Origin of the sequence: Candidatus Palauibacter sp. (genome assembly GCF_965197445.1) — a bacterium.
GTDB lineage: Bacteria > Gemmatimonadota > Gemmatimonadetes > Palauibacterales > Palauibacteraceae > Palauibacter.
This window is the reverse complement of the sequence record NZ_CBDANE010000005.1, coordinates 1-115,343: the sequence shown is the minus strand read 5'-3', so window position 1 is coordinate 115,343 and position 115,343 is coordinate 1. Positions and strand designations below refer to the sequence as shown.

Annotated in this window: 96 protein-coding genes, 3 tRNA genes and 2 pseudogenes; 42 read left to right on the top strand and 59 right to left on the bottom strand. The window is 67.0% G+C overall.

All coding sequences use genetic code 11. The annotated features are described in order from the left end of the window. Positions 1–104: 104 nt before the first annotated feature. Positions 105–2,360 carry a DNA cytosine methyltransferase gene (locus ACN9M6_RS07765; protein WP_419162365.1) on the top strand — a complete coding sequence of 752 codons (2,256 nt, stop codon included), beginning with the start codon at positions 105–107 and terminating at the stop codon, positions 2,358–2,360. Then, positions 2,327–3,475 (top strand): hypothetical protein, encoded by a 1,149-nt coding sequence (locus ACN9M6_RS07760; protein WP_419162364.1) that lies wholly within the window; start codon positions 2,327–2,329, stop codon positions 3,473–3,475. Before ACN9M6_RS07765 ends, ACN9M6_RS07760 begins: the two co-directional genes overlap by 34 nt. Before the next feature lie 293 nt (positions 3,476–3,768). Here the strand turns inward: ACN9M6_RS07760 and ACN9M6_RS07755 are convergent, their stop codons facing one another. From ACN9M6_RS07755 to ACN9M6_RS07725, 7 genes are all read right to left on the bottom strand, one after another. Continuing rightward, on the bottom strand, positions 3,769–4,218 hold the full coding sequence (locus ACN9M6_RS07755) for a very short patch repair endonuclease (RefSeq protein ID WP_419163724.1): 450 nt from the start codon (positions 4,216–4,218) through the stop codon (positions 3,769–3,771). Between the two features lie 116 nt (positions 4,219–4,334). After that, entirely contained in the window at positions 4,335–5,228 is an 894-nt protein-coding gene (locus ACN9M6_RS07750) for an ATP-dependent nuclease (protein ID WP_419162363.1), read from the bottom strand. Positions 5,229–5,871: 643 nt separating this feature from the next. Then, on the bottom strand, positions 5,872–8,889 hold the full coding sequence (locus ACN9M6_RS07745; RefSeq protein ID WP_419162362.1) for a UvrD-helicase domain-containing protein: 3,018 nt from the start codon (positions 8,887–8,889) through the stop codon (positions 5,872–5,874). After that, entirely contained in the window at positions 8,889–9,932 is a 1,044-nt protein-coding gene (locus ACN9M6_RS07740; protein WP_419162361.1) for a DNA cytosine methyltransferase, read from the bottom strand. Before ACN9M6_RS07740 ends, ACN9M6_RS07745 begins: the two co-directional genes overlap by 1 nt. 626 nt (positions 9,933–10,558) lie before the next feature. Further along, positions 10,559–10,633, bottom strand: a tRNA-Ile gene (locus ACN9M6_RS07735). Positions 10,634–10,976: 343 nt separating this feature from the next. After that, a tRNA-Ile gene (locus ACN9M6_RS07730) sits at positions 10,977–11,058 on the bottom strand. A gap of 86 nt (positions 11,059–11,144) precedes the next feature. Further along, positions 11,145–12,746, bottom strand: coding sequence for an alkaline phosphatase D family protein (locus ACN9M6_RS07725; protein ID WP_419162360.1), 1,602 nt, complete (start codon positions 12,744–12,746; stop codon positions 11,145–11,147). Between the two features lie 91 nt (positions 12,747–12,837). Here ACN9M6_RS07725 and ACN9M6_RS07720 point away from each other — a divergent pair, with 91 nt between their 5' ends. The 10 genes from ACN9M6_RS07720 to ACN9M6_RS07675 all read left to right on the top strand — a co-directional run bounded on the left by ACN9M6_RS07720 (position 12,838) and on the right by ACN9M6_RS07675 (position 27,156). After that, positions 12,838–13,869 (top strand): DUF4837 family protein, encoded by a 1,032-nt coding sequence (locus ACN9M6_RS07720; protein WP_419162359.1) that lies wholly within the window; start codon positions 12,838–12,840, stop codon positions 13,867–13,869. A gap of 23 nt (positions 13,870–13,892) precedes the next feature. Then, the gene (dnaE, locus tag ACN9M6_RS07715) at positions 13,893–17,411 is read left to right on the top strand and encodes a DNA polymerase III subunit alpha (RefSeq protein ID WP_419162358.1); all 3,519 of its coding nucleotides are present in this window, start codon (positions 13,893–13,895) and stop codon (positions 17,409–17,411) included. A 96-nt stretch (positions 17,412–17,507) separates the two neighbouring features. Next, positions 17,508–18,455, top strand: coding sequence for an acetyl-CoA carboxylase carboxyltransferase subunit alpha (locus ACN9M6_RS07710; protein ID WP_419162357.1), 948 nt, complete (start codon positions 17,508–17,510; stop codon positions 18,453–18,455). Between the two features lie 239 nt (positions 18,456–18,694). Then, entirely contained in the window at positions 18,695–19,462 is a 768-nt protein-coding gene (locus tag ACN9M6_RS07705) for a PSP1 domain-containing protein (RefSeq protein ID WP_419162356.1), read from the top strand. Between the two features lie 30 nt (positions 19,463–19,492). Then, a complete protein-coding gene (metG, locus tag ACN9M6_RS07700) occupies positions 19,493–21,013 on the top strand; it encodes a methionine--tRNA ligase (protein ID WP_419162355.1) in 1,521 nt (506 codons plus the stop codon). Positions 21,014–21,254: 241 nt separating this feature from the next. Then, positions 21,255–22,199, top strand: a complete 945-nt coding sequence (locus ACN9M6_RS07695; protein ID WP_419162354.1) for a M23 family metallopeptidase — start codon at positions 21,255–21,257, stop codon at positions 22,197–22,199. Between the two features lie 98 nt (positions 22,200–22,297). Then, positions 22,298–23,059 carry a hypothetical protein gene (locus tag ACN9M6_RS07690; protein ID WP_419162353.1) on the top strand — a complete coding sequence of 254 codons (762 nt, stop codon included), beginning with the start codon at positions 22,298–22,300 and terminating at the stop codon, positions 23,057–23,059. Positions 23,060–23,199: 140 nt separating this feature from the next. Beyond that, positions 23,200–25,347 carry a 3-hydroxyacyl-CoA dehydrogenase NAD-binding domain-containing protein gene (locus ACN9M6_RS07685; protein WP_419162352.1) on the top strand — a complete coding sequence of 716 codons (2,148 nt, stop codon included), beginning with the start codon at positions 23,200–23,202 and terminating at the stop codon, positions 25,345–25,347. Between the two features lie 10 nt (positions 25,348–25,357). Continuing rightward, on the top strand, positions 25,358–26,410 hold the full coding sequence (locus ACN9M6_RS07680) for a DUF402 domain-containing protein (protein ID WP_419162351.1): 1,053 nt from the start codon (positions 25,358–25,360) through the stop codon (positions 26,408–26,410). Between the two features lie 74 nt (positions 26,411–26,484). Then, positions 26,485–27,156: a M50 family metallopeptidase gene (locus tag ACN9M6_RS07675; protein WP_419162350.1), complete on the top strand. Its 672-nt coding sequence runs from the start codon at positions 26,485–26,487 to the stop codon at positions 27,154–27,156. A 9-nt stretch (positions 27,157–27,165) separates the two neighbouring features. Here the strand turns inward: ACN9M6_RS07675 and ACN9M6_RS07670 are convergent, their stop codons facing one another. Beyond that, positions 27,166–28,566, bottom strand: a complete 1,401-nt coding sequence (locus tag ACN9M6_RS07670) for a M28 family metallopeptidase (protein ID WP_419163723.1) — start codon at positions 28,564–28,566, stop codon at positions 27,166–27,168. A 184-nt stretch (positions 28,567–28,750) separates the two neighbouring features. Here ACN9M6_RS07670 and ACN9M6_RS07665 point away from each other — a divergent pair, with 184 nt between their 5' ends. Beyond that, positions 28,751–30,529, top strand: coding sequence for a proline--tRNA ligase (locus ACN9M6_RS07665; protein ID WP_419162349.1), 1,779 nt, complete (start codon positions 28,751–28,753; stop codon positions 30,527–30,529). 15 nt (positions 30,530–30,544) lie between these two features. On the opposite strand, the gene ACN9M6_RS07660 is transcribed toward ACN9M6_RS07665, so the two are convergent. The 13 genes and pseudogenes from ACN9M6_RS07660 to pruA form a co-directional block, all read right to left on the bottom strand. Further along, positions 30,545–31,627 carry a TonB-dependent receptor domain-containing protein gene (locus ACN9M6_RS07660; protein ID WP_419162348.1) on the bottom strand — a complete coding sequence of 361 codons (1,083 nt, stop codon included), beginning with the start codon at positions 31,625–31,627 and terminating at the stop codon, positions 30,545–30,547. Positions 31,628–32,186: 559 nt separating this feature from the next. Then, positions 32,187–32,693, bottom strand: a pseudogene (locus tag ACN9M6_RS07655) (TonB-dependent receptor plug domain-containing protein); the annotation flags it as partial. Beyond that, the gene (locus tag ACN9M6_RS07650; protein WP_419162347.1) at positions 32,680–35,166 is read right to left on the bottom strand and encodes a glutamine--tRNA ligase/YqeY domain fusion protein; all 2,487 of its coding nucleotides are present in this window, start codon (positions 35,164–35,166) and stop codon (positions 32,680–32,682) included. The gene ACN9M6_RS07650 and the pseudogene ACN9M6_RS07655, both read right to left, overlap by 14 nt. 122 nt (positions 35,167–35,288) lie before the next feature. Then, positions 35,289–35,495 carry a hypothetical protein gene (locus tag ACN9M6_RS07645; RefSeq protein ID WP_419162346.1) on the bottom strand — a complete coding sequence of 69 codons (207 nt, stop codon included), beginning with the start codon at positions 35,493–35,495 and terminating at the stop codon, positions 35,289–35,291. A gap of 153 nt (positions 35,496–35,648) precedes the next feature. Next, on the bottom strand, positions 35,649–36,407 hold the full coding sequence (locus ACN9M6_RS07640) for a class I SAM-dependent methyltransferase (protein WP_419162345.1): 759 nt from the start codon (positions 36,405–36,407) through the stop codon (positions 35,649–35,651). Continuing rightward, positions 36,404–36,703: a DUF167 domain-containing protein gene (locus ACN9M6_RS07635; protein ID WP_419162344.1), complete on the bottom strand. Its 300-nt coding sequence runs from the start codon at positions 36,701–36,703 to the stop codon at positions 36,404–36,406. The genes ACN9M6_RS07640 and ACN9M6_RS07635 overlap by 4 nt, the downstream gene beginning before the upstream one ends. Further along, positions 36,694–36,903 carry a hypothetical protein gene (locus ACN9M6_RS07630; protein WP_419162343.1) on the bottom strand — a complete coding sequence of 70 codons (210 nt, stop codon included), beginning with the start codon at positions 36,901–36,903 and terminating at the stop codon, positions 36,694–36,696. The genes ACN9M6_RS07635 and ACN9M6_RS07630 overlap by 10 nt, the downstream gene beginning before the upstream one ends. Positions 36,904–36,906: 3 nt before the next feature. Continuing rightward, complete coding sequence (locus tag ACN9M6_RS07625; protein WP_419162342.1) at positions 36,907–37,728, bottom strand: Phenylacetic acid catabolic protein; 822 nt, start codon at positions 37,726–37,728, stop codon at positions 36,907–36,909. Further along, the gene (locus ACN9M6_RS07620; RefSeq protein WP_419162341.1) at positions 37,725–37,958 is read right to left on the bottom strand and encodes a hypothetical protein; all 234 of its coding nucleotides are present in this window, start codon (positions 37,956–37,958) and stop codon (positions 37,725–37,727) included. Before ACN9M6_RS07620 ends, ACN9M6_RS07625 begins: the two co-directional genes overlap by 4 nt. Before the next feature lie 2 nt (positions 37,959–37,960). Then, complete coding sequence (locus ACN9M6_RS07615) at positions 37,961–38,356, bottom strand: metal-sulfur cluster assembly factor (protein ID WP_419162340.1); 396 nt, start codon at positions 38,354–38,356, stop codon at positions 37,961–37,963. A 91-nt stretch (positions 38,357–38,447) separates the two neighbouring features. Then, a complete protein-coding gene (locus ACN9M6_RS07610) occupies positions 38,448–39,386 on the bottom strand; it encodes a Phenylacetic acid catabolic protein (protein WP_419162339.1) in 939 nt (312 codons plus the stop codon). A 57-nt stretch (positions 39,387–39,443) separates the two neighbouring features. Beyond that, on the bottom strand, positions 39,444–40,334 hold the full coding sequence (locus tag ACN9M6_RS07605; RefSeq protein WP_419162338.1) for an META domain-containing protein: 891 nt from the start codon (positions 40,332–40,334) through the stop codon (positions 39,444–39,446). A gap of 101 nt (positions 40,335–40,435) precedes the next feature. After that, a complete protein-coding gene (gene pruA, locus ACN9M6_RS07600) occupies positions 40,436–42,142 on the bottom strand; it encodes an L-glutamate gamma-semialdehyde dehydrogenase (RefSeq protein WP_419162337.1) in 1,707 nt (568 codons plus the stop codon). Between the two features lie 199 nt (positions 42,143–42,341). On the opposite strand from pruA, the gene ACN9M6_RS07595 reads away from it, so the two are divergent. Next, complete coding sequence (locus tag ACN9M6_RS07595) at positions 42,342–43,781, top strand: OmpA family protein (protein WP_419162336.1); 1,440 nt, start codon at positions 42,342–42,344, stop codon at positions 43,779–43,781. A gap of 27 nt (positions 43,782–43,808) precedes the next feature. Here ACN9M6_RS07595 and ACN9M6_RS07590 read toward each other — a convergent pair whose 3' ends face one another. Together ACN9M6_RS07590 and ACN9M6_RS07585 are read right to left on the bottom strand one after the other, a co-directional pair. Continuing rightward, positions 43,809–44,033, bottom strand: a complete 225-nt coding sequence (locus ACN9M6_RS07590) for a hypothetical protein (protein WP_419162335.1) — start codon at positions 44,031–44,033, stop codon at positions 43,809–43,811. Next, positions 44,033–44,836, bottom strand: coding sequence for an SDR family oxidoreductase (locus ACN9M6_RS07585; RefSeq protein ID WP_419162334.1), 804 nt, complete (start codon positions 44,834–44,836; stop codon positions 44,033–44,035). The genes ACN9M6_RS07590 and ACN9M6_RS07585 overlap by 1 nt, the downstream gene beginning before the upstream one ends. A gap of 595 nt (positions 44,837–45,431) precedes the next feature. Here ACN9M6_RS07585 and ACN9M6_RS07580 point away from each other — a divergent pair. From ACN9M6_RS07580 to ACN9M6_RS07570, 3 genes are all read left to right on the top strand, one after another. Beyond that, positions 45,432–45,614 (top strand): hypothetical protein, encoded by a 183-nt coding sequence (locus tag ACN9M6_RS07580; RefSeq protein WP_419162333.1) that lies wholly within the window; start codon positions 45,432–45,434, stop codon positions 45,612–45,614. A gap of 181 nt (positions 45,615–45,795) precedes the next feature. Continuing rightward, a complete protein-coding gene (locus ACN9M6_RS07575) occupies positions 45,796–46,167 on the top strand; it encodes a hypothetical protein (protein WP_419162332.1) in 372 nt (123 codons plus the stop codon). A 14-nt stretch (positions 46,168–46,181) separates the two neighbouring features. Continuing rightward, positions 46,182–46,493, top strand: coding sequence for a hypothetical protein (locus ACN9M6_RS07570; protein ID WP_419162331.1), 312 nt, complete (start codon positions 46,182–46,184; stop codon positions 46,491–46,493). On the opposite strand, the gene ACN9M6_RS07565 is transcribed toward ACN9M6_RS07570, so the two are convergent. After that, positions 46,474–47,202: a glycosyltransferase family 2 protein gene (locus ACN9M6_RS07565; protein WP_419162330.1), complete on the bottom strand. Its 729-nt coding sequence runs from the start codon at positions 47,200–47,202 to the stop codon at positions 46,474–46,476. The two genes, ACN9M6_RS07570 and ACN9M6_RS07565, sit on opposite strands and share 20 nt — an antisense overlap. Before the next feature lie 11 nt (positions 47,203–47,213). On the opposite strand from ACN9M6_RS07565, the gene ACN9M6_RS07560 reads away from it, so the two are divergent. Continuing rightward, positions 47,214–48,536 carry a glycosyltransferase 87 family protein gene (locus ACN9M6_RS07560; protein ID WP_419162329.1) on the top strand — a complete coding sequence of 441 codons (1,323 nt, stop codon included), beginning with the start codon at positions 47,214–47,216 and terminating at the stop codon, positions 48,534–48,536. Here the strand turns inward: ACN9M6_RS07560 and ACN9M6_RS07555 are convergent. Both ACN9M6_RS07555 and ACN9M6_RS07550 read right to left on the bottom strand, forming a co-directional pair. Then, positions 48,426–49,859: a glycosyltransferase gene (locus ACN9M6_RS07555; RefSeq protein ID WP_419162328.1), complete on the bottom strand. Its 1,434-nt coding sequence runs from the start codon at positions 49,857–49,859 to the stop codon at positions 48,426–48,428. The two genes, ACN9M6_RS07560 and ACN9M6_RS07555, sit on opposite strands and share 111 nt — an antisense overlap. Before the next feature lie 145 nt (positions 49,860–50,004). Continuing rightward, positions 50,005–51,297 carry an amidohydrolase family protein gene (locus ACN9M6_RS07550; RefSeq protein ID WP_419162327.1) on the bottom strand — a complete coding sequence of 431 codons (1,293 nt, stop codon included), beginning with the start codon at positions 51,295–51,297 and terminating at the stop codon, positions 50,005–50,007. Positions 51,298–51,496: 199 nt separating this feature from the next. Between ACN9M6_RS07550 and ACN9M6_RS07545 the strand changes: the two genes are divergently transcribed. Both ACN9M6_RS07545 and ppk1 read left to right on the top strand, forming a co-directional pair. After that, positions 51,497–53,083, top strand: a complete 1,587-nt coding sequence (locus tag ACN9M6_RS07545) for an HD domain-containing protein (protein WP_419162326.1) — start codon at positions 51,497–51,499, stop codon at positions 53,081–53,083. Between the two features lie 122 nt (positions 53,084–53,205). Beyond that, the gene (gene ppk1 / locus ACN9M6_RS07540) at positions 53,206–55,566 is read left to right on the top strand and encodes a polyphosphate kinase 1 (protein ID WP_419162325.1); all 2,361 of its coding nucleotides are present in this window, start codon (positions 53,206–53,208) and stop codon (positions 55,564–55,566) included. Here the strand turns inward: ppk1 and phoU are convergent. The 9 genes from phoU to ACN9M6_RS07495 all read right to left on the bottom strand — a co-directional run bounded on the left by phoU (position 55,563) and on the right by ACN9M6_RS07495 (position 64,208). Continuing rightward, entirely contained in the window at positions 55,563–56,225 is a 663-nt protein-coding gene (gene phoU, locus ACN9M6_RS07535; protein WP_419162324.1) for a phosphate signaling complex protein PhoU, read from the bottom strand. The genes ppk1 and phoU overlap by 4 nt on opposite strands. Positions 56,226–56,256: 31 nt before the next feature. After that, entirely contained in the window at positions 56,257–57,003 is a 747-nt protein-coding gene (pstB, locus tag ACN9M6_RS07530) for a phosphate ABC transporter ATP-binding protein PstB (RefSeq protein ID WP_419162323.1), read from the bottom strand. 4 nt (positions 57,004–57,007) lie between these two features. Beyond that, on the bottom strand, positions 57,008–57,892 hold the full coding sequence (gene pstA / locus ACN9M6_RS07525) for a phosphate ABC transporter permease PstA (RefSeq protein WP_419162322.1): 885 nt from the start codon (positions 57,890–57,892) through the stop codon (positions 57,008–57,010). After that, entirely contained in the window at positions 57,889–58,806 is a 918-nt protein-coding gene (gene pstC, locus ACN9M6_RS07520; protein ID WP_419162321.1) for a phosphate ABC transporter permease subunit PstC, read from the bottom strand. Before pstC ends, pstA begins: the two co-directional genes overlap by 4 nt. 6 nt (positions 58,807–58,812) lie before the next feature. Further along, a complete protein-coding gene (locus ACN9M6_RS07515) occupies positions 58,813–59,727 on the bottom strand; it encodes a PstS family phosphate ABC transporter substrate-binding protein (RefSeq protein ID WP_419162320.1) in 915 nt (304 codons plus the stop codon). Next, entirely contained in the window at positions 59,714–61,072 is a 1,359-nt protein-coding gene (locus ACN9M6_RS07510; RefSeq protein WP_419162319.1) for an ATP-binding protein, read from the bottom strand. The genes ACN9M6_RS07515 and ACN9M6_RS07510 overlap by 14 nt, the downstream gene beginning before the upstream one ends. Positions 61,073–61,159: 87 nt before the next feature. After that, a complete protein-coding gene (locus ACN9M6_RS07505; protein ID WP_419163722.1) occupies positions 61,160–61,855 on the bottom strand; it encodes a response regulator in 696 nt (231 codons plus the stop codon). Between the two features lie 419 nt (positions 61,856–62,274). Further along, positions 62,275–63,153: an NAD+ synthase gene (locus tag ACN9M6_RS07500; RefSeq protein WP_419162318.1), complete on the bottom strand. Its 879-nt coding sequence runs from the start codon at positions 63,151–63,153 to the stop codon at positions 62,275–62,277. Beyond that, entirely contained in the window at positions 63,150–64,208 is a 1,059-nt protein-coding gene (locus ACN9M6_RS07495) for a nitrilase-related carbon-nitrogen hydrolase (RefSeq protein ID WP_419162317.1), read from the bottom strand. Before ACN9M6_RS07495 ends, ACN9M6_RS07500 begins: the two co-directional genes overlap by 4 nt. Here ACN9M6_RS07495 and ACN9M6_RS07490 point away from each other — a divergent pair. Further along, positions 64,207–64,941 (top strand): CPBP family intramembrane glutamic endopeptidase, encoded by a 735-nt coding sequence (locus tag ACN9M6_RS07490; RefSeq protein ID WP_419162316.1) that lies wholly within the window; start codon positions 64,207–64,209, stop codon positions 64,939–64,941. The genes ACN9M6_RS07495 and ACN9M6_RS07490 overlap by 2 nt on opposite strands. Next, positions 64,941–66,005: a porin gene (locus tag ACN9M6_RS07485; RefSeq protein WP_419162315.1), complete on the top strand. Its 1,065-nt coding sequence runs from the start codon at positions 64,941–64,943 to the stop codon at positions 66,003–66,005. Before ACN9M6_RS07490 ends, ACN9M6_RS07485 begins: the two co-directional genes overlap by 1 nt. Positions 66,006–66,081: 76 nt before the next feature. Here ACN9M6_RS07485 and ACN9M6_RS07480 read toward each other — a convergent pair. Further along, positions 66,082–66,154, bottom strand: a tRNA-Glu gene (locus tag ACN9M6_RS07480). 89 nt (positions 66,155–66,243) lie between these two features. On the opposite strand from ACN9M6_RS07480, the gene ACN9M6_RS07475 reads away from it, so the two are divergent. After that, the gene (locus ACN9M6_RS07475; protein ID WP_419162314.1) at positions 66,244–66,720 is read left to right on the top strand and encodes a hypothetical protein; all 477 of its coding nucleotides are present in this window, start codon (positions 66,244–66,246) and stop codon (positions 66,718–66,720) included. Positions 66,721–66,892: 172 nt separating this feature from the next. Here ACN9M6_RS07475 and ACN9M6_RS07470 read toward each other — a convergent pair whose 3' ends face one another. The 7 genes from ACN9M6_RS07470 to lipA all read right to left on the bottom strand — a co-directional run bounded on the left by ACN9M6_RS07470 (position 66,893) and on the right by lipA (position 73,802). Next, positions 66,893–67,063 (bottom strand): hypothetical protein, encoded by a 171-nt coding sequence (locus tag ACN9M6_RS07470; protein WP_419162313.1) that lies wholly within the window; start codon positions 67,061–67,063, stop codon positions 66,893–66,895. Between the two features lie 177 nt (positions 67,064–67,240). Further along, positions 67,241–68,020: a lipoyl(octanoyl) transferase LipB gene (lipB, locus tag ACN9M6_RS07465; protein WP_419162312.1), complete on the bottom strand. Its 780-nt coding sequence runs from the start codon at positions 68,018–68,020 to the stop codon at positions 67,241–67,243. Beyond that, entirely contained in the window at positions 68,021–69,433 is a 1,413-nt protein-coding gene (gene lpdA, locus ACN9M6_RS07460) for a dihydrolipoyl dehydrogenase (RefSeq protein WP_419162311.1), read from the bottom strand. 27 nt (positions 69,434–69,460) lie between these two features. Continuing rightward, entirely contained in the window at positions 69,461–70,759 is a 1,299-nt protein-coding gene (locus ACN9M6_RS07455; protein WP_419162310.1) for a pyruvate dehydrogenase complex dihydrolipoamide acetyltransferase, read from the bottom strand. A 12-nt stretch (positions 70,760–70,771) separates the two neighbouring features. Beyond that, complete coding sequence (locus ACN9M6_RS07450; RefSeq protein WP_419162309.1) at positions 70,772–71,752, bottom strand: pyruvate dehydrogenase complex E1 component subunit beta; 981 nt, start codon at positions 71,750–71,752, stop codon at positions 70,772–70,774. Beyond that, positions 71,752–72,873, bottom strand: coding sequence for a pyruvate dehydrogenase (acetyl-transferring) E1 component subunit alpha (pdhA, locus tag ACN9M6_RS07445; RefSeq protein WP_419162308.1), 1,122 nt, complete (start codon positions 72,871–72,873; stop codon positions 71,752–71,754). The genes ACN9M6_RS07450 and pdhA overlap by 1 nt, the downstream gene beginning before the upstream one ends. Further along, a complete protein-coding gene (gene lipA / locus ACN9M6_RS07440) occupies positions 72,870–73,802 on the bottom strand; it encodes a lipoyl synthase (RefSeq protein WP_419162307.1) in 933 nt (310 codons plus the stop codon). Before lipA ends, pdhA begins: the two co-directional genes overlap by 4 nt. 206 nt (positions 73,803–74,008) lie before the next feature. Here lipA and ACN9M6_RS07435 point away from each other — a divergent pair, with 206 nt between their 5' ends. From ACN9M6_RS07435 to ACN9M6_RS07415, 5 genes are read left to right on the top strand one after another with little or no spacing between them, the layout of a single operon-like run. Continuing rightward, positions 74,009–74,257 carry an indolepyruvate ferredoxin oxidoreductase subunit alpha gene (locus ACN9M6_RS07435; protein ID WP_419162306.1) on the top strand — a complete coding sequence of 83 codons (249 nt, stop codon included), beginning with the start codon at positions 74,009–74,011 and terminating at the stop codon, positions 74,255–74,257. 52 nt (positions 74,258–74,309) lie between these two features. After that, positions 74,310–74,570 carry a hypothetical protein gene (locus ACN9M6_RS07430; protein ID WP_419162305.1) on the top strand — a complete coding sequence of 87 codons (261 nt, stop codon included), beginning with the start codon at positions 74,310–74,312 and terminating at the stop codon, positions 74,568–74,570. 10 nt (positions 74,571–74,580) lie between these two features. After that, on the top strand, positions 74,581–75,747 hold the full coding sequence (locus ACN9M6_RS07425; protein WP_419162304.1) for a hypothetical protein: 1,167 nt from the start codon (positions 74,581–74,583) through the stop codon (positions 75,745–75,747). A gap of 39 nt (positions 75,748–75,786) precedes the next feature. Continuing rightward, complete coding sequence (locus ACN9M6_RS07420; protein ID WP_419162303.1) at positions 75,787–76,728, top strand: Fpg/Nei family DNA glycosylase; 942 nt, start codon at positions 75,787–75,789, stop codon at positions 76,726–76,728. After that, complete coding sequence (locus tag ACN9M6_RS07415; protein ID WP_419162302.1) at positions 76,725–77,009, top strand: DUF4031 domain-containing protein; 285 nt, start codon at positions 76,725–76,727, stop codon at positions 77,007–77,009. Before ACN9M6_RS07420 ends, ACN9M6_RS07415 begins: the two co-directional genes overlap by 4 nt. A 16-nt stretch (positions 77,010–77,025) precedes the next feature. On the opposite strand, the gene ACN9M6_RS07410 is transcribed toward ACN9M6_RS07415, so the two are convergent. Next, positions 77,026–79,197, bottom strand: coding sequence for an alpha-ketoacid dehydrogenase subunit alpha/beta (locus ACN9M6_RS07410; protein WP_419162301.1), 2,172 nt, complete (start codon positions 79,195–79,197; stop codon positions 77,026–77,028). A 213-nt stretch (positions 79,198–79,410) separates the two neighbouring features. Next, entirely contained in the window at positions 79,411–80,091 is a 681-nt protein-coding gene (locus tag ACN9M6_RS07405; protein WP_419162300.1) for a hypothetical protein, read from the bottom strand. 146 nt (positions 80,092–80,237) lie between these two features. On the opposite strand from ACN9M6_RS07405, the gene ACN9M6_RS07400 reads away from it, so the two are divergent. Further along, a complete protein-coding gene (locus ACN9M6_RS07400; RefSeq protein ID WP_419162299.1) occupies positions 80,238–82,523 on the top strand; it encodes a DUF5916 domain-containing protein in 2,286 nt (761 codons plus the stop codon). Between the two features lie 124 nt (positions 82,524–82,647). Continuing rightward, a complete protein-coding gene (mobA, locus tag ACN9M6_RS07395; RefSeq protein ID WP_419162298.1) occupies positions 82,648–83,409 on the top strand; it encodes a molybdenum cofactor guanylyltransferase in 762 nt (253 codons plus the stop codon). Here mobA and ACN9M6_RS07390 read toward each other — a convergent pair. From ACN9M6_RS07390 to ACN9M6_RS07355, 8 genes are all read right to left on the bottom strand, one after another. Continuing rightward, positions 83,406–84,617 carry a kynureninase gene (locus ACN9M6_RS07390; protein WP_419162297.1) on the bottom strand — a complete coding sequence of 404 codons (1,212 nt, stop codon included), beginning with the start codon at positions 84,615–84,617 and terminating at the stop codon, positions 83,406–83,408. The genes mobA and ACN9M6_RS07390 overlap by 4 nt on opposite strands. Then, on the bottom strand, positions 84,614–85,420 hold the full coding sequence (locus ACN9M6_RS07385; protein WP_419162296.1) for a tryptophan 2,3-dioxygenase: 807 nt from the start codon (positions 85,418–85,420) through the stop codon (positions 84,614–84,616). The genes ACN9M6_RS07390 and ACN9M6_RS07385 overlap by 4 nt, the downstream gene beginning before the upstream one ends. Before the next feature lie 61 nt (positions 85,421–85,481). Then, complete coding sequence (locus ACN9M6_RS07380) at positions 85,482–87,767, bottom strand: bifunctional salicylyl-CoA 5-hydroxylase/oxidoreductase (protein ID WP_419162295.1); 2,286 nt, start codon at positions 87,765–87,767, stop codon at positions 85,482–85,484. A 30-nt stretch (positions 87,768–87,797) separates the two neighbouring features. After that, on the bottom strand, positions 87,798–88,967 hold the full coding sequence (locus tag ACN9M6_RS07375) for an acyl-CoA dehydrogenase family protein (protein ID WP_419162294.1): 1,170 nt from the start codon (positions 88,965–88,967) through the stop codon (positions 87,798–87,800). After that, the gene (locus tag ACN9M6_RS07370) at positions 88,964–89,764 is read right to left on the bottom strand and encodes an enoyl-CoA hydratase family protein (RefSeq protein WP_419162293.1); all 801 of its coding nucleotides are present in this window, start codon (positions 89,762–89,764) and stop codon (positions 88,964–88,966) included. Before ACN9M6_RS07370 ends, ACN9M6_RS07375 begins: the two co-directional genes overlap by 4 nt. A gap of 13 nt (positions 89,765–89,777) precedes the next feature. Beyond that, positions 89,778–90,194, bottom strand: a complete 417-nt coding sequence (locus ACN9M6_RS07365) for a RidA family protein (protein WP_419162292.1) — start codon at positions 90,192–90,194, stop codon at positions 89,778–89,780. Positions 90,195–90,215: 21 nt separating this feature from the next. Beyond that, on the bottom strand, positions 90,216–90,995 hold the full coding sequence (locus ACN9M6_RS07360; protein WP_419162291.1) for an SDR family NAD(P)-dependent oxidoreductase: 780 nt from the start codon (positions 90,993–90,995) through the stop codon (positions 90,216–90,218). Next, positions 90,992–91,777 carry a creatininase family protein gene (locus tag ACN9M6_RS07355; RefSeq protein WP_419162290.1) on the bottom strand — a complete coding sequence of 262 codons (786 nt, stop codon included), beginning with the start codon at positions 91,775–91,777 and terminating at the stop codon, positions 90,992–90,994. Before ACN9M6_RS07355 ends, ACN9M6_RS07360 begins: the two co-directional genes overlap by 4 nt. A 131-nt stretch (positions 91,778–91,908) precedes the next feature. Between ACN9M6_RS07355 and ACN9M6_RS07350 the strand changes: the two genes are divergently transcribed. Then, positions 91,909–93,576, top strand: coding sequence for a benzoate-CoA ligase family protein (locus ACN9M6_RS07350; RefSeq protein ID WP_419162289.1), 1,668 nt, complete (start codon positions 91,909–91,911; stop codon positions 93,574–93,576). 12 nt (positions 93,577–93,588) lie between these two features. Here ACN9M6_RS07350 and ACN9M6_RS07345 read toward each other — a convergent pair whose 3' ends face one another. Beyond that, on the bottom strand, positions 93,589–94,836 hold the full coding sequence (locus ACN9M6_RS07345; protein WP_419162288.1) for a DUF1015 family protein: 1,248 nt from the start codon (positions 94,834–94,836) through the stop codon (positions 93,589–93,591). Between the two features lie 225 nt (positions 94,837–95,061). Here ACN9M6_RS07345 and ACN9M6_RS07340 point away from each other — a divergent pair, with 225 nt between their 5' ends. The 9 genes from ACN9M6_RS07340 to ACN9M6_RS07300 all read left to right on the top strand — a co-directional run bounded on the left by ACN9M6_RS07340 (position 95,062) and on the right by ACN9M6_RS07300 (position 104,667). Beyond that, on the top strand, positions 95,062–95,613 hold the full coding sequence (locus ACN9M6_RS07340) for a hypothetical protein (RefSeq protein ID WP_419162287.1): 552 nt from the start codon (positions 95,062–95,064) through the stop codon (positions 95,611–95,613). Positions 95,614–95,627: 14 nt separating this feature from the next. After that, the gene (locus ACN9M6_RS07335; protein ID WP_419162286.1) at positions 95,628–96,404 is read left to right on the top strand and encodes a DUF6065 family protein; all 777 of its coding nucleotides are present in this window, start codon (positions 95,628–95,630) and stop codon (positions 96,402–96,404) included. A 156-nt stretch (positions 96,405–96,560) separates the two neighbouring features. Further along, entirely contained in the window at positions 96,561–96,773 is a 213-nt protein-coding gene (locus tag ACN9M6_RS07330; RefSeq protein ID WP_419162285.1) for a cold shock domain-containing protein, read from the top strand. Positions 96,774–96,945: 172 nt separating this feature from the next. Next, positions 96,946–97,860 carry a hypothetical protein gene (locus ACN9M6_RS07325; RefSeq protein WP_419162284.1) on the top strand — a complete coding sequence of 305 codons (915 nt, stop codon included), beginning with the start codon at positions 96,946–96,948 and terminating at the stop codon, positions 97,858–97,860. Between the two features lie 99 nt (positions 97,861–97,959). Beyond that, on the top strand, positions 97,960–100,746 hold the full coding sequence (locus ACN9M6_RS07320) for a TonB-dependent receptor (protein WP_419162283.1): 2,787 nt from the start codon (positions 97,960–97,962) through the stop codon (positions 100,744–100,746). A 172-nt stretch (positions 100,747–100,918) separates the two neighbouring features. After that, complete coding sequence (locus ACN9M6_RS07315) at positions 100,919–102,355, top strand: aldehyde dehydrogenase family protein (RefSeq protein ID WP_419162282.1); 1,437 nt, start codon at positions 100,919–100,921, stop codon at positions 102,353–102,355. Positions 102,356–102,405: 50 nt separating this feature from the next. Continuing rightward, entirely contained in the window at positions 102,406–103,893 is a 1,488-nt protein-coding gene (locus ACN9M6_RS07310; RefSeq protein WP_419163721.1) for a CoA-acylating methylmalonate-semialdehyde dehydrogenase, read from the top strand. Between the two features lie 67 nt (positions 103,894–103,960). Then, a complete protein-coding gene (locus tag ACN9M6_RS07305; RefSeq protein WP_419162281.1) occupies positions 103,961–104,275 on the top strand; it encodes a hypothetical protein in 315 nt (104 codons plus the stop codon). Continuing rightward, complete coding sequence (locus tag ACN9M6_RS07300; RefSeq protein ID WP_419162280.1) at positions 104,263–104,667, top strand: PIN domain-containing protein; 405 nt, start codon at positions 104,263–104,265, stop codon at positions 104,665–104,667. Before ACN9M6_RS07305 ends, ACN9M6_RS07300 begins: the two co-directional genes overlap by 13 nt. Before the next feature lie 51 nt (positions 104,668–104,718). Here the strand turns inward: ACN9M6_RS07300 and ACN9M6_RS07295 are convergent, their stop codons facing one another. The 3 genes and pseudogenes from ACN9M6_RS07295 to ACN9M6_RS07285 form a co-directional block, all read right to left on the bottom strand. After that, the gene (locus tag ACN9M6_RS07295) at positions 104,719–106,821 is read right to left on the bottom strand and encodes a N,N-dimethylformamidase beta subunit family domain-containing protein (RefSeq protein ID WP_419162279.1); all 2,103 of its coding nucleotides are present in this window, start codon (positions 106,819–106,821) and stop codon (positions 104,719–104,721) included. Positions 106,822–106,924: 103 nt separating this feature from the next. Further along, positions 106,925–108,844: pseudogene (locus ACN9M6_RS07290) on the bottom strand (N,N-dimethylformamidase beta subunit family domain-containing protein); the annotation flags it as partial. Between the two features lie 310 nt (positions 108,845–109,154). Further along, positions 109,155–110,690: a calcineurin-like phosphoesterase C-terminal domain-containing protein gene (locus ACN9M6_RS07285; protein ID WP_419162278.1), complete on the bottom strand. Its 1,536-nt coding sequence runs from the start codon at positions 110,688–110,690 to the stop codon at positions 109,155–109,157. Positions 110,691–110,845: 155 nt separating this feature from the next. Here ACN9M6_RS07285 and ACN9M6_RS07280 point away from each other — a divergent pair, with 155 nt between their 5' ends. Further along, on the top strand, positions 110,846–111,826 hold the full coding sequence (locus ACN9M6_RS07280) for a DUF3108 domain-containing protein (RefSeq protein ID WP_419162277.1): 981 nt from the start codon (positions 110,846–110,848) through the stop codon (positions 111,824–111,826). Between the two features lie 7 nt (positions 111,827–111,833). Here the strand turns inward: ACN9M6_RS07280 and ACN9M6_RS07275 are convergent, their stop codons facing one another. Then, positions 111,834–113,375 (bottom strand): alkaline phosphatase family protein, encoded by a 1,542-nt coding sequence (locus tag ACN9M6_RS07275; protein WP_419162276.1) that lies wholly within the window; start codon positions 113,373–113,375, stop codon positions 111,834–111,836. Between the two features lie 40 nt (positions 113,376–113,415). Beyond that, on the bottom strand, positions 113,416–114,801 hold the full coding sequence (locus tag ACN9M6_RS07270; protein WP_419162275.1) for a sodium-dependent transporter: 1,386 nt from the start codon (positions 114,799–114,801) through the stop codon (positions 113,416–113,418). A 112-nt stretch (positions 114,802–114,913) separates the two neighbouring features. On the opposite strand from ACN9M6_RS07270, the gene ACN9M6_RS07265 reads away from it, so the two are divergent. Continuing rightward, positions 114,914–115,343, top strand: a 430-nt coding sequence (locus ACN9M6_RS07265) for an adenosine deaminase family protein (protein ID WP_419162274.1), incomplete at its 3' end; no start/stop codon positions are given.

The following is a 115,343-nucleotide window of genomic DNA, read 5'->3' as shown; positions in this document are numbered from 1 at the left end:
ACAGATCGGCTCACCGTCCATTCACGGGTTCGATGACCGTTTAGGTGTGTGTTGCCTCCGAGAGTCCACACGAAGCCACTTGAACGTTGGAGGGATCCTGATCGGTGCCGAGTCGCGAGAGCTACAACGTCGTCAACTTGTTTGTGGGAGGAGGTGGTCTCGCCTCCGGGCTCACTGATGCTGGGTTCCACACCCTGCTAGCTGCCGATGTCGCTGAATCATCTAGGGACACGTTTCGCCTCAACCATCCAAGCGTCCCGTTTCTCCACAAAGACATTCGAAGAGTGTCCAGAGCCGACATCGATGCAGTAGTCGGCGACCGCCCTGTCCACCTAGTGGCCGGCGGTCCTCCGTGTCAGGGATTTTCGACGATCGGCGATCAACGGCTGGGCGACGCCCGCAATCATCTGTTCACGTCGTTCGTGCGCGTGGTCCAGTGGCTGCGTCCACCATGTTGCCTCTTGGAGAACGTCAACTACCTCCTGACTCAGTACGCGGGGCGTTACGCACGCGAGATCAAGTCTGCCCTCCAGACGATCGGTTATCGCGTCTACATCGCAACTTTGAACGCGGCAGATTTCGGCGTACCACAAGTACGCAAACGGACCTTCTTTTTTGCCACCACGCGCCAAGATTACCGGTTCGCTTGGCCAGATCCCACCCACGGGCCACCCGGGACTGCTGGAGTCCTTCCCTACGAAACCGTTGGCTCCACGATCATGGATCTTGCCGGACTCTCTGAGGCGGACGCGCCCCCTAATCATTCACCACTCCGACATGGGGACATCGTACGTCGGCGCTACGAGCTTATTCCAGAAGGCGGTCGCCTGCCCCCACCCTCCGAGCTGCCCCCTGATCTCCGGCGGAAGAACTTCGGCAACACGTACAAGCGGCTTTGCCGCAACAAGCCATCGCTGACTCTCGTCCCGGGAAACAACGCTTTTCCCGTCCACCCCACGCTACACCGGAGCCTGACACCGCGAGAAGCCGCACGACTCCAAACCTTCCCAGACACCTACGTCTTCACCGGCAACCGTGCTGAGCAGTGTCGATTGGTTGGGAACGCTGTTCCCGTAGAGCTCGGTGCACACATTGGTAGCTCCATCGTCGCACACCTCCAGACTCATCGGAAGGTGGCGACTCCTCAAGCAACGGATGCATCGCCTGCGATTAATCCTGAGCCCGACGCCAGCCGACGCGACAGGGCTGAACCCGCACTAACTGCAGTCAGCTATTTCACTGGAATTGGCGGACTGCAGCTAGGCTTTCTTTCGGCCGGCTACGAGGTTCTCGCTTCTTACGATCGCAAGTCCATAGTTGCTCTCAACATAGTCCACAATTTCCCAGATATCCCTCATCATCACTGTGACATTACCACTCTCGATCCTGATATCCTCAGAGAGCATACACAAGGCCGACGCGTGGATGTGGTCTTCGGGGGGCCTCCATGTCAGGGCTTTTCAATCTTCGGGCGACGGCGGTTCGTCAACACCAAGGGTCATCGGCCCGAAGACGACCCTCGCAATGAATTAGCTCTAGCCTACATTCGCCAGGCGATTGCATTGGCCCCCAGTGTGATTCTTATGGAGAACGTCAAGGGCTTCCTCTCTACTTCCCGCCATGAGACCACCTACCTTGCAGCGGTGCAGGAGCTACTAGATCGTGCGGGGTTCGTCTTCGATCACCGCGTACTCAACACAGCTGACTACGGAGTGCCGCAAAAGCGCGAACGCGTATTTCTTGTCGCTTGGAGGCCACATCTGGAATTCCGGTGGCCCCAGCCCAAGTACTTTGCCAATCCCCGTCCATGGCAGCGTCCCTACAGCTGTGTAGGAGATGTTATTACCGATCTCATGGATCCGGAGACGATTGGCCGCGAATTCAGCCACGTTCCGATGAAGCACAAGGAGCTTGTTGTCGAGCGATACAAGTTAATTCCAGAGGGTGGGCGACTACCCGTTAGGGACCTACCCGACCACCTGTTACGAGGCTACAGAACCGATCGCGTGCAAAACTTCAGCCACGTATACCGGCGGCTCTCGATGGATCAGCCCGCGACCACCATGATCCCGGGGCATAACGCGTTCCCCGTCCATCCGAGGCTACCGCGAGCGTTAACGGTCCGCGAGGCTGCGCGGATTCAGACTTTCCCCGATTCCATACGTTTCCGAGGAACTCGACAGCAGCAGTGCATGCTGGTAGGTAACGCTGTTCCCCCATTGATTGCCGAACAGCTGGCGCAGAGCATAGCGAAGACGGTTCGAGATGTCTATCAAGAGCCGGGCTATAACCGTGACATCTACGATTTGAGAGCAGAGAAAGCTGAATGCCAACTCACGATGAGTTTGCGTACGCCGTAGCACAAGAGGTGGTAGGTACCATTCGTCAAGGTAGTCACCCATGGGCCGACATCTTTTCGGTTGATTCACATGTGACATCCTCAAGGGGCTGGCCGATACCGGACTTCGTCATTTCCGACAACGGTAACCGGTTGACGCTCGCGGCAGAATTCAAACCACCTCATCAGAGCAAGCGCGAGTATCTCACAGGCCTAGGACAAGCCGTTGCTTATACGCGAGATTTCGACTATGGATTTCTAATTATCCCTCAGGCCGCCCGAGACGGCTATCGAATTTCTGATCACGTTGAAGCGGTGTTGAGCCAACGCGAGTTTACTGATCTGCCCGTCGGCTTGATCAGCTACGACTCCGCGACGATTTCGATAGATGCTGCCGGAATCACGGTTGCCCGCTTTGCGCCGGCTAGGGGGCAGCCGCCCACCACTCGTGCGCGGCTCGGAACTAGCTTCTATGCGAAGTGGAGAGAGCTTAGCCCAGAGGAGATGGCGTGTTATCTCCGCTATCTTTATGAGGAAGGTCTGGCTGCAACCTCTGGTTTGGAGACGATTCGAGATCGTGCGTTTGCCCGGTTGTGGGATGACATCCAGGCCGGCAAGCTACATCACTGGGGCGGAGGCATCCGGAATGCGGCAGATAATCCGAATAACTATACAGCGTGGAGAAAGAACTACAGCAACTTCATGGCGCACATCGGATGGATAGCGCCCGACGGGGCGCTATCGGAGAATGGTTTTGAGGCGTTCCAGATCGCGCATGTGTATGGCTCGAGTGCGGTCATGTTCACGGACTATCTTGCGAGAACTCTGCTGACGCTTGGCAAGCATCTCATTCTGCTCAACGCGATAGAGGAGCATCAAGTGGAAGCCGGCCCGTTTGCGGAGGAGCAGGCTTGGCTCGATTCTGTCGAGGCCCACCTTGGGGACAAAGGACTGCTAAAACGGAATGTGGGTCGGGCGCAGGCGGCGGTTGCGGGATCTCGCCGCCAGTTTCTGAAGGCCGAGAAACAGCTGTGGAAAAAGTTGAATCTAGTTGTTCCACGCGGGAACCGAGTTTACCATCCGGGACGAGGGTTTGTGTTCAACTGGACTCGGATTACGAGCCTGATAAGCCCGTGACGGTTATCGCTGCTGAGAGGTCAATAATATGGCGTCCAACAGAGGAGACGTGGTTGACGCGTGGGGAAGCCGCTGCCTTCCATGTGTGCGTGCAGTGAGAGGGATTCGACTGGGACCCGGGGCCGCAAGGAGCTCGAGGGCTGGATGCGAACTCGCACGATCCGGGAACCCCGCTTTTCGGCCCGACGGCAGAGCTTTGAGCGAGTGTACGAAGGCTCGGTCGCTACGCGCGTACGAGCGTCCGGTCGATTCGCGTCCGCAGCCACCGCTCACTGAGTTTCGCCACACCCGGCTCATCCGAGGAACGTCCTGATTCTCCGTGCCAAACCATCGGTATCTCCCTTGGTCTCGCATTCCCAGATCACGAGCACACTCCAACCGGCCGCTCGCAACGCGGCCTCGGTGCGCCGGTCGCGCTCCACGTTGCCGTCCAGCTTGTGCCGCCAGTAGTCGCTACGCGTCTTAGGTATCTGGTTGCCCGTACAACCTGGATGCCGGTGCCAGAAGCAGCCATGCACGAAGATCGCCTTACGGCGCGGCCCGAAAACGAGATCGGGGCGGCCGGGAAGCTCCTTTGCGTGAAGGCGGTACCGGTATCCCATCCCGTGAACCAAGCGCCGGACACGCATCTCAGGATTGGTGTCCTTGCCGCGAATCCGGCTCATGAGCGCACTTCGCTGGCGCTCCGTTAGTGAATCGAACGTGTTCGTACTCCTTGGTTCGTGGAGCCGCTGCGGGGAAATGGGTTAGAACGGCATACCGACAACGGTGTAGCGGTGCTGGCCCTTGAACAAGGGGCTTGCCCAAACCGGCCCACGCACTCGGTGGCCATGCGGCTTCGCTCTCAGCGGGGCGCGGGTCAGATGAGGCACGATGCCACGTGATCTCGGATGGGTTGCAGGCCGGGATGGTCGGCCACGCATGACGTGATCACGTAGACGGCCCAGTCTTCGGCGATCGCGTGCTGTCGGGCGAAGTCGCGGGGGATGTCGTGGGGATCACGCGTCGAACGCAACTGCTCCAGGGTGGCGGCCAAGCGGCCTGCCTCAAGGCGGGCCAAGCGGGCGAGCGCGTCGCGATATGGGTCGGTGAGAAGCGCACCGAGGACCCAGGTCTCCGGTGGTGAATCGCCGGGCAGCCGAAGGCACGATTCGGTGGAACTGAGGCCTGAGGCGTTCGACCAAGCCGTGAGTTGCCTGTCGGTGGTGTCGCCATCGAGCACGCAGATGGCCGGGCCGTCGAGCCGGGCCTGGCGATGGTTCGCGAGCTGCGCGACGACACGGTCCCCGCTGCCGACCGGTACGATCCTGACGCGTGCGCGATGTTCGCCTGGGAGCGCCTGGTCGACGAGAGTCTCTGCGAACGTGTCCTCGACGTATACGGTCAGTTCGGGTTGTGGCGTTCCGGTCATGCTGTACATCGCTTGGCGCGTCGTCGGTGCCGCGCTGACGCGATGGCCATCGGGCTCGCGTTCCACGAGCAGGCGCCCCTCACGGGGCAAGGCGTCGATGATGTACTCCGAGTGCGTGGTGCAGACAACCTGCTTCTTGTCCGTGGAGACGAGAAGCGTGAGTTCGCGAATCAGGCGTTCCTGGGCTTGTGGATGAAACCCGTGTTCGATCTCCTCAATCAGCAGGAGGCCGCCGGCAGGGAGACGCTCGAGGGCGGAGAGTATGGCGATAGCGGAGGCTTCGCCCGATCCCATATCGAAACCGGTGTAGGAAGCGGCGTTGTGGCAGTGGGCGAGGGGCATGCCACCGTCGGTGTGAACTTCCACTGAGCTGTACGGCTGGCCGAGAATGGCTGAAATGGCCCTAGTGGCAGACGTGGAGAGCCGTGTGATCCGGGGGGAGGATGCGCCAGAATGACGCCGCCGGAGCGAGCCGAGTTCTGCGGGAGGGAGAATGCGGGAGAGCGAGACGAAGTCGATGGCGCGTTCGGGAAACCGCACGGCACGGGACCGGCCGGGATCGGGGAGGTTGGCCCACCGACTTTTTTCTGTTCTGAACCTGGCAATCTGAAGGTCGTCTCCCTCGAGTGTGTAGTCGAAGCGAACAGTGAGACCGGCAGGCGTCGGATCACTAGGGCGGCGGAAGAAGAATTCGTCCCAAGCAAAGATCATGCGGCGCAAGCGGCGGCGTGCAGCAGGGATAGGGCGCGGAGACCTACGCCACCCGTCAGGGCGTGCCGCGGAAAGCGCAGCCAAGCCCAACAACGTGCTCTTGCCGGCCCCGTTCCTACCACAGATGGCGGTAATGGGGTAGTCGAAGGGCGCGTGGATGTTCCGGATGCCTCTCAAGGGCGGCGGGCCTTCGAGCGTGATTCCCTTGAGCAGCGGGTGAGGAAAGCTTGCGCTCGGTTCGCGCCAGAACGTCAGGAGACGCCGCTCGGCGTCATTAAGGTGTCGACCGGGCATCCGTGTCCTCAGCCAAGAGATCAGTTTGGTGCTCCACTTCCTCGGCGGGCGTGTTCGTCGCGGCTGAGCCGCCCGCCGTGACGAACGCCTCGTAGCCTGGGCAGAACGTGCGGAAATCGCATCGGCCGCACTTTCCACGCGTTGCGCCCGAAGTAGGAAAGTCGCGTTTCTGCAGCCGTTCCCTCAGCAGGCCCACCGTATCGGAGAGTTTGGCTGCGGCTTCGCGCTGGGCTTCCGGGTCGACCGCGACCTTGATCCACTCGTCGCGGCCGCTCGTCCTGAGTTCGTCTGGAAGCGGTCTGGGTGAGAGGATGCGGGCAGTTGCGACTGCGGGCTCCATGTCGAAAGCGTAGCTGACGCCGACCGCGTAGAGTTGGAGCTGTTCCAGTGCCGCGTCCACGGTCTCTTCGTACTCCTCCATTGTGCGAATGCGGCTCGCCTTGAAGTCGACGAGCCCGATGATCTCCCGCTGGGAAGGGAGAGCAGAGTCGTCTGCACGCTCGAGGAGGTCTACGACGCCGACGATTAGCGCGCCGGATTCTCGGTCGATGAGTTCGAAGGGCTTTTCGGCGGCACGTGCACGGGAGAGGGTGTCACCGGCGCGTTCGACATATCGGACCAAGGCATCGCTGGCCGCGCGTTGGAGGATATCGAAGGGCTTGCCCCGTGTGTAACGAAGATGAAACCGTTGTACGACGAGTCGGCGGATGACATCGGGAGTGATAGTCTCGCCGCGGATCGCCATGTTGTGCACTTCGGCAAGGATGTCATGAATGCGCTGGCCGTATCCGAACTGTTCGCCGACGCCCGGGCTAAAGTCCATGAGCGCTCGCAACTGATATTCCCTCTCGCAGCGCCGGAAAGCGGCCAGGTCGGAGTAGGTGGTCCGAAGCAGGTTGGAATCTGCCGGAGGAGTGGCCTCGATGTGCGCGTGTTCAGGCGGTGCGCTCCCCAGGGGAAAGACGCAGTCGTGATCGATCTCACGGAAGTATGGGGTGGGTCTGGTGCCGTGCCGGTCTAGCGATGAAACGTGCAGGAACTTGGCGCAGCGGGTCAGCGCTACGTACCAGAGCCTCCGTTCGCCGTCGTCGCCGCCAACGTAGGGTCCGGGGTCATAGGATTCCGACGGCAGGAACGTCTCTGGCGGTCTGGTGCGCAAGCTGCTCGGGAATACCCGAGAGGAAATGCGGGGGAGGAAGACAACAGGCCACTCGAGGCCCTTGGCAGCGTGTACCGTCATGATCTTGACGGAGTTCAGCGCAGCCAGTTCGCTGACGCCGCCTTCGTCTACGTGACGCGTAGCCCAGTTGGACAGGAAGAGGACGAGGCTCTTCAGCCGGGCGGGTGTGATCCATTGGTGGACGGACTCGAATTGCGTGAGCAGATTGCTGAAGGCACCGAGGTTGAACATCGTGCTTTCTGGCCAGGAGTCCGCCCTGGCACCGAGTTCCCGCAGCATTTGTTGGAAGATGTCCTGCGGGTAGATCCTGGCGCCGAGGCCGCGTGATCGCTCGGTTCGGGCGACGGCGCGTTGACCGAGTTCCGCGCGTTTGCGGTCGAGCCAAGAGAGCAGGTGCGTAGAGTTGGCGGACGGGCCGAGGCGCCTGTTGTCGCGAAGCGCGGAAACGGCGCGGCGTACGAATTCGCGGGTTTCGGCAGTGGACAGCAGGCGGATGCCTCCGGACTCGTTCGGTAAGGCGAAGTCGGCTCGTGCGAGGAGCGAAAAGGCGGCCTGGACGAGACGGACTTCTTCGTTGTCGAAAAGGCCGCCCGTGCCGGTGACGACGACCGGTATGTCGCGGTCGCGCAGAGCCTCGGCGAAAGGCGCGCCAGCGCTGCGAACGCTACGCAGGAGGATGGCCATGTCGCCGTAGTCAAGGCCGCGCTCGGTCCCGTCGTTCTCTCGAAACCGAGTGCCGCGGATGACTTGGATGCGATCAGCGACCCACTGGGCTTCGGCTTCTTCGGATGGGAAAGTCTCCAGAAGTATGTCACCTGGGTCGGCGAAGCGTTCCTGGAGCGAACCGTCGGCGGCTCCTATACGTGCCTTGGGTTCCTTGTTTATGCGCTTCGAGACCCGTCGGACAGCTTCGTCGGCGATAGAGACTATGGCATGGGTCGACCGGAAGTTGTCCTCGAGGCGCACGACACGGACGTCCGGATACTTTTTCTCGAAGTCGAGGATGTTGTCGACCTTTGCGCCCCGAAAACCATAGAGGGCTTGGTCGTCGTCTCCGACGACCGTCAGGCTGGGATTGCGCCCCCCGTCGGTGAGCAGGCGGATAAGTTCCTCCTGCCTGTCGTCGACGTCTTGGTACTCATCCACGAAGAGGTGCTGGAGTTCCGCCCGAATCTCCCCCAGGACGGCGGAGTTGGATTGGAGGAAATCGATCATCCGGTCGATGATGTTGTTGAAGTCGAAGAAGTAGTTCGGATGGTCATGGGCGATCTCGCGATAGCGGCGCACCGCGCTAGCGAGGACGGTGTCGCCGATGTTGTCGATGTCGATCTGTTGCTGGTGGATCACGTTCAGCGTGGCGAGAAACGTGCTCAGGGTCTCGCCATACGTGCGGGAACGGGTTCGGGTACGGAGCCGATCGAGACCGATGCCATCGCCGCCTGGGAACCGCACGAAGTTGGCGGCGATGAGAGCCGCCTGACGGGTCTCGTCCATGACCTCGAAAATCCGGCAGCGGGGATCTCGTTTGCGGAGGATCTGCAGGCAGTAGGCGTGAATGGTGCCGACGTACATGTCGCCGAGCGCGGGCTCTTCGGGGATAGCCTCCTCGACGCGCCGCCGGATGCGGTGTTTGAGTTCGGTGGCAGCGTGTTCGGTGAAGGTAAACGCGACGATGGATCCCCGCGGAACGCCGTCCTGGACCATGCGGGCGGCCCGACATGCCAGCGTTTCGGTCTTGCCGCTGCCGGCACACGCAAGTATGAGGAGGTTGCCTGAGTCGAAGGTGACGGCCTCGCGCTGGGCGTCGGTGAGTTGCATCAGGGAACGGCTTGGATGGCGGTGCGGAGCGCGGGCGCAAGGGCGCGCATCAGCGCGAACGGAAGTGCGTTGCCTATCTGCGTTGCCACGACACCGGAGCCGCCGAAGAACGAGTATTGTCGCGGGAAGGTCTGGATGAGGGCGGCTTCCCGCGGCGTGATTGCCCGGTCCTGGTCTGGATGGGCGAACCTGCCGCGGGTGACATCCGTACAGCCGGTAGTGAGTGTGGGCGCAACGTCGTCCCAGGCCATGCGGCCGTAGACGTCCGGATAGGAGTTGGGCTGCTTGTGACAGCGTAGGGCAAGGGACTCGGGAAGGGAACTGCGGCTGCCTCCGTCCTTCGGGATGGCACGTAGGCGCTCCAGGGCGATCGCTTGGTGGCGGCGGGCTGCGTGCAACGGGTCGGTAGGGTCGCGTTCGCTGGCGGCGAGTTCGGGGAGGCAGGCGATGGCGTCGCGGACGGTGCGGCGCCTCCCGACGGGGGTCAATGCGTCCGGCAGCGTCGGCGGTTGGGGACCGCGGGACGCCATCAGGACACAGCGGACACGGCGCTGGGGGACCGCGTAGTCGGCGGCGTCGACGCGTAGGGGTTTAGTGAAGGCGTAGTCGGTTCCGCAGACTTCCTTGAAAGCGTCGAGAAGGTGACAGTGACGCTTGGCTGCCAGTCCGGGAACGTTCTCGACGAAGACGACTTTGGGACGCAATGCAGCAACGAAGCGGGCGGCGTCAACGAGCAGATCGGAGCGCCGGTCGCCGAGCCGGTGACGATTCTGACTGCTGAACGGCTGGCAGGGAGCGCAGATGACAACAAGGTCGAGGTCTGCTCCGCGAAGGCACTCACGCTCTAACAGGGCGGGGTCGAGCTGGCGGATGTCCTGCTCGAAAATGCGCACGGTTGGGTGGTTTAGCCGGTAAGTAGCGCAGGCTGCCGGATCGTTGTCGACTGCGGCGAGGACTCGGAAATGGGCGGCCTTCAGAGCCGCGGTTGCCGAGCCCGCGCCCGAGAAGAGATCGATTGCCCTGGGCCAGGGCTTATTGGACATCTTTGTACACTGTATTCAGATTCACTCTTTCCTCGTCTGTGAGCTTCTGAGTCCACACGGGGCCCGAAGCTCCGCGCGGCATGACGTCACCGCCGTCGACCCGACTCCGCTTTGAATGAAGCTGATCCACCGGGGTCGGTCAAGATGCGCGGCACCAAACTGCTGCGCACGTCGCTGAGGTTCTCGAACACGGGGCCTAGCGCCCTCTCCCTCACGATCACCCGCTGGCCACGCCCATGCACTCCAGCGCGGCCCGAGTGACAGCGCGCTGCACAGGCGTGTACGGTCGGCATGTGTCACGGCAAGAAATCCGTCTCAGTTCAACTGCGACCCACGAAAGCGCGATCCTCCAATACGATCCGATCCATGCGGCCGGTGGAGCCATTTGGCGGTTTGTCGTGTGAGGTCGCTCCCCATGGGGTCGGAGGGAAAGGGATTCAAGTCAAACGACCGGGGAGCGTGGGCCCGGGTAGAGTTGGCGAAGCACCGTCCCCTGCGGGGCCGCTGCTTCACCGAGCTCGCGCCCGGGACGGGCGCTCGGGTGAACTACCGAGGCGACTTGGTCGTCCGTGAGGTCGGGCCGGGATCGGACCTACGGCGAGGGTTGGATCCGATGGCTTGAATAGTGGGCCCGGGTAGATTTGAACTACCGACCTCACGCTTATCAGGCGTGCGCTCTAACCAGGCTGAGCTACGGGCCCCGAAGAAGACCGGCGCGCGACCGTTCCGTGCTGAGGGAGGGTCGGGCGCCGGGCGGACTCCATCCTATGGGTGCGGCGCGGTGGGTTCAAGTTTCCTGGGCACCGGGGATTCCGCTCTTGGGCTCGTCATCTCCCGCCGGGTGTCATTCTCGATCGCAATCGACAGTTGCCACCCGCAGGTCGACCATGACGACCCTAACCATCGGAGGGCCCGTTCCCGGCCGTGGGCGTGCTCCACATTGGGCCAGAGAGGGAGCCGATCGAGGCTTCATGACCGGGGAGCGTGGGCCCGGGTAGAGTTGGTGAAGCACCGTCCCTTGCAGGGCCGCTGCTTCACCGAGCTCGCGCCCGAGACGGGCGCTCGGTTGAACCACCGACCTCACGCTTATCAGGCGTGCGCTCTAACCAGGCTGAGCTACGGGCCCTGAAGAAGACCGGCGCGCGACCGCTCGTTCGTGACGGAGGGTCGGGCGCCGGGCGGGGTCCATCCTAAGGATACGGCGCGGCGCGTTCAAGTTTCCTGGGCGCCGGGGATTCCGTTTTCTACTACGTAGCTCGCGCGCGTGGCGATCGGTGCGTCGGGGCGGGTGACGTAGGGCATGACGCGGAAGTCCGCCTGGAGGCGCTCGGGGGTGATGCGGCAGCGGACGTAGCCGCGTTGGGCGTTGAAGAATTTGATGTGGGGGTTGTGGCCCAGGGCGTTTTCGCCCTGGGGGCCGGTGTCGACGCCGTCTCCGCTTGAGCTGATGGACGTTCCGGCGAATTCGGTTCCGACGGTCGGCGAGTCTGGGCGGTCGAAGTCGAGTTTGAGGTCGTTGACCCAGTTGGTGTGGAGGTCGCCGGTGAGGACGATGGGGTTGGAGGGGCGGCGGTCGTGGAGGAAGGTCATGAGGCGGGTGCGGTCGGCGGGGTAGCCGTCCCACTTGTCCATGGGGAGGGTGAGTTCCTCTTCGCCTTCCAGGAGCCGGGCCATGAAGACTTGGTTGGCGAGGACGTTGTAGTGGGCGGGTGATCGGTCGAGTCCGTCGAGCAGCCAGTCGGCCTGTTCGCTTCCGAGGATGGTGGCGCCTTCGGCGTGCTGCTCGTCGCATGGCGGCTGGCGCCGGCCTCCGCAGGGCTGGAGGGTGCGGTATTGGCGGGTGTCGAGGACGTGGAGCCGCATCAGGGAGCCGAAGTCGAGGCGGCGGTACAACTGGGCGTCGGGGCCGACGGGCAGGGACGTGCGCCGCAGGGGGAGGTGCTCGTACATGGCCTGGAAGGCGGCCGCCCGACGGGCGAGGAACGCTTCCCGGTTCATCTGCTCCGTGTTGTGCTCGCCGGCCCAGTCGTTGTCCACCTCGTGGTCGTCGGGGGTGAAGACCCAGGGGGCGGCGACGTGCGCGGCCTGGAGATCCGGGTCCCGCTTGTAGAGGGCGTAGCGCGCCCGGTAGCCCTCGAGCGTGCGAGGTTCCTCCGCGTCGTGGCGGCGCACCAGGTTGTCCCCGCTGCCGGGGCCGCTCTCGTAGATGTAGTCGCCGAGGTGCACGACGAGCGACGGCGACTCGGCCGCCATGTGGCGGTAGCCGGTGTACCAGCCGCGCTCGTAATGCTGGCACGACACGAAGACGAAATCGAAGCGGTCCGGCAGGGTCCCGGGGGTGGGGGCCGTGTGCGTGCGGCCGACGGGGCTCGTCGCCCCCGCCGCGTGGAAGCGGTACCAGTAGTCGCGTTCGGGCTCCAGCCCCTCGACCTCCACGTGAACGGAGTGGCCCAGTTCCGCCAGCGCCGCCGACTCGCCCCGCCGCACGATGCTCCGGAAGCCATCGTCCGCGGCGATCTCCCACTGCACGGGAAAGGCGGCGCCGGGGTCGCCGGGCAAGGCGAGTAGCCGCGTCCACAGGACGACGCCATTGGCGGCCGGTTCACCGGAGGCCACCCCAAGCCCGAACGGAAAGCGGTCCGCCGAAGCGGAGCGGCCGGAGCGCGTGACGATGCGGTCACCGCCCACGCGGACACCCGGGCCGAACTGCCCGAAGGGAAGCGGCGCCAGCGCGCAAAGGGCCGCCGCCCGCGACCAGGCGGCGACAAAGTCGCGCCGCGTGTTCATCCCGGGGTCGAAGGTTCGTTCTGTCATTGCACGAACTGCTTAGGCGGCCCGAGCACCGGGTGTCAAGACGCGCCGACTCCGTTTGCCGGCCCTCGCGCCGCGGTCTAGCTTCCGCCACATGCGAATTCGCCCCTTCGGCGCCTGCGCGGCGCTTCTCTCGGCCACTCTCCTCGGTGTTTCCGGCTGCCGCCAGCAAACAGCCCTCGGGGAGGCGAACAGCCTCATCATCATCGTCCCCGACTCGGTGTGGAATCAGGTGGAGGAGGAGACCCGGGCGGTTCTCGAGCCGACGATCTTCACGTCCCGTGACGAGAAACAGTACGAGGTCAGCGCGGTCGACCCGGGGCACCAGCGCGTGGCCGATCTCATGCTCTTCCGCAACGTGCTGGTATTCGGGACAGATGACGACCCGCTGCTGATTGAAGCGGCGGCTGCCGCGGACCAGGACCTGGCGGCTCTCGAACCGGGGCGCGTCTTCCAGGCGCGGGACGTCTGGGCCAGAGGGCAGACCGTCACCGCTACGCTGCTCCGTCGCGGGCGGGAGACCGAATCGTGGATCGACGCGCTGCCCTCGGTCCTCAATGCGGTCGACATGACCTACCGCGAGCACGTCCTGCAGAGGATGTTCGCGACATCCACGGACACCGCGCTCGCTACCGATCTCGGTCGGCGGTTCGGGTTCTCTCTTTATGTCCCGCAGGTTTATGACTGGGTCGTGCGCGATCTCGGCGGCGGCGACAGTCTCGTCATCGTCCGCAACGACAACCCCGATCCGAGCGAGCTCATACGCTCGGTCCTCGTCGCGTGGCGCCCCGGCGTCGATTCCCTGACCAGGGAACTGGCGCTCGAGTGGCGGGCCGAGATCGATGCCACGCATTACAACGTCCCGCAACGGATCGATGACACGAACTCGAGCGTGGTCAGCTTCCAGTGGCAAGGGTACCCGGCTCTGGAAGTGACCGGTGTCTGGCAGGATGAGGCCGGCGGCTTTCCCGCCGCCGGACCCTTCATCGTGTGGCTGGTCGACTGTCCGGCGCGCACGTACTTCGTCGATGCCTGGCTCTACTCGCCGAACAGGCCCAAGTACGAGTACGTGCTGCAGCTGCAGGAGATCCTCGGGTCGTTCCGCTGCATCATGACGGGCGAATAGCCGAACGCGACGGACCGCTATACATGCAGTTCGTTCACCTTCACACGCATAGCGAGTACTCGCTGCTCGACGGCGCAAACCGGATCGACGACCTGGTCGATCGTGCCGTCGAGCTGGGGATGCCCGCCCTCGCCCTGACCGACCACGGCAACCTCTTCGGTGCCTGGGAGTTCCAGGAGAAGGCCCGCAAGAAGGGCATCAAGCCGATTATCGGTTGCGAAGCCTACGTGGCGTACGGCGACCGGCGGTCCCGCGAACTGGAGAAGGGCGCCCCGGCCCACTACGCGCACCTCGTACTGCTCGCCCAGAACCGGACCGGCTATTCAAACCTGATCAGGCTCTCGTCCATCGGGTACACGGAGGGTTTCTACCGGCGCCCGCGGGTCGATCACGAGGTGCTCGAGGAGTACGCCGACGGGATCATCTGCCTCTCCGCCTGCCTGGCGGGGGAGGTCGCGCGCTACCTCCAGCACGAGCGCTACGACGAAGCGAAGCGCACCGCCGAATGGCACGCGCGCGTGTTCAGGGACCGGTACTGGCTCGAGCTCCAGGACCACGGAATCCCCGAACAGAACCGGGTCAACCGGGGCATCATCCAGATCTCCGAGGAACTGGGTCTTCCTCTGGTCGTGACCAACGACGCGCACTACATGAGGCGCGAGGACGCCGATGCGCACGACACGCTCCTCTGCATAGGCACGGGCAAGGACAAGAGCGATCCCGACCGGCTGCGCTTCCACGGCGAGGAGAGCTACTTCAAGACGGCCGACGAGATGGCCGAGCTGTTCCCGGACCTGCCGGGGCTGATCGCCGAGACGGTCCGCATCGCCGAGCGCTGCGACGTGCAGGTCGAGAAGCAGTACCAGCTCCCCAGCTTCCCGCTCCCCGATCGTTTCTCCGAGCCGATGGCGATGCTGCGCCACGAGGCGACGGAGGGGGCGAAGTCGAGGTACGGCGAACCGCTGCCCGATCCGGTCCGGGAGCGCCTCGCCTATGAACTCGACGTCATCGAGAACACAGGCTATGCGGGATATCTGCTCATCGTCTGGGACTTCATCGTCGCAGCCCGAGAGCGGGGGATTCCGGTGGGACCCGGGCGAGGGTCTGCCGCGGGGTCCATCATCTGCTACGCGCTCGGGATCACCGATGTCGATCCGCTCGAGTTCGACCTCCTGTTCGAGCGCTTCCTCAATCCCGAACGCGTCTCGATGCCGGACATCGACATCGACTTCTGCTACGAGCGACGTGGCGAAGTCATCGACTATGTGCGCGACAAGTACGGCCACGCGTCGGTCGGCCAGATCATCACGTTCGGAACCATGAAGGCGCGGGCGGTGATCCGCGATGTGGGCCGCGTGCTCGGTTTCTCGCCCTCGGACACGGACCGTCTGGCGAAGCTGGTCCCCTCGAGTCCGGGCTTCTCGCTGACCGTGGCAGAGGCGAGGAAGAAGGTGGGGGACCTCGCCAAGCTCGACCGGGAGGATGCACAGGTTACGAAGCTGCTCGACTACGCCGAACGGATCGAGGGACTGTCGCGTCACAGTTCGGTGCACGCCGCCGGAGTCGTGATCGCACCCGGGCCGCTCGACGACTACGTGCCGATCTGTTCGGACACCAAGAGCGGCGCGGACACGGTGATCACGCAGTTCGACATGAACGCGCTCGAGAAGGCGGGCATGCTCAAGATGGACTTCCTGGGCCTGCGCACGCTGACCGTGATCGCCGACGCGGCGCGGAACGTCGAGGAACGGCACGGAATCCGGGTGGACTGGGAGGACGTCGGGCTCGAGGACTCCGCCGTGTACGAGATGCTCGCCAGCGGTCGCACGAGCGGGGTGTTCCAGTTCGAGTCGAGTCTCGCGACCGACAAGCTGCGCGCGATGCGCTGCGACCGGTTCGATGACCTCGTCGCCGTCAACGCTCTGATCCGTCCCGGTCCGCTCGATTCAGGCATGACGGACGTCTACATCGCCCGCAAACGCGGACTCAAGGACGTCGAATACCCTCACCCGGACCTCGCGGAAATTCTCGAGCCGACGTACGGGGTCATCACCTATCAGGAGCAGGTGATGCGCGCCGCCAACCTGCTCGCGGGCTTCTCGCTCGCCGAAGCCGATGTCCTCAGAAAGGCGGTGGGGAAGAAGGACGCCGAACTCACGGACCGCGTACTCGGAGAGTTCGTCGCACGCGCCGTCGAACGGGGCGTGGTCAAGGCGAAAGCAGGCGAGATCGCCGAACTCATTCGCACTTTCGGTCGCTACGGTTTCAACAAGGCGCACAGCGTCGCGTACGCGCTCCTCTCCTACCGGACGGCCTGGCTGAAGGCGCACTATCCGGCCGAGTTCATGGCAGGCCTGCTCTCGTCCGAGATCGGGAGCACGGACGCGGTCGTCTCCTACATCGGGGCGGCCCGCCTGCTCGGAATCCGTGTCCTGCCCCCGTCGGTCAGGGAGTCGGGCTATCGCTTCACCGTGGTCGACGATCCGGACGACCCCGGGAAGTCGGCGATCCGGTTCGGGCTCGGGGCGATCAAGGGCGTGGGTCACTCCGCGATCACGTCCATCCGTGCCGCGCGCGAGGAGACCCCGTTCGAGAGTTTCCTCGACTTCCTCGAGCGCATCGACCTGCGGCTCAACAACTCGCGGGTCATCCAGGCGTTGATCGGGGCCGGCGCCGTCGACGATCTCGGCGATCGGGCGGCGCTCGTCGCGGGACTCGACGTCATGCTGACCGAGGCGCAGTTGCGGAGGCAGGAGGCTGAGAGCGGCCAGACGAGCCTGTTCGGCGATGCCCAGGCCGTGGCGCGGTCGACCGCCGAACTCCCGGTCGTCCCGGCGTGGAGCGAGCGAGACCGGCTACGGGAGGAGAAAGAGCGGCTCGGGTTCTACATTTCGGGACACCCGCTGGAGCGCTATCGCGACCTCGTCGACCTCTATGCGCTGGAGGCGAGGACCACGAGTCTGCTCGAGCACCGCGACCGAACGGTCGAGATCCCGTGCGTGATCACCGAGGCGTCGGTCCGCACCGCGCGCAAGGACGGGCGCGAGTGGGCGCGTCTCACCATCGAGGACTTCCACGGCACGGCGACGACACTCGTTTTCGGCGAGGTGTGGCAGCAGAATCGAGGCCTCCTGACGGACGACAGGCCGGTGTTGATCACGGGCACCGTGTCGGGCAACTCGCGAGATGACGACGATCCGCCCATTTTCCTCGACTCCGTGCGACCCCTGGCGGACGTGCGGGACGAGGGACAGGTGGGGATCCTGATCGAGGTCCGCGAAGGCGAGCGGCTCGAGCCGGGCGCGTTCATCAAGGTCCGCGAGCTCCTTGAAGCCTCGCCGGGCCGGGCCCCCCTCTTCCTCGAGTGGAAGGCGGCGGCGAACGGGCATGGCGAACCGGGTCCGGTGAACGGGGCCGCGGCCGTCGATGCGCGCCCGTCCAGATTCGAGTCGCGAAGGCTGCGGGTGGCGCCCACGGCGGCTCTGGTCGAGGAGCTCCGCGCGCTGCTGGGCGCGGGCGTGCGCCTGGTCCGAAATCGCTAGCAGGCTGCAACCCGCTGGCCGGCCCCTGCCGAAGGGGGCCAGTTTGTACGCGTCTCCGGCGGGTGACGCCGGATCCGGATCGAAAGATGGTCGCGTATGTCGATAGAACAGGAGGGGCTGGCCGAACTCCGCAACCATGTGGAGGAACTGCGGAGCAAGGCCAGGGAGCGCGGCATCGACGTGAGTGCCGAGCTGGGGCCGCTGGAAGCCCAGCTCGCCGCCGCGCACGATGAGGCCATGGCCAGGCTCTCGCGCTTCGACCGCGTCAAACTCGCCCGCAACCAGGACCGGCCCTTCTCACTCGACTACATCGAGGGGATCGGAACCGATTTCTTCGAGTTGAGAGGTGACCGCGCCTTCCGCGATGATCCCGCCATCGTCGGCGGCTGGTTGAAGATCGGTACCGGCTCCGCGATGGCCATCGGCCACCAGAAGGGCCGGGGGATGAAGGAGAACCTGCGCCGGAACTTCGGGTCTCCCCACCCTGAAGGATACCGGAAGGCGAAGCGGCTGATGAGGCTGGCCGAGAAGTTCGGTCGCCCTGTCGTCACCTTCATCGACACCCAGGGCGCGTACCCCGGGATCGGCGCGGAGGAGCGGGGCCAGGCAGAAGCGATCGCGCGGAATCTGGCCGTGATGGCCAGCCTCCGCGTGCCCATCGTGGGCTGTGTGATCGGCGAGGGCGGCTCGGGCGGCGCGCTCGGCATCGGTGTGGCCGACCGAGTGCTGATGATGGAGAATGCCATCTACTCGGTGATCTCCCCGGAGGGCTGTGCCGCGATTCTCTGGCGGAGCCGCGAGCACGCGGACAAGGCGGCGGAAGCGCTCAAGCTCACCGCCAGCGATCTGCAGGATCTCGGCGTCGTGGACCAGATCATCCCGGAACCTCCGGGCGGTGCGCACACGGACCCGGCCGCGGCCGTGGAGGCGATGGGTGCCGCGATCCGACGTCATCTGCGTGAACTGTCCAAGATGGAGCCGCAGGAGCTGGTCGAGTCGCGGAGGGCGAAGTACTACGCGATCGGCACCTGGGAGGAGAGATGAAGGCGGGCGGGCGGCCGCGTCCGGCACGGCCTCGGCCTCCCCGCTCCGCGCGTCCGAGGCACGACACCGCAGGCGGAGGCGGCTCTGGCGAACCGCGACGCGCGACGGGACCCGCCGTCACGCCAAGTCCTCCCGCGGGAGGCCCCAGCCAGATCCTGGAAGTCCAGTTCAAGGGCCTTCGCTCCGACTTCTTCGCCTTCGCGGGGGTTCGCCCCCTGACGGAACGGGAGTACGTCGTCGTGGAAGCCGACCGCGGGCAGGACATCGGCTGGGTGAAGCGCGCCGCCGGGTCCCACGACCTTGCCTGCGAGGGGGGCTGCGACCACGTGGGCGCTCGCACCGTACCCCCGCCGTCCCGCCGGGTCATTCGCCGCGCGGCCCCGGCCGACGTGCTTCGGCTTATGCAACTCCGCGATCAGGAACTCGAGGTTCGGAAACGCACGCGGGAGCTGGTCTCGAAGCACAGGCTCCGGATGAAGGTGAGCGAAGCGGAATGGCAGTGGGACCGCAACAAGCTCACCGTGTATTTCACCGCCGAGAAGCGGGTCGATTTCCGCGCCCTCGTGCGAGACATGGCGCGCTCGTTCAGAACGAGGATCGATCTGCGGCAGATCGGAGTTCGCGATGAGGCCCGCCGCCTCGGGGGGCTCGGCCGGTGTCGGCGGGAGCTGTGCTGTCGTTCGTGGCTCACCTCGATCGAACCCGTGACTCTGCAGCTCGCCAAAGACCAGGGTCTCTCGCTCAACCCGAGTCAGATTTCGGGCGCGTGCGGTCGTCTCATGAACTGTCTGCGCTACGAGCACGCGGTCTATACACAGGCCAGAAAGCGGTTCCCGCCCGTCGGCAAGACGATTCGGACGGCCAGGGGACGGGAGAGCGTGAAGGCGTGGGACCTCTTCGAGGAGACCGTCTCTCTTCAGGGAGGAGACGGGGAGGTCCGCATCATCCCGCTGGCGCAACTTCGCGAAGAGAGACGCGCCGCCCGCCGCGCCGAGCTGGATCGCTGAGCTCAGGGTCCGGACGAGAGAGTTTCGACCTTGCCCGGATTCTATCTGACCACGGCGATCGACTACTCCAACGGCGATCCGCATCTGGGGCACGCGATCGAGAAGATCGGTGCCGATGTCATCGCCCGGCACCGCCGCGCCTGCGGGGACGACGTCCACTTCCTCATCGGCATGGACGAGCACGGCCAGAAAGTGCAGCAGGAGGCCGAGAAGCACGGTTCGAGTCCACAGGCATGGGTCGATCGGATCGCCGAGTCCTTCCTGGAGGTCTGGGACCGTCTCGGCCTCTCGAACGACGACTTCATTCGAACGTCGGAGCCACGCCATCGCCGCGGCCTGACGACGCTCATGGAGCGCATCGCCGCCAACGAAGACTTTCGCCGCTCGAAGTACGAGGGCCACTACTGTTCGGGGTGCGAGGCGTTCAAGAAGGAGGACGAGCTGGCAGATGGGCGTTGCCCGCTCCATCCCGGTCGCGACGTCGAATGGACGGAAGAGGAGAACTGGTTCTTCCGGCTCTCCGACTACCGGGACGCGGTGCTCGCCCGTCTGCGGGACGATCCCGGTTGGGTGCGCCCCCGAACGAGACGTAACGAAATCACCCGGCTGCTCGAAGCCGGACTCGAGGACATCTCGGCCTCCCGCTCCCGGATCCGCTGGGGCGTCCCGTTCCCGGGGGACGAGGGGCACACGGTCTACGTGTGGTTCGACGCGCTGTCGAACTACATCACGGCGATCGGATACCCCGATGGGGAGGGCTTCGACAAGTTCTGGCCCGCGGATCTCCATATCATCGGGAAAGACATCACGCGCTTTCACTGCGTCTACTGGCCCGCCATGCTGATGGCGGCAGGCGTCGAACCGGCCAGGAGCGTCTGGGGCCACGGCTTCATCAAGATCGGTGGCGCAAAGCTGTCAAAGTCGGCGGGAACCGAACTCGGCCTCATCGAACTCATCGAACGTCACGGTCCGGACGCCCTGCGCTACTTCCTGATGCGGGAGGTCCCGTGGGATGGCGACCGCGACTACCCCTCGTCCGAGGCCTTCATCGAGCAGTTCGACCGGCGCTACACGACGGACCTCGCGAACGACCTGGGCAACCTGCTGAATCGTGTCGTCTCGATGGTCTCGAAGTACCGCGGAGGCGACATACCTCCGCCGCGGGGCGGAGAACTCGCGGAAAAAGCGTCGGTCGCCCTCTCGAAGTATCGATCCTCCATGGATGACTACCTCCTGCACCGAGGCCTCGCGGCGGCATTTGATGTCGTCCGGGCGGCGAACGGCTTCGTGGATGAATCGAAGCCGTGGGCGCTGGCCAGGGCCGAACGGGCCGGGGCCGGCCCGGACGACCTGGACAGCGTGCTGTCGCAGCTCATCGGCTCTCTGGGGACGGTGGCCGCGATGCTCGCCCCTTTCGTCCCTGCCAAAGCCGCCGAAATCTGGCGAGCGTCGGGGGGCGATGGGCCGCCGCCGGGTTTCGCGGATCTCGAACCGGCCCTGGGACGGCTCGCGCGGGTCCGGCCCGGAGCCGTGCTCTTCCCCCGTCCCTAGCAGCCCGCGGAAAGGGCGTCCGATCGGAACGCCCTCCCTCGGGGCGTGTATGGTTGACACTGGTTACCGCCCGAAAATAGCTTCAACGGCCCATGTCACGGCTGCGGATGGGTTGTCGTTTCGCGCCGTTCCCGGCGATCCGACAGGGAAGTACCCTCCGGGCTCCGGCGCAGAGGCGCCGAGTGCCGCTGGAGGTCGGACGCTTCGGGTGGACGATTCCTCGATACTCTTGGTTGAACTCTTGAAGAAACCGTCGTACTGGACGATTCAGATACTGCCCGAAGGTAGCGGGTCAGCGCAGACATATCGTTTGGGGAAGCGCGCGGCGCGGGCCATCGGCCTGAGCGCCGCCGCGCTCGTGATCCTCGCCTCGGCGTTCTTTGCCGGCGTGCTCGGACGCCAGGATGCCGCTGAAGAGCTCGCGCGCTACCGGGCCGAGAACCGTCAGCTGCTCGGCAGCCTCCAGGCGATGGAGCGCCAGAGCGGGCAGTTGGGCCAGGCGCTGGACGATCTCTCGGTGCGCGAGCGACGATTCCGACTGGTGGCGGGCCTGCCGCTGCTCGATCCGGACGTGTACTCGGTGGGGGTTGGAGGCCCCGGTGGCGTGGTCCCCGCGGACGATGAGTTCTTCGAGATCGCGCCCGATCTGGCTCGTGAAGCGGGAGACGTGGCGGTCGACCTCGAACAGCTGTTGCGCCGGGCCGATCTCCTCGGGGTCAGTCTTGCCGAAGCTGCGGACTCGGTCGGAGCACAGCGGGAGCGCTATCAGCGCCTTCCGTCCATCTGGCCGGTCATCGCCGAAGATTCGTGGATTTCTTCCGACTTCAGCCACAACCGGCTGCACCCCACGCTCGGGTTTCGACGGCCGCACACCGGCGTCGACATCTCCGCCGACTTCGGCAGTCTCGTCGTGGCGACGGGTGCGGGGCGGGTCACTTTTGCGGGTTCGAGGAGCGGCTACGGGGCTTTGGTCGAGATCGATCACGGCGACGGATACGAGAGCCGCTATGCGCACCTTGGCCGGGTCGACGTCCGATTGGGCACCACGGTCCGGCGGGGCGAAGTGCTCGGAGAGGTCAGCAACAGCGGCACGGCGACTGGCCCGAATCTCCACTACGAGGTTCGGCTCCACAATCGCCCCCTGAATCCGAGCCGCTACTTCCTGGACTACAGCTACCGTCGCTAGCGGAAGCTCCTTACATTCCTTTTGCTGCGGTTCGCCCCGCCGTGCGTGGGGGCGCCGCGGTCGTCACAACCGGAAGACCCCAACTGGAGCCCGATCGAATGTCGAAGTTGCGTCTCGTGATCCCGCTTCTGGCGACCCTCCCGCTGCTGGCTGCGTGCGGTGGCAGAATCACGGTACAGGTGCTGGCCGAAGGTGCCGAAGCCGAGCCTGTCGATGACGTCGAAGTCCAGTTCCTCCCCTTCGATCGCGACTCTCTGTTCGCGGTCATGATATCGCAGGCCTCGACACCGGAGCCCGCGGTTCCGACCGATCTCCAGGAGGCAGCCGATACGGAGCGGGAACTGCGGGACGTCTGGAGTGCGGCCGAATCGGCCTGGAACAACGTCCGCGACTCGATGCGGACGATCAACACGCGCCTCGAGAACCTCGATCAGCGGAGCGTGGACTACCGGCGATTGTTCGACCGGTTCGGGGATCTGGAAACCGAGGAGCGGTCGTTGAACCGCCAGCGGCAGTCGGCTTTCGACCGCTTCAACGAGATGCAGTTGGCCACGCAGCAGCGCGTCGACTCCATCTGCATCGTCATCGATTCCTGGGAGGAAGCCACCTTCGCGAACTACGGCGATGTGGAGGAGGATCTCCTCGCGGCGCTCGGCCAAGAGGTCATGGCGGACACGACGGATGCCGACGGCATGGCGTCCGAGTCCGCGTCGGGCGGGCCGTGGTGGGTCCACGCCCGCATGAACAGCGCCGCCGGCGAACTCTATTGGAACGTTGTCGTCGAAGGGGCTTCGTCCGACACGCTTCGCCTCCAGCGCGAGAACGCCGACCTGCGCCAGGGCGTGCGCCAGCGCTGCTAGACCGGCACAAGGCGGGGAGGCTGTCCCTCAGCCCGCGACCGGGGGGGTTCGTCCTGGTCCGCCGGCCGTGCCGTCACGATCGATGCCTGAGAGCCGCTCGGGGTCGGGACCCCGGCTGCTGCTAGGTCGCGGGGGGACGCATGGTCCAAACGCCAGCCCCACTCAGGCTCGAGATCGACACGGACAAGATCGCCTGGCTTGTCTTCGACACTCCCGGTGCCCAGGTGAATCTGCTGGACATCCGGACGATGCGGCACCTCGACCGCTGCCTGTCCGAACTCGAGTCACGCATCGCGACGGGTCACCCGGTGGCCGTCATCCTGTGGAGCGGTAAGCCGGGGACATTCATCGCCGGCGCCGACGTCAACGAGATCGCCAAAGTCGAGGATGCGGAGGACGGGCGGGCAAAGAGCGCCGAGGGACAGCGGATCTTTCGGCGGCTGGAGCGGCTTCCCGTACCGAAGATTGCCGCGATCGATGGAGTTTGCCTCGGAGGGGGCGCGGAACTCGCGTTGGCGTGCGACTGGCGCATCGCTTCCAACTCGCCCGGGAGCGCCATCGGACTTCCGGAGGTGCGGCTCGGGCTCATCCCCGGTTTCGGGGGGTCGGTGCGGCTCCCGCGGCTCATCGGAATTCAGCGTGCACTCTCGATGGTACTCACGGGGAGGAGTGTCTCCGCTGCGACCGCGTATCGCTACGGCCTCATCGATCAGATCCTCGACGCGGACCGTTTCCGAAGTTCCGTAGCGCTGGTGGCCCTCGATGCGGTGATGGGTCGGGTCGAGCGGTTGCACTCTCGACTGTCGGCACGAGATCGGCTGCTGGAAGGCACGCGCGTGGGACGCCGTGTCCTGTTCAGGAAGGCACGCAAGCGGGTGCTGGAGACATCCGGGCGAATCTACCCGGCCCCGTTGGCTGCCATCGATGTGATCGAGGAATCGATCAACCTCTCCATCGACGAGGCACTCGCCGTCGAGGCGGAGGCTCTCGGACGCCTGCTGACGACGCCCGTCTGCCGGAACCTCGTGCGTCTGTTCAGGTTGGGCCAGGCGGCAAGAAAGGCTCTGCCCCCAGACGTGCTCTCGCAGGCCCGGGGCATCGACAGGGTCGCGGTACTCGGAGCCGGCGTCATGGGCGGAGGCATCGCGGAACTCGTCGCCGCGAACGACATCCCCGTCATCCTGAAGGACATCGACGAGGAGGCGCTCGATGTGGGGCTCCGGCACGCGAGCGAGTTGCTGCAGAAGGCAGGGAAACGAGGCATCATCCCTCCCGCGGAGGTCGGTCTCAAGTTCGCTCTCGTCCACGGGACGCTCACGTACGAGAGGTTCGACGAGGTGGATGTGGTCATCGAGGCCGTCATCGAACGGCTGCCCGTAAAGCAAAACGTGCTCCGGGAGGCGGAGGAGATGCTGCCCGCCCACGCGATCTTCGCGACGAATACGTCCTCGCTATCGGTAACCGAACTGGGCAAGGCGGCGGCCCGGCCGGAGCGCATCGTGGGGCTGCACTTCTTCAATCCGGTCCACCGCATGCCGCTCGTCGAGATCATCCGCACCGAATCTTCCTCGGATGCGACGCTGGCCACCGCGTTCAAGCTGGCGGGACAACTGGGGAAGACCCCCGTGCTCGTGGCCGACCGGCCCGGTTTCATCGTCAACCGCCTGCTGGCTCCCTACCTGAACGAGGTCGGGTTTCTCCTGGAAGACGGAGCGGACGTCGCCGGAATCGACCGCGCGTTGACGTCGTTCGGGATGCCGATGGGGCCATGCCGATTGTTGGACGAGGTCGGTTTCGATGTCGCCGAACACGTCGCGAAGGAGATGGCGCGGGCGTTCGGGGATCGCATGCGGCCGTCCGCGGCGCTCGACACGCTTGCGAACCTGGGTCGGCTGGGAAGGAAGAACAGCCGCGGGTTCTATACCTACTCGGATCGCGAGCAGCGCGTGGATCGGGAGGTCGGCCGAGCCTTCCGCGGCGCGGGGGGCGGCGTGCATTCGGAAGAGATCGTCGACCGCTGTCTGCTGCTCGCGGTGAACGAAGCGCTGTACGCCCTCGCGGAGGGTGTGGTTGCAGGAGCCGGAGATGTAGACCTCGCCATGGTGCTCGGGACCGGCTTTCCACCGTTCCGAGGGGGGCTGATGGCCTGGGCGGAAACGCGCGGAACCCGAGCCGTCCGCGACCGCCTGCTGGAGCTTCGACAACGCCATGGCGACAGGTTCGCTCCGGCGCCTGGCCTGGAGAGGCTCGCGGAAAGTGACGGGTCGTTCACGTCCGGCAGGCCATGACAATTCCTGCGTGAGCTTCGATCTCCTCGGTGCGCGCCGCCGGGCGCTGCGGGTTACGCGACGAATCCCCGACGGCGCGCCTCATGTGGAGGTGGAAGTGCGCCGCGGCGGCGACGTAAGACAGTTTCGCCAGGAGCTCCTCGCCGACTGGCCGGAGATGAAGATCACCCTTCAACTCCTCGACTCCAGCTTCCAGCCCCTGAGGATCGACGATTCCACGACCCTTCGCCGGGGTTCCCTTCTGGTATGGTATCTGTGGCCCGGAGAGGCGTTCGAGATCGGGGCCTTCCACCATCCAGGAGGTGCTTTCCAGGGCTACTACATCAACCTCATTCGTCCCCCGCGACTGGAATCGCAGCCCTGGATCATCGACGATCTCTACCTCGATGTCTGGGTGCCGGCGGGGGGGCGGGGCGTATTGTTCGATGAGGAGGAGTTGCGGGCGGCGGTCGAGCGCGGGGCACTGTCCGATCGTGAGGCTGACGGAGTGCGAGAGCTCGGCGGACGGCTGCTCGAGGCGACGCAACGGTCACGCTGGCTGCCGCCGGGGGTGCGGCACTGGCCGGTGGAATCCGTTCCGGCGCTCCGCCTGAGGCGTGACACCCCGGGGATCTTCCACGCGGCGCGAATATCAGGCCGCATCATCGCCTATGGCCTCTACGTCATGGGCGTCGTCTCGGCCACGTCGATCGGTTTCGCGGCCTTCACGGACGCATTCATGATCGCCGGAGCTGCGCAGCAGACCTGGAAGCTTGTGATACTCGGGGAGGCGCTTCTGCTCGCCCCGCTCGCACTCGGGGGCCTGCTGCCCGCGACGCGCTGGCCGCAACCGACGCTGACCGATGAACGATCCCTCTTTGTCGCCACGCTGGCTTCCGGGCTTGCGGTGCTCGCGCTGAATACCCGGGCGGAATGGTCGGGGGCACTGCTGCCGGTATATGGAACGCTGGGGCTTTTCTCGCTCATCTTCGCTGTCTGCCGCTGGAGCTTCGACAGGGAGGTGCCCGTCTTCGCGCTCGCGGGCGTGGCGATGACGCTGCTGGCGCTCGTCCTCCTGCTCTGAAGGCGCCCGGTACCGGGTAGTTGCCGCGCTCCGCGACCGACACACACGTCCCCGCGGGCCCGTATGTTGGAGCCATGACCGACCGATCGATGCGACGATTCCGCTTCCTGGCCGCTTTCGGCGTCCTCTTCCTGACCGTGTGGTTTCTCTGGAATACGCCGTTCGTGTACCCGGTCAAGCTGTTCGTGGTGTTGTTGCACGAGATCAGTCACGGGCTGGCCACGTTGGCGACGGGAGGTGAAATCGTCGCCATCGAGATCACGCCGCTCGAGGGCGGGTTGTGCCGATGCCCGGGGGGCAACGCTTTTCTGACGCTCTCCGCGGGATACCTCGGGAGCCTGCTCTGGGGCGGGCTCATGATATGGGGTGCCGAACGATTCCCGGCCTTCAGTTCGTGGCTCGCAGCGGCGGTCGCGGTGATCGTGGGAACCTCGACCGTCCTCTTCGTGCAGCAACCCTTCGCCACGACCTTCGGATTGGCGTTCGCCGCCGCGCTGCTCGCGGTGGCATGGCGCGCCGGTGCCTCGGTGAACCGGGTCGTGCTGACGATGCTCGGACTCACCAGCTGCCTGTACGCGGTGCTCGACATCAAGAGCGACATCCTCGACCGTCCCGAGTTGGCGTCGGATGCCCGGATGCTGGCCGAAATGACAGGGGTTCCAACGCTGCTGTGGGGCGGGGCCTGGATCTCGGTCGCCCTGTTGTTCTGCATCTTCCTGTTCCGCTGGGCCTGGCGGCGGGCCTAGTCATGGCTGCTACGGGTCGCGCTCCAGCCATTCCAGCGGCTCATAGGCACCAATTGGCCACGGAAAGACGACGGGGCTCTCGTATCCGTCCTCGGATACGCTGGCCACGCCGAACAGGTAGTTGTCGATGACGATGTTCTCGAGCGTGTGTGCGGTCACGTCGCCGACGTACACGCTCGAATCCCACTGCGAAGCGTCGGTGAGCCGCCAGTAGATCCGGTATCCAGCCAGATCAGGGGCGCGCTCGGCGGGCACGGGGTCCCACCTCAGGGTGGTGCTCGGTCGCACGGCGCCCTCGAGCGCGACGTTGCGCGGAGGGGCGGGGGCCCAGGCCATGGCGGCAAGGGAGATGGCGTTCACCGCCGTCAGCCTGGCCGCGAAGTCGAACTCGACTTCGTCGATCACGTCGCCGTACTCGACCCCATCTTCCACCCGGATGTTCTGGTGCTGGCGCCGATAGTCCTCGTTGGCCTCCATGATGCGCACCGCCGGGAAGCCCGCGTCGTTGAAGGGCCGGTGGTGTCCACCCCGCCCGAACCGGTCGAGCCGGTACACCATCATCATATCCAGATTCGGGACGTACCCGTCGACAAGCCGGTCGATGAAGCGCGCCAGGTTCCGCGAGGGTGAGTCCACTTCTCCACCGGTGACCCGGCGCCTGGCGGCCACCTGAGCGGTCTCGTCCGCCCGGGTGCCCTCGGCGAAAACGCGCGCGATCGTGTTGTCGGACACGCCGTTCTGACCGTCGATGTTGCCGATCATGTCGTTGTTGAGGACCGCTTCGATGCGCCAGCCCTCCTCGAGCGCTACCTGGGCCATGTGCCGCCCGCCGAACAGGCCCTGCTCCTCACCCGACAGTCCCACGTAGATGATCGACCCGTTGAAGCGGTACCGTGAGAGAACCCGTGCCGCCTCAAGCACACCCGCCATCCCCGACGCGTTGTCGTTTGCGCCGGGTGCGTCGGATGTCCCGTCCAGCGAGTTCGAAGCCCGCGAGTCGATGTCGCCCGACATGACCACGTACCGCCCGGGGTCGGTCGTCCCTCGCTGAATCGCCAGCACGTTGACGACCGCCGTCGTGTCAGGGATTCGCTCGGTGCCGCCCACGAGAGAGGTCTGGTACGAGACCTCGAGACATCCGCCGCAGACGGTGGAAATCTCGTCGAACCGGGCCTTGATCCAGCGCCGTGCCGCCCCGATGCCCCGGGTGTCGGACAGTGTATCGGACAGCGTGTGCCGGGTGCCGAAGCCTGCGAGCCGCCGGATGTCCGCCTCCACGCGGTCGGCCGAAACGGCGGCGACGATGTCGTGCAATGCCGCAAGCTCCGAAGAGGGATTCCGGACTTCCTGGCCTTGCGCCGGACTGACCGCCAAGGCTCCGGCGAGTACGGTCGCAAGGGCGATGGCCATGAACGATCTGACGGTGCGCGCTGCGAACTTTCCGTACACGGAGCACTCCTCGGCGATGACGTTGCGTGAGGGTCGGGCCGATATCTTAGGGTCGCGCTGGCCTGCGGACAGCGGGTCCGTTAGCGTCGCCTGTCTCTCCGCGCCGTCCGGCGGACCCTCGTCACCACCCCTGAACGGTCGACCCGTGAATCGAACCGAACGCGTTGGACAGCGAGTCTCGAATCTGTTCGGCATGACCCTCCGGCAAGCCCCGGGGGAGGCCGAGATCGAGTCGCACCGCCTCCTCCTGAGAGCCGGGTATGTTCGCCAGCTCGCCGCGGGCATCTTCTCCTACCTCCCGCTCGCCTGGCGATCGCTGAGGAAGATCGAGCAGATCCTGCGCGAGGAGATGGATCGGATCGACGGGCAGGAACTCTCAATGCCGGTCGTGCATCCGGCGGAGCTGTGGCAGGCGACGGGTCGCTGGTACGACATCGACGCGACCATGGCTCGCTTCGTGGACCGGCGCGAGCGCGATATGCTGCTGGCGATGACGCACGAGGAAGTGGTGGCCTTTCACACGGCCTCCGAGATCCAGTCCTACCGCCAGCTCCCCGCCATGGTGTATCACATGCAGACCAAGTTCCGGGACGAACTCCGCTCGCGCGGCGGGCTCATCCGCGTGCGGGAGTTCACCATGAAGGACTCCTACTCGCTCGATCGGGACCCGGAGGGGCTCGCGGCGCAGTACGATCGGCACTATGAGGCGTACGAGCGCATCGGGCGCCGCTGCGCCCTGCCGCTCACGGCCGTGCAGAGCGATACGGGGATGATGGGCGGCGAGATCGCCCACGAGTTCATGTACGTCACGCCCATCGGCGAGGACAGCCTCGCGCTGTGCGATGCCTGCGGATATGCGGCGAACCGCGAAGTAGCCGAGTTCACGCTCGAGGCCGCGGGCGGGGAGATGTCGCGGCTGGAGCGCGTACACACCCCTGACACCGCCACGATCGACGACCTCACAGCGCTGCTCGGGATCTCCGCGCGCGCGACCGCCAAGATGGTCTTCTACGTCGGCAGCTTCGGAGGGGAGGCCGGAGCCCGCGAGGAAAAGCTGATCGCGGCCATCGTACGCGGGGACCTCGAGGCAAACCCGATTCAGGTCCAGAACCTGACGGGAGCGCTCGAACTGCGTCCGGCGCACGAGGAAGAGATCGCGGAAACCGGTATGGTCCCGGGTTTTGCTTCGCCCGTGGGCATCGAGCCCGGAGCGGCGATTTTCGTCGTCGACCACTGGGTGGCCGCGTCCCCGAACCTCGTGATGGGGGCCAACGAGGCGGACCATCACCTGCGAAACGTCTGCCGTGGCCGTGACTACGAGCCCACACTCGTCGGCCCGGTCGCCACCGCCGTCGAGGGAGTTCCGTGCGGCACCTGCGGCGAGGGCCTGCGCATGGCTCGCGGCGTGGAAGTGGGGAACATCTTCCAGCTCGGCACCCGTTACTCTGAGGCACTCGAGGCCACGTTCACGGACGAGGAAGGGATCGAGCGCCCGATCTGGATGGGTTCCTACGGGATCGGCCTCGGCCGCCTGCTCGCCTGCGTCGCCGAGGAGCACCGGGATGAGTACGGCCTGCGACTCCCGGCCTGCGTGGCGCCCTATCACGTCTCGCTCGTCGTGCTGGCACGGGAGGAGGAGACGTGGTCCGCGGCGGACAAGGTGTTCGAAGAGCTGTGCGCAGCCGGCGTCGAGGTGCTCTACGACGACCGGCCCGACCTCCGCGCCGGGGTCAAGTTCAACGACTCCGATCTGCGCGGTCTCCCGCTACGCCTCGTGGTGGGCGAGCGTTCTCTGGCTGCGGGTGGCGCCGAACTCAGCCTCCGCGGCGTCCGCGAGAGCCGTATCGTCCCACTGGACGACCTCGTCGCGGAACTACGGCACGAGGTCGCCGCGCTCATGGAGCCGCTCACTCTCGACGGCTGAGGCGTTTCGCGTTGCTCAGCCGCTGAATCGCACCCGGACGCCGCCGACGAACGTGCGAGGCGCCCCCACGCGGACGAAGTCGTTCGCGTCGTGCGACATCTCCGCGATCGTGTCGAAGATGTTCTGCACACTCGCGAAGGCACTCAGCCGGCTCGTGAGCTGACGACGAAGGCGGATGTCGACCAGGAATGAGCCGTCGATCTCGCCCGTATTGAGGTCGTTGTCGAACCGGGCGCCCAGATAGCGGGCCGTGGCCACCACCTCCAGCGTCGTCGGATCGATGTGTCCGACCCGCAGCATGGCGCGGTGCGTCGGGCTCCCCTGCACCTCGTTGCCGATCAGATCCGGTCTTCCCGGCGCGTCGGTGACCTCCGTCGGATTGAACTGGTGGTTCACCGCCAGCAACCAGGCCGGGGCCGGGCGTACCTCGACTTCGGTCTCGAGTCCCAGGCTCCGCAGCGTGCCCACGTTGTCGCGCCGGCGGCACACGCCGCCGGCGGGGACGAACCCGCACGGCTGGATGACCCCGGAGGTCTCCGCCTCCTGGAGGGTCACGTCGGTGATCGCGTCGCTCACGCGGGCCCAGAAGCCTGTGAGCCGGATCAACACGGACGGATTGGGCTGAAGGTCGACACCCAGTTCGGCGCCGCGCACCCGCTCCGGATTCAGCGCCTCGTTGGATTCGTTGACGACATTCCCGGCCGCTCTGAACGGCTTGTACAACTCGTTCAGGGTCGGGACGCGGAGGCCGCCGTAGAGGCTCCCCCTCAGCACGACCCCGTCGGCGGCGTCGAACAGGAAGCCGACGTTGTCGCTCACTTGCGTGCCGCTGCGGTCCTCGAACGTGTTGTCCGTCAGCACGTTCCCGTCGGCGATCCCGAAGATGTGCCGGCCCCCGGCGGAGTTCCGCCACACATCGAGCCGTATGCCGGCGTAGAGCTGCCACCGCTCGCCGAGCTGGCCCCGAGCCTGACCGAAGAAGCCGAACAGGGTCTGATCGCCTCCGGTCTCGCGCTGCCTCGCGAAGGCGCCGTCCCGGAACAGGTACTGCTCCGTCGCGTCCCCCGTGGCCCGCAGGACATCGGCCCCGAGGTTCACGATGGCTTCCCCCCGATATGGGCTTTTCCCAGACCAGGTTGGCCCCGACTCCCGACGACGGAACGTCCTGGCTGATCGACGGCTCCTCGCTGCCCCGCGTGCCGTCCACGCCCGAGAACGAGTTCACGTAGGATTGGGACTGGATGAACGCGTTCATGGTGAGCGCGGATCCGTCCCGCCCCGTGTAAGTGGCTCCGAGTTGTCCGAAGCCGGCCTCCGTGGTGTTGTTTCGGAGCGGGGTCGCGTTGTCCTTGTCCTGGTCGAAGTAATTGCCCTGGGCATGGATGCGCAGGCGGTCTCCGGCCGCGATCTCGACCTTCGCGCGCAGCGCGGCGTGGCTCGACGCAGACGGGATGTCTACAGAGCCTCGCTGGCCGGGTTCCGTAAGGATGTAGCCGCCGCTGTCGAAGAACTCGCCCGCCACGTAGCCGCCGACGCGGTCCCCGCCGAAAGACGCCATCGCATCACCGCGAAACGTGGACTGACTCCCTCCCTGTGCCCCGGCCGAGAACCCGCCCCCGCCGCCGGAGCGCGTGATGACATGCACGACGCCCGCGAGGCTCTGGCTCCCCCAACTGACGGTGGCCCCCCCGCGTACGATCTCGATCCGTTCGATCACCTCCACGGGGACCTGGCTCCAGCGGACCCAGCCGAAGTAAGGGTCGTTCAGAGGTACGCCATCGACGAGCACCAGCGTGCGGCTGGCGGCCGTCCCTCCCAATCCCCGCAGGGTGACGGCTTGCCAGGAGGGGTGCGCGACCCCCGCCTGGAATGGGAAGCGAAAGTTGAGGCCCGGAACTTCCTGGAGTACATCCTGCAGCGTTTGAGCGGCCGAGAGACGCAGTTCCTCTCGAGTCACGATCGTCACGTTGACGGGCACCTCTCCCACCGACGTAGGTGACCGCAGCGCCGAGACGATCAGCTCGCCCAGCGAGGCCACGCTGTCGGCAGGAGCCGGGTCCTGCGCCTCGAGCGCGGGCGCGGGCCACAAAGCTGAACAGGCGAAGACGAGCAGCCCGCCTCGGGCGGCCCTCGACCGTCGAAGCAGCGTATCACGTAGCGTCATTCAGGCTCTCCTCCAGGAGTTTCTTGACGATCGCCGGGTCCGCGCGCCCCTTCGTCTCGCGCATCACCTGGCCTACGAAAAAGCCGACGAGTCCCTCCTGGCCGGCGGCGTAGCGCGATGCCTCGCGCGGATGTCCGGCCACGACTCGATCCACGATCTCGCGGATCTTCTCCGCGTCCCCGATTCGACTCAGCCCTTCGCGTTCGACGATCTCGCGCGGATCGCCCCCGCCCTCGATGAGTCGCGTGAGCAGCGATTTCGCCACGGTTCGGGAGATCGCCCGGTCCCGAACGAGTCCGATGAGAGCGGAGAGCGCCGCCGGCTCAAGCGCGCCCGGATCGCCTCCGCTCACGCCGGCGCCCCGCACCTCGTGCACGAGCCACCTCGCCACAGCGACCGGATCCACGCCGTCGCCGATCGCTCGGTCATAATAGTACACGGACTCGGCCGATCCGCTGATCAGGTCGGCGAGGTCGCCGGGCAGCCCCAACTCGGTCCGGAAACGTTCAAAGGCCGCCTGGAGCGTCGGGTCGGATCGCCGGGCCGCGTCGCGGGATTCACGGCCTGTGTCGACGCCCGGCGTGGCCGGCTCCGGGGCTTCGCCGGTGGACGCGGACGTGTCCGCCCCCCGGGTGTCGGACACCGCGCGTCTGGCCCATGCATCTCGCAGGGTGACGGTCCGATTGAAGACGAGCCTCGCACCAGGCGGCGCAGCGTCGGAAGTTTCCACCGCCGTGACCTCGGTCTCGCGGGGACGATCGGTGCCGTCCACGACCGTGGACACGGCCTTCGTGGGTCGGTCCCGGATGAAGTAGCCCAGACGCTCGAACTGATACGTCGTCTCGGGCGGGTGGTTGCCCAGACTCGGTTCGGCCCACGACTCCGCGAGCACCTGCAGCGAGTCGGGGTTCAGGTTGTCGCATATGTCGTCCACTCCCGCAGCCGGATCCGAAGTCCGGAACAGACGGTCGTACATGCGCACCTCGATCGGCAGCGACCGCGACGCGGAGACCCAGTGGATCGTGCCCGCCGGTCGGCGTCCGTCCGGCGCCGCACCGCTCCTCGTCTCCGGATCGTATGTGCAGTGCAACCGGACCACCCGCCCGGTCTCGTCCTTCTCCACACGCCGGCACGTGATGAAGTAGCCATGCCGCAGGCGGACCTCCCGCCCCGGCGCGAGCCTCTTGAAGCCTGGCACTGGAGCCTCGGAGAAGTCGTCACGTTCGATGTAGAGGACGCGCGTGAATGGCACGTTCCGCATTTCCGGCCACCCTTCCGGAGGGGCGTCGACGCCACGCGGGAAGTACGGCGCCACGAGCCACTCGACCTCCGCTTCCGGATAGTTGTCGACTACGACTTCGAGAGGCCGCAGCACGGCCATTACGCGCGGGGCGCGCGAGTTCAGGGCATCACGTACCGCCCATTCGAGCGTGGCGATCTCCACCCGGTTGTCGGCTTTACCGATCCCGATCTGTTCACAGAACGCACGAACCGCGTCCGGAGGGATCCCGCGGCGGCGGAACCCGGCCAACGTGGGCATGCGCGGATCGTCCCAGCCCGACACATGCCCCTCTTCTACGAGGAGCAGGAGTTTCCGCTTGCTGACGATCGTGTAGTCGAGGTTGCGGCGCGCGAACTCGTACTGGCGGGGGCGGGGGTCCCAGGAGCCGAGTTCAGCCCCGCCCCCACCCTCCGCCCCCGGAATCCGGCCGATTCCGGCAGCGGCAGGCCGCGTGTGTTCGATGAACCAGTCGTAGAGGGCGCGGTTGTCCTGAAACTCGAGCGTACAAAAGGAGTGTGTGATCCCTTCGATCGCGTCGGACTGGCCGTGGGCCCAGTCGTAGAAGGGGTAGATCGGCCACGCGTCGCCCGTCCGGTAGTGGTGCGCATGGCGAATGCGATACATTAGCGGATCGCGCAGCTTCATGTTCGATGCGGCGAGATCGATTCGGGCACGGAGAACGTGCTCGCCGTCGGCGAACTCGCCCGCTCTCATGCGGCGGAAGAGATCCAGATTCTCCGCCGCCGGGCGGTCGCGGTACGGACTGGGCCGACTCGGTTCGAGCACTGTACCCCGATGCGCGCGAATCTCGTCCTCGGAGAGACTGTCCACGTAGGCGAAGCCGTCCTCGATCATCTGAAGCGCCATTCGGTAGAGCGCCTCGAAGTAGTCCGATGCGTAGCGAATGTCGCCGTCCCACTCGAACCCCAGCCAGCGGATGTCTCGCGCGATCGCTTCCACGTAGGCGGGGTCTTCGGTCGTCGGGTTCGTGTCATCCATGCGGAGGGTGGTCCGCCCGCCGTGCTCCGCCGCCACCTGGAAATCGAGGCAGATGGCAGAGGCATGGCCTACATGAAGGAAGCCATTGGGTTCGGGCGGAAAGCGCGTGAGCACACGCCCTCCGTGCCGGTCGTTCCGGACGTCCCGGGCGACGATCTGACGGATGAAATCCGGCCGCTCTCGTTCCGACATGGGAGGAAACTATGCGAAAGTGGCCGAACTGGAATGGGCGGCCTGCCGGCCGGCCAAAAAAAAGGCCGGGTCCGGTTGGGACCCGGCCCGGCCTGTGCCGCGGCGACGCGTTCCGGCTTCCGTCAGGATCGCCTGAAGTCGTCGGTAGTCAGAGTCGCAGGAATCTCGGCCGTCGCGATCTTGGGACACACTACAGTCGTCGGCTCTTCCGGAGCGCCGGTCACTTGCGCGCCGTGCGCCGACCCGCCGTGCGTGCCCAGAATCAGGCCCACGGCCATCAACAGCCAAGCCAGAGAAGCCCCGCTCACCCACTTCGCGACTCTATCCATGTGATCTATCCCTCCTCGGTACGGCGGCTGCGATCTGTTCCTGTTTCTACGGAAAGGACGAGAAAAAGTTTCCGCCCCGTCCGTGAATATCTGACGCACGATGTGGCGAAAACGTTGGCAGGCCCACAGTGCTTCCGGTAGGAGAAGCGGTCGTCAGAGCGGTCGTGTCAGGCGTGCGAGGTACGCCGCGTCCGCCGTCTCGAATGCGATCTCGAATCGCCAGCCGGCCTCGGCGGCGTGACGCGCGAGGGTCTCGAGGTCGACGTACAGCTCGCGAAAGGGTCGGCCGACACGGCCCGAGTGCGACAGCTCGATCCACGCCTGACCGACGTATTCACCGGCCGGTGGCCATGGAGTCGACGCTGCCGGCTTGCCGGACACGGCGGCCGCTCCATCGACCAGGAGTTGACCTCCCGGCGCGAGGAAACGGGGCGCGTGGGCGAGAAAACGGTCGAGACCCGCGAGCGTCCCGACCGGGCCAAGTCCGTTCATGAGCATCAGCACGGTATCGAACCCGGGTCGCGACCAGTAGCGGAAGTCGGCACATACGGTTGAAGCCGCACCCCGCCTCTCAAGCAAATCGACGAGCGCGGCTGACAACTCGACTGCGACAACCGGCTGCCCCCGCGCCTGGAGGGCGAGGGTGTGTGGCCCCGCGCCGGCTCCGAGATCCAGCACGCGACCCCGACACAGATCGAGAGCGAAGCGCTCGAAGTCGAGCAGCTGATCTACCTCTCGGAAGAAGAAACCGACCGGCAACGAAGCGTCTTCGCCCAGACTGTCCCGGAGCCGGAGGTCGGCCCTGGAGTCGCCGGCCGCATAGGCGAGGAGGGCGCTCGCGTAGGGGGCAAGCGGTGGAACTCGATCGCGATAGGCAGCCGGCTCGCACGGGAAGGAAAGAGATTGTGTCACCCTTCGGGCGCGAGCGCGCTCGCCGCAGCGCGTGCATCCAGACCCCGGACCCATATCGACTTGGTGCGCCCCTTGTGGCCGGAGCGGATCTCGACCGCCGAGCGAGGGAGCCGCAGCCGCCGGGCGAGGAACCGCACCACCTCCCGGTTCGCGGCGCCGTCCACGGGCGGGGCGGCGATCCGGATCCGGAGTCTGTCGCCGTGGACCCCCGCGATTTCCGTCCGTCCGGCCCGCGGTTGCACGCGAATTCTCAGGAGCCCGCCCCCCGGAGCTTCCGAGTACCAGGTCAGCGCCACCTGACGGCCTCGAACACCGTCCGGCATGCGTTGCAGTAGTACTGGGCGGTCGAGGCCTGGCCACCGAAAGTCGCAAACGGATCGGAGTCGTCCGTACCGCAGAACGGACACGGGAATGACGAGGGCAGGGCGGACGACTCGACTGGGTCGTCGAGCGCGGACCGCTTGACCGCATCTTCCTGTCGCGCGTCGTCGGCCACGGGTCAGTCCAGCAGGAGCGTTCTGTTGCGGTCGCCACGGACGCGGGCGAGGGAGTCTTCGTCGGGTCCGCCGTCTGCCGCACGTCGCCGTTCCGAAAAACGGCCGTCCCAGGTCGGTCCACGAACGCTGATCCACGCCTCGTCCGTCTCGCGAACCATCCCCACCTGCGCAGCGAGCGGCCCCACACGCTGTAGCCAGCGGGCCCGTGCTGCGTCGGAGCCGGCATTGACGATCCCGTGCAGGGCGAGCGTCGACACGAGCGGGTCGCCGTCGGGTCCGAACCAGGACAGGCAGGCATTCCAGGCCGACCCGAACGCCGCGGCCAGCGCATTGCGACCTCCCTCCGCGGTCAGGAGGCGTGCGGTCCACCCCTGTCCGTGGTCGAAGTGGAACCGCTCTTCCTCGAGCAGCTTGCGGACCTTGTAGTGGATCGGCTCGAAACGGCTCTCGGCCAGCAATTCGAACTGAACCGAGAGGGCGGTATCGAGGAGGAAGTTGAGAGCGAGAAAATCCGCCCACGACGAGACATCCCGGTCCAGCAGTTCCGAATTCCTGTACGCATCGGACGGGCGCTCGTGCTCGAGGGCGGACGGATCATGGCCGAAGTCGCGGAGCATGGCATAGAGGATGCGCGCGTGCCCCCACTCGTCCTGAGCCATCGCGGAGCAGGCGATACCCGCCTCGACCGTGGGAGCGCCGAGGATCCAGTCCGAGTATCGGATTCCGAGGAGTCTCTTGTTGTCCGCGAGGGTCAGAAGCAGGTCCCCGAGGTGCCTGGAAACCTCGGCGGGCAGGTCGGCGGCCGACTTGAAGGGAGAGGTCACGGCTCACCGAACCCGGACGGTCCGCCGAGCGTGAACGGCGCCTCACGGCGATTCACAGCGGCGAATGCATCGCGCCGGGCGACGGTCATCTCGAACCATTTCGCCTCGTCGTAGGTCTGCCACGCGTAGACGCGGGCCAACTGCTCATTGGGCGCGGACACCGCGCCGATGTGCTCGAACCGGTCCGCTCTCTTCCTGCGCGCGAACACCTCGTAGACACTACCGTTCAAGCTCACGTCGCGACCCCGAAAGAGCGGAGAAGCGCCCGCCCCCTCTCGGAGATGGCGGCAGTTGTCCACGGCGGGTCCCAAACCGTCACGAGTTCCACCGCCCGGATCTCGCTTTCCTCCAGAAGGCGCTGGCGAACGTCCCATTCGATGAAGTCCATGCACGGACAGGCCGTCGCCGTGAACGTGAGATGGACGGTGACGGACGCGGTGTCCTCATCCGCCATCACCGCGCGCACGAGCCCCAGGTCCACGATCGAGATCGGAAACTCGGGATCCGCCACTTCGTAGAGAGCGCGGCGTGCCCGCTCCGCGAGATCCGCGGGCGGCTCGGCGAACAAGGGAGGGGGCGGAAGGTCGCGGCCGCCGCGCGTCTCTTTCAAGACGGCGGCAAAGTTCATCCCCTCTTCGTATCTGGGGCGCTGCGCGCCGGACGCCCCGCGGATCGGGAGCGGCGCCGTCACTTCCGCGCACGTCCCAGGCCGCGGGCGCTCATGCCGCGAGCAGCCTTTCGACCGCGAAGCGACTTCTCCTCAGCGACTCCACGTACTGCTCGTTCATGGGGCCACGCGCTTTCCAGCGCTCGAACACCTGCTTCCAGGTAATCGTCTCGTCGAAGAGCCACCGCCGGGCCTTCGGGTCGTACTGGCAGGGCAACTCGTAGGTCAGCTCCACCTCGTCGGTGTCCGGGTTGTAGTACGCGGGCAGGTTGTAGCCGAGCTCCTCGCACAACGGCACCACCGCCTTGAGCCACGTCTGCCGCAGCTGGTCGTTCGTCATGCCCTTCAGGCGGAAGTCGAGTTGCGCGTTGTGGTGCTTCCTGTCGTCCGGCATGCCGAACCACTCCACGCCCATGGCGAACATCCAGTCGAAGGTCTCCTGGACGGCGTCCCGGGCCGCGCCTCCCGCCTCGGCGAAGCGGCGGATCCAGACTTCGCCGTGGCGCAGATGGAAGTTCTCTTCCATGGCCACCTTGACGAGCCCGCGCTTGAGCGGTCCGTAGCTGGTGTTGCGGTGCACATCGCCCAGAAGCGTAATCCCGGCCCGGTCGTACAGGGCGTTCGCCGACACAAGTTCCGCCCAGTTCATGAGCGGCTGGTCGAAGCCGTAGGGGTGCTTGAACTTGGCGGGATCTCGCTCGTATAGCAGCCAGTGGCGGTCGACGCCGAGGTCCTCCAGCAGGCGGTAGGCGATGTTCGCGTGACCGAGTTCATCCTGAATGATGGCGGTGGCCGAGACCATCGTGTTGGTGGAAGGTGCATCGCGCGCCGCCATGAAATAGGCCGGCGCGCTGATGAGCTCCGTATCGCCCTGAACCGTCAACTGCGTGATGAGTGCGCGCTTGTAGGTCTCTGTCATGTCCTCTTCGGACTCGACGATGAACCCCTCGTGGACCCTCCGCTGCAACTCTTCGTCCGTGAACCGTCCCATACCGCGGCGTCTCTCCTGCTCAGGGCGCGGCCGACCGTCTACCTGAGCCGAAATCTACTAGGAACGGCTGTCCTCCGCCGTCCCCTCGACGTCGGCAGCTCCGGCCGGATAGGAAATCAGCGTCCCCCCCGCCCGAAACCGGATCGCGCCGCCAATCAGAGCGAGGACCAGCCGGTCGCCTGAGAGCTGGTAGGCCTTCACGGAGCCCAGGGCCTCGAAGAGCCGCTGCTCGATGTCGGCCGGTCGGTCAGGGCAGCGCTTCCGCGTGGTCGCGAGCCCGTAGAACCGCAGCGCCTCGGCCTGCTGTGTCCGGAAACTCCCGACGATCCGATTGCATCCCGCGAACCCGGACAATTCGCCGGTCATGTCGGTGCCGTCCGACAGTGCGGCCAGAAACTTCAGTCTCACCGGGTCGTCCAGCGCGTCCAGATCTGCGCTCCAGTCTCCCGCCTCGAACGACTCGAGTTCCCACTCGTGCGTATGCAGCGCAGCTCCTTCGGAGGCGGTCTCCGGAGCCGCGGTCTCGGCCACATCGGCGAGCAGAATCGGCACGAGCCCACGATTCGTCAGCACGAAGTGCCGGGTGAGGTCGACCGAGGGCGGAACGGTGATCGGTTCGCGAGGCCTGCGGACTCTCACATCCACCCGGATCATGCCTTCCGAGATAGCCAGGCGCCGCACTTCGATACGGTCTCCAATGAGACGAGCCGACGCATCCAGCAGCTGCCCCCCCTCGGCGAGGAGGGCGTGCAGGATGACGAATTGCTCCCGTCCCTGATCCGCGACCAGCACCGCGGCCGCGTCCGGTTCCGTATCGAAGTCCAGGTCGCCCTCGGCAGCGGTCAGGATGCCGTGGCGGACGTTCCCGTCGCTGACCCCCGTGCCCCCGCTGAGAGTGACTTCACCACCCTCCAGCGTCCGGAAGGTCCCCTCCCGAAGAACCTCCATCGCAGAGGGCGCCTCCTCCCGGCCGCACGCGCCTGCGGCAAGCGACGCGAGGAGCAAACCGGCCGGAACGACAACGCGTCCGGCACGAGAGGTTCCGCGCATCACTCTTCCTCCATGAACGGATACCGGTAGTCCGTGGGCGGGTCGAAGGTCTCCTTGATCGTTCGCGGTGAGACCCAGCGTACGAGATTGAGTACCGAGCCGGCCTTGTCGTTCGTGCCGCTGGCGCGCCCGCCGCCGAAGGGCTGCTGTCCGACCACCGCGCCGGACGGCTTGTCGTTGATGTAGTAGTTGCCCGCCGCGTTTCGCAGAGCGGCGCCCGCGCTCCGCACCGCCTCGCGATCGCGCGCGAACACGGCTCCCGTAAGAGCATACGGCGAGGTCTTGTCGACCAGGTCGAGCGTGGTCTCCCAATCCGAGGCGCGGTACGGGTGGAGGGTGACGACCGGACCGAAGATCTCCTCGCACATCAGCTTGTGTTCCGGATCGTCCGCCTGGATCAGGGTGGGCTCGATGAAGTACCCACGGCTGTCGTCGCACCCGCCGCCGGCGAGAATCCGGGTGTCGGCCGAGTCCCGGGCGTAATCGATGTAGGACTTGATGTTGTCGAACGCGGGCCGGTCGATGACCGCGGCGAGGAAGTTCCTGAAGTCCGCGGGGTCGCCCATCCGCAGCTCTTCGGTCATGGCGACGGCATGGTCTCGCACCTCTTTCCACATCGTGTCTGGGACGTACACACGCGACGCCGCCGAACATTTCTGCCCCTGGTACTCGAAGCCGCCGCACACGATCGCTACTGCTACAGCCTGCGGGTCTGCGCTCTCGTGGGCGAGAATGAAGTCCTTGCCGCCGGTCTCTCCCACCAGGCGCGGATATGCGCGGTAGTTTTCGACGTTGCGGGCAACGGATTTCCAGAGGTGCTGGAACGTTCCGGTCGATCCAGTGAAGTGAATGCCGCCCAGCTCGGGGCTGGAAAGAAGGACGGCGCTCACCTCCGACGCGACGCCGGGGATGAAGTTGATGACGCCCGGAGGCAGCCCGGCCGACTCGAGGATCTTCATCACGTAGTAGGAGGAGAGCACGCCCGTCGTCGATGGTTTCCAGATCGCCACGTTGCCCATGAGCGCGGGCGACGTCGTCAGATTGGCCCCGATGGCCGTGAAGTTGAACGGGCTGATCGCGTAGACGAACCCTTCGAGCGGACGGTGATCCATGCGGTTCCACACGCCGGGGCCGGAAACCGGCTGCTCGCCGTACACACGAGCCGCAAAGAACGGGTTGAAGCGCCAGAAGTCGACGACCTCACAGGCTGAATCGATTTCGGCCTGCATCGCGGTCTTGCTCTGCCCGAGCATCGTCGCCGCATTGAGCCTCATCCTCCACGGATCGGCCAGCAACTCGGCGGCGCGGAGCAGGATCGCGGCCCGCTCCTCCCAGGCCCAGTTCGACCACTCCGCCCAGGCTTCCCGCGCCGCCGCGATGGCGGCTTGGGTCTCGGCGGCGCCCGCGACGTGGCAGCGTGCCAGCGTGTGGCCGTGGTCGTGTGGCATCGTGACGTCGAAGGTCTTCGCGGTGCGGACCTCGCGCCCTCCGATGATCAGCGGGATTTCGACAATCTGGCCGGCCTGTCGCCGCAACTCGGCCTTGAGCGCGGCCCGCTCGGGGCTTCCCGGCGCATAATCGTGGACAGGTTCATTCGAGGGAGCCGGGATCGTGAACCGCCCCTGAATACCCCCGGCCGGCTGTTCATCGCCGCCCGCACGGGTGCGGTCCGGATCCTGCCGCGCCTCCTCGGAAAGCATCGTCATCAAGAGTCTCCCTGCTGGATTCGTTCGCGAAGAAGGGACGGGCAATCTGGCGCGACGAGTCTGAGATTGAAAGGTTCCGGGGGACGTGTGGCCGTACTTTCATCTGATGCCGAACCCGCCCGTCGGCGCGGGTCGGCAGTTGCGTTGCCGGAACTGGATTCGAATCCCCGGCGGAAATGGTATGGAACTTACGAGACGCTTGATCCGGCCCCTTCCGGTGTGCCTGGCCATTTCACTCGCGCTCTCGCCCTCTGCGCTTGCAGGGCAGGAGCGGGGAGACCCACTGCGGGTGATGGCCGCCCGCTTCGAGGTCGCGCGTGAGAACGCCGTGCATCTGCTGGCGCCCCGGGCCTACGGCGAAGCGCTCGACCGCTTCGACGAAGCGTTCCGCCGTTCGGGGGGGGACCGCGCCGCGACCGAGTTCCGAGATGCACTCGACGAGGCGGGGCGCAGACTCGAGGTCGCCGAACGAATCGCCCAGGACGCCCGGGCGCAGTTCGAAGAGGCGCTCGCCGCACGGGCGCAGGCGCAATCGGCGGAGGCGGCGGACCGGGCCTCCGAGGCGTGGGGTCGCGCCGAGGCCGAGTTGGAGCAAGCGGGCCGCCGGTTCGAGCGCGAGGACTTCGACGATGCGGCCGGCCGGGCCGAGCGGGCCGCGGTACTCTACGCGCGCGCCGCGCGGTCGGGATGGCGCGATCTGTTTCTCGGTGGCGCCATTCAGGCTCGGGCCGCCGCGATGACGGCGGGAGCGAGCGAACGAGCTCCGGTCGCTTTCGCCGAGGGTGAGGCACTACTGGCCAGTGGCGAAGCGGACATCGAAATGAACCGCACGGCCGAAGGACCGGCACGGGCCGGGGAGGCCGCCGCCGCGGCCTTCAGGCGGGCCCATCGCATCGCCGCCCTCTTCGACAGCGTGCGCCGGCGGGAGGTGCCGGTCGAGCGCCTTGTGGACGAGCACGAAGCCGACCTGGCCCGCCTGGCGGAAGCTGCCGACTTGACCCCGCGTCGGAACGATACCGGAGAGACGACTACCCGCATCGCCACCGAGATCTCCCGGATTCGGGCGGAGAACGAGCGACTGAGAGCCGAACTGGCGAGCGAACGGGCCCGGGCCTCCGACCTCGAGGCCCGGACGACGACGCTCGAGGGACGTCTGGCCGAATTCGAGCGGCGGTTCACCGGAGCACGCGATGAGTTGCTCGCGGTCCGTGAACGGGAGGCCCGGCTCCGAGAGGTCCAGGGCCTGTTCACGCCATCGGAGGGCGAGGTTCTCCTGAGCGGAGGTCAACTCGTCCTTCGACTGTTCGGGCTCACCTTCGAGTCGGGAAGGGCCGAGATCGGTGAGGCGCTCTATCCTCTTCTCACCAAGGTCCAGCGTGTGATCACGACGTTCCCCGGGGCCACTCTCCGCATCGAGGGGCACACGGACGGGCAGGGAGGGGCGCAGGGAAACCAGGCGCTGAGCCAACGGCGTGCGATCGCGGTGCGCGAGCACATCCTGTCTCGGGTACCCATTCCGTCCTCCCGCGTCGAAGCGGTAGGGCTGGGAGAAGAACGGCCGATCGCCAGCAACGAGTCGGAAGAAGGCCGCGCGCGGAACCGGCGGATCGAGATCGTTCTCACCCTGCCGGACGGCTGACCCCGGTGTCAGGGGTCGAGCCGGGGATCAGCCCCCGGGACGCTCGGCCCGTAAGGCGGCGGTCACCCCCACAACCACGGCTCCCACAGCGAGGCCGGTCCCGATCCAGCGGCCGGCCTCCGCCCATGGTCCGCTGCGGCCGGTGCGCCAGGGGCGGGTGACCTCGGCACGCCAGTACTCCAGCTCCCCCGAGACCAACTCCCGGGCCAGTTCCGCGACCGAATCAGCCAGCTCCGGCGATCTCACTGCCATCAGGCTCCAGGGGGTTTTGAACCGACGAAGTCCTCGCCTCCATCCACGCGGATCGTGTTCCCCGTCATCCAGGCGGTCCCAGGCACCGCGAGCGCCACGATGCAGCGTGCGACTTCCTCCGGCGTACCCAGGCGGCCGTGGGGGTTCTGGGCCGCGGCTTCCTCGATCATGTGCTCGGCGCCGGGGATCTTGCGGAGGGCCGGAGTGTCGGTGACCCCGGCCCGAATCGCGTTCGCGGTAATCCGCCTCGATGCGAGTTCGAGCGCCAGTTGTCGGCAGTGCGACTCCAGCGCGGCCTTGGCGGCGGAGACGGCGCCATACGAGGGAATGACGCGGTCGCCTCCGGATGACGTCATCGCGAAGATCCGGCCGCCTTCGCCCATCAGACCCCGTCCGAGCAGCCCCTGGGTCCAGTAGATCAGCGTATGGGCCATGACATCGAGGGTCATGTTCATCTGCTCGGGGCTCATGGAGGGGCCGTCGTCCTCCACGAAGGGCAGCAACGAGCCGAACGCCAGAGAGTGCAGAAGCACGCGGATCGATCCGGGTCCCGCGGCTTCGGAGATCTCATCCAGGACCCGGTCGCGCTTCCTGGCCGAGGCCGCGTTGACATTGAAGTACATCGCCCGACGACCGGACGACGCGATGCCCTCCTTGATCTCCTCGACGTGCGCGAGCCCTGCACGCCGGTCGAGGTGTACACCGTAGATGTCGTAGCCCGCCGCGGCGAACGCGAGCGCCGCCGCTTCGCCGAAGCCGCTCGACGCCCCCAGAATCAACGCTCCCGGCGCTGGATCCGTCACTCCGCTCCCTCCCATTGCCTCGAGTGAAGCCCTCTTTCGCCGTGGGCATCATGCGCGCGGCGGCCGCGAGAACCACAGCATAGCGGCCCGCTCCCCGGGTCGCACGATTGGTGAGGTCCGCAGCGTCACCGGGCTGTCCGTGCGCACATGGAAACGCGCGGCTGCGAACCCAGCGACGCAGCCATACGGCATGCCGGCCACAGATCGATGGCAACATGTATTTTTTGAAAAAATGGTCGCGCTCAGAAAGCCCCCGACGGATTCGGGAGAGATCCTCCATCGCCGCGTGCCGCGTGCCTTTGTCAGTCGACGGTTGCACCGATCGTGAAACGGGCGCGCAGCAGAATCCACATGCGATACAGAGTTTTGGACGATCGTTGAACAGTCACATAATATGTGGTTGTATAGCATCTTACAGATATTTTTGTCGTGGCGTCGTCTCCGAGTCCCTGCTCCCGCCGCTTGCAAGGAGCGGATGTCGATCCTATGCTCAGAACGCGGAACGGAATGCACGGTCAAGATCGCTGTGAGCCCTCGGCGATCCGTCTTGATACATGAAGCGAAACCTCCCATTTTTAAGAGCGTATCTCTCGATATGATGGCATCTTCCGACCACAGCCACGTCAACATCGTCGTGGACCTTCCGAAAGAGCTCGCTGCGGATTTCGAGGATGTGCGCCAACGGGATCCGGACTTCCTGGAGCGGGCAATCCAATACGCGCTGGCCCGCCGAATCATCTTCGAAGAGCTTACGTCCCCCGTCGCCCCACGACGCTAGGCGATCCTCTACACGCGCCACCGGACGGGTCTTCGGCGGGCGCGCTCGCGGGTCGTTTGGTCCCGTGCTCTCGCGCGGGGCCGCGTTCGCGACGTTGACGCCCGACCGGGCCGGGGCTAAATCGCGCTGGGAGCCTGTGTGGAGGTGAGGGGAGGCCAGCGATCTCGAGCCGAGGATAGGCGTGTCCTCCGAGACGGAGCATCAAGGGGCCGATCGGGGTACCGATGCAGGGTCGGAACCCGACGATGCCGTGCTGCGGGCCAAGTACGCGGATTACTGCTCGGCGCAACTCACAGAGGTCTTTCTCTCCCTGGATGACGAGCGGATCTGCGAGATCGTAGAGGAGGAAGCCCGGGCGCAGGAATTCAACCAGAGCCGCCTGGGTTTCAAGGCCATGGTCCGGCTGGCGACCCAGCGCCTTCGGAAGAGCGTGCCGCTGCCAGACTTCGAGACATGGCGTCGCGACTACGAGACCGCCCCGGAGCAGTACGAGAAGTATCTCATGGGCCTTTGGCGACAGCGTTCCGGGGAGGACGCCCGCGAGAACGGTTGAGACCGGAGGGGCGGATGGCTGGACATCACGGGGATGGGAACGGCGACAACGAGGAAGGGCGCCCCCAGCTTCGAATGTGGGACGACGCCGGCAAGGAGACGACCATCGGCGCCCTGGAAGAAGGGGATGGCCGCTGGAAGGTTCTGGTGATCGTGGAACTGGTCGCTGGCGACCTCGCTCGCGGCAGGCTCTCGTTTCGAATGGGTGACGAAAGGTACGATACGGCTCCCGTCCTTCTGGAGGAAACGGCGGCGCGTGTGATGCAGCGAGCGGCCGAACTGCCCGATGCAATGTTGCGACAGCTTCTTATCTCCGCCCGCCGCTGACGCTCGCGGGCCGACTCGCGACCGGGTCGCGGCGCGCCGCCTCCACGACCAGCGTCCTCAGCATGACCCAACCCGCGCGAACCGAGGCCGGAAGGCTTCCGGACACCTTGGATCGGCCGACGGTCCGCCGCTCGAACCGCACCGGCTCGCCACGAACGCGGGTTCCGGCCCGGAGTGCGCGTACCTGCATTTGCACATACCACCCGTAGTTCGTGTCATCGAGCGCCAGCGATTCCAGCGTGTTCCAGCGGATGGCGCGAAAAGGCCCCATGTCCCGAACTTCCGCGCCATACAGCCGGCGCATGATCTCGAGTACGAGGCGGTTCCCCATTCGTGCGTGCCAGCGGACCCCTCCCGCCCCCCGCGCCTGGCGCTCGCCGATTACGAGATCCGCTTCATCGTCGTCGAGCGGTTGCAGGATGACTGCAAGTTGCCGGGCCGCGGCGAAGTCGTCCGCATCGAGGAACACGAGCGCGTCCGGCGGGTCGAGGCGAAGCCTCTCGATCCCGGCGAGGCACGCCTGCCCGTAGCCTGGGCGCGGCTCCTCCACGACAAGCGCGCCAGCCGATCGCGCGATATCTCCCGTCGCATCGCGCGAGCCGTTGTCAACCACCACGACCTGGCTGATTCTTTCGTCATCCAGGGCGGCGAACAGACGCGGGAGCGCCTCCGCCTCGTCCCGGGCCGGGATCAGGATCGCGGTCTGCACGGTCCTGCGTGATGTGGGCGCGGTGGATCTGGGCGCTGGTGGCTGTGGAAGCCGCCGCGCTGTGGACGATGGCCTGGGGCGGGTCCGGTACCCCTTTTCCGGCCGTAGCACTGTGGTCGGTCGCCTTTATGGCCTATGTACTCGCCGCGCGTTGCGCCGTGCCAGCGTCCGGGGCGGCGATCACACGGCGACGCATCTGGACGGCCGGCGTCGTCCTGCGGGCCGGTGTGTTCCCGGCAGCCCCCACTCTCTCCGAAGACATCTATCGGTACATGTGGGATGGTTGGGTACAGAGGAACGGCGTCAACCCGTACGCCCACCCGCCGGCCTCCCCGATCCTCGAGGGCCTGAGGACCGAATGGTGGCCGCTGATCAATCACGCCGACGTCCCGACGATCTATCCTCCGGGCGCCCAGTTCGTCTTCGCGCTTCTGGCCTGGATCGGCCCCGGCTGGTGGATCTTCAAGCTGGGCTGGCTGGCCGCGGACCTCGTGGTCGCGCGGCTGGTCGACCGGCTTTCGCGAGACCGGAGCCCGTTGCCGCTGCTCCTCTATCTGTTGTCGCCACTGCTGGTCGTCGAAGTTGCGTGGAGCGGGCACCTCGACCCGCTCGGCATCGCGCCGATGCTGGGTGCCGTGGCGCTGGCCGCCGGCGTGTCGATTCCTGCGTGGCGGGCGGGCGCGTTGCTGGGGATCGGCGCGTCGCTGAAATTCGCGCCCATTGCGGGGCTCCCCGCGCTCGCGCGGCGTCGCGGCCCGTGGGCTGTGGCAGCCGCGCTCGCGGCGCCGATCCTGCTCTACCTCCCGTACGTCGGTGCGGGATCCTCCCTCTTCGACGGTCTTCGAGTCTACGCGGATCTCTGGGAGTTCAACGCCGGCCTTTACAACGTGCTCGAACGATTGCCCGGGCACCCGGACCTCCCGAAGTGGATCGGTGCGGCGGTCGTTGGGGGGGTAGCCATGCGGGCGGCGCTCCACCGCTGGCCGCTCGACCGTGCGCTGTTCTGGGCCATCGGAGCCGCTCTCCTGCTGTCCCCGACGCTTCACCCGTGGTATGTGCTCTGGGTGCTTCCGTTCGCCTGCCTGTCGGTGAGCCGGGGCTGGCTGCTTCTCAGCGGCACCGTGTTCCTCGCCTACGCGGGCCGGGACGTGTACCTGGCCACGGGCGTGTGGCCGGAACCGGTCTGGCTGGGCTGGGTGGTCCATGGGCCGCCTCTGGCCCTGCTAGCCTGGGATCGCTGGCGCGGGCGGCATCCTCAGGGACTCGCGGGAGGCGAGCGCGTAGCCGGCAGCGAACAGACCGGTAAACGGCACGGCGGCCGGCAGCCCGAGTAACGCCGCGTTCACGACCGCGCCCACAAGGGCGACCGCAAGCGCGACACGGAGGAGGGCGGGCCCGCCGGCGAGCCGGGCGCGATACGCCACGGTGGGCGCGAAGCCGCGTTTCGGCGTACGCGCGAACGGCGTTTCCCGTCCGCCGCAGCCCCGCAACACGGCGAATGTCAGGGGCACACCCAGGCCCAGCCCCAGAAGCAGCGCTTCCACTATCCGGCGACCGAGCCGCCGGCGCTTCCGAATCGAGCCCGCCGCGCCATAGAACAGCACGAATGGGACCGTGGCGAGAAGCACCGCGGCCGCATGAACGCTCGAGGGCAGGCCGAACCCGGGCCTCGCCAGCCATCCAGTGGCTGCGAGGGCCGCCGCCATCGTCAGCGTCAGGGGGTGGACGACGTGTCCCACCAGGTGAGCCGTGGCCTCAAACTTGATCGCCATTGGCAATCGTTGGCGCCAGATCCGCGGCAGCAACTTCCGCGCGCTCTGGATCCCGCCCTGCGTCCAGCGGCTCTGTTGAATCTCGACGGCGCGCAGACTCGATGGCAGTTCGGCGGGAACGCGCACGTTGTCACGGTAGACGAACCGCCAGCCCGCGAGTTGGGCGCGGTAGCTGAGGTCCACGTCTTCCGTCAGCGTGTCGCTCTGCCACCCTCCCGCGGCTTCCACGCAGTCTTTCCGCCACATCCCGGCCGAGCCGTTGAAGTTGAAGAACAGGCCCGCCCGGTATCGCGCCTCGTGCTCGATCGCGAAGTGCGCGTCCAGAAAGAGCGCCTGTGCCCGCGTGAGCCAGGTCGCGTCCGGAGACAGGTGCTCCCAGGCGGCCTGAACCGCGCCCACCTCGGGGTCATCGAACGGAGGGAGCAAATCGCGTATCAGTCCCGCAGGCGGAACGAAGTCCGCATCCAGGACGAGCAGGAAGTCGCCACGGGAAGTCGCCACGCCGTGTGCCAGCGCGCCGGCCTTGAACCCCTCGCGCGACGCGCGGCGGACATGCCGAATGCCCACTCCCCGCGCGTGCCAGAACCGGACCCGCCGAGAGGCGAGCTGGGTGGTTTCGTCTTCCGAATCGTCGAGGACCTGGATCTCGAGGCGGTCGGCTGGATAGTCGAGTCGGCAGGCCGCGTCGATGACCCGCTCGATCACATTGGCCTCGTTGAACACGGGGAGCTGGACCGTCACCATCGGAAGTGGTCCGCGCCACGTGCGCGCTTCCGTCCTGGCCGGCCTGCGTACCCGCAGCCAGAGCAGCCGGAGGCGGTGCGCCCCGAACGGGGCGAGGAGGGCGAGCAGCGCCAGATACGCAACCTGTCCGATCTCGCTCATCTCCACCCGTTGGCCGCCGCCGGGACGTGTAGGGATTCATCGCAGCCGGGCGACGACGATGCCGGCCGCCGTGCCTCTCGCGCAAACGTCCTGAAAATCCGTCTACCCTTCAGTTCTCGCCAGTTTCCGCGGATTGAGGCAGGGCTCAGGGCACACGCCTGCCCCCGGGTTCGTCTGCACGGAAGTCGAGGCGGTCGAGCGCCACGACCCCGTCGCTCATCACGAGCAGGACGTCCTGATACTGTCCGATGTCCTCAAGAGGACTGCGGTCCAGCACGAGGAGATCCGCTTCGAATCCCTCCGCCACGCGCCCCGTCCGGTCACCGACTCCGAGCAGCTCGGCCGCGACGGTCGTTGCGGCCCGGATGGCGTCGAGTTCGCTCAGCCCGATGCCGGCGAGTTCGATCAACTCGTGGCTCAAGCGGAGCACGCTCTCGGGTCCATACCCCGTGTCGGTCGCGGCAACGACCGGCACTCCGAGGGCATGGGCGGCCGCGGCCGTCTCGCGCACCCGGGGCAGCATGTGGCGACCCCGTACCTGGAGAGTCGGGTCGTCGTAGTCCCCGCCCGGCAGCGTCAGGTCCGAGACGACCGCAATGGTCGGCACGAGAAACGTCCCCCGCTCAAGCATGAGGCGGAGCGTTTCCTCGCGGAGATACGTGCCGTGTTCGATGCTCCGTACGCCCGCCGCTACGGCTGCCCGGCCGCCGCGGTCGCCATGGGCGTGTGCCGCGACAGGAACGCCTCGGCCGGAGGCTTCCGCTACGAGCCCCGAGAGCTCCGCTTCCGTGAAGAACGGCTTGCGCGGATCGGTCTCCGGCAGGCCGGCGCGCTCCGTCGCGTTGACCTTGATGAAGTCCACGCCCCGATTCAGCATTGCGCGCGCCACCCGGCCCAGCGCCTCGGCACCGCGGACGTCGCGGTCGAGGAGGTCGCTCAGGGCGGGTTCGTCGAGGAAGAGCCCCTCCGCCGGTCTCGGCCGGACGTGGTAGCCGGCGGCGAGGATCTCGGGGCCGGCGAACGCTCCGCTCCGGAACAGCTCGCGCAGGCCGACGTCGGCGAAGAAGCCGGCTCCCATGCTCCGCGCCGTGGTGACCCCGGACATGAGCGCCCGACGGGCCGATCCCAGGTCCCCGATATGCACATGCGCGTCGATCAGACCGGGCACCAGGTAGCGTCCGCCGAGGTCGACGACTCGCGCGCCCGCTGGCGCCTCGCCCCCCGCCTCGACGGAGACGATGAGCCCGTCGCGCACGATGACCGTCGCGTTCGTCACAACGCCCGAGGTGCCCGGATCGAGCACCGATGCGCCGGTGAAGGTGATCTCTTCGGCCTGGCCGGCCGCCGCCGTCGGCGTGGCCAGGCAGGCGGCAAGAACGGCCAGACGCGAAAGCGGGATGAAACGCGCCGGGACGAGCCGTGCGGCCAGTTGGGACATGGAGCCTCCAAATCGTGATCGTGAACAGATCAACATGACCGGCTCCGGCGGAGCGCGGTAGGAGTGTCGGTTCCCCCCTCGTCGCGGGGATCGTCTTTCAGCACCCCCTCGCCTACGTTGACCCTCAGGAGGCGAGTCCGGCCCGTGCCTTCGCGGGGTCGGTGCGAGACGACCCGAAACCGCGGAGCGGCGGGCACCAATGCCACAGGCGAAGCCGTCGTTCGAGCCGGAGCCCCTCGAGGGAGCCGAACCACTCCGGTTTCCTCTCCGGGTGGCCGCCATCGACGTCGGATCCAACGCGTTCCGTTTCGTCGCTGCCGAGTTCAGCACACCGGACCGGTACGTCGAGTTGTCCGCCGAGCGAGTTCCCGTGCGCCTCGGGCGCTCGGCCTTTCTCACCGGCGAGCTCTCCCCCTCGGCCATCGACAAGACCGTCGCCGGGTTCCGCCGCTTCCGCCGGGAGATCGATCGGCTGGGGATCGATCACGTACGCGCCGTTGCCACGAGCGCGGTCCGCGAGAGCCGCAACGGCGCCGATCTCGTACGCCGCGTCGAGAACGAGACGGGCCTCGCATTGCACCTCATTTCCGGGACCGAGGAGGCGCGCCTCGTCTGGATGTCCGTGAAACAGCGGATCGATTTCGGCGATTCCAAGTGGATGCTCGTCGACCTGGGCGGGGGCAGCGTGGAGATCTCGCTTGTCGATCGATCCGGAATCATGTGGAGCGAGTCGCACCGCATGGGGTCCGTCCGACTGCTCGAGGAATTGACCAGTGCGGACGACGCGCCCGCGCATTTCGCAAACCTCCTCGCGGAGTACGCCGCCACACTCCGCATTCCGCATGCGAGCAAGCACTGGACGCCGGTCGAGCTGATCGCCACCGGGGGCAACATCGAGGAACTTGCCCGGTTGGCCGGGCAGAGCCGCGCCGACGATGTCCGAGGGATCACCCGTGCGCAGCTCGGGATGGCCATCGAGGAGTTCTCGCGTCTCTCCTACAGCCAGCGCATCGGGCGACTGGGGCTGCGCGAAGACCGAGCCGACGTGATCCTCCCGGCCGCCATCGTGTACGATCGCGTCGCCGAACTCGCGGGGGCGGAGCGCATCCTCGTGCCCGGCGTCGGCGTGAAGGAGGGCGTGCTCCTCGACCTGGTCGATGAACTCACGAGCGGGGCCGGGTTCGGGCGGCTCGAGCGGATCGTCCGCGACGGGGCGCTGACACTCGGGCGGAGATACCTCTTCGACGAGGATCACGGGCGCCATGTGGCTTCCCTTGCGGTCTCGCTGTTCGACCAGCTCGCCGAACTGCACGGCCTCGCACCGCGGGATCGGCGCATCCTCCTGGCCGGAGCGATGCTGCACGACATCGGCCAGCACATCTCCTACGCGAAGCACCACAAGCACTCGCTCTATCTCATCCTGCACAGCGAGATCCCCGGTATCGCGCCCGATGAACTCCCCCTCGTAGCTCTGGTGGCGCGCTATCACCGCCGCGCCGAGCCGCGCGAAAGCCATTTCCTCTTCCGCGATATGGATTCCGAGGATCGGCTCCGGGTAGAAAAGCTCGCCGCCCTCCTCCGCATCGCGGACTCGCTGGACCGCGAACACCTGCAGCGAGTACACAGCATCGACGCCAGGGTGCACGAGCACCGGCTGGAACTGCGGCTCGAGCGGAAGGGTCGCCTGCTCCTGGAGCAGTGGGCTCTGCGCAAGAAGGGGAAGCTGTTCGCCCGCATCTTCGGCCTCGACCCCTACGTCACCTTCGACTTGGCCGGCAGCGCCTGACCCGATCGCCTCCAGAGGTCCGCCCCCCACGCTGTTACAATCCGAACGAGCGACACATGCCCCGCGGCGCATATAATACAGGCCCTGCGTTCGCAAACGTTCGCAAAATCGTGGAGTACGGCATGTCATCAGAGTCGAACGAGACGACGCAACGCCCCCGGCTGCATCCGGCGACGGGGCGATCGAACGGCGGCACCCCGCCACCGGAGCCCGGCTCGTCCGCCGTGAAGATTGCCGAGTCCGACGCCACGCCGACCATCGATCCCCCCGCGGCCGGCTCGACCCCCGACACGGAGCCCGGGATCCCGTCGATCGGCCCTGAATTCGGGCACCGCGTGGGGGGGCAGCCACTGCTCCCGCGAGCGGCCTCCCAGATGCCCGTCCCGGATCACGCCACGCCGGGGCATGCGTCACTCTATTTCAACCCCGAGTTGAGTTGGCTCGACTTCAACTGGCGAGTCCTCTACCAGGCGATGGACGAGCGGACCCCGCTCCTGGAGCGGCTCCGTTTCCTCGCGATCACCGAGAACAACCTCGACGAGTTCGTCATGAAGCGGGTCGGCGGCCTCAAGCGCGTACTCGGCGCCGGCGTGGTCAAGCCGTCGCTCGACGGCCGCGACCCCGCCGAACAACTCGACCTCGTGCGCGAAGGGGTCCGCACCATGCGGATCCGCCTGGCGGAGGTCTGGGAGGACGGACTCCGGCCCCGCCTGGCGGAAGAACTCGGCATCGTCGTGCGGGACTTCGACGACCTGGACGAGGCGGAGTGCGAGCATGTGCGCGGCGTCTTTGCGGATCGGATCTACCCGATCCTCACGCCGCTGGCCGTCGATCCGGGGCACCCGTTCCCGTTCCTGTCCAACATGAGCCTGTCGCTCGCCCTTATGCTCGAGCACCCCGAACGCCGAACGCGCCATTTCGCGCGGGTGAAGATCCCGCCGTCCGTGCGCTGGGTCGAACTGCCGGAAAGCGGCCATCTGGTGCCCGTCGAACAGGTCATCCGCAATTTCGCGGGAGAGCTGTTCCAGGGGATGAAGATCGAGAGCGCGTCGCTGTTCCGGGTGACCCGAAACGCTGATGTCGCGCGCGACGAGGAAGTGGCGGACGATCTCCTTCGGATGATCTCGGAGGAGCTTCGCGAGCGCCGGTTCGCCCGCGTCGTGCGTCTCGAAGTCGAACCGAACATGCCCGACGATGTCCGGCAGTTCCTCGTGCGTCAGCTCGAACTGGATGAGGACGACCTGTACGAGATTCCGGGGCTGCTCGAGATGTCGGGGTTCTGGCGCGTCGCCGCCGAGGGCCCGTGGCAGCACCAGTACGAGCCGTGGGAGCCGATGATCCCGCCCCGCCTGATCCGCGAGGGTGAGACCGAGGACCGCCCCGACATCTTCACGGTGATTCGGGCGGGCGACCTCATGGTTCACCATCCGTACGAATCGTTCACCGCAACGGTGCAGCGGTTCATCGAGGAAGCCGCCGCGGACCCGGCCGTCGTAGCGATCAAGCAGACGCTCTACCGGACGGCTGAACACTCCCGGATCATTGCCGCGCTCGTGCGGGCCGCGGAGGCCGGCAAGGCAGTCGCCGTGCTCGTGGAGGTGACCGCGCGCTTCGACGAAGCAGACAACATGGAATGGGCTTCGGTCCTGGAGGAGGCGGGCGTCAACGTGACGTACGGCCTGGTCGGGCTAAAGACACACGCCAAGGTGGCGCTCGTCGTCCGAGAGGAGGGAGACGAGATCCGGACGTATTGCCACATCGGCACCGGCAACTACAACTCGGAGACTGCGCAGATCTATGCGGACATCGGTATCCTCACGGCCCGCCCCGAGATCGGACGCGACGCGGTCAACCTCTTCCACTTCCTCACGGGCTACGCCCCCAACCAGCAGTACGAGGAGACGGTCGTGGCCCCGAGAGATCTGCGGCAGGCCCTCGTCGCGCGGATCGATCGGGAGATCGCGCATGTCGAGGCGGGTCGGAAGGGTCGCATGATCATGAAGATGAACGGACTCGACGATCCGAAGCTCATTCGGGCCCTCTACGCCGCCTCCGCGGCAGGCGTGAGTATCGATCTTATCGTCCGTGGTCAGTGCCGGCTGCGCCCGGGGATCCCCGGATTCAGCGAGAACATCCACGTACGAAGCATCGTCGGGCGCTTCCTGGAGCACGATCGCATCTTCTGGTGGGAGAACGACGGGGACCCGGAGGTATGGATCGGTAGCGCCGACTGGCGCCGTCGTAACCTCGACGAACGGGTCGAGATGCTGATGCCCGTGCGCGACAGGCGGATCATGAAGCGTCTTCGGAAGACGCTCCGCGTCGCGCTCCGCGACAACCAGCGAGCCTGGGAACTGCAGCCGAGTGGAGAGTACGTACTGCTCGAGCCCGCGGTTGGGGAGCGACCTGTCGACTACCACGAACGGATGCTTCGGGCGGTCCGGAAGCGTCGCCGCAAGGTGGACGGCAACTGGGGCGGCTAGGCCGGCCCACCCTCCTGGTGTCGGATCGTGATGCCCTGGACCATGTAGACCACGTCCTCGCCGATGTTCGTCGCGAGGTCGCCGATCCGCTCCAGGTTGCGGCCGATCAGGATGACCTGGAGGCAACCCGACAGATTGTAGTCCGGCATATGGGTGATCATCACACGGAACAGTGAGTCCTGGAGCTGGTCCACGCGGTCGTCACGCGCGATCACCGAGCGGGCGTCGTCCGCGTTCCGATGCACGAACGCGTCCAGCGCGTCCCGCAGCATCTCCCGAGCCATCCGGCTCATCTCGTCGAGTTCCGGCGGGATGGGAACTTTCTTCTCGGCCTTCGACAGCCGTTCCGCTGCCTCGGCGATGTTCACCGCGTGGTCGCCGATCCGCTCCAGGTCGTTGTTGATCTTCAGAACGGTGACGAGCACGCGCAGGTCGCTCGCGACCGGGTGGTGAAGCGCGAGGATCTCTACCGTCGATTCCTCGACCTCCACCTCGGCCCGGTCGATGGCGTCGTCCCCCTCGCGGATCGCCGACGCGTCGACCGTGGGCTGTCCGACCAGCGCGACGGCCCGTTGCACGAGTTGTTCGATGTCGTGCGCCATCTGGTGCAGCGCCCGGGTGACGTCGTCCAGCCGGTCGTCGAACTGCTTGAAGGACATCCGCTCCAGCCCTCGTCTTCCTGGCGGCCCGCTAGCCGAGTCGGCCGGTGATATAGGCCTCGGTTCGCTCGTCCTCGGGATTCGTGAACAAGCGCTGCGTCTCCTTGTACTCGACCAGTTCGCCGATGTAGAGAAAGGCCGTGTCGTCGCTGATGCGCGCGGCCTGCTGCATGTTATTCGTTGCGACGACGATCGTGTAGTCCCGCCTGAGATCTCCGATGAGATCCTCGATGTGGCCCGTCGCGATCGGGTCGAGGGCGCTCGCCGGCTCGTCCATAAGCAGGATTTCCGGCTCCACGGCCAGCGCCCGGGCGATGCACAGCCTCTGCTGCTGTCCCCCCGAGAGCCCGAGTGCGTCCGCATCGAGACGATGACTCACCTCGTCCCAGAGCGCAGCCGCGCGCAGCGACGCCTCCACCCGGTCGCCGATATCATCCTGGAACCCGTTGATGCGCAGGCCGAACGCGATGTTCTCGAAGATGGACTTGGGAAACGGGTTCGGCTTCTGGAAGACCATCCCGATCCAGCGCCGAATCTCGGCCGGGTCCATCCCCGGTGCGTAGAGATCTCGACCCCGGAACAGGACCTGCCCGGTGATGCGCGCCGCAGGTTTGAGGTCGTTCATCCGATTGAAGCAACGCAGCAGAGTGCTTTTTCCGCAACCTGACGGCCCGATCAAGGCCACCACCCGCTTCTCGGGGATCCTGAGAGAGATGTCGCGGATGGCCGGTGTTTCCCCGTAGTGGACGCCGAGGCCCACCGTTTCAAGAGCCGTCACGGAGTCAGGAATCCCTTTCGTATCGGTTTCGGATCAGGATCGCGGTCGCGTTCATCAGCAGCAGCACGCTCAGCAGTACCACTATGGCGCCCGCGGCGAGGGCATGGAACGCCTCCCGCGGATCGGTCGTCCAGTTGAAGATCTGGATCGGGAGTACCGTGAAGGGGTCCATGGGCGAGACGGGATCGAATGCGATGAATGTCAGAGCCCCGATCATGATCAGGGGCGCCGTCTCTCCGCCGGCCCGCGACAACCCGAGGATCGTCCCCGTGAGGATTCCGGGCATGGCCTGGGGGAGCACATGATGCCGGATCGTCTGCCAGCGCGTGGCCCCGAGCGCGTACGAAGTCTCGCGCAGTGAGCCCGGAACGGCGCGGATCGCCTCCTGCGCGGCGATGATCACGAGCGGAAGTACGAGCAGGGACAGCGTCGCGGCGCCCCCCAGCAGGCTTCGCTCCAGAGCAAGGAAGCGGACGAACACGGCCAGGCCCAGGATGCCGTACACGATGGAGGGCACGCCGGACAGGTTCGCGATGTTCGCCTGCAGGAAGCGCGTAAAACGGTTCCTGGGCGCATACTCCTCGAGGTAGAGGGCGCCGCCGACCCCGAGCGGGAACGACATCGCCGCCACCAACGCCAGCAGCCAGGCGCTTCCGATGATGGCGGAGCGGATGCCGGCCCGCTCCGGGAAGCGCGAGGGGTAGCTGGCAAGGAACCCCGGGGATAGCACCGCCAATCCGTCGGCGAGGATGTCGACGAGGAGGACGACCAGCGACGCGACCCCGAAAGCCACCGCGATCCGGCAAAGCCACATGAAGCGGGAGCCGGCCCGCCGACGGGCTTTCAGGCGCGGCTCGAAGCGTCCCCCGCGGGGCGCGGCCGGGCTCACCGGTAAGCCTCGCGGAAGCGGGCGGTAATGCGCTGGCTGAGCAGGTTGAGTGCCAGCGTCGTGAGGAAGAGCACCAGTCCCACGGCGAACAGGGTCCGGTACTCGATGGTCCCCGACGGTGCGTCACCCAGGCTCACCTGAACGATGTACGCCGTCATCGTCTGAATGCTCTCGAGCAGATCGAAGGTCATCTTCGGCGTCGCGCCCGCGGCCAGCGTCACCACCATCGTTTCCGCGATGGCGCGCGAGATCGCGAGGATGAAACTCGCCACGATGCCCGAGAGGCCGGCCGGCACCACGACCCGAGTCGAGACCTCGAACTTGGTGGCTCCAAGCCCGTAGGCCGCCTCGCGCAACGATCGCGGGACGGCGCTCAACGCGTCCTCGGAAAGTGACGACACCATGGGGAGAATCATGATCCCCACCACGATCGCGGCGCTCGCCGCGTTGAAGACCCCGGTGCCGGGGAAGAGGGAACGAAGGATCGGGGTTACGAAGACGATGCCGAAGTAGCCGTATACCACCGTCGGGATACCGGCGAGGATCTCCAGTGCGGGCTTGACGATCCGCTTCGTCCGGCGCGACGCGTATTCGCTCAGGTAGATCGCAGTGGCCAGTCCGACGGGGAGTGCGATGAGCGACGCCCCGGCCGCCACGAGCAGGGTCCCGTTCACCAGCGGCAGGATGCCGAACGACTGCGGCACCAGGTCGGGCGACCATCGCGTGCCGAAGAGGAACCCCAGCGGCGAAACCTCGGCAAAGAAACCCAACGACTGCGTGAGGAGCACTACGACGATCCCGACCGTCGTCAGGATGGAGAGCGCGCCGCAGCCGAACAGCAGCACTCCGATCAGGCGCTCTCTCCGCGCGTGGCGGCGGCGCGCCGCCAGGGCCGCTTTCGACCGGAAGCTCATTCGGTGCTAGTCGATGCGGGCTCGTACCTCGGCATAGGCTTCCGGCTCAAGCGGGATGTACCCCGTCTCCGGGACCAGCGCCGCCGCGTTGTCGATGTAGAAGCCGACGAACGCCCTGACCTCCGCGCGGTCGAGCGCATCGCGACGAACATAGATGTACATCGGACGAGCGAGCGGCGTATACGTACCGTCCACGATCGTTTCCCGGGACGGTGCGACGCAACCGTCGCCGCCATCGATTTCAACGGCGCGGAGCTGGTCCTGGTTCTCCTCGAAGTACGCATAACCGAAGTAGCCGAGTGCGCCCGGGTCTCCGCTCACCCCCGCCACAAGGACGTTGTCGTCGGCGCTGGCCGTGTAGTCGTGCCGGCTGGCGCTCGCCTCTCCCACCACCGCGGCGGTGAAATAGTCGAAGGTGCCCGAGTCGGTATCGGGTCCGTACAAGTCGAGTTCGCGGTCCGGCCATCCGGGACGGATCTGGCTCCATCGCTCGAGTTCGGAGCCTGGCGCCCAGATCCGCCGAAGTTCGGCTACGGTCATGCAGCCGACCCAGTCGTTCGAGAGGTGCGCGACCACCGTCAGGCCGTCCCAGGCGATTTGCAGCTCGAGTGGCGCGATGCCCTCCGCAGCGCAGGAGGCCGCTTCGGTCTCGTTGATCGGCCGCGACGCGTTGCTGATGTCGGTCTCGCCGTTACAGAACCTCTGAAACCCGCCTCCGGTGCCGGAGACGCCTACGGACACGCGCACGGTGCGCCCGTGCGCGATCTGAAACTCCTCGGCCATCGCCTGACTGATCGGAAAGACCGTGCTCGACCCGTCGAGTTCGATGAGGCCGGAGAGGCCTTCCTCGTGTCCCGCTTCATCGCAGCCGGCGAGGGAAAGCGCCGCCACGAACACCGCACAGCGTTCAAGCCGGTCCATCGACCGTCTCCTCGCCCGGGAGCTGTGTCGCCACCGGCAGCGTGAACCATATCGTCGTTCCACGACCAAGCGCGCTCTCGATCCCGACCTCGCCCCCGTGCGCTTCGACAAAGTGCTTCACGATCGCGAGCCCGAGCCCGGTGCCGCCGCGGGCGCGCGAGCGCGCCGGGTCGATGCGGTAGAAGCGTTCGAACACGCGCTCGACGTGCACCGACGCGATCCCGGATCCCCGGTCTGTGACCTCGACCCGCTGGAACCGCCCCTCCGACCGGATCCGGACCGCAATCGCCGGATCGTCCTCGCTGTAGCGGGCAGCGTTGTCCAACAGGTTGCGCAGGATCTGGCGGATCGCGTCCGGGTCGACGTGGGCCGGGTCCCGGGTTCCGGACACGCTCAGCTGGATCTCGGACGATCGCACCTTGGGGGACAGGGTCTCCCACACCTCCGAAGCGACCGTCCCGATCGACACCGCCTCCGGCTGGGGGCTCCAACTGCCGGACTCCAGCAGCGAAAGGTCGAGAAGGTCCTCTACCAGAAGCCGCATGCGGGTTGCGTTCGCGAGGATACGTTGCGCGAAGTCCCGACCGTGGTCGGGCGCAAGACCGCCCTCGGCGAGAGCCTCCGCGAAGCCCACGACGCTGGTCAACGGAGTCTTGAGTTCGTGCGACACGTTCGCAACGAAGTCCCGTCGTACTCCCTCGAGTCGACGCATGACTGTGAGGTCACGCAGCACGATGAGCGCCCCCGACCGGTGGGGCCGGGCCGACATGAGTACGGTGTGTTCGCCAAGCGCGACTTCGGCGGTGTCATGCTCGCCGCGCTGCGCCACCCTCACGGCTTCAGCGATCCGCGGGGTCCGGAACAGGGTGCCGATGCGGACGCCGGGTGAGACCTGACGCCCGGCCCAGCGTTCGAACGCCGGGTTGCAGAGGCTTACGAGCCCGTCTCCATCGATGAACGCGAGGCCGTCCTCCAGTCCATCGAACAGGACGCGAAGGTCGGTCGATGCACGCTCGGAGACAGCGACTCGGTCCCGCACCTGGTCCGCCATTCGGGCGATGGCGCGGCCCAGCGAGCTGACCGAGTCCGAGCCGGTCGGGCTGACCGACGGATCGAGATCCCCGGCGGCGATGCGGTCGACCACCCCCCGCGCCCGCCCGACTTCGGCCTCGACTCGCCGGGCCACGAGCCTGGCCGTTGGCCACAACATGAGCAGGATGCCGCCCAGCGCCGCAGACCCGACCGCGCCTCCTCTCGCATCGAGCCCCAGCAGTATCCAGGCGGCGACGTAGGCCACGACGAGTACCGCGGCCGCAGCGAGAAAGAAGCGACTTGCGAGTCTCACGTTAAGTACGCCGATCGCGTGAGTTCATCGGTCCGAGCCCCGCCTCCGGGAACGGAGCCCCCGTCCCCGCACCCTACCTGCGTCGATCTACTTGTCGAGCGCCCGGAACCGATATCCGATTCCTCGAACCGTTTCGATCAGGTCGGCGGCTCCGCCGAGCTTCGTTCGCAGGCGGGCTACATGCATGTCGACCGTACGCGTCTCGATCGCCGCATTCGTATCCCACGCGGCCTGGAGCAATTGCCGGCGGCTCTGCACGCGTCCGCGACGTTCCAGAAGGACCTCGAGCAGTCGATACTCCAGCGGCGTCAGGTCGACTTCGACTCCGTCCGAGAAGGCGCGATGCGCTTCGCGGTCGAGCTCCACCGGCCCCACGGAGATCCTGCGCGAAGTAGATACCGGCTCCGCCTTGGACCGGCGCAGGAGCGCTTCGACACGAAGTGTGAGTTCGCGGGCGCTGAACGGCTTCGTGATGTAGTCGTCCGCACCGACCTCGAACCCCCTGACACGTTCATCCTCTTCCCGCCTGGCCGTGAGCAGGATTACCGGGATCGAACCCGTGCGATCCGCGTGCCGAAGCCGCTGCAGCACCTCATATCCGTCCATGCCGGGCAGCATGAGGTCGAGGATGATGAGGTCGGGGCGCTCGGCTTGCGCCGTGGTCAGCGCGCCCTGTCCGTTGACTGCCGTGGTGACCCGGTATCCTTCGCGGCTCAGGTGATACACGAGCACGCTCAGGATATCCGGTTCGTCGTCCACGACCAGGATCTGTGCGTCCGGCATCTTCACAATGGGCTTCAGACTAATGCCTTGAGTGGATTTGGTCCGCGCAAGGGACCCGGCCCCCGGAAATCCTGGGTCACGCCTGCCGTCACTATCGTAACACGTTTGTAACCATCCCGTGAACGCCTCGCCCCCCTGGCTCGTCGACCTGTGACGGACCCGTGACGTTACATGTCTGGAGACGTTACCCGTCCCGCCTATTGTACGATCCGGCAGCAGGCCCTGAAGTGAATGTTCCTGGAGGATCGATCCGGATGACCCCTTCAAGGCGAGAACGAGGACCCCGGCTCCGCGCTGGACTCGTCGTGCTCGGCGGCTGTCTCCTGCTCGCTTCGACCACGGCCGTGGCGGCACAGGAGGAGGCCCGGGGCCGCGTGTCCGGACGGATCGTTGACGAAGACACGGCCAGGCCGCTGAGTCTAGTAGTCCACCGGCCGGAGGTACCATTCCCCGATCGCCGTCGCCGAAAGCATGGCGACCGTGGGCAGATGGCGCTTCCAGTGCGTGCGAGCGAGTCGCCCCGCCACGATGTCCACCTTCTTCTTCCCGAACCCCGCCTCGATCAGGCCGTCGACTACGTGTCCGGAGAGAAGGTGGTGGAGGATGAGATCAGCCTCCGGGTAGGAGACCCCCAGATCCTCCTCGTCGGTCTGTCCCCGGATGAGGTCGGCCGTGGCCGGCTTGTCCAAGATCGCGGCCGGCACCCCCACCGCCCGCGCGAGCGCCCAGACCTGGCTCTTGAACAGGTCTCCGAGCGGGTTCACGGGGGGAGAGTCGTCCGCGTGCCATGTGTAGTAGCCGAGCAGACGCTCCGACTTGTTGCCCGTCCCGACAGGCAGCGCCGAGAGCTTGAATGCCTGATCGAAGAGGATGATCATGCGCTGGCGTGCGGCGACGTTCCCCCTCCGGTGCCCGCCCGCCTCGGGTTCGAAGTGTTCGAGATAGCCATCCACCGCCTTCGTAATCTCGATCGTGCGCGTCGGAATCCCGAACTTGCCGGCTACGAGGAGCGCGTCTTCCCGACTCCGGGGGCTCGAAGTCCGATAGGGCAGCAAGAGGGCCAGCACCGCCTCCGGGCCGAGAGCTTCCGCACACAGCGCGGCGGTCAGCGCGGAGTCGACCCCCCCGGACAACCCGATCACGACCCGCCGAAAGCCGCGTCGGTGCTGGATCTCTTCGCGGAGAAACTCGACCAGCCACCTTCTCACAAGCTCGACATCGATGTCGAGTGCACGAGCGTCGGCGGGGTCCGCGGCGCGGGCCTCGGCGATGCCCGCCGGCGGCCAGCCCCCGCTCATTCGAGCTCCGCGGCGGGTCGGCGGACCCCCGAGCCCGGACTGTTCACCAGAAGGCGGGTCCACGACCGCTCAAGGTCCGCGAACAACGGTTCATCGGTACGCGCCCTCGCGATCTCGCCGAGATCGATCTGCACCGGGAGCAGCGCCTCCTCCCATAGAGGCCCGGCCACGAGCCGGTCTCCGCGGGGATCATAGGCTGCGGACCCGCCGGCGAACCCTTTCCCCCCCTCAAAACCGACGAGCTGAGATACGATGACGAACACGCCGTGCTCGGCCGCGATGCCGCTCGCGAGTGCGTCCCAGCGGGCGAGGTTGCCGGGCACGCCCGCCCCGGGAGCGGCCCCCCGCGCGGGCGAGGCACTGAGAATCAATATGATCGCAGCGCCGCCCAGAGCGGCGAGCGTACCGGAAATGGAGTGGAACCCTTCCTCGCAGATCAGCAGGGCGGTCCGGCCCAACGGCCCGTCGAACGCCTCGATCCCGGGCCCGGCCTCCACGAACCGCTCCTCCTGGAACACGCCGTACGTTGGGAGGAAGACCTTCCGGTGGACGTGTCGGATCCCGCCGCCGGGGCCGAGCGTCGCGTACATCGCCGAGTTGTAGATGCACCCCGCGTCCAGCTCGTAGAACCCGATCGCGACATCGAGACCCGCGGCGTCCGGACCGGCACGCGCATTGAGCCTGTCGAAGAGTTGCGGAGCTGGAAGGGCTTGTTCACGCACCCCACCCTCGAGGAAATAGCCGGTCAGCGCGGTCTCCGGAAACACGAGCAGCCGAGGGCGGGGCTCCTGGCCGAGCGCGCGCTCCACGATTCCGGCGCACGCGTCGAGGGTCGCGTCGAAGTCCCCCTTGACCGGCCTGAACTGGGAGATGGCGATATCGAGCGGCATGAGTTCCGGGGTCGTCGTTCGAGTGAGGTGGCGGACGACCCGGCGGTCGCCCGGCGGCGCTGGCCGGGGGAACGTCCCGGAAGTTCGGGGCGGTGTCAACGGCGTCACTGCTCGCACGAGCGGCGCGGTTGCACCGAGCCGCTTCGCCCCGTATCCCTCGGCCATGCCCGAGACTCCGAGTCCGATCGCGGCGGCGTACGCGCTGCTGCTCCTGATCGGCATGCCTGCCCTCGCCGCCCTCGATGCCCGACGAGGCGCGAACCTCGCCGATGCGGCGAAGCACCGGCGGCTCCTCTACGTCTCCGTGGGCGCTTCGCTCGTCGTCCTGGGCCTGGTGACGCTCGGCGTCGCGGCGTGGCAGGATGTCCCCCCCGGGGCGCTCCGCTGGACGGTCAGCGAGCCCGGTGCGGCGTTGCTGTGGGGGTTGGCCGTCGCAGTGGCGGGGCTGATCCTCAGTTGGCTCCTCACGGTCGTGGGGCGGTGGACCGGACTGAGAGAGACGGCGGCTGTGATGCTGCTCATGCCGCGGGACGCTGCGCAGAAGCGCGGGTTTCTCGTGCTCGCGGGGATCGCGGCGGTGTGCGAGGAGTATGCCTATCGGGGTTTTGGCCTGTGGGCCGTCTCGACGTGGACGGGCAACGTTTGGCTGGGGGCGGCACTGGTGTCGCTGTCCTTCGGTCTCGGTCACGGCTACCAGAACCTGGTTGGCGTGATCCGGGCGACGGTGCTCGGCATGGTGCTCGCCGGAACGGTTATCTGGTCGGGCAGCCTGTTCCCCGCGATCGTCGGGCACTTCTGGATCAACGCGGCGATCGGGCTGGGTGGGTGGCGATATCTTCACGCGGAGTTTGACCCCGACGACGTTGACGGGAATCTGACAGAGGATGAGGAGCGGTGATGATCCGGAGGCTGTGCGCAGGAACGGGGCTGGCGCTGGGTTGTGTTCTTCCGGCGGCGGCCGTGGGGCAGGAGGCACCCCCGGTCGACGTGGGCGGGCTGCTGCGCGTCGGTGCGCACGCGCAGGCGGACTCCACGCACGAGCCGGACGGCTTCCGGCTCTTCGACGCCCGCCTGAGAGTGGGCGGACAGATCGGGATCGTCTTCGACTACTATTTCCAGGCGCGATACGATGCTGACGACGACGCCTTAAAGCTCTGGGACGCGGCCGCCACGCTTCCACTGATTCCGGAGATGGAACTCACGTTCGGCCTGTTCAAGCCCTTGTTCGGCCTCGAGGCTACGCAGACGCGGGGCGCACTCAGCTTTCTCGATCGCTCCCAGGCCTCGACCGCCATCGCCCCCGGTCGACAACTCGGCATGCAGGGGGGCGGCAGCGCGCTGGACGGCCGGCTCACCTACGGGGCGGGGATGTTCAACGGAAACGGCCGGTCGGTCACGAACGATGGCGACAACTACATGTTCACCAGCCGAGTCCAGTTCAACTCGATCGGCACCGTCGCCTTCTATGACGATCTGGTCGTACAGGCGGGTGCTTCGATCGGCTACTCCTCGGACACGTCGGCCCCGCTCGGCAAGGGCATCGTCACCGGAGACCCGACGGCCGCTCCCCATATCACTTCGGACTTCGCGGGTGACCGGGTGTTCTGGAGTGCGGATCTGCGCGTCACCTATCGGCAGTGGGCGCTGACCGGCGAGTACCTCAGGGCCGAGTACGACCTCGACGCCACGCCCGGGGGCGGCATGCCGGCGGAGACGGACGCCTACGGCGGCTACCTGGAACTCGGATACCGGGCGTGGGGGGCGCTGGAGGGTGTCGTCCGTTACGACAGCTTCCAACCGGCCCTGGGCGACGACCGGGACTTCATGGTGTTCGGGATGAACGTGTACCCGGGCTACTACGCAAGGTTCAGCCTGCAGTACGCCTCCGCGCTCAACGACTCTCCGAGCGCGCCGACCCTTGCCGACAGACAGTTCATCTTCCTCGTCCAGGTCGACTTCTGAAGTAATAGTTGCGTTGTCCGGCGCCGCGCCCGGTGTCTTGGCATGGGGTCCGATCCGGACCCGCCGCGGCGCTTCATACCCCCTAGGGGAATCGAACCCCTGTCTCCTGGCTGAGAACCAGGTATCCTGGGCCACTAGACGAAGGGGGCGGAGTTGGGAAGCGGTATTCTAATCGGCGTGGAGGGCGTGTCAAGATGACCACGGATCGAACGGCGGGCGGCACATGGGGTCAAGCGCCATGAGCTGGGAACACCTGCATCTGGTCGCCCACTCCTTCCCCATCGTCCTCACCGCGAGCGGGGCGATCGTCGGTCTGTTCGGTTGGGTACGTGACCGGGAGCCGCTCGAGTTCTGGGGCCTCGTGGCGCTCGTCATCGCCGGCGCGTTCGTGGCCCCGGCCTATCTGACCGGCCTCGCCGCCGCGGACGTGGTGGCCGAGCGAACCTTCGTGCGGCCGGGGATCGTGCAGACGCACCGTTTCTGGGCCACGTGGGCGGCCGTCCCGGTCTTTACGGCCGGCGCTCTCGCCGCCTTCGCCCTGCACGAGCGTGAAGACCGCCGGCTGCGGCACTTCGTACTCCTGCTGGGCGTGTTCGCTACGTTCATGATCGGCATCGCCGCCTGGCAGGGCTCGAAGATCGAACACGGCCCCGACGCGTCACAGTCTTCGGCGTCGCCCTGGTGGCCGGGCTCGTCGGCCTTGTTCTGGTCCTGACCTTCGCCTCCCGGGAGTGGTGGGCCTTGTTCTGGTCCTGACCTTCGCCTCCCGGGATTCTCGGCGTCGCCCTGGCGGCCGGGCTCGTCGGCCTTGTTCTGGTCCTGATCGGGTACCTCAGACGGCAACGGAAGGCGAGGTAGACTCCCGGCTGACCGAAGGGCGGTCCGCCTTAGTGGGCGGCCCCCTCGACCAGCACGACGAGCCCGTAGAAGACAAACGCCGCGGCGAGCATGGCGGCGGTCGACAGGACGCGCTCCCGGAACGACATCTTCGCGAGCTGGCCGAGCATCAGCGCCACGGCAACCGTAGCAGCCAGCAGGATTCCGAGAATCATCATCATCCTGGGTTCACCATTTTGTTCAGAGGTTTCCGAGTTGGACGTCGGGTCGTTCACGTCGGCGCGCGACGGGTCACAAAGTCGGACGCAACCCCGGTCTCGGCAATCCGTCGAGCATGGCCCGGCCCGGGACGTTCCCGCGGGAACGCCCGGGTGCGTGCTCCGTCCAAAGCGCCGGCGCTAGACGCGGAGGCCGGCTTCCGGCGCCCGTAGCGACCTGAGGTTCGGGAACGCAATCGGGAACGCGCGCCGCACCGCCTCGCCCGCCTCCTCCAAAGTCAGGGGAGCCCCCTCCGACGCGAGGCTCGTCATTTGCACGCCAGGGATGCCGCAGGCCACGATCCCCCGGAAGTTCACCAGGGGTTCGGGCGTGACGTTGAGCGCGAATCCATGCCACGTGATCCAGCGGCTCGCATGCACGCCGATCGATGCCACCTTGCGGATCGCGCCCTCTCCCATGAATTGACCGGCACGTCCGGGGGTGATCGTCCCGAAACCGTCGTCCTCCACCATCTCGACCGCGTCGGCCGGCGGTGAACCCGTCCACACGCCCGTGTACGACTCGACCCTGAACGCCGGGAGGCCGCACCCGGCGAGCACGCGCAGGAGCACCTCCTCGATGCGGCGCAGGTACCAGTGGAGGTCCTGGCGGTGCGCGCGGAGGTCGAGGATCGGATAGCCCACCAGCTGGCCGGGACCGTGATAGGTAACGTCGCCGCCACGCTCGATCTCGACCACGTCGAGGCCGCGATCCCTGAGCCATGCCTCGTCCATCGGGATGTGGCCGGGCTTCGAGCCTCGCCCGAGCGTGATCACCGGGAGGTGCTCGACGAGGAGCAGCAGGTCGTGGTCCGGCGGCTCGGCGCGACGCCAGCGGGCGACGGAGCGCTGGAGTTCGAGGACTTCCCGGTATTCGCGGCGGCCGAGGTCGACCACCCGAAGCTCGCGACCCTCGTTCACCTACATGTGGATCGCGCGGCCCAGAGCACCGAACGCGGCCTCCATCACCGCTTCGGCCATGCTGGGGTGTGCGTGCGCGTGCCCGACCATCTCATCCAGCGTGGCCTCGAGTTCACGCGCCATGCCGACCTCGGCCACGAGTTCGCTCACGTTGTGCCCGATCATGTGCGCGCCGAGCAGTTCGCCGTACCTGGCGTCCGCGACAATCTTCACGAAACCATCCGCGGACTCGGCCGTGAGTGCGCGCCCGTGGGCCCCGAGCGGGTATTTGCCGGTCACGACCTCGTAGCCGGCTTCCTCGGCCTGCGCCTGGGACATGCCGATCGAGGCCACCTCGGGGTGGCAGTAGCCGACGGAGGGGATGTTTCCGTACGTCATCGGGTGCTTCGCCACGCCCGCAATGTGCTCGGCGGCGACGATGCCCTCGTGCGAGCCGACGTGCGCCAGCATGGGCTGCCCGGCGACGTCGCCGATCGCGTACACGCCCTCGGAGTTCGTCCGGCACCAGCCGTCGATCCTGATGAAGCCGTCCTCGAGTTCGACGCCGCTCTCCTCGAGACCGAGATGTTCGGTCACGGGCCGTCGTCCCACGGCCATGAGGACGAGGTCGGTCTCCTCGGCGGTCTCGCTGCCGTCCGGGGTAACGACCGTGAGCACCATGGGACTCGAACCGCGGTCCAGTTCCTTCACCCGGGTATTCGTGAGGTTGCGGATCCCCCGCTTCCGGAACGAGCGCTCGAGCGCCTTCCCGATCTCCGGGTCCTCCAGCGGAACCAGCGTGTCGAGCGCTTCGATCAGCGTGACCTCGACACCAAAGGCGTTGAACACGTCGGCGAACTCGACGCCCACGAATCCGGCCCCGACGATGGCCATCCGCCCGGGCAGATCCTGCAGTCCGAGGGCCTCCCGGCTTCCGATTACCTTCTCGCCGTCGAGCTCGAAGCCCGGGAACGTCTTCATCACGGAACCCGTCGCGAGGATGACGTTCCTCGTGGCGATCTCACGGGTCTCGCCATCGTCCGCCTCGACCGCGACCCGGCCCGGCCCCGCCAGCCGCCCGCGGCCCTGCACGATCTCGACCTTGTTCTTCCCGAGCAGGTACTTCACGCCGGCGGTCAGCTTCCGGGTGATGATCCGGCTCCGCTTCACGGCGGCCGGAAAGTCGTACTCCACCTCGACCGGCTTCACGCCCATGCGGGCGCCGTGGTGCCGGAGGTTGTGCGCGAGCGCCGCGCTCTCCAGCAGGGCCTTGGCGGGGATGCAGCCCCAGTTGAGGCAGGTGCCGCCGAGCCCGCCCTCGTATGAGCCGCTCTCCACGCACGCGGTCCGGAGCCCCAGTTGCGCGGCGCGGATCGCGCTCACGTATCCGGCCGGACCGGCTCCGACTACTACAACGTCGTAAGTCTCCGACATCTATGCCCTCACTCCTTACTGTCGTTGCTAGAGGATCATCTCGAGCGGGTTCTCGAGCATTGCCTTGAAGGTGCCGAGGAACGCGGCGCCGGTGGCGCCGTCGATCACGCGGTGGTCGCACGACATGGTTACGCGCATCCGCTTGCGGACGACGACCTCTCCGGCCACGACCACGGGTTTCTCGACCGTCTGCCCGATGGCGAGGATCCCGGCCTCCGGCGGGTTGATGATGGCCGTGAACTGGTCGATCTCGAACATGCCGAGGTTGCTGACAGAGAACGTTCCGCCCTGGTACTCCTCGGGAGCGATCTTTCTCCCGCGCGCCCTCGTGATGAGGTCCCGCGCCTCGGTCGAAATCTGACGCAGCCCCTTGCGGCCGGCGTCTCGCAGGACGGGTGTGATGAGGCCACCGTCGAGCGCAACCGCGATCCCGATGTGGACCGCGCCGTGATAGCGGATCGCGTTCTCCTCCCACGAGGCGTTGACGGCCGGATGACGGTTGAGCGCTTCCGCCGTCGCCTTCAGGAGCAGGTCGTTGACCCCGATCCTGCCGTCCGCGAAGCGGGCGTTGACGTCCGCGCGCAGTTCCAGCGCCCGCCCCATGTCGACCTCGGTCGTGAGGAAGAAATGGGGGACAGGGCCGATCGACTGGACGAGGCGTCGGGCGATCGCCTTCCGCATCTGGCTCGCCTCCTCGACCCGGTCCTCGAGGCCGACCGGTAGTGCAGGGGCGGGGCCGGGCCCGGTGGCGGCCGTCGGGGCGCGCGCCGGTGTAGGCGGTGCTACGGCCGGGCCGGCAGCCAGCGCAGCCTCTACGTCGGCCTTCACGATCCGCCCGCCCGGGCCGGATCCCACGAGGCTCGACAGGGCGATGCCGCCCTCGGCCGCCATGCGGCGGGCCACGGGCGAGGCCTTGATGCGGCTGCCAGCCGCCGCCGCCCCCGCTGCGGAAGCCGTACCTGCGGCCGGGGCTGGTGCGGGGTCCTCGGCCGGCGCGACAGGCTCTTCAGGGGCGGGCTCCGGTGTTGGGGCTCCTGCGGACGCTGCCTCTTCGGCCGCCTCGGCGAGCAGGTCGTCGATCTCCTCATCCGGCGCCGCGATCACGCCGATCAGCGCCCCGACCGGCACCGTCGCGCCCGCCTCGACGACGATCTTGCGCAGTACGCCGCCCCCGAGCGCCTCGACGTCCATGTTCGCCTTGTCCGTCTCGATCTCGGCGACGACGTCGCCCTGCGAGATCGTGTCGCCCTCGGCGACCTTCCACTCGATCAGCTTGCCCTCTTCCATCGTCGGGCTGAGCTGGGCCATCACGACCTTTGTAGCCATCTCGGCCGCCTGTCAGCAGTAACACACGTGGCGCACCGCTTCCGCCACATGCTCGGCATTCGGGGTCACAAGCTTCTCGAGGTTCTTCGCGTACGGCATCGGAACGTCCAGCCCGTTCACCCGGGCGATCGGCGCGTCGAGCGAGTCGAACGCCTCGCGCTGGATGTCGTCCACCACCTGGGCGCCGATGTTGCACATCGGCCACCCCTCCTCGGCGACGACTGCCCGGTTGGTCTTCTCGACCGACGCCACGATCGCGTCCACGTCGAGCGGACGCACCGTGCGCAGGTCCAGCACTTCGGCGTCGATGTCTTCCTTCTCCAACTCGCGGGCCGCCGCCAGCGACTGATGCACCATCTTCGAGTGACAGATGATCGTCACGTGCGACCCTTCCCGCTTTACCTCGGCCTTGCCGATCGGGGTCAGGTATTCCTCCTCCGGCACCTCGTCCCGGACGAGGTTGTACATGATCTCGCTCTCGATGAAGACGACGGGATCGTTGTCGCGGATCGCGCTCTTCAGCAGCCCCTTGGCGTCCCGCGCTGTCGCGGGCGCGACCACCTTCAACCCCGGCACGTAGCTGTACCAGGGCTCGGGTGACTGTGAATGCTGCGCAGCCAGCTGGAGCGCCGTGCCCCCCGGCCCGCGAAAGACGATGGGCACGTTGTACTGCCCCCCCGACATCTGATATGTCTTTGCCGCGCTGTTGATGACCTCGTCCATCGCCAGCAGGGCGAAGTTCCACGTCATGAACTCGACAATGGGCCTCAGACCGGCCATCGCCGCGCCGACGCCCAGCCCCGCGAACCCCAACTCGGCGATCGGGGCGTCTCGCACCCGCCACTCCCCGAACTGGTCGAGCAGACCCTTGGTGACCTTGTAGGCGCCGTCGTATTCCCCTACCTCCTCACCGATGATGAAGATCGCATCGTCGCGCTCCATCTCTTCGCGAAGGGCGTCGTTCAGCGCTTCCCGGTACGTGAGGACGGCCATCAGCGGAACTCCTTCCGCCAGGCGTCGCGCCGTCGCACGTCGTCCGGATACCGGTCCGAATACACGTGGCGATACACCGCCTCGGGGTCTGGCAGGGGGCTCCGGTCCGCAAATGCCGCGGCCCGCTCCGCGACCTCGATCGCTTCGCGGTCCATCGTCTGGTACTCCTCTTCGCTGAGTCGGCCCGCCTCGATGAGACGCCGGGAGAACGAGAGAATCGGGTCGTCCGAACGCCACTTCTCGACTTCCTCGCGCGTCCGGTACGTCCCGTGCGTCGGATCCGCCATCGAGTGGCCCATGTAACGGAAGCAGCGTGCCTCGATGAAGCTGGGCGTCTTCTCGGTCCGGCCCCGTTCGATCGCTTCCTCCATGACCTGCCGCACCGCCAGCACGTCCATGCCGTCCACGTCGAGCGAGGTGAGGCCGGCGTACCCAAGTCCGCGGTCCTTCAGTTCCTTCACCGCCGCCACACGCCGGAAATCGGTGCCCATCCCGTAGCGGTTGTTCTCGAGCACGAAGATGACGGGAAGCTTCCAGCGCGCGGCCATGTTCATCGACTCGTGGAAAGCCCCGATGTTGACCACGGAGTCGCCGAAGAAGCAGAGACAGACCTGGTCACCGCCCCGGTACCGGATCGCGTACCCCGCCCCGATCGCGATCGGAAGATGGCTGCCGACGATGCCGTGCCCGCCCATGAAGTTGAGCGACGCGTCGAACATGTGCATCGAGCCGCCGAAGCCCCGGGAGCACCCGTCGACTCGCCCGTACAGTTCGGCCATGACTGCGTCGGGATTCATGCCGCGGACGATCGCCTGGGCGTGATCGCGATACGCCGTGATCACGTAGTCGTCGGAGCGCAGTGGGGAGATCGCTCCCACGGCGACGGCCTCCTGTCCCGTATAGAGATGGCAGAAGCCGCCGATCTTGCCGATCTGGTAGACCTCCGCCGCCTTCTCCTCGAACCGCCGCGAGACCACCAGCTGGCGGAGGAGTTCAATGCACTCTTCCCTGGAGAGCCCGAGGAAGGCGGCGGGGTCGTCCCGCAGCCCGCCGTCCGCCGTCTTCGCGGGCGTCGCGTCGGGTGCCGTGGCCACGGACCGGCCGGAGGGTGAGGCGCTCATCCGGCCGCCAGGGCCGCGACCCGCTGCCGCAGTTCGACCACCTGCTCGCGGGCGTGGTAGCTCGACCGGACCAGAGGTCCGCTCTCGACATGAAGGAAGCCGCGCGACTCGCCGATCTCTTTCCAGCGCACGAATTCCTCCGGCGTCACGTAGCGGTCGATCGGGAGATGGTCCGGCGACGGCCGAAGGTACTGACCCAGCGTCAGGATCTGTACGCCCGCCTCCAGCGCATCTCCCATGAACTCGTCGATATCCGCGCCGGTCTCGCCCAGCCCCAGCATGATGCCGGTCTTGATGAGCACCTGGTCGTCCAGCTGCCGACCCGTCCGCAGCACGTTCAGCGAACGGTCATAGCGGCCCCCTGGCCGCGCGACGCGGTGCAGTCGGCGCACCGTCTCCATGTTGTGGTTGAAGATCTCCGGCCCGGCATCGATCACCGTACGGATCGCCTCCGGGTTGCCCCGGAAATCCGGCGTCAGCACCTCGATCGAGCACTGCGGCCGCCGAAGACGGATCTCCCGGATCATTTCCGCAAAAATCCAGGCGCCCCCGTCCGGCAGATCGTCCCGGTCGACGGATGTGATGACGCAGTGGTTGAGCTGCAGCCGCTCGATGGCCTCCGCGACCCGCCGTGGCTCATCCTCGTCCAGCCCTTCCGGACGGCCGTGGGCGATCGCGCAGTAGGGGCAGTTGCGGGTGCATACGTCGCCCATGATGAGGAACGTGGCGGTGCCCGCTTCCCAACATTCCCCGATGTTGGGGCAGTGTGCTTCCTCGCAGACGGAGCTGAGTTCCAGACCGCGCATCAGCTCCTTGAGGCGCAGATAGTTGGGCCCTCCGGGCGCCCGCACCTTGAGCCATCGCGGCTTCCGCGAAGGCCAGGCGATGGCCGCCTCGCTCCCTCCCTGTATGACCTCGAGTGGCTTCAAGCTGCCGCCCTCTCGCTCTTCGATTCCCACGCCCGCACAGACGGGCGCTTCAGGCCGATTACACGTCGCTCACACGTCCGCGGAGCGTCTCACGCACGGAACCTCAAAAGATACCGGCTCTCGCGCGGTGGACCAAGCCGAAGGCCCATCCGCCCCCCCTTCGCGCCGGATTGCTCACCCCACACCCCCCGGGTATCTTCCCGCGCATGACCTACATCATTACTGAACCGTGCATCACCACGAAGGACGCGTCGTGCGTCGATGTGTGCCCCGTCGACTGCATCTACGAGGGTGAGGACCAGTATTACATCCACCCCGAAGAGTGCATCGACTGCGGAGCCTGCGTCCCCGAATGTCCGGTCGAAGCGATCTTCCCGGACGACGAGGTGCCGGAGCAGTACGACGCATTCACCGAGAAGAACTTCGCCCACTTCGACGTTCCCTTCCCCGGATAGGCCGGTGTGCAGCACCGATCCCGGGGCCGGACTCTGACGGAAACCGGGAACCATGCCGCGAATACTCGATATCGACGGCTTCGAATGGGAGGTGAAGGCGCTCCCCGATACGGCGCGGCACCCCGGCGCCGACCCCTGGCACTACGCGAAGATCCGTTTCGAGCCCCGCGATCACGACGAATACCCGCCCCGCGAAGCGTGGCTGAAGCTCGAAAGCGACGTGCCGGCCCGCGACGTGCTCGACCAGTACAATGACGACTACCTCACGGAGGCTTTCATGGTCGCCGAGGAGGTGGGCGAGACGGAAGCGTGACGGGGGCCGCATGAGGCGATCGACCCCCCGGGCCGCCGCGGCCGCGCTTCTGGCGGGCGTTGTTTTCCTGCTGTTGCCCCGTCCCCAGTCGGCCCAGGCACATCAGCACGGAGCCCAGACGCACGAGCATGGAGCCGACGGGTCCGATGCAGCGGAGATGGCCGACCGCGAAGCGGGCCCACCCCGGCTGCCCGAAGACAGCCCGCTGATTGAAGTTCGGCTCCGCGAGCGCGACCGCGAGGCGGAGATCGTGATCGGTCCCGTCGCCCTCCCCGCCGGCGCCCCGCATCTGCGGCCCCAGGTCCAGCTGGCGGAACTGCCGGTCGTGGGCTGGCTGCACGGCTTTTCCTGGGAGATGCGCGGCCGCGACGGCAACCCGCTCCCCGACCGCCTCCTCCACCATGTCAATGTCATCGACCCGGACAACCGGGAACTCTTCTCGGCCGTGCCCCGCCGCGTGCTCGCCGCCGGCCGCGAGACGAGCAGCGAAACCATGCCGGGCCTGCTCGGATATCCCCTCGCGCCCGGCACGCGCGTGCTCGTGAGCGCGATGTTCGCCCCTCGGCCGGACCAGTCGTTCGACGAGGCATACCTGCACATCCGGCTCCCGTTTACGCCGGCCGAGGATCCTGGCCTCGTCGGGCCGTTCGATGTGTATCCGTTCTATCTGGATGTGATGGGCCCGGTCGGCGAGAAGGAGTTCCCTCTCCCTCCGGGCACGCACGGGATGAGCTGGGAGGGCAGCCCGGCCGTGGACGGGCGCATCCTCGGGATCGGGGGGCACCTGCATGACTACGGCGACTGGATCCGGCTCGAAGACATCACGGCGGGCAAGGTCGTGTGGGAGACGGCGCCCACGGTCGACGGAGAAGGTCGCACGGTCGGGATCCCGACCAGCATGCTCTGGTGGCGTGGGGGTGTGAGGATCCGGAAGGACCATGTGTACCGGATCTCGGTTCAATACTCGAATCCGATGGACCGACCCGCCCCGGACGGGGGCATGGGGGCCATCGGCGGCATCCTCCTCGCCGACAAGGACGCGTGGCCGGAGTTCAGCCGTGAACACCCGGACTACATCGAGGACCTTCGGAACACCCTCGAGAAGCCGAACGAAGCGGATCACGCGCACGGCCACCAGCCCGGCTCAAGCGGCAGCGGCCAGCGCCCGAAGCCGTGAAGGCGCGCTGAGCTCCGACTTGCTCCGGGACGGCAGCAGATGCCCGAACTTCCCGATGTCGAAGTCTATGTGGAGGCCCTGAAGGCGCGGATCACGGGGCACACGCTCGAACGCGTGCGGCTGGCCAGCCCGTTTCTCCTCAGGAGCGTGGATCCCTCGCTCGTCGACGCGCACGGACGCGACGTGGTCGACGTGCGGCGGCTGGGCAAGCGGATCGCGATCGGTGTGGGCGTCGCCGGCGATGGGGAGTTGTGGCTCGTCCTTCACCTGATGATCGCCGGCCGGCTCCGCTGGCGGGACCCGGACGTGAACATCCCTCGTCGGCTCGGTCTCGCCTCGTTCGATTTCCCGCACGGAAGCCTTCTCCTCACCGAGGCCGGTACGAAGAAACGAGCGTCGCTCCACGTTGTTCGCGGACCGGAAGGGCTCGCCCTCCACGACCCGGGCGGAGTCGAACCTCTCCACGTGGACCGGGCCGCGTTCCACGAGACCCTTACCGCCCGCAACCACACGCTCAAGCGGGCGCTCACCGATCCGCGGCTCTTCTCCGGCATCGGAAACGCGTACTCCGACGAGATCCTCCACCGCGCGAAGCTCTCTCCCATCAAGTGGACCCAGCGGCTCGACGACGGCGAGATCGATCGGCTGTTCGAGGCCACCCGGCACACGCTCGAAGCGTGGACGCACCGGCTGCGCAACGAACTCGACGGAGCGTTCCCGGAGAAGGTGACCGCCTTCCACGACGAGATGGCGGTGCACGGGAAGTACGGACGGCCCTGCCCGGACTGCGCGGCGCCCGTGCAGCGCATCCGCTACGCGGACAACGAGACGAACTACTGCGCCGCCTGCCAGACCGGCGGAAAGGTACTGGCGGACCGGAGCCTCTCCCGGCTGCTGGGGAAGGACTGGCCCCGCAGCCTGGAGGCTCTCGAGGAACTCCGGACGGCCACGCCGTCTCCGGCGGGCGAGCGAGACGCATGATCCGCTACCACTACCACACGTCGCGGAAGGACATCCCCCGCCTCGGCATCTCGAAGGGAGATCCGCTGTGCCACGTCTACAGCGACGTCTCGCGGGAAGAACTCGAGGCGTGGGGTCGGCGATACGGTCTCGATCCCGAGTGGATCCACGACTCGACGCTCCCCCACTTCGACGCCTTCGGCGCCCGCCTCGACTGGTGCGGACCCGGTGTGACGCGCGCGGAACTCAAGGAGCACATCCGCGTGTGGCGCGCCCGCGAGAGGCGACGGACCCGGCGCTAGGTTGGAGCGTGCGGTCTCACCAGGTGGCGAGTTCGATGATCGCCTCGGCAATGTCGTCGACCTGGGGCAGCGACGCATTCTCGAGCGACGGCGCGTAGCCGATGAACGTGTCCGTCGCGGTGATCCTGCGAATCGGCGCGTCGAGCCATTCGAACAGTTCGTCGGCCAGGCGGGCCGAGATCTCGGCCCCGAAGCCCCACGATTTCGCGTCCTCGTAGGCCACCAATACGCGGTTCGTCTTCATCACGGAGCGGCGAATCGCGTCCATGTCGAGCGGATTCAGCGAGCGCAGGTCGAGCAGATCCGCGCTCACCGGTTCGCCCGCCCGGTCCAGCCTGGCGAGCGCCTTGCGCGTTCGCTCCACCAGGGCCCCATAGGTGATGATCGTGAGGTCGTCCCCCTCCTCCACGAGCGCGGCCTTGCCGAACGGAATCATGTAGTCCGGACCCGGATACACTCCCTTGTTGTACGTCTGCCGGTACAGGTGCTTGTGCTCGAGGAAGAGCACCGGGTCGTCGCAGCGGATCGCGGTCCGCAGCAGCCCGTTCGCGTCGACCGCGTTGGAGGGACAGATGACGTGCATGCCCGGCGTGTGCGTGAACAGCGAGGCGCCTGTCTGCGAGTGGTACATCGCCCCGCCCGCGAGATAACCGCCGTAGGTGGTCCGGACGACGAGCGGACACTTCCAGGTCCCGTTGGAGCGCCAGCGGAAGGTGGCGACCTCGTTTCGGAACTGGTGGTATGCGGGCCAGATGTAGTCGAAGAACTGTATTTCGGCGACCGGCTTCAGGCCGCGCACCGCGAGCCCCACCGCGCGTCCGACGATGTTCGCCTCCGCGAGCGGCGAGTTGAACACGCGAACCGACCCGAACTCGCGCTGCAGGCCGTACGTGACCTTGAACACGCCACCCTTGCCCTTGACTTCCTCGAGGTACTCCTCGCGGCTCGCGTCAGCGACGTCTTCACCGAACAACACGATCCGCGGATCGCGCCGCATTTCGTCGCGCAGGCAGGCGTTCAGCAGGTCTACCACGGTCGTGGGGGTCCCGTCCGGGTCGGATCGCGCCTCGGTCTCGAAAGCGCTCGACGTGGGGTCGACATCGGACGAGTAGACGTGGGTGTAGATGGAATCCGGGCTCGGCTGAGGGCGGGCGGTCGCCCGGTCGGCGTCGTCGGCCACCTCGTCCTTGATCTCGGCCTTGAGGCTCTCGAGCTCGTCGGCCTCCAGGACACCCTCCCGGACGAGGTAGTCGGCGAAGGTGGTCAGCGGATCCCGCGCCGCCTCGAGTTCCCGTTCGGACTCGGGCTTGTAGAGCCGCTCGTCGTCGGACATCGAGTGGTTGTAGGGCCGGGTCACATGCGCGTGGACCAGCGCCGGACCCCGTCCGGAACGCACATGGCGCACGGCCCGCCGCATCACGACATAGCTCTCGAGCGGGTCCGTGCCGTCGACTTCCTCGATGTGGAGGTTCGGGAACCCCTGGACGAGCTTCGAGATGCTGCCGCCGGCCGTGTTCACTTCGACCGGGACGGAGATCGCGTACCCGTTGTCCTCCACGAGGAAGAGGATGGGAAGTTCGAGGTTGGAGGCGGAATTGAGTGCCTCCCAGAACTCTCCTTCAGAGGTGGTCCCGTCCCCCGTGCACACGAGGACGATTTCGTCCGGTTCGACGTTGGTCGACGCCGAGTCGAGTTGGCCGTCAAGTCCCATCACCCGCGCGCGCACGATGCCTTCCGCGCATCCTACCGCCTGGTTGAACTGTGTGCCGGTCGGGCTGGAGGGCGTGACCAGATGGAGTCGCGGTGAGCCATAGTGCGCCGGCATCTGGCGTCCGCCCGTCGACGGATCCTCGGCGGCTCCCACGGAACCCAGGAGGATCTCGTAGGGCGTCAGGCCGAGTTCGAGAGCGAGCGCACGGTCTCGATAGTAAGTGAAGAACCAGTCGTGACCGGCCCTGAGCGCGCGCCCGGCCGCCACCAGAATGGCTTCGTGCCCGGCACCGGATATCTGGAAGAAGATGCGATTCTGTCGCTTCATCGCGATTTCGCGGTCATCCAGCGTCCGCGCAGTGTACATCACGCGATACATCGCGATGAGGTCTTCGGCCTGGAGATCCCGCCACTCGGGGCGGGTCAGCGCGCTGAGCGCACGCTCCAGGTCGTCCGTCTGGTCGATAGGGGTTGCCATGTATGTCCGGGTATAAGGGAGAGCAAGTCGACGGGCCCCCGAAGCTTAAGGAGGCTCGTCACGAACTCCGCCTTCGCGCCCGCGACCACCCCACCTCCCCCCATTACCGCGAAGACCCGGCGGAATAATCTAGCTTGCGTCCGGGGTCGCGACCACTGACCCGCGGGAGGTCGGCCGGACGCCGCGGGCGATGCGGCATCTCGGCACGGGCTGCTAGAAGCCGACTCTCCGGAAACGACGCAGGCGGGGAAGAATCGAGGCCGCGTGGTCGTCGATCGGGTCGCCCTCGCCGCTATCGGGCATCAATTGGCTCAACGCGTGCAGCATCGCCACGGCGTAGTCGGAGAAGGCCCGATAGGGAGGCGCGTGACGGAACCCCCAGGCCCCGACCGGAAGGAGCAGGAGCCAGCGCAGGTCGCCGGCCAGTTCGAGTAGTCGGCGCTCATCCAGCGCCATGTTCGGCTCGCCCATCGCGAGGCGCGTCAGCGCGGACATGAACACGGCGGACGCGTCCGGCGAGAGGTATTCGAGATCGGGGTACCGCGTCAGAACCCCCGCGGCGAACGTAGAACCCTCCCCGGTGGCCGCCCCGGCCTTCGTCTCCAGCCCCTCGGGTGCGGAGAGTCGCTCGGCGACGACCGTCGGCTGTCCCTCGCCCAGGATCAGCCATTCCAGCCGAAGAGGGGGGAAGGCCCGCTTGAGCGCCGCGATGAACTCGGCCCGCGGCCCCGCCCTCGGTCGCTCATCCGGCGGACGCTCGTAGTTCGACAACGTGCCGAGACTCACTCGTGCGTGGTCAGGGAGTTGAGCGTTGATCCGCCGCCGAAACTCGCGAAGGGACAGGCCCAGCACGCCTTCCCGCAGGGTCCGAAGTCGGAATTGAACAGTGTTCATTATATTAAACATAGTGTCCGCGAACCCTCGGCCGCAACCGAAGTGCGGCGTCGGGTGTTCATGTTGAAGTGTTCGCCGATCTAACAGTCCGGGCGTACATTTTTGGGCTTGGCACTTACCGATCCATCGTTTGAGGTGTCGTCAACATGAGCTTCCGAAGAAACCGTGGTCTCCCCGCCCTTCGATTCGGCCTGGGGGCTGCTTGTCTGATCGCGATCCCGGTCCCGCCGTCGGAACTCCGCGCACAGGACGGCCCGGGGCAGCACGAACCGGAAGAGGAGCCGCCCGCGCCCCTCGAGGGCCTCGCGGTTCGCACCGCGCAACCGCCGGTCGTCGATGGAGTGCTCGACGACGCGGCGTGGGAGGGTGCGCCCGTCATGACGGACTTCATCCAGCGTGAGCCGTTCGACGGACAGGCGGCGTCGGAGCGCACCGAGGTGCGTCTCGTGTTCGACGATGCCGCGATATACGTCGGCGTGTGGGCCTGGGACGAGGACGCGGCCGCGATCATCCCCGGGGACCGCATTCGGGACACCGAGGTCTCGGAATCCGACGCGATTCTGCTCGCGTTCGATACCTACCACGACTACCAGAACGCGTTCGTCTTCGGGACGACGCCGACGGGGATCGAATACGACGGCCAGGTCGCCAACGAGGGACGCGGAGGGGGCTTCTTCCTTGGAGGCGGCTTCAATACGCAGCGGCGGATGCAGTCCGGCGCCGGCGGAGGGTTCAACAAGAACTGGGACGGATCATGGAACGTCGCGACGAGCCGCGATGGTGAGGGCTGGTACGCCGAATTCCGGATCCCCTTCAACACCCTGCGCTACGGCAACGATCCGACCTGGGGCTTCAATGTCTCGCGCCAGATCCGCCGGCGGAACGAGGAGTCCTTCTGGTCCGCGGTCCCCCGCGAGTTCAACCTCTACCGGCTGAACTACGCGGGCCACCTGACTGGCCTCGAGCTCCCCTTCCGGCGCCTGGGCTCCGTCACGCCCTACATGCTGGGCTCGACCTCGCGCGACTACGCGGGCGGGCAGACGGCCTTCGACCGGAACTACGAGTTCGGCGGCGAGGCCAAGCTCCAGATCACGCAAGGCGTCACGCTCGACGCGACATACAATACGGACTTCGCGCAGGTCGAAGTGGACGACCAGCAGGTGAACCTGACCCGCTTCAGTCTGCTCTTCCCCGAGAAGCGTCCGTTCTTCCTCGAGAACGCCGGGTTCTTCGCGGTCGGAGGAGGCGGGGCCGACCTCTTCTTCAGCCGGCGCATCGGTATCGCCAACGGGCGGCAGGTGCCGATCACCGGCGGCGTCCGCGTCTCGGGACGCGCCGCGGGGTTCAACGTCGGGCTCCTGCAAATTGCAACTGACCGGGTCGAGGGCGTCCAGGATCCGAACGCGTACTCGGTCGCGCGCGTGGCGCGGGAGCTTCCGAACCGCTCGCGCATCGGCGCGGCCTTCATCAACCGCGACGGAAGCGCCGCCGGCGATTACAACCGGACGTACGCCGTGGACGGGCAACTCGGGCTGGGCGAGGCGTGGACGCTGACCGCGTGGGGCGCTCAGACGGAGACACCCGGATTGACGCGCGCCGATCAGGCCTTCGACGCGACCTTCGGCCTCAACACCCGCAAGTGGCGGGGGAACCTCCAATACCAGTACTTCGGCGAGAACTTCAACCCCGAGGTCGGCTTCCTGCGCCGTTCGGGCCACAACTACTATCAGGCCTTCCTGATGCACAACGTCCACCCGGGCGGAATCTTCCGCGAGATCCGCCCGCACGTCTCCTACTTCACCTTCCGGAGCGACAAGACCGGCGTCGAGCGCGGGTTCGAGGAGTCGGCGCGTCTCCACATCGACACACACTGGGAGTTCCAGGACGGGATGGAGGCGCACACCGGGATGAACTGGGTGCGGGAGGGGTTGTACGAACCGTTCACGATCTTCGGGACGGACGTCACCGTGCCGACGGGGACCTACGACGGGTGGGAGGGGCAGATCCGCTTCTGGACGAACGAGTCGGCGAAGCTCTCTTTCAACGGAGGGGCGAACGCCGGGTCCTTCCTGTCGGGTTCGCGCCGGAGCGCGAACGGCACGGTGACGTTGCGGTCGGGTTCCTCGTTCAGCACGTCGCTGCGGCTCGACCACAGCGATATCGCGCTGGAGCAGGGGGACTTCGTCACGACGCTGGCCGGGGTGAACTTCGGCTATTTCTTCACGCCTCGGATCTATCTCCAGTCGCTCGTCCAGTACTCGACGCAGCTCGACACCTTTTCCGCCAACGTCCGGTTCGGGTGGCTGAATACCGCGGGAACCGGTCTGTTCATCGTCTACAACGACATCCAGGGCATCCAGGATCTGCACGGGCCCCAGGGCCGCTCGCTGATCGTCAAGTTCAGCCGCCAGATCAACGTCTTCGGGGGCTGACCGCCGCCCGAATGCAGCCTCGGCTCCGGGAGGTCGGGTACGACCTGGCGGCTCACCGGTCGGAGGGGCTGCAGGGGTTGCCACCCGACCCATTCGATGCGGTCGTCACGACATCCGCCGCCGGGTGTCCGAGCTGCTGGCGGTACTCGGAGTGACCCCCCGGGGCCGTCGGGGCGTGAGCGAGCCGGCCCGGTCGCTCGTGATCGTGGCCGGCGGACGTTCACGCCGCCTCGGTCGCGACAAGCCTCTCGTCGAGATCGGGGGGCGCACGATCCTGTCCCGCATCCTCGACGTGGCCGCGCATATCACGGACGGAGTACTCGCGGTGCGCGAGGTTCTGCCGTTCGAGCGCGCCCTCCGCGCGGAAGCGTGGGAACTCATGGACGCCGAGGCCGGCCACCCGCCAGGCTCGGTCGCGCTCCGGAGCACGGGCGGGGGCCGCCTCCTGATCGTTCCTGATCCGGTACCCGACCTCGGTCCGCTGGCGGGCCTCGCTTCCGGCATGGGCGCCGCGTGCGCCCCCGTATGCCTCGTCGTGGCGGGCGATCTGCCCTTCGTCAGCCGGGGGGTCGTGGACGGGTTGAGCGAGAGCCTCGCAGGCTCGCCACGATATGATGCCGTCGTGCCCCGCGTCGGCGGGCGACCTCAGCCCCTGTGCGCCGCCTATCGGCGAGAGGTACGCGACCTCGCCGACAGGCTCCTGGCCCCATGCACCGATCCCGACGCGTCGTCCCCGTCCATGATGAGTTTTCTCGAACAGCTGCACGTCAGGTACGTCACTGCGGACGACCTGCGCTCGGCCACGGACCTCGAGCTGATCACGCGGGGCGTCGACAGCCCCGACGATCTGGCCTGGGCCACGCGCCGCGCCGCCGGAACCGACTAGAGCTGGCGGGCCGCCTCACCGAGGGCTGCGATGGCGTCGTCCAGTTGCCGGTCACTCAGATAGGGGGCCGGACCCAGCCGCAGCAGATCGTCGCGGTAGTCGGTCGCGACCCCACGGGCGGCGAGCGCTTCATGGAAGTCCTGCGCCCGCGGCGTCCGGAGAGCCAGGAAGCCGCCCACAGCTTCGAGCGGCGTCTCCCGATCGCGGGTGATGAGGCCCTCGTTCAGGTCGAGCGCATCGAATCCTCGAGCGAGGCGTCCCACCTGATGCCGACTCACCTCGCGCAGGAACTCGGGCGAGAGGCCGTGGTCGCGGAAGAAGTCGAATACCTCGGCCGCGCGGTAGTGGCTCGTGGGGTCGTAGGTGCTCCCCGCGAAGCGCTCCGCCCCCGGCCCATAGCGCACCCGCGCCGTGTCCTGTCCCGCGCCCAGCGTCGAAAACTCCGCGAACCACCCGGTCACGGCTGGTCTCAGCCGGCAGCCCGGCGGGACCCGAAGAAAGCAGTTCCCCTCGCCGAGCTGGCAGTACTTGTACCCCCCTCCCACCACGAACGCGGCCTCCAGCCCGAGACCCGAGAGGTCGAAGGGGATCGCGGCGAGCGCGTGGTAGACGTCGACGAGGAGCGTCGCCCCCACCCGCTCGCACCGCTCGGCGACGTGTCCCAGGCCTTCCACGATGCGCGCGTCGCGATACAGGACCGCCGACAGCAGGGCGCCCGCCGTTCCGTCGTCCATGGCCAGGCCCAGTCGCTCCGCGAGCGAGTGGATCGGGCTCGCGGGGACCCGTACGACGGTGAGCCCTTCCTCCTCCAGTCGGTCGAGCTGACGTCGGATCGAGTGGAATTCCCCGTCCGTGGTCACGAGTCGGGGGCGGTCGCGCAAGGGCAGTGCGGAGAGAAAGCGGATCACCAGCTCATGCGTATTGGCACCGAGGGCATAGTCCCCGTCATCGGGGCGCCCCGGGCCCCCGAGGAGCCGGGCGTACCCCGCCCGCACACGGTCCGCACGTGCGAAGGCCTCGTCCCATTTCCGGTCGACGAGGCGGGCCGCGTCCTCCCAGGCCCGCCGCTGGCCGCCGAACCCGCAGTCCGGCCACGCCTGATGCGAATGCCCGGTGAGGAGAAGTCGTTCGGCCACCCGGAACCGCGAGTAGTGTGCTCCGAGCGCGTTCGGTTCGCCGCGAAGCTCCTCGAGCGCGCGCGCAGTCACAGGTCCGTGCGGATCGCCCACAGGTCGGGGAACACCGGTCGGTTCAGCGAGTTCCTGAGATAGGCGGCGCCCTCCGTGCGGCCCGTCCCCGGTCTCGCTCCGATGGTACGCTCGACCATCTTCACGTGGCGGTAGCGCCATTCCTGCAGTCCCTCGTCGAGATCGACCAGCCGTTCGCACAACTGGACGAGAAAAGGGTCCTCCCGGTGGAGCTGGATGAGCGCCGCCTGGACCGCCCGCGATGGCTCGGTCGGAGCCGTGACCTCTCGTTCGAGTACGTCCTCCGGAATCTCGAACCCGCGCCCGTGCAGGAAGCGGAGGAAGGCGGCCCACAGCGACGGGCTGTGGTATCGGCGTTCCAGGCTTCTTCGCGCCTCGCTCCCTTCGGCATATCGGCCAAACACGTTCGTCCGCTTGAAGCCAAGTGCGAATTCGAGTTCGCGGAACTGGAACGACTGCAGCCCGCTCGCCTCCTCGAGTCGCTGGCGGAAGGCGAGGAAGTCGAGCGGGCGCATCGTCTCGAGTATGTCCAGCTGTGCCACCTGGACCTTAAGGATCGTGAGGATCCGCGTCATCGTATGAAGCAGCCGGGGCAAATCGTCCGCCGCCATCCGATCCCGCGCGAAATCGAGTTCGTGGAGTAGCTGTTTGAACCACAACTCGTACACCTGATGGATGATGATGAACAGCATCTCATCGTGCTCGGGGTCGCCGCCGTTGGTGCCCGACTGTTCCACCTGGAGCGAGAGTAACTCCTCGAGGTGCAGATATGCGGCATACGTCTGGTATTTTTCGTGCGTCACGGTCGGTCCCCAGCATCCAGTGGTCGTGGCCCGCAGCCGGCCAGGCGCGCAGCGGCCCGTCTCAGTACCCCCATTCGAACCTCGGAGTGTAGCCGTCCAGCGTCGAATATTGCGGCGGCCAGGGGATCGGCGCCCCCGACGCGTAGGCCGCGTGCCGCGTCCAGTATGGGTCCCAGAGGTGGGCACGGGCGAGGCAGCACAGGTCCGCCCGACCCGCGGCGAGGATCGTGTTCACGTCCATGAAAGAGGAGATGTTGCCCACGGCCATGGTCGCGATGCCGACTTCGTGGCGGATGCGGTCCGAGAAAGGCGTCTGGTACTGACGGCCGTATACCGGTTGCTGCCAGGGGACTGTCTGCCCCGCCGAGACATCGATGATGTCGACCCCCGCCGCCTTCAGCCGGTGCGCGACCTCGACCGCCCCATCCGCCGTCATCCCGCCCTCCGCCCAGTCGACCGCCGATATCCGCACGGAAACGGGTTTCTCGGGCGGCCACACCGACCGCACGGCCGCGAGTACGTCGAGGGGGAAGCGCATCCGTCCGTCCACATCTCCCCCGTATTCGTCCTCGCGAAGGTTGGTGAGCGGGGAGACGAAACTCGCCAGCAGATAGCCGTGCGCGAAGTGGATCTCCAGCAGGTCGAAGCCCGCTTCCTCCGACATCTCCGCGGCACGTCGGAACTGGCCGGTCACCTGATCCATGTCGGTGCGCGTCATCTCCCGAGGCACCGGGCTGTGCTCGAACCAGGGGACGGGGGACGCGGCCATGATCGGCCAGCCGTCATCCTGCAGCGGTTCGTTGTCCCCCTCCCACGAAAGACGGGTCGACGCCTTCCGACCAGCGTGCCCGAGCTGCATCCCGATTCCTGCATCGGAGTGACGGTGCACGAAGTCGACGATCCGCTTCCACGCGCCGACGTGGGCGCGGGCATACATGCCGGTGCAGCCGAGTGAAATGCGGCCCTCCCGACTCACGTCGGTCATCTCCGACATCACAAGTCCGGCCCCGCCGATCGCCCGGCTGCCGAGATTCACGAGGTGCCAGTCGTCGGGCGTGCCGTCCTCCGCCGAGTACTGGCACATGGCGGAGACGACGACCCGATTCTTCAGTTCGAGCTCCCGTACCCGAAACGGCGCGAGGAGCGGAGGCGGGGCCGCGCCGCTTCCGGCCGAAGATGTTCCCGCCGCGGCGGCGGCTCGCTCCGCAAACCAGCGATCGACACGCGCGGTGAACTCCGGGTCGCGCAGCGCGAGGTTGGAATGCGTGATGCGGAGACTGCGCGTGATGAGATTGAAGGCGAACTGGATCGGCTCCGTCTCCATGAACCGTTCGGTGCCCTCGAACCATTCGAGGCTGGCCTGGGCCGCGCGCTGCACACTCTCGACCTCCGGGCGGCGGGCCGTCTCGTAGGCCTCCAGCGCGGGCGCGATCTCGAAGTCGTGAGCGACCAGCGACTCGTGAAGGGAGATCGCATCGATCATGGCGAGGCGGGTCCCCGAACCGATGGAAAAGTGCGCGGAGTGCGCCGCGTCGCCGACGAGCACGATGTTGCCGCGCCGCCAGGACCGATTCCGGACCGTAGGGAAGCCGCGCCAGATCGACCGGTTCCCGACCAGCCGATGCGGCCCCAGTTCTTCGGCGAACATTCGCTCGAGGAAGCGGACGGTCTCCGGCTCCGACGCGGAGTCCATGCCGGCGGCGCGCCACGTATCCTCGGTCGTCTCGACGATGAAGGTGGAGATCGCCCCCGAGCCCGGGGCCGCGGGCCGGTACTGGTAGGCATGCACCCGCCACAGCCCGTGTTCGGTCTCCCGGAAGTGAAAGGTGAAGGCCGAAAGCGGCTTCGTCGTCCCCAACCACACAAAACGGTTGGGTCGGGCGTCGACGCGGGGGCCGAATGCGTCGGCGTACCGGGCGCGCAGACGGCTGTTCACGCCATCGGCGGCGAGGATGAGGTCAGCCCCCGCGTACGGCTCCTCCGCCTCGACCTCCACCCCGTGCCGAAGCTCGACGCCGAGCGCGCGCGCCCGCGTCTCCAGGATCTGCAGCAGTGTAGCTCGGGAAAGCCCGCTGAACCCGTGTCCGGTCGAAGTCAGCCGCTCACCCCGGTAGTGGATGTCGATGTCGTCCCAGTGGTGAAACGACCGCGTGATCGCCTCGTAGCTCTCGCGATCCGCCGCGGCCAACTCCTCGAGTGTGGCGTCGGAGAACACGACGCCGAACCCGTACGTGTCCCCGGGGCGGTTCCGCTCCAGCACCACGACTTCGTGTTCCGCGTCCGAGCGTTTTGCGAGGATCGAGAAATAGAGCCCGGCGGGTCCGCCCCCCACGCAGACGATCTTCATGCTCGCTTCATGCTCGCCGCCGGAAGCGGCTCACTCGTCCGTCTCGTCGCGTCCGGCCCGGGCCGCGTCGAACAGGTGGCGTGCGATGATGAGGCGCTGGATCTCGGTCGCTCCCTCGTAGATCCGAAGGGCCCGCACGGAGCGGTAGAGCCGGTCCACCGGATGGTCCGCCAGCACGCCGCGGCCCCCGAGGATCTGCACGGCGTCGTCCACCACGGTCTGCGCGATCTCGGTCGCGAACGACTTGGCCATCGCGGCTTCGAGGTCCGTGCGGTCCGCGCCGCCGTCGCGCTCCCAGGCCGCGCGGTACACAAGGAGCCGGGCGGCCATGAGGTCGGTGGCCATGCGGCCGACCTTCTCCTGCGTGATCTGGAAGTCGGCCAGCGCCCGCCCGAACTGTCGGCGCGACAGCGCGTGGTGAAGTGCTTCGTGCAGGGCACGGCCCGCCATCCCGCACGCCGCCGCGCCGACCGTGGGCCGCAACCGATCGAGGGTGGCGAGGCCCAGCTTGTACCCCTCGCCCTCACCCCCGACGCGCGCCGAGGTCGGCAACCGGCAGTCCTCGAGCGCGATCTCTCCCAGCGGGTGGGGGTCGGCCATGAGCAGGGGGCGGACGAACCGAAACCCCTTCGTGTCGGTCGGGAGCAGGAAGGCGGAGATCCCTGCCGCGCCCGCGCCGGGGTCCGTGAGTGCGAACACGAGATAGAAGTCCGCGATTCCCGCATTGGAGATGAACGTCTTCACGCCGTTGAGAACGTAGCTTTCGCCGTCCCGAACCGCGGTCGACCGCATGGCCGCGACATCCGACCCCGCCTCGGGCTCGCTCATCGCGAAGGCCGCGACCGCACGCCCGCGGACGGCGCGGTCCAGCCACAGGCGCCGCTGTCTCGCGTCGCCGGCGAGCGCGATGGGGGTCGATCCCAACGCCTGGAGCGCGAACATCGCGTCCGCCAGGGGCGAGTAGAAGGCCAGGGTCTCACGCGTGACGGCGCAGGCCCGGAAGTCCTGCCGGGCGATGGCCCGCAGCCATCCGCCGCTTCCCAGCGACGCGCAGATATCGCGCGCATAGCGCCGGACGACGTCATCATCGTCCTGCAGCGCGTGGGCTGCGAATTCGGCCGCCGCGTAGCGTCCAACGCCCTCCGCGAGCTCAAGGTGTGCCGGTTCGAGAAAGGCCCGGACGGGGCGAAAGTCGATCACGAGAACACCGGGGCCCGCTTCTCGACGAAGGCGCGGTAGCCTTCCCGGAAGTTCGGGTCCTCCATGCAGGCCGCCTGGACGCGAGCTTCCTCGTCGAGCGCCTCGCGCAGCGTCATGTGCGCTTCTCGCCCAAGTGCCCGTTTCGTGACGGCCAGGGCTGCCGACGGTCCGGCCGCCAGCCGCGTCGCGAGTTCGGTGGCGGCTGACAGCGCCTCGCCATCGGGGACAACCCGGTTGTAGAGGCCAATTCGATGGGCCTCATCCGCGTCGAGAAAATCACCCGTCATAAGAAGCTCGGTGGCCCGGCCGAGCCCGATGATTCGCGGGAGAAGCCAAACGATCCCCATGTCCGCACCCGAAAGCCCGACTCTCGTGAACAGGTAGGCGATCTTCGCCGACTCGGCGGCGATCCGGACATCGCACGCGGTCGCGATCACGGCTCCGGCGCCCGCGACCGTGCCGTTGAGGGCTCCGATCACGGGCCGGCCGCATTCCCGAACCGCGGCGATCAAGTCGCACGTCATCTTCGTGAACTCGAGCAACTCGCCCGAATCCATTTCGAGGAGCGGGCCGATGATGTCGCGCACATCGCCACCGGTGCAGAAAGCGGAGCCGGCGCCGGTGATCACGACCGCGCGGACATCCGGCTCGGAACCGAGCGCCCGAACGGTGTTCCGGAGTTCGTCATAGACCTCGAACGTCAGCGCGTTCCGGCGCTCGGGGCGGTTCAGTGTGATCGTGGCGACCGATGTCGCCGCGTCGAGGTCGTAAAGAAATGAAGCCGGGTTCGGGGACAATGCGTGGCTCCTTCTAGTCGGGCTGTTCGGGGAGAACGGCGGTCGCCTCGATCTCGACCATCGCACCGGCTTCGACGAGTCCGCGGACCTCGACGAGCGCCATGGCCGGATAGTGGCGGCCCATTCGGGCGCGCCAGGCGGCGGCCAGCTCACGCCGCGCGTCCATGTATGCCGCGAGATCCGTCACGTAGACCGTCATGCGGCCGATGTGTGCGGATTCACCGCCGGCCTCCCGGACTACGGCCAGCACCCGATCGAGCGCGACCTCGAACTGCGCGATGAAGTTCCCGGATTCCACCCGTCCGTCGGGCCCGCCGGCGGTCTGGCCGGCTACGAACAGGACTCTCCCTCCGGCCGGCGCCAGCAGTCCATGGTTCCAGCCTCTCGGTTCGGCCAGCGTGGGCGGATTGAATACCTCGTACGTGTCCATGCGATTCCCGGCGGCGTGGTGCTAGACGGCCGCGGTGGCGCCGCCGTCGAGGACGACGGTCTGTCCGTTGATGCTGCGCGCCTCTTCACCGCAGAGGAAAGCGACCGAAGCCGCGACCTCCTCCGCCGTGATCAGCCGCCGCTGCGGCGTCGTGGCCAGGACCGCCTCGAGGGCGGCCGCCTCGTCCATGCCGGTCCGGTTCACGATGTTCTCGATCGTCGCGTCCGTCATGGGCGTGTCGACGTAGCCGGGACAGACCGCGTTGACGGTGACGCCGGTCGTTGCCGCTTCCGCCGCCGCCGAGCGAGTGAGCCCTAGCAGCGCATGCTTCGACGCCGCGTAGCCGCCCATGTATCGCCCCCCGCGGATCGCGGCGATCGATGCCACGTTCACAATACGCCCCCAGCCACGTTCCATCATGCCCGGCAGCACACCCCGCATCGAGAGGAAGGCGCCGGTCGCGTTGATCGTCCACAGACGGGTCCACTCCTCGAGGGAGAGCTTCACGACCGGGGCGGAGCTGGCGACGCCGGCGTTGTTCACGAGAATATCCACGGCCCCGAGCCGGTCGGCGGCCTCGCGGCACATCGCCTCCACGCTCGCCGGTTGCGAAACGTCGCACCTCACCGCCCACGCCTCGGTTCCCCGCCCGCGGAGCTCCGCCGCGACGCCTTCAATCTCGCCTGCGCTGCGTGCCGCGACGACGATCCGGACGCCGTTGTCCGCGAGGACACGGGCCACTGCCGCTCCGATCCCTCGTCCGCCGCCCGTGAGCAGGGCTCCACGACCCCCGATGCTCATGTCTGTTCCTTCGTCCGGGGCCACGTTTCGGTTCCCAGAGCGTCGATCACTGCCTCGGACAGGATATCGCCGAGCGTCTCAATGGTAGCGTGCCCTTCCTCCGCCGTCGCCGCGGCCGGGCTGCCGAAGTAGGCCTGCGGCCCCCCCGCCGCGACGAAGTCCTGCGCCCCCTCGGCGATGGCCGCTGAAAGCGAGACCGGGTTATCATCCAACTCCCTCATGACCTCTCCGCGCACGCGCTCGGGGCTGCGGGCGAGAACGATCGACCCTTCGTACTGGCCGGCATGACAGGCCCCGCTCCGGAACTCGGCGGTCAGTCTGCCACCCCAGGGTCGCCGGGTCACGTCCGGGAACACGGCCCGCAATACACCGCCTGCATTGATGGCGGAGACTGCGGTGTGGAGCGCCCTCAGATGGGTCGGGTCGAAATGCGCGTTGGCGATGGCCAGCGTGGGGATCCCCGCTCGCTGCACGCTCGCCGCGAGGTCGGTCAGAAGCGCGGCCAGCGTAGCACCGCCGATGCTGATCGTACCGGGAAAACTCGCGGCGAACGCGGCCGGAGTGTACTGCAGTGCGTCGAGAAGGACCGCCTCCAGACCATGTGCCGAGAGTCGCCGCCCGCCGGCCTCCGCCATGGCGGCCGCGATGGTGACGTCGGTGTCGAGGGGCAGGTGCGGACCGTGCGCCTCGGTCGCTCCCACCGGGAGGATCGCGACCGTGCGATCGAGGTCGAGCGCCCCGACATCCTCCCACGTGAGGTCCGGCAGTCGGCGTAGGGTCATGGAGTCTCGCTACGACCTGCCAGGGAAGGGCGCAAGGGCCCGGGCCTCCTGGCATGTTGATGAGGCGCCCGGTCGAGCCTACCGTGCGTGACCCGAGGTTCCGTCACCGACGGCCCACGCAGCCGAGGCAGATGCGAGATCCCGCGCCGCAGCCGACCTTCGTTCCCCCCGAGCGCTTCAACATCGCCGAGTACTTCCTGGGCGACAGGGTACGTGAGGGACGAGGCGATCGACGCGCCCTCATCATGGACGAGGGCGAGACCAGCTATGCGGAAGTGGAAGCGCTGGCGAACCGCTATGGCAACCTCCTCCTCTCGGCGGGCGTTCGACCCGAAGAGCGGGTGCTGATTGCCTTGCCGGACGGGGTCGATTTCGTCGGAGTCCTGTTCGGCGCACTGCGGGTCGGCGCCGTGGGGGTGATGCTGAACCCGTATCTGCGGCCGGAGGAGATCGCATATTTCCTCCGCTATACCCGCGGGACCGTTCTCTTCGTGGACTCGGCGCGTGCGCCCGTGTTCAACGAGGCGGCGTCCCGGGCCGACGCTGACTCCGAGGCGCCGCGGCGTGGGGAAGGAATCCGCTGGAGCGTCGGAATCAGCCGGCCCCGCGCCACGTTCGTCGCGGACAGGGCGGACTTCGGCGAGCGGCTCGCGGCTCAGCCCGCGACACTGGACCCCTTCCCGACACACCGGGACGACCCCGCCCTGTGGCTGTTCAGCGGTGGCACGACCGGCCGTCCAAAGGGCGTTGTACAGACGCACGCCTCATTCGCCAATACCACCGAATGCTACGGCAAACGCGTCCTGGGTCTCACGGAATCCGACATCACGCTCTCGGTCCCAAAGCTGTTCTTCGGATACGCCACGGGATCGAACCTCTTCTTCCCCTTCTCGGTCGGCGGGACGGCGGCCCTGTTCCCGGACCGCTGCACGCCCGAGGTACTGTTCGAGAAGGTCGAGAAGTTCAAGCCGACGGTCCTCGTCAACGTGCCGACGATGGTTCGCCGGATGGTCGCGCACCCCGACATCGGTCGGCGCGATTTCTCCTCTCTCCGGCTCGCGACGTCCGCCGGGGAAGCTCTCCCGGAGGAACTGTACCGGCGCTGGCGGGACACGCTGAACGTGGATCTGCTGGACGGGCTGGGAACGGCGGAGATGTGGCACATCTTCCTCAGCAACCGTCCGGGAGAGGTCCGTCCGGGAACCCTGGGCCGGGTGGTTCCCGGCTTCGACGTGCGGGTATGCGACGACGACGGGCGAGAACTGCCGCACGGGGAGGTCGGGTGGCTGCGAGTGCGCGGGCGGTCCCGGGCCCTCGGCTACTGGCAAAAGGCGGAAGCCACGGCGGACGCGTTCCGGGGCGATTGGTACGTATCCGGGGATATGGTCGCGCGGGACGCGGACGGGGTCTTCACCTACTGCGGTCGCGGCGACGACATGCTCAAAGTAAAGGGGAAGTGGCTGTCGCCCGGCGAGGTCGAGAACTGTCTGGCCGCACACCCGGGCGTGGCGGAGGCGGCCGTAGTCGGCGTCCCGAACCGCGCCGGCCTCGTGGAACCCGTCGCCTGGGTCATCCCCGCCGACGCGACCACGGATCCGGAGCCGCAGCGGCGCTCTGCCCGGCGCGCGGACGAATTGTCGACAGCGCTGCAGGCGTTCGTGGCGTCGCGGCTGGCATCGTACAAGGCGCCGGTTGCGGTCCACATCGTGGCCGCGCTGCCCCGCACACATCTGGGGAAGGTCGATCGTGCCGCCCTCCGAGCCACCCACGACGCCGTGTCGGCCGAGGGATCGCCGTGAGAGCGTCGTCGCTCAGTCGTGGCCGAGGATCGCCATCACGAGTCCGCTGCGGATCTTGGGCTCGAACCAGGTAGACTTCGGGGGCATCATCCGCCGCTGCCGGCACACCGCGATGAACTGATCCATGGTCACCGCGGGCAGCGTGACGGCGAGGTCCGCCCGCCCCGCGTCCACTTCCCGCGCGAGCCACGCCGCGTCCTTGTTGGCGCCCACGAAAGTGAGCCGTTCGTCTGCCGCGTCAGCGATCCCGAGGTCGGCGAAGAGCGTCTGCTGCACGATGTCGTGGTCGATCGACGCTGCGGCGTCCGCCGGGTCGTAGGCCCCCGCGAGCGGCGACGCATGCCGCCAGCCGTCCCCGGCCGTGTAGACGCCGATCCGGTGGGTCGCGTCCGGCTGAACCGGCCCGCCGCCCGCCCCAGTCACGGCGAACGACCGCTGCAGAGCGGGCTCGACGCCGGCCGGCCCGCCCTCGCCGGAGAGTCGGACCAGTCGGTTATACGGGGAGATGCCCATCCGGTCGGCGGGGAAGAACACCGCCAGGAACGACTCGTGCCCCAGCATCGCGGCGGCGGCGCTCCGATGGTTGCCGTCGGCGACGTAGGCCTCCGGTTCTGCGGCCAGAAGCCGCTGGAGGCGCGAGGTGGCCCCCGGTTCCCGGACGAGCCAGATGCGATGAGTCGTCCCGCCCGCGCCCCCGACCTCGTAGTCGGGTGCGGCCCCGTCGGCGTGCCCTTCCAGCGTCCGCGCAAAGGTGCCCCCCTCGTCGGGGACCGCGTTGTTAACGGTCCCGATGATCGCGCCGGTCGCCTCGATCAGCCGCGCGCGTCCCCACGCCTTGGGGGGGCGGACCCCCTCATTGCGGATGATCGGCCCGTCCGGCGTAGCCTCGGTCCGGATCTCCGCCGTGCGCGCCAACCCCCCGAGCCCGATCTGACGCACCCCGGGTCGTCCGGGGTCCACGATCTCGTAGACGTACAGGAGTCGCCCCACTTCGTGCGTGAGAGGAGACGCCCTCAGGCGATCGAAGTTGAGGCGCGCGCGCTCGAGCGCTGCCTCCGAGTCCCCCTTCATGATCGCCGCCGGGCTGGCCACGGCGCAGTGCGACATGGTCACGCTCAGCACCGATTCGGGTGCGTCGCTGATCGCCTCCCAGATCTCGAGATCTCCCTGGAATTCGTCATAGTTCGGAGCGGAAACCCGGCGTGCGGCTCTGGAATCGACGGGTACGAGTGCACGGCGGATCGGGCGGATCGTGAGCATGTCGTCAGGAGTCGGGTTCGGGGGTGGGGGAGGGCTCTCGCGACACCCTGTCCGTCCGGCACATCCCGCGCAACCGGGACCCAACCGGGACCCAACCGGCACCGATGGGTTGCCACCGCCCCGTCGGAACCGTTTCATATTGCAGTGTGTACGTGACCCCAATCAGTTCGGGGTGTGCTCGCGGGGGCCCGCGGGCCAAAGGCCGGGAGTAGTGCTGGAGGTACCATGAGATCCCAACGGGTCCGAAACATCATATGCGCCATCCCGGTCGCCGCCCTCGTGGCTGGCGTATCGGCGTGCGAACACGACAACAACCCGTACGGACCCGCCTACCGGACCGTCCACCGCACGATCATCGGCGCGTACCGCCCGCTTGAGGAATTGTCCCGGCGGATCCCGGAGCTTCCGGACAACTTTCGTCCCACCCCCCCGGGGGGCGACATCCGCCTCGTCTTCGGATCAGTTCAGGACCTGACCGGACGGCTGCTCCTTCCGGGACTCGGCGCGGGAGGGAGCATGCTGGACACGCGGCTATACGGCACCTGGGAATATGACGTCGTCTCGAGGCGGATCACGATGAGAGTCGACCAAACGGCGTCGACCGAGGCCTTCGAGACGGTCCTGCAGGTGACAATTCTGGATCGCTGGATCAGGATCGAAGGGGTGACCGACGTCGCCGGGCAGTTGCTGCATTTCGATCTCGGCAAGTCGCGCGTGCAGAACGAGGACGCGGGCGGCGGCGGGCCGGCGGCGGCGAACCGGGCGACCGTGGGCTGACGCGGCAACCTGAAATGGCGAAGAAGGCAAAAGGGCGTTCCCGGGAAGCCCGGGGCATCGAACTCACGGCCTTCCGGGTGGCGGACTTCGCTCTGCAGATCGCGACCGGCGACCAGCGCCGCGACTGGATGGACGCACTTCCGGACCGCTTCGGCTATCGCTGTCTTCCGCTGCTGATCGCCAACCAGGCTGGGTGGGACCTGCTCTGCCCGACCCGTTTCTGGGTGCGCTGGGATGGCGGGGTCGAGCTCGATGCGGTTCGGTTCCGCTGGGAGGACGAGCCCCATCCCGCCATAGCCAGCCATTTCGGGAGCGGTGTTGTCACCTTCACGCCCGGCTACCTGTTCCGTACCACGAAGGGGCATAACCTCTGGGCCCGAGGCTGCCCCAACCTCCCCAAGGACGGAATCGTTCCCCTCGACGGGATCATCGAGACCGACTGGGCTCCGTTCTCCTTCACGATGAACTGGAAGATCACTCGGCCGAAGCACTGGATCCGGTTCGATGAAGGAGAACCCATCTGCCGAATCCTTCCCGTGCCGCGGCACTACCTCGAGAGTGTGCGTCCACGCGGCCGCGACCTGTGGGACGACAAGCGCACCGCGAACCAGTACGTGTCCTGGCGTGAATCGCGCGACCAGTTCATCCAGGACCTGGAGGCCCGAGAGGAAGAGGCCGTGGAGCAGGGCTGGCAGCGGACCTACATCCGGGGCCAGAACATGCGGGGCGTGAAAATGCAGGATCACCAGACGAAACTCCGCCTCCGCGATTTCCTGACCGCAAGGGACTAGCGCCCAACGCGTCGCGCCGGGCGCATGGACAACCGCATTTCTGCTGTGTATTCTGGGCGCGGACAGGTGCGGACCGTGGAGGTTCGCCAGCTTTGTGGTCGGCATGTGCGGCAAGCCCGTACTCTCGGCGACACAATATTCTTCAGGAGCACGGGCATGCGTAGAAGCGGCACAGTCAAGTGGTTCAACGATCAGAAGGGCTTCGGATTCATCGCGCTGGACGATGGGTCCGCAGAGGTCTTCGTCCATCACACAGCCATCCAGTCGGATGGTTTCCGGAGCCTGGCGGAGGGCGAGAAGGTCGAGCTCGACGTGGTGGACGGTCCGAAGGGGCCCAAGGCGGAGAACGTGACGAAGCAGGCCTTCTGACCCGCTGAGGCCATCCGCAGCAGAAGACGACGGGGCTGTCCCGGACCGGGGCGGCCCCGCCCTCTTTTCAGGTCGAATCCCTGCGCCGTCGGCGCCGGATCTAGCGGTCCTGCCCCCGGCAACCCAAGTTGCAGTGTCACTTGGTAGGAGCCTCCAGTTGCGGGAGGGAATCATGGAGATTGACCGTAGAAGATTCCTCGCTTCCGTAGGCGCCGGTGCCCTCGCGGTCATGAGCCCGGAGGACAAGGCGGAAGCCCTCGAGCACTACATGTGCGATGTGCTCGACGGCGAAGATCCCGGTCATGTCCACGACCATCATCACCACGACGGCCCGGTTCCGCGCACCGAAGACCTCGACCCTCGTCTGCTCGACGAGAACGACCTGTTGGCCGAGGCGGCGGAAGCCGAAGCCGAATTCGCCGGGGAGACGGAAGGGGCGGATCACGGCCACCAGGAAGCCGAGCAGGAGGTCAGCGCTCCCCGCGGGACGGGCAACCTGTTCCGGCCCACGGACGAGGTCGTCGAACCGTTGCCCCCGAACCCCACGCTGGAAGACTTCTTCAAGCTCAGGTTCTGGCCGGCCCGGCACGTCCTGCAAAGCGCCACTCACGCGTTGAACGACGGGCAGCCCGAGGAGAACGTGCTCGCGGGCCTGTTGCACGACACCGTGCAGAACCTGATCAAGGTCGATCACGGATGGTGGGGGGCGCAGCTGTACGAGCCGTACGTTCCGGAATACGTGAGCTGGGGCATCCGGTATCACGGTGCGCTGCGCTTCTATCCGGACGAGCAGTACGGCTATGAGTATCCGGAGCTGTACAACCGGATCTTCGGCGAAGACTACGTTCCGCCGGACTACATCAAACAGGCCGCGGAATACGCCACGAACCACCCGCTGTACGTCTCGGCGCGCATGATCTGCGTGAACGACACGTACGCGTTCCAGGATGGCATGGAAGTGTCACTCGACCCGTTCATCGACATCATCGGGCGCCATTTCAAGCAACCAAAGGACGGGCTGGGGTACGACAACAGCCCGGTGGCGCACATGTGGCGATCGCTCGAGATGCCCTGGGCTCCGCTCTAGTATTTGTCCGGACAGCTCGTGGGCACCTTGGCTCGGGCCCGCAGGCGGTGGAAGCTTCGAGCCGACTTGTTTGATAACGCACAACCTCAGGAGACGAGTATGTTGAAACGAATATTCCTGGCTGTCGTCATGCTGGCCGTTCCCGCAGCCGCCTTCGCCCAGGGAACGATCGAGGGCAGGGTGATTGACGCGCAGACGGGGGGTGGCCTCAGCAACGCCCGAGTAGCGATTGCGGCGCTCAATGTTTCGGTGGGCTCGGGTGCTGCCGGCGCCTACTCGATTCCCGACGTTCCAGCCGGCGACCACGTGGTCGAGGTCCGGCTTATCGGCTATGCCGTCATGACCCGGACGGTCACGGTCACAAGCGGCCAGACCCTCAACGTCGATTTCGGACTGGGTCTCGCGGCGATCAACCTCGGCGAGCTGGTGGTCGTCGGAAGCCGCGCGCAGCCGAGAACGGTGACCGAGTCGATGGTGCCGGTGGACGTGATCCCGGTGTCCGAGATCAGCCGGCAGGCGGAGACGAACATCGACTTCCTGCTCCGCAGCGTGGTCCCGTCCTACAACGTCCGCACCGAGCCCATCAGCGACGCCGCCACGATCACGCGTCCGGCCAACCTGCGGGGGCTTGCGTCAGATCACACCATGGTGCTGATCAACGGGAAGCGGCGGCACCGCGGGTCGATCATCACGTGGCTCGGGGCCGGTCTCTCGGATGGGTCCCAGGGCGTCGACATCGGCTCCATCCCCGGCATCGCGCTGCGACAGGTCGAGGTACTGCGTGACGGCGCGTCGGCCCAATACGGCTCGGACGCCATCGCCGGCGTGATGAACTTCATCCTCAAGGACGACCGCACAGGCGGCGCCATCCAGATGAAGCGCGGCAGTTACTATGAAGGCGACGGCGACATGCTCACGGTCGCCGGCAACGTCGGTGTCCCCCTGGGGTCCACCGGCTTCGCCAACTTCAGCGTCGAGTACGGAAATCAGGATCCCACCGACCGGGCCATCCAGCGCGCCGACGCGCTTGCACTCCTCGGTGCCGGCAACAGTGCCGTGCGCCAGCCCTCGGCCCAGATCTGGGGTTCGCCCGAGGTCAACAACGACCTCAAGATGTGGCTCAATACCGGCTACACATTCAACGACGACGAGCAGTTCTATGCGTTCGGGAACCTCTCCACCAAGGAGGTGGACGGTGGTTTCTTCTTCCGTAATCCGAACACGCGCGGCGCCGTGTTCAGCCCATCCGGCGATGAGAACGGCCAGAGGTTGTTGATCGGCGATGTGCTCGACGCGAGGGACGGCGTGGTCGACGGATCGGCGAATTGCCCTGTGGTCCGCATCACAAACCACGTGCCCGACCCGGCGGCTCTGGCGCAGGTCTTCGCCGATCCGAATTGCTTCTCGTTCCAGGAGATGTTCCCCGGCGGCTTCACGCCCCAGTTCGGCGGCAACGTCACCGACTGGTCGTTCGTCAGCGGCGTAAAGGGCGGCAATGACAGCGGCTTCACCTGGGACGCGAGCGCGAGCTTCGGCAGCCACACGACCGATTTCTTCATCTACAACACGGTGAACGCCGCGCTCGGGCCGGAGACGCCCACCGACTTCGACCCGGGTCTCTACCAGCAGCAGGAATTCAACCTCAACTTCGACGTCGCCTACGAGGCCAGCGATCAGGTACATATCGCGGGTGGGCTCGAGCGCCGTGACGAGCGCTTCACAATCGGCCAGGGACAGGACGAGTCGTGGAAGATCGGGCCCTACGCCCAGCAGGGCTTCAGCTCCTCCTCCAACGGCTTCCCCGGCTTCAGTCCGATCGCCGCGGGAGACTGGGACCGCCAGAACGTGGCCATCTATGGAGATGTTCATTTCGGCGGCGGCGACTCCCCCTGGACCATCGGAACCGCGTTGCGCTGGGAGGACTTTTCCGACTTCGGAAGCCAGTTGACCGGGAAGGTCTCGGGCCGCCTCGAGGTCAGCGACAAGCTCGCTCTCCGCGCGGGCGGAAGCACCGGGTTCCGCGCTCCGACACCGGGGCAGCAGAACGCGTTCAACGTTTCCACGGTCTTCGACGCGACGATCGGCGACCTCGTCAACCGCGGCACGATCCCCTCGACCTCCGGGGTGGCGGATCTGCGAGGCGGGCAGCAGCTGCAGCCCGAGAAGGCTTTCAGCCTGACGGCGGGGGCCGTACTCGACGCGGACGCGTTCAAGTTGACGATGGACTACTACCGCATCTCGATTTCGGACCGGTTCGCGCAGACGAAGACGTTCAAGCTCAGCGACGATGAGGTCATCCGGCTTCTGTCGGAAGGGATCACCAGCGCCGCCAACCTCGCCGAGTTCCGCTTCTTCACCAACGACTTCAGCACGAGGACGCAGGGGATCGACCTCGTGGCGAACTACTCTCCACCGTCGAGGGCCGGCGCGACGAGCTTCAGCCTGCTCTTCAACTACACCGGTACGACAGTCACCGACTTCAATCCCGAAGTCGTGGACGAGGACCGGCTGGATCAGCTCGAGCACTCCATCCCCTCGTGGCGGGGCTCGCTCAACGTGGTGCACACGCTGGGCAAGGTGCGCGGCCTCCTGCGGGGTACCTGGTACGATTCGTGGGTGGACGTCGGAGGTGTCGTGATCGGCGGCGTCGAGGACACGCCCTTCCCCGGCAGGTTCCTCGTCGACCTCGAGCTGTCGACGAACCTCACCGAGGACACGGAAATCGCCATCGGCGCGACCAACCTCTTCGACACGTATCCGGCGACGAACGATCCGGATACGGCCGGGAGCGTGGGTCTGCTCTATCCGGAGAGCTCGCCGTTCGGCTTCAACGGCGGCTACTACTACGTTCGCGTGAACTATCGCTGGTCGTGGCTGACGGGGTGAGTTCGGAAACGTAGCCACGGTCCGCCAGGTACGATCCGAGGTCGCCGGGTTTCAGGTTGACCTCGGGCAGGAGTGGATCGACCCCGGCGGGAGGCGAAGGCAGCCTTCCGCCGGGGTTCCCCGTTATATGAGAGACTCACACAACGCCGCGCTGCGGCCCGGAAGGAAATCTGTGAACAATCTTCGGCAGTTCTACATCGACGGAGCGTGGATCGAACCTTCGACCCCTGACACGCTGGACGTGGTCAACCCGGCCACCGAGGAGGTCATCGGGGCCATCGCGATGGGGGCGCAGGCCGACGTCGATGCCGCCGTGGCGGCCGCGAAGACCGCCTTCGAAGCGTTCTCGCAGACGAGCCCGGAAGAACGGGGCGCGCTGCTGGAACGGATCTGCGAGGGATATGCGGCGCGTTCAGCGGATCTGGCCGCGACGGTCAGCGCGGAGATGGGTGCGCCGATGAGCCTTGCGGCGCAGGCTCAGGTGCCCGCCGGTCTGGCGCACCTGAGGACGATGGGGAAGATCCTCGCGAACTTCGAGTTCGAGACCGACCTCGGCTCGTCGCTGCTGGTGCGGGAGCCGGTGGGGGTCTGCGCCTTCATCACGCCGTGGAACTGGCCGCTGAACCAGATCGCCTGCAAGGTGGCGCCGGCCCTCGCCGCGGGCTGCACGATGGTACTCAAACCGTCGGAGGTCGCGCCGCTGAACGCGCTGATCTTCGCGGAAATCCTGGACGAGGCCGGCGTGCCGCCAGGCGTCTTCAACCTCGTGAACGGCGCCGGGCCGGTCGTGGGCGCTGCGCTGTCCTCGCACCCGGACGTCGACATGGTCTCCTTCACGGGCTCGACACGCGCCGGCGTGGAGGTCGCCCGCAACGCGGCGCCGACCGTGAAACGCGTGGCGCAGGAACTGGGCGGCAAGTCGGCCAACATCATCCTGGATGACGCCGACTTCGGGCGGGCCGTATCGCGGGGCGTCTTCGCCGTGTGCAACAACACCGGCCAGTCGTGTAACGCCCCGACGCGCATGCTCGTCCCGCATTCGCGGATGGACGAGGCGGCGGCGATTGCGGCCGCCTCGGCAAGGAAGGTCGTGGTCGGCCATCCCGGCGAGGAGGGGACGTCGATCGGTCCGGCGGTGTCGGATGTGCAATTCGACAAGATCCAGCGGCTGATCGAGACGGGGATCGAGGAGGGCGCGAAGCTTGCGACGGGCGGGCCGGGGCGCCCGGAGGGGCTGGAGCGGGGGTACTACGTCCGGCCTACGGTCTTTTCGCATGTGGGCAACGACATGGTCGTCGCGCGCGAGGAGATCTTCGGCCCGGTCCTCGTGCTCATCGGATACGAGGACGATGATGACGCGGTGCGGATTGCCAACGATACGCAGTATGGTCTGGCCGGCTATGTGTCGGCGGGTGATCCGGAACGCGGACGGGCCATCGCTCGGCGGATCCGATCGGGCCAGATCAACCTGAATGGGGCGCGCCCGGACTTCCGGGTGCCGTTCGGCGGATACAAGCAGTCCGGCAACGGGCGCGAATGGGGCCGTCACGGGCTCGAGGAGTTTCTCGAAGTGAAGGCCATCCTGGGCTACCACGAGGGGGTGAGGTGAGCACGGTATTATCCTCCGCTCCACCGGCCGTGACCGCCGACGCGGACGCGATCGAGCGTATCCCGCACCTGGTGGGCGGCGAGCTGCGGCCCGGGGTTTCCGGCCGGACTGCACCCGTCTTCAACCCTGCCACGGGCCGCCAGACGGGCGAACTGCCGCTGGCGGGCGTTGAAGAGGTCGACGAAGCTGTCGCAGCGGCCGTCGCCGCGTTCGAGGAGTGGCGGGGCGTCAGCGTCGCCCGGCGCACCAAGCTCATGTTCGCGTACCGCAACCTGGTTGCCGAACACGCTCCGGATATCGCCAGGCGGCTCACGGCGGAACACGGCAAGGTGCTGGCGGACGCGATGGGCGAGGTCGCGCGCGGTCTGGAGAACATCGAGTACGCCTGCGGTCTCGCCGACCACCTGAAGGGCACCTACAACGAGCATGCCTCGACTGGCGTCGACGTCTATTCCGTACGACGGCCGCTTGGCGTGGTGGCGGGAATCACGCCGTTCAATTTCCCGGCCATGGTCCCGCTCTGGATGTTCCCCAACGCGATCGCGTGCGGGAACACGTTCGTGCTGAAGCCGTCACCTCGCGATCCCGGCGCCGCCAACCTGATCGCGGAACTCTTCCATGAAGCCGGATTCCCGGCGGGGGTCCTGAACGTCGTGCACGGCGACCATGTGGCCGTGAACAGGCTGCTGGAGCATCCCGATGTACAGGCCATCAGCTTCGTGGGTTCGACGCCGGTCGCCCGGCACGTGTATGAGACGGCTACCGCGCACGGCAAGCGCGTACAGGCGCTGGGTGGCGCGAAGAACCACATGGTCGTCCTCCCGGATGCGGACATCGACCTGGCCGCGGATTCCGCCGTGTCCGCCGCATACGGGTCGGCCGGAGAGCGGTGCATGGCGATCTCCGTCGCCGTCGCGGTCGGCGACAGTGCCGATCCGCTGGTGGACGCCATCCGGGCCCGCATGGAGAAACTGCGGATCGGCCCGGGCGACGATCCCGCCTCGGAGATGGGTCCGCTCATCACGGTCGAGCATCGGGACCGCGTCGCGGATTACGTGCGTCAGGGCGCCGAGGCCGGGGCCCGCGTCGTCGTAGACGGCCGCCGGGCACGGTTCGACGGGGACGGCTTCTTCCTCGGCGTGACATTGCTCGACCATGTCACGCCCGACATGACGGTCTATCGGGACGAAATCTTCGGTCCCGTCCTCTGTGTGGTCCGGGCGGACACGTATCACGAAGCCGTCGAGTTGCTCTCGCACAACCGGTGGGGAAACGGCGCGGCGATCTTCACCCGTGACGGCGGTGCCGCACGTCAGTTCCAGGAGGACGCAGATGCGGGGATGATCGGTCTGAATGTCCCGATCCCGGTCCCCGTCGGATACCACTCCTTCGGTGGCTGGAAGGAGTCGGCGTTCGGGGCGCACGCCATCTACGGCCCCGAGGGCGTCCACTTCTACACGAAACCGAAGGTGATGACGACGCGCTGGCCCGACCCCGCCGGCAGCCGCGTCGATCTCGGCTTCCCGACGAACCGGTAGCGGACCGCCGGGGTACCGGCTTCACGCAGCGAATTGCGGATATTACGTAATATCCGCATTATGTCGCATGTCCGATACGCCAGACTTGTCGCGGGGTGTGCGCGGGGTGCGCACGGTGGGCGCGACGGAGGCCGCAAAGAACTTCGGGTCGATTCTCGCGGAGGTACGCGAGCGCGACGCCGTGTACGTCGTGGAGCGGCGCGGGAAGGCGGTCGCGCAGGTCGGCCCGGTGCGCGAACGAGGCCTCACTTTGAGGGAGTTCGCCCAGCTCGTCGCCGAGCGTTCCGGACCCTCTGTGGGTGAGGAGTGTCTTCGCGCGATCGAACAGGGCATCGCAATCTGGAACCGTGAGGAAGTGCCCCGGAGCCCGTGGCAACGCTAATCGACACAAGCGTCCTGATCGCTGTCGAAAGAGGCCAGCTGGACCTGGATTCCGTGATCGGTGCCGCGACGGAACCCGATGACCCGCTGGCAATGGCCGCAATCACCGCTTCGGAAATCCTGCAAGGGGTTCAGGCGGCTCATGGCATCAAGCGCGTCGCCGCCGAGCGGTCCTTCGAAACGTGGCTAGCCATGTTCCCCGTGGTTCCGTTCGATCTCGAGGTGGCACGCGTCCACGCAGTCCTGGCCGAGCAGCTTGGTCGTCGCGGCACCCCGATCGGGGCTCACGACCTCATCATCGCCGCGACGGCGGCCAGCGGCGGTTACCGGGTCGCCACGAGGGACCGGCGCAGCTTCGCCAGGGTCGACGGGCTGGAAGTCGAGTACTGGTAGCCCACCGGGACGTTCCCGCGGGAACGCCCGGGGCGGGCATCGAGCGAGGGGTCAGCCGTCTCCGCCCGCTATCTCGAGGTTGCCGCTGTCGTCCACGGCGCGACTGAGGATCGTGGCTGCGTCTCCCATGGCGGCGGGGTCGAACTCGTAGGTCCAGTTCGTCCGGCCGCGAGCAGGGTGCCACGTCATCCCGCCGTCGAGCGATACCTCGACCGCCGCGACCACCCCGCCGCCGGTGTCCGACGCCGTCCCCGCGAGGGTGACCATGCCGCTCTCTTCATGAGGCGCCGAGGGCGCGTCGAACGACGAGGTCGGGGAGACATCATCCGTCGAAGCCGTAGCGGGCACCAGATCCGGCTGCATCGTTGCGGGCTGGACGCCCATGTCCGCGAACAGGTTCAGTGTCGCCTGCTGCAGGACGAGGTCCGGTCCGTTCGGGTCTACGCCAACCCGCGTGTCCGCGCCGTTCTGACGTTCGGGAGGCACTCCAGTCTCCGTGTCGTGGTGGGCGTCGAGGCCCCACGACCATTGCAGCGTCCCGGAGCCGAAGACGAGGGCGCCGCTCTCGTGCCGGTACAGGACCGCGTTGTGCGTCGCCGTGCCCGTCTCGCAGCCGCGCCCCGGATGCACGCAGTAGAGCGTGTTGTCGATCGGCGTCGCGGCCACCCGGAAGAGGCCCGGCGGCCGGAAGCCGTTGTCGATGTCCGAGTCCCACTCGTGGCCGAGGATCCCCTTGATCGACACGTAGCGCTCGCCCGGGCTCAGCCGCGCCACCTCCGTATTGCGCCAGAACCTCAGGTTGGCGAACTCCGTGTCCACGATGATGGGGTCGTTGCGCCACGCGTTCACCGTGAACAGCGTCCCGGTGAGCGCGTTCTCCGGCCACGGGCCCTCGGCGTTGATCGGACGGTGGTCCCGGAATTCGCCCGTCCATTCCACCGGGTCGAGTCGCCGGTGGTCCTGCGAGTCCTTGTATGTGACGAGGGTCCGGTACGGCAGGCCTGATCCGTCGATGCTCGTCTCCCAGCGCACCTTCCAGTAGACCTCGTTCGAGCTGAAGAAGGCGAGGTGCATGCCGGCGGCGCGAGCCGCCTCGACGTTCCGTCGCTGCTGTCCGGTCCAGTACTCGTCGTGTCCGACGGAGAGGAAGACCTTGTGCTCGAGCAGTTCCTCACCGCGCCGTTGGGTGTCGACGCCGGAGGAATAGCTCACGTCGTACCCGTTGCGCTCCAGCCAGCGGACCATCGGGTACTCGGAGTTGAAGACCATGTTCACCGCGCGGTAGTGACGCGTCTCGAAGGGTCGGTTGTAGCTGACCTTCGGCGCGCGCGGCTCCCCGCCGTGCTGCCGCAGCCGCCCCGGATTCAGCCGCCCGTACACGCTGTGACCGCCGTACCGGTTGTACGCCTGCCAGGTGAGGTCCGACGTTTGGAAGAGCATGTCGGACTCGCCGTCGTCGTCGCGCACGACGAAGTAGATGTGGCTGGCGCGAGGCTCGCGCAGGGCGTTCCTCATTACGGCCTTGTAGCCCGGCGCCTCCCACAGCGAGTCCTCTCCGGTCGGGGGGAGCGGCGTCGCCCCGAACTGGTCGTTCTTCACCCAGCCGTCGATCGGGTCCTCGCGTACGAGCCGGGCGAAGTAGATGCCCGAGGTCGCATCGGCCGGCGCCTGCCATGAGGCCGACACCGCCCAGTTGCCGCAGTCGACGAGCGGCGCGGGCCACATCTCCATCCCGCCCCCCTCGGCCAGCACCGGGATCGGACCCCGCAGACACTCGGGCTGGACCTGGGGCAGCGTCGCGGAGGGTTCGAACGAATCCACGCGGCGTGCGCCCATTCCGCCGTAGTAGCCCATCCGGTAGATGTCGATGCGGTAGTCATCCGAATCGGTGTCGATCTTGAACTCAATCGTCTCCCCTTGGGCGATCGCGATGTCCGTGCCGAAGCCCTGGATGCTGGGGTCGCCGTAGCTGTTGATATCCCACTCGGTGGGCGGGTGCCCCTCGAGGCAGTTCTCCGCCACGATCTCGTTGGCGGGGTTCGCACAAGGATCTCCCGTCGCCGTCCCGAAGGATGAACATGCCGCGAAGAGCGGCAGCGTGGCGGCCGGGAACAGGGAGATGAACGGGCGGAAGCGAGGGCGCGGCGCGATCATGGCGACATCTCCGGGCCGGAGTCGGGATGCGGACGGCCGACCTTCCGGCCGCCCCGTCCCGGAACATGTCCCCCCGTTCAGAAGTCTACAACGGCGGAGAGGCTCAGCCCCCCTCGCCCGGCGTCTCGAGGTTGCCGCTGTCGTCCACGGCGCGGCTGAGGATCGAGGCCTCGGATCCGGCCATCGCGGGATCGAACTCGTAACTCCAACTCGTCCGGCCGCGGGCCGGGTGCCAGGTCCGGCCCCCATCGAGCGATACTTCCACCGCGGCAACCACACCGCCGCCGGTATCCGACGCCGTCCCGTTGATCGTCATCATGCCGCTCTCCGGATCGGGTCCCGAGGGCGCCTCGAAGGAGGAGGTCGGCGGGACGTCATCCGTCGAAGCCGTGGCCGGCACCAGATCCGGCTGCATCGTGCCGGGCTGCACGCCCATGTCCGCGAACACGTTCATCGTCGCCTGCTGCAGGACGAGGTCGGGGCCGTTCGGGTCCACGCCGACCCGCGTGTCCGCACCGTTCTGGCGCTCGGGCGGGACCCCGGTCTCCGTGTCGTGGTGGGCGTCGAGGCCCCACGGCCACTGCAGCGTCCCGGAGCCGAAGACGAGCGCGCCGCTCTCGTGCCGGTACAGGACCGCGTTGTGCGTCGCCGTGCCCGTCTCGCAACCTCGTCCCGGGTGGACGCAGTACTGCGTGTTGTCGATCGTGGTCGCGGCGACCTGGAACAGCCCCGGCGGGCGGAACCCGTTGTCGATGTCCGAATCCCACTCGTGGCCGAGGATCCCCTTGATCGACACGTAGCGCTCGCCGGGCCTCAGACGGGCCACTTCCGTGTTTCGCCAGAAGCGGAGATCGGCGAACTCGGCGTCCACGATGATCGGATCGTTGCGCCACGCGTTCACTGTGAAGAGCGTACCCGTGAGCGCGTTCTCCGGCCAGGGACCCTCCGGGTTGATCGAACGGTGATCGCGGAACAGCCCCGTCCACTCGAGTGGGTCGAGCTTCCGGTGGTTCTGTGTCTCCTTGTAGGTCACGAACGTCCGGTACGGCTGGTCGGAACCGTCGATGCTCTCCTCCCAGCGCACCTTCCAGAAGACCTCGTTCGAGCTGAAGAAGGCGAGGTGCATCCCGGCGGCGCGGGCCGCCTCGACGTTGCGGCGCTGCTGCCCCGTCCAGTACTCGTCGTGTCCCACCGAGAGGAAGACCTTGTGCTCGAGCAGTTCCTCGCCTCGCCGGTCCGTGTCGATGCCCGAGGAATAGCTCACGTCGTATCCGTTCCGCTCCAGCCAGCGGACCATGGGATACTCGGAGTTGAAGACCTTGTTCACGGCACGGTAGTGCCGCGTCTCGAACGGACGGTTGTAGCTCACCTTCGGCGCGCGCGGCGGTCCTCCGTGGAGCCGGACCCGTTCCGGGTTCAGCCGCCCGTACACGCTGTGGCCGCCGTAGCGGTTGTACGCCTGCCAGGTGAGGTCCGAGGTCTGGAAGAGCATGTCGGACTCGCCGGCGTCGTCGCGCACGACGAAGTAGATGTGGCTGGCGCGCGGCTCGCGCAGCGCGTTCCGCATCACAGCCTTGTAGCCCGGGGCCTCCCAAAGCGAGTCCTCCCCGGTCGGCGGGAGCGACGTGGCTTCGAACTGGTCGTTCTTCACCCAGCCATCGACCGATTCCTCGCGCACGAGCCGGGCAAAGTAGATGCCCGACGTCGCGTCGGCCGGCGCCTGCCAGGACGCCGACACCGCCCAGTTGCCACAGTCGACGAGCGGCGCGGGCCATGTCTCGAGGCCGCCCCCCTCGGCCAGCACCGGGATCGGACCCCGCAGGCACTCGGGCTGGGTCTGGGGCAGCGCGGCGGAGGGCTCCAGCGAGTCGACGCGACGGGCGCCCATGCCGTTGTAGTAGCCCATCCGGTAGATGTCGATCCGGTAGTCCTCCGAGTCCGTGTCGATCTTGAACTCGATCGCCTCCCCCTGGGCGATGGCGATGTCGGTGCCGAACCCCTGGATGCTCGGGTCCCCGTAGCCGTTGATGTCCCACTCCGTGGGCGGGTGCCCCTCGAGGCAGTTCTCCGCAACGATCTCGTTGGCGGGGGCGGCGCACGCGTCCTCCATGGTCATCTGCGGGGGAGCGCAGGCGCTCACGAGGATCAAGGTCGAAGCGGGGAGGATGAAGAAGGACGGACGAAAGCGCGGGCGTGGCTGGATCATGGCGACATCTCCGGGCCCGGGTCAGCATGCGGACGGCCGACCCTTCTGCCGTCCCCGTCCCCGGAACATGAGCCCGTCCTCGGAAGTCTACAACGCCCTGGCCGAGTCGCGGCTACGCGGTTGGAAGTCAGGTGAGGCGGAGAGCCTCCAAGTAGACGCGGCCGAAGCGATCCGTCACTTCGACGCGGACTTCCGTCGCGGCGGGGTCAACGGGCGCGTAGAACATGTGGTTTGTGATTCGGGGCTCGACCCACGGGCGGTGCGCGGGCAGGTCGTCGCCCGAGTGCAGTTCGACGCTCAGCGGATCGCGTCCCGGGCGGCGGGACATGAGGCCGCGGGACTCGCCGTCCGCGAACCAGCGTACGGTCCATTCGGGGTCCCAGTCCCACACGTTCGCCACGACCTCGTCCGGCGCTCCCGGGTCGGCCCCGGGCGCGTAGAGCCGCATCTGATGCGCCGCGTCGAATCCCGTGGACTTGTAGCGCCACGAGATCTCCTCGCCCGCAGCTTCGTAGACGCAGTAGCCGTTGGGGGCGCCGTCGTGGCAGATCGGCCCGCTCCACCAGGCCCCGCAGATCGCGCCCGCCACGTGCTCGTGCGTCCCGCTCTCGAACACATGCTCCAGTTCGTGCGTGTGGCCGGTGAGGATGTGGGCCCGGAAGGGCTCCAGCAGCCGGTACAGCGCCTCCCGGTTCATGATCGCGACGGACGCTTCCGGGGAGGCGCGGCCCTCTCGTGCGTGGTAGCTGCCGAGGGCCGGAATGTGCGTGGCCACGACGACGGGCGCCCCCGGTTCGACGCGGCTCAGGTCTGCCCGCAGCCAAGTCAGCGCGTCGGCATCGAGGTAGCCGAGATAGCCGCTCCCGTGCCAGAACACGTCGTCGAGGACCACGTAGTGGACGGCCCCGCGGTCGAAGGAGTAGTACCGCGGTCCGAAGTGACGGGAAAAGGTGTCCGTCGAGGCCTCGTCCGTAGGACTCTCCATGTCCAGGTCGTGGTTCCCGATCACCTGGAAGAACGGCACGCCGATGCGCTGCACAGCCCGTTCGTATTCGGGATACAGCTCAAGGTGGTCGAACATGATGTCGCCGTCCGCGATCCCGACGATCGGCACGTCGCCGAGTTCTCCAACGGCACCCTGGAGGTCCGGTACGGACCGCTCGTGGAACCAGCCCAATTCCTCCTCGGTCTCGGTCTGGATGTCGCCCAGGAGCAGGACCGCGTGACGTTCGTCGGAAACCCCGAGAGGCTCGAGGTCGAAGGCGACGGACATCTCGCTTCGGGAGGGATCGATGGGCCGGTAGAAGCGGGCCGTGCCGGAAGGGTTCGTGGGCACCTGATGGCCAGCCGGGATCCGCGCCCAGACAAAGCCGCGATCCGTGGAGGTCACCAGCTCGAAACGGCCATCGGAGTCCGAATCCACGACCTGGAGTCCGTCGGAGACGGCGACGCTTCCGAGACCCCGTCCGCCGGCACGGACGATGCCCTGAACCCGCACAGGGGACGCGACGGTGGGCGCGATCCCGGGGCGCTGCGGGATGGGATCGTAGGGGGCGGCCAGAAGGCGGTCGGCCAGGGCTACCCACCCGGTCGCGGCGAGGGTTCCGGTGCTCAGGAAAGTTCGGCGGTTCAGCATTCGCGGGCTCTCATCGCTCTCGATCATCTCGTCCTCATCCGGGACCGAAGGGTTTCGCCCCAACGGCGGCGGCAGGGTATCCCACACGGGTCACGCACGATTCAACGAGAAGTCACGCCGGCGCAACAAGCGGCTCCGAACCGCGGAAACCGGATCAAGTCGCCTGGCGGTTGAGACGCCGTATGGATTTCCCGGGCTCACGTCCGTACTTCTTCTCGTCCTCGTCTACTACGCGGAGCGGGAGCTGCGGGACTATGCGGAACAGGGGATCGCCAAGGCGTTCGACTGCGCGATGGACTTCGCGGCCCCGGCGGCGATCCCCGTCGAGATTCGTCTCGCCGTTCATCGCGGTAGCGTGCGTCGGCCTGCCGGCCGCCGCGCCGCTCTCCGGTCAGGCGGTAGCTGACACTACGGCTGCGGGTGACACCGAAGCGGCCCACGAGACCCTGGCGGTGGGCGAGACCATGGAGTTCGGCGTCCAGTTCGGCCCCGTTCAACTGGGGAGCAACCGACTGACCGTCGCGGACAGAGAGACGGTTGCCGGGGAGGACGTCTACCGCCTCGAGGAGGATTTCGGGGCACCCATCCCGTTCTTCAAGATCCACGACCGGCAGACAAGCTGGGTGATGCTGGCGCCGCTGCGCTCCCTGCGCTTCGACCGGTTCATCCACGAGGGACGAAAACGCACCAGTTGGCGGATCCACCTCGATGGGCCCGAGCGGCGGCTGCGTGTCGAACACCTCGACGGTCAGGTCGCGGATCCGGCGAACCCCGATCCGTCCGATCCACCGCGCGAAGTCATGCTGCCCGAGGCCCCGCTTGATGACCTCGCGATCCTGTACGAAATGCGGCGCCGGATCGCGTCGGGAGAGACCTCTTTCCGCATCGACCGCTACTACCTGGTCGAGGACACCCCGGCCGTGTTCGAACTTGAACGCCGGGATCGGACGCGAGTCCCCGCGGGACGGTTCGACGTCTACGTTCTGCGGGCGGTGGTCCCGGGGATGTCGATGTTCAAGCCGGAGTCGGACGCCCGGATCCATGTGGCCGTCGACCCCCCCCACCCCATCGTGCTGGTCACGACCGAGACCCTGCACGGACGCCTCACCATGTACCTGCGGGATTTCCGTCCCGGCGAAGCGTCGGCGGATCCTCCCTCGTGAGACGAGCCTAGCGCGCCTGCCGCACCTCCCGCTCCGTAATCGCGAACCGCACCACCGGCGATTCCTCCAGCGTCCGGGCGATGTCGTCCGGCTCCAGCCCCAGCGCCTCCAGCCGCGCGGAGTCGAGGTACATCTGGTTCTCGGAACCCTCGTAGAACGCCACCACGCCCGGCCCGCCGGGGTCGACGCGCTCGTTCAGCCAAGCGCTCACGTCGTCGTAGGTAACCCACAGATCGTCGCTCGCGGGGGCGTCCGGCATCCCGTGGTCCGCCGTCACGATCAGGGCCAGCCCGCCGGGACCAGCCTTCGCCTCCAGCGCCGCCACGATCCGACCCACCACCCCGTCGAGTTCCGTCAGCGTCACCTCCATCTCGGGGGAGAACGGGCCGTACTTGTGGGACACGTAGTCCGTCCCCTTGAGGTTGGCGAGGAAGAGATCAGTGACATCATCCTCGCCGAAGGCGCTCCCCTCGATAAGGGCGACCGCCGCTTCCCCCTCGAAGCGCGTGAACAGAGCCGATCTCCGGGCTTCGCTGAAGCCGTCCAGTTCATGGCCCAGCCAGAGGCGGCCGACGGCGTCCAGCCGCGGACCGAAGTGGAGCCCCTCGACCGCCGGCGGGAGCCGGTAGCAGTCCTGGTTCGTGCGCCAGTCGCCGCTCCCGGAGTCGTAGTACGCGAGCCAGACGGGGCCGCCGTCGGCCATGCACGTCCCGTGACCGGCCAGCGCGACCGCCGGGTAGTCCGTCCCGCCCTGAACGACGATCTCCGCCCGCCCTCGAGTGGCGACGCCCCAGCCGTCCGCGATCGTGCGCGCCATGAGGTTGCGGGGCGCTGCGCCCTCGTAGGCGGACGCCGGTTCAGCGGTGCGACGATCGTACAGCGTATTGCCGACGATCCCGTGGATGGCCGGATCGGTGCGGGTCGCGATCGTCGTGTGCGCCGTCGAAGTATTGGTGGGGACGTAGTCGACCCGGGCCTCGACGAACCGGGCGCTCGCCGCCGCGAGACGGCTCAGGCTGGGGAGGAGGTCCGCGTAGCGGTCGAGGTAATCCGCCCGCATCGCGTCCAGCACCAGCACGGCGAGAAGCCCCGGCCGGGTCGGCCCGCCGCCGTCCGAGAACGCCTCTCGCAGCGGCCGTCCCGTCACGTCCGGACGCGGCGGGAGGTCCAGGAGCCTGGCCAGCGTCTCCCCGATGTCCTGGTGCGAGGCGCGCCCCGGGTATTCGCCGGCCTCGAAGACGCCTGGGCCGTACAGCAGGAGCGGCACCGCGGTGTCATGCGACCACGGACTGCCGTGCATGTACCGGTAGTCGGGGCCCGGCGACGTGATGATGGCCCCTGGATCGGGGATCACGGCGATATCCCCCACGCGGCCCGGGAAGTACGCACGAGCCAGCGCCTGGACGATCTCCGCGCGCCCCGGCTCTTCGGCGGGAGCGCGCTCTCCGGCGGGGTTCTCCGCCGAACCACCCTCCCCGCAGCCTGCGGAAGCAAGCCCCAGCACCGTCGCCGCGACCAGGATCGGCGTCCGAGCTGGCGAGTGTCTCAAGGACGAATCCCGTCGCAGGTGGTGTCCGCCGCGGCCCGCGTCAGCTGAAGTCGCGTCCGAGGATCACCGAGATGATGATCGCGCCCACCGCGAGCGGCGCCACCCAGCGGATGAAGAAACGCCACGCCCCGTAACGGAACCAGCGGGGCTCCGTGCCGTCCACCAGTTCCCGTTCCGTCGCGTTCCGGGTCATGAACCAGCCCGCCGCGAGCGTGATCGCGAAGCCGCCGGTCGGGAGCATCCAGTTGGAGACGAAGTGGTCGGCGGTCGAGAACCAGCCGATCTTGCCCTCGAAGATCTCCAGCGTGGCGAGGAACGGCGTGCCCGTGAAGGAGAGCGCCGCGAAAATGGTGAACACGAAGATCGAGGCGCCGGAGACGACCGCGGCCTTGTGTCGCCCCAGGCGCCGCTCGTCGATGAGGTAGCTCGTCACGACCTCGAGCAGCGAGATCGTCGAAGTCAGCGCCGCCAGCGCCACCAGCACGTAGAAGAGCGGCCCCAGCACGACGCCGAACGGCACCGCGGTGTAGAACAGCTCGGGCAGCGAGATGAAGAGCATCCCTACCGGCGAGCCGCTCACCTGGTCGCTCATCCCCGCCACCGAGAAGATGACGGAGAACATGATCACCGTCGCCACGAGCGCGATCAGCGTGTCGAGCGCCACGATCGCCCCCGACGCCTTCACGATCGACTGCTTGCGGGAGATGTAGGAACCGTAGGTGATCATCGCCCCCATCCCGAGGGAGAGGGTGAAGAAGGAGTGCCCGAGCGCCTCGAGAACGCCGCTCGTTTCCAGCTCCCCGAAGTTGGCGCGGAAGATGAAGCGCAGCGCCTCTCCCGACCCGCTCATCCCCAGCGCGCTCACCAGAAGGAGGAGCAGGATGCCGAACAGGATGGGGAGGAAGATGCGGGCGATGCGTTCGATCCCCTTGCTCACCCCGAAGTAGACGACCGCGATCGTTGCGATGCTGAAGCCCAGCGACAGCATGAGCTGAAGGCCGGCGTTCCCCACCTGCTCGTTGAACAGGTCGCCCGCCGCCATTCCGGCGGGGTAGCCACCGAACGACCAGCCGATGGACTGGGCGAAGTAGTAGAGCGACCAGCCCGCGATGACCGTGTAGTAGCTGAGGAGGATGAAGCCGGCGAGCACGCCCCAGCCGCCGACGATCCCCCACCAGGGTCCCGCCGCCTCCTTGAGCGCCCCGACCGCGCTCTTCTGGCTGCGGCGCCCAATGAGCAGCTCCGCCATCATGATCGGCAGGCCGACCGCGACGATGCAGATCAGATAGACGAGGACGAAGGCCCCGCCGTTGTTCTGCCACGTGATGAACGGGAACTTCCACAGGTTGCCGAGGCCGATCGCGCTGCCCGTCGCGGCGAGCACGAGGCCGGCGCTGGAACTCCAGTTATCGCGGGGTTGACTCATGGGGGCATGTCCGGTCGGGCGTTGGTCGAGGCGGGGGCCTTCGCCCCCCGGGCGACTGCCCGTCTATTCTACCCCGTCCCGCTGAGGGGCCACCAGACCGCGCGGAGGATCGATGCCGAAGTCCACGCCGGGGCTGAGCGAGGTCATTCGCGACGTGCCCAAGGCCGAACTTCACATCCACGTCGAGGGTTCGCTGGAACCGGAGATGATGTTCGACCTCGCCCGCCGGAACGGCGTCGCGTTGCCCTACCGCAGCGCGGACGAGGTCCGCCGGGCGTACTCGTTCGCGAACCTCCAGGAGTTCCTCGACCTCTACTACCAGGGGATGGCAATGCTCCGGACGGAGGAGGACTTCTTCGCGCTCGCCGACGCCTACCTGCGACGGGCGGCCGCGGACGGCGTCGTCCACGTCGAGATGTTCTTCGACCCGCAGGCGCACACCGGGCGGGGCGTGCCGCTGGGGACGCTGATGGACGGCCTCGAGCGGGCCATCGTCCGCTCCCGGGAGCGGGGCGTGAGCGTCTCCCTCATCCTCTGTTTCC

Bases quoted from the DNA above. Each gene is read 5' to 3' on its own strand.
- ACN9M6_RS07760 (WP_419162364.1), top strand. From the start codon at position 2,327: ATGCCAACTCACGATGAGTTTGCGTACGCCGTAGCACAAGAGGTGGTA.
- ACN9M6_RS07750 (WP_419162363.1), bottom strand. From the start codon at position 5,228: ATGCCCCTCGCCCACTGCCACAACGCCGCTTCCTACACCGGTTTCGAT.
- ACN9M6_RS07745 (WP_419162362.1), bottom strand. From the start codon at position 8,889: ATGCAACTCACCGACGCCCAGCGCGAGGCCGTCACCTTCGACTCAGGC.
- ACN9M6_RS07740 (WP_419162361.1), bottom strand. From the start codon at position 9,932: ATGTCCAATAAGCCCTGGCCCAGGGCAATCGATCTCTTCTCGGGCGCG.
- ACN9M6_RS07725 (WP_419162360.1), bottom strand. From the start codon at position 12,746: ATGACAGAACGAACCTTCGACCCCGGGATGAACACGCGGCGCGACTTT.
- ACN9M6_RS07720 (WP_419162359.1), top strand. From the start codon at position 12,838: ATGCGAATTCGCCCCTTCGGCGCCTGCGCGGCGCTTCTCTCGGCCACT.
- dnaE (WP_419162358.1), top strand. From the start codon at position 13,893: ATGCAGTTCGTTCACCTTCACACGCATAGCGAGTACTCGCTGCTCGAC.
- ACN9M6_RS07710 (WP_419162357.1), top strand. From the start codon at position 17,508: ATGTCGATAGAACAGGAGGGGCTGGCCGAACTCCGCAACCATGTGGAG.
- ACN9M6_RS07690 (WP_419162353.1), top strand. From the start codon at position 22,298: ATGTCGAAGTTGCGTCTCGTGATCCCGCTTCTGGCGACCCTCCCGCTG.
- ACN9M6_RS07685 (WP_419162352.1), top strand. From the start codon at position 23,200: ATGGTCCAAACGCCAGCCCCACTCAGGCTCGAGATCGACACGGACAAG.
- ACN9M6_RS07675 (WP_419162350.1), top strand. From the start codon at position 26,485: ATGACCGACCGATCGATGCGACGATTCCGCTTCCTGGCCGCTTTCGGC.
- ACN9M6_RS07670 (WP_419163723.1), bottom strand. From the start codon at position 28,566: ATGGCCATCGCCCTTGCGACCGTACTCGCCGGAGCCTTGGCGGTCAGT.
- ACN9M6_RS07650 (WP_419162347.1), bottom strand. From the start codon at position 35,166: ATGTCGGAACGAGAGCGGCCGGATTTCATCCGTCAGATCGTCGCCCGG.
- ACN9M6_RS07645 (WP_419162346.1), bottom strand. From the start codon at position 35,495: ATGGATAGAGTCGCGAAGTGGGTGAGCGGGGCTTCTCTGGCTTGGCTG.
- ACN9M6_RS07615 (WP_419162340.1), bottom strand. From the start codon at position 38,356: ATGAACTTTGCCGCCGTCTTGAAAGAGACGCGCGGCGGCCGCGACCTT.
- ACN9M6_RS07610 (WP_419162339.1), bottom strand. From the start codon at position 39,386: ATGGGACGGTTCACGGACGAAGAGTTGCAGCGGAGGGTCCACGAGGGG.
- ACN9M6_RS07605 (WP_419162338.1), bottom strand. From the start codon at position 40,334: ATGGAGGTTCTTCGGGAGGGGACCTTCCGGACGCTGGAGGGTGGTGAA.
- pruA (WP_419162337.1), bottom strand. From the start codon at position 42,142: ATGACGATGCTTTCCGAGGAGGCGCGGCAGGATCCGGACCGCACCCGT.
- ACN9M6_RS07590 (WP_419162335.1), bottom strand. From the start codon at position 44,033: ATGGCAGTGAGATCGCCGGAGCTGGCTGATTCGGTCGCGGAACTGGCC.
- ACN9M6_RS07580 (WP_419162333.1), top strand. From the start codon at position 45,432: ATGATGGCATCTTCCGACCACAGCCACGTCAACATCGTCGTGGACCTT.
- ACN9M6_RS07570 (WP_419162331.1), top strand. From the start codon at position 46,182: ATGGCTGGACATCACGGGGATGGGAACGGCGACAACGAGGAAGGGCGC.
- ACN9M6_RS07560 (WP_419162329.1), top strand. From the start codon at position 47,214: ATGTGGGCGCGGTGGATCTGGGCGCTGGTGGCTGTGGAAGCCGCCGCG.
- ACN9M6_RS07555 (WP_419162328.1), bottom strand. From the start codon at position 49,859: ATGAGCGAGATCGGACAGGTTGCGTATCTGGCGCTGCTCGCCCTCCTC.
- ACN9M6_RS07550 (WP_419162327.1), bottom strand. From the start codon at position 51,297: ATGTCCCAACTGGCCGCACGGCTCGTCCCGGCGCGTTTCATCCCGCTT.
- ACN9M6_RS07545 (WP_419162326.1), top strand. From the start codon at position 51,497: ATGCCACAGGCGAAGCCGTCGTTCGAGCCGGAGCCCCTCGAGGGAGCC.
- ppk1 (WP_419162325.1), top strand. From the start codon at position 53,206: ATGTCATCAGAGTCGAACGAGACGACGCAACGCCCCCGGCTGCATCCG.
- phoU (WP_419162324.1), bottom strand. From the start codon at position 56,225: ATGTCCTTCAAGCAGTTCGACGACCGGCTGGACGACGTCACCCGGGCG.
- pstC (WP_419162321.1), bottom strand. From the start codon at position 58,806: ATGAGCTTCCGGTCGAAAGCGGCCCTGGCGGCGCGCCGCCGCCACGCG.
- ACN9M6_RS07515 (WP_419162320.1), bottom strand. From the start codon at position 59,727: ATGGACCGGCTTGAACGCTGTGCGGTGTTCGTGGCGGCGCTTTCCCTC.
- ACN9M6_RS07505 (WP_419163722.1), bottom strand. From the start codon at position 61,855: ATGCCGGACGCACAGATCCTGGTCGTGGACGACGAACCGGATATCCTG.
- ACN9M6_RS07500 (WP_419162318.1), bottom strand. From the start codon at position 63,153: ATGAGCGGGGGCTGGCCGCCGGCGGGCATCGCCGAGGCCCGCGCCGCG.
- ACN9M6_RS07490 (WP_419162316.1), top strand. From the start codon at position 64,207: ATGCCCGAGACTCCGAGTCCGATCGCGGCGGCGTACGCGCTGCTGCTC.
- ACN9M6_RS07495 (WP_419162317.1), bottom strand. From the start codon at position 64,208: ATGGCCGAGGGATACGGGGCGAAGCGGCTCGGTGCAACCGCGCCGCTC.
- ACN9M6_RS07485 (WP_419162315.1), top strand. From the start codon at position 64,941: ATGATCCGGAGGCTGTGCGCAGGAACGGGGCTGGCGCTGGGTTGTGTT.
- ACN9M6_RS07475 (WP_419162314.1), top strand. From the start codon at position 66,244: ATGAGCTGGGAACACCTGCATCTGGTCGCCCACTCCTTCCCCATCGTC.
- ACN9M6_RS07470 (WP_419162313.1), bottom strand. From the start codon at position 67,063: ATGATGATGATTCTCGGAATCCTGCTGGCTGCTACGGTTGCCGTGGCG.
- lpdA (WP_419162311.1), bottom strand. From the start codon at position 69,433: ATGTCGGAGACTTACGACGTTGTAGTAGTCGGAGCCGGTCCGGCCGGA.
- ACN9M6_RS07455 (WP_419162310.1), bottom strand. From the start codon at position 70,759: ATGGCTACAAAGGTCGTGATGGCCCAGCTCAGCCCGACGATGGAAGAG.
- ACN9M6_RS07450 (WP_419162309.1), bottom strand. From the start codon at position 71,752: ATGGCCGTCCTCACGTACCGGGAAGCGCTGAACGACGCCCTTCGCGAA.
- pdhA (WP_419162308.1), bottom strand. From the start codon at position 72,873: ATGAGCGCCTCACCCTCCGGCCGGTCCGTGGCCACGGCACCCGACGCG.
- ACN9M6_RS07435 (WP_419162306.1), top strand. From the start codon at position 74,009: ATGACCTACATCATTACTGAACCGTGCATCACCACGAAGGACGCGTCG.
- ACN9M6_RS07430 (WP_419162305.1), top strand. From the start codon at position 74,310: ATGCCGCGAATACTCGATATCGACGGCTTCGAATGGGAGGTGAAGGCG.
- ACN9M6_RS07425 (WP_419162304.1), top strand. From the start codon at position 74,581: ATGAGGCGATCGACCCCCCGGGCCGCCGCGGCCGCGCTTCTGGCGGGC.
- ACN9M6_RS07420 (WP_419162303.1), top strand. From the start codon at position 75,787: ATGCCCGAACTTCCCGATGTCGAAGTCTATGTGGAGGCCCTGAAGGCG.
- ACN9M6_RS07415 (WP_419162302.1), top strand. From the start codon at position 76,725: ATGATCCGCTACCACTACCACACGTCGCGGAAGGACATCCCCCGCCTC.
- ACN9M6_RS07410 (WP_419162301.1), bottom strand. From the start codon at position 79,197: ATGGCAACCCCTATCGACCAGACGGACGACCTGGAGCGTGCGCTCAGC.
- ACN9M6_RS07405 (WP_419162300.1), bottom strand. From the start codon at position 80,091: ATGAACACTGTTCAATTCCGACTTCGGACCCTGCGGGAAGGCGTGCTG.
- ACN9M6_RS07400 (WP_419162299.1), top strand. From the start codon at position 80,238: ATGAGCTTCCGAAGAAACCGTGGTCTCCCCGCCCTTCGATTCGGCCTG.
- ACN9M6_RS07380 (WP_419162295.1), bottom strand. From the start codon at position 87,767: ATGAAGATCGTCTGCGTGGGGGGCGGACCCGCCGGGCTCTATTTCTCG.
- ACN9M6_RS07365 (WP_419162292.1), bottom strand. From the start codon at position 90,194: ATGGACACGTACGAGGTATTCAATCCGCCCACGCTGGCCGAACCGAGA.
- ACN9M6_RS07360 (WP_419162291.1), bottom strand. From the start codon at position 90,995: ATGAGCATCGGGGGTCGTGGAGCCCTGCTCACGGGCGGCGGACGAGGG.
- ACN9M6_RS07355 (WP_419162290.1), bottom strand. From the start codon at position 91,777: ATGACCCTACGCCGACTGCCGGACCTCACGTGGGAGGATGTCGGGGCG.
- ACN9M6_RS07350 (WP_419162289.1), top strand. From the start codon at position 91,909: ATGCGAGATCCCGCGCCGCAGCCGACCTTCGTTCCCCCCGAGCGCTTC.
- ACN9M6_RS07345 (WP_419162288.1), bottom strand. From the start codon at position 94,836: ATGCTCACGATCCGCCCGATCCGCCGTGCACTCGTACCCGTCGATTCC.
- ACN9M6_RS07340 (WP_419162287.1), top strand. From the start codon at position 95,062: ATGAGATCCCAACGGGTCCGAAACATCATATGCGCCATCCCGGTCGCC.
- ACN9M6_RS07335 (WP_419162286.1), top strand. From the start codon at position 95,628: ATGGCGAAGAAGGCAAAAGGGCGTTCCCGGGAAGCCCGGGGCATCGAA.
- ACN9M6_RS07330 (WP_419162285.1), top strand. From the start codon at position 96,561: ATGCGTAGAAGCGGCACAGTCAAGTGGTTCAACGATCAGAAGGGCTTC.
- ACN9M6_RS07325 (WP_419162284.1), top strand. From the start codon at position 96,946: ATGGAGATTGACCGTAGAAGATTCCTCGCTTCCGTAGGCGCCGGTGCC.
- ACN9M6_RS07320 (WP_419162283.1), top strand. From the start codon at position 97,960: ATGTTGAAACGAATATTCCTGGCTGTCGTCATGCTGGCCGTTCCCGCA.
- ACN9M6_RS07305 (WP_419162281.1), top strand. From the start codon at position 103,961: ATGTCCGATACGCCAGACTTGTCGCGGGGTGTGCGCGGGGTGCGCACG.
- ACN9M6_RS07295 (WP_419162279.1), bottom strand. From the start codon at position 106,821: ATGATCGCGCCGCGCCCTCGCTTCCGCCCGTTCATCTCCCTGTTCCCG.
- ACN9M6_RS07285 (WP_419162278.1), bottom strand. From the start codon at position 110,690: ATGATCGAGAGCGATGAGAGCCCGCGAATGCTGAACCGCCGAACTTTC.
- ACN9M6_RS07280 (WP_419162277.1), top strand. From the start codon at position 110,846: ATGGATTTCCCGGGCTCACGTCCGTACTTCTTCTCGTCCTCGTCTACT.
- ACN9M6_RS07270 (WP_419162275.1), bottom strand. From the start codon at position 114,801: ATGAGTCAACCCCGCGATAACTGGAGTTCCAGCGCCGGCCTCGTGCTC.